This is a genomic window from Marinobacter sp. G5_S1_61_S3 (assembly GCF_054968585.1).
Genome location: NZ_JBQKUK010000001.1, coordinates 1 through 115,343, shown reverse-complemented (window position 1 = coordinate 115,343; position 115,343 = coordinate 1). Strand labels below are relative to the sequence as shown.

The window sequence follows — 115,343 nt, the reverse complement described above, 5'->3', positions numbered from 1 at the left end:
TGAGCCTGAACGTGGATTTCATCAAGATTGATGGCAGTCTGATTCGCAACCTCCATGAAGATCAAACCGCGTTCCTGGTGACCAGTGGCATCGTCCAGTTCGCCCGCAGTCTGGACATTCAAACGGTGGCGGAATTTGTCCACAACGAGCCGGTTCAGGCAAAGGTAAGGGAGTTAGGGATCGACTTTTCACAGGGCGAGTACGTCAGCATGCCGGTGCCGGCCCCCGGGTCTGCTGACTAGGCAGATGCCGGTTCATTCCATTACGAAAACACACATTTTTATTGTCAAATACCGTGAAAACCTGGGGTAGACTCCGGCGACACAGAGAATGACAGACCGTGACATCAGCTCATGGCGACCACGCATATCAAGGAGATAAACCGTGCGGAACCTGCCAGTGTTCTTACTCGCTGCCCTCGTCTTGATGACGGGTGTTTCCAGCGCCCAGGCTTCAGACAAGCTGTATCTGTATACCGAAAACTTCCCCCCGTACAACATGAGCGCTACCGGCCGGGCGTTCGAGCATAACGGCACCAACATTGATGGTCTGTGCACGGAAATGGTCAAGGCCATCCTGAACAACACCGATCTGGATTACGTGATCAAGCTGCGCAATTGGGATTACGGTTACAACCGGGCACTCAGCAAGCGTAACCACGGCATTTTCTGCACCACCTACACGGAGTCCCGCGCGCCGCGTTTCAAATGGGTTGGCCCGCTGACCCGGAACCTTTGGACCATTTTCGCGCCGGCGGGTACAAACCTGCAGATTGATAACCTTGAGGACGCCAGGGGGCTGCGTTTTGGCGGTTATCGCAATGACGTAATGACCGAATACCTGCTCGAGCGCGGCTACGAGGTGTCCACTCTGGACAGCGATGACCTCAACCCGAAACGCCTGGAGCTCGGCCAGATTGACCTGTGGATCGCAGACCGCCTGGCCGGCCCTTATTTTGCGTCCCAGCAGAACGTTGAGGGGCTGGATCCGGTCTACTCGTTTAACGACACCGAGCTTTTCCTGGCGATCAACCTGGATACGCCGGACGCCACGGTCGAAAAGCTTAACGCCGGGCTTCGAAAGGTTCATGAAACCGGCATGTTTGAGGCCATCGAAACCAAGTACGGCCTGTAAGTTCGTACTACAGGCCGTACTCGCTTCAGTCGGTGAAGGCCATGTGCTCGGGCGCCAGTTGCATCAGGCTTCTTGTCGGGCTCAACATGCCGGTGGCGTGAGCCTGCGCCCGGGGCAGCAGGCGTTCATAGTAGAACTCTGCCGTGGCCAGCTTGGCACGGTAGAAGTCTTCCGAGTCGTCACCACTCTTGTCCAGTTTCTCTGAAGCGACCGCCGCCATCCTTGCCCACATGTAGGCCATGGTCACGTAACCGCTGTACATCAGGAAGTCGTTGGCAGCGGAACTCACCACATCGCGGTCCTTGCGGGCGGCCAGCATCAGCCGCACCGTGAGCACGTTCCACTGTGCGGTAAGCTTGAGCAACTCCACGGAGAAAGGCCGTACCCGTTTGTCGGTCAGGGTCTTGCGGGCAAAATTGGCGACCTTGAGGGTGAACTCCCTGACCGCCCCGCCCTGAGTCATCAGCAGTACCTTGCGGCCCAGCAGGTCCAATGCCTGGATACCGGTGGTCCCTTCATAGAGCGTGGCAATGCGGGTGTCGCGGACAATTTGCTCCATGCCGTGCTCGCGGATATAGCCGTGGCCGCCGAACACCTGTACCCCCAGGTTGGCGGCTTCGTTGCCCAGCTCGGTCAGGAAGCCTTTCAGAATGGGGGTCAGAAAGCCCAGCCTGTCATCGTAAGCATCCGCTTTCTTCTCATCACCAGCGGTGTGGCCTTCCACCATGTGGTCGGCCAGCCGTGCGGCGTAGTACAGCATGGCACGCCCGCCCTCGGCGATGGCTTTCTGAGTCAGCAACATGCGGCGGACATCGGCATGGTGAATCAGGCTGTCAGCCACCTGGTCGGGTTCTTTCTTACCCGACAGGGCGCGCATGGAGCGGCGTTCCCTGGCGTAATCCAGCGCCCACTGGTAGGACAGTTCCGCCGGGCCGACACCCTGGATGGCAGTGCCGATCCGCGCGGTGTTCATGAAGGTGAACATGCAGTTCAACCCTTCGTTCTCCGGGCCGATCAGGAAACCGGTGGCATCGTCGAAGTTCATCACGCAGGTGGCTGAGGCCTTGATCCCCATTTTCTTTTCCAGGCTGCCACAGGTCACGCCATTGGCTCCGCCAACGCCACCGTTCCCGTCGGGCAGGAACTTGGGCACGATGAACAGACTGATGCCCCGGGTGCCTTTCGGGGCATCCGGCAAACGGGCGAGCACAATGTGAACGATGTTCTCGGTCAGGTCATGGTCACCGGAGGAAATGAAGATCTTGGTACCGGAGAGCTTGAAGCTGCCGTCTTCCTGAGGGACCGCTTTGGTTTTCACCTGTCCCAGATCGGTCCCGCACTGGGGTTCGGTCAGGCACATGGTGCCACCCCAGCGGCCTTCGGTCAGCGGCACCAGGTAGGTTTGTTTCTGGTTTTCGCTACCGTGAAGAAAAATGGTATTAATGGCGCCCATCGACAGGCCCGGGTACATGGAGAAGGACCAGTTGGCAGTACCCATCATCTCCTGTTTGAACAGGCCCATGGAGGCCGGCAGCCCCTGCCCGCCGTACTCCTCCGGTGCAGACAGGCCCTGCCATCCGCCCTGCGCGTACTGTTGATAGGCTTCACGATAGCCTTTGGGGGTGATGACTTCGCCGTTATCCAGTTTGCAGCCTTCCTCGTCGCCGCTCTGGTAGAGCGGGCTCAATACCTCTTCGCAGAATTTGCCGCATTCGTTGAGTATCGCATCGACGATATCAGGAGTGGCGTTCTCACCGGTTTTCAATCGTGTGTAGTGCCCCGGGTAGTCGAAAACCTCGTTGAGCAGGAACTTCATGTCGCGTAGGGGTGCCTTGTACACCGGCATAGCAAATACCTCTGTGGTTCTGTTTCCATTGCCCGATGTTTTACGGCATTGCCGGCGACCTGCCATTGACGGAAACCGCCATGCCCCATGTCAGAAAGGACAATTGGCTGAAATGACGCGAGCATAGATGTCGACGTTGCCTAATGATCGATAACAACGCTATAGGCGTATTTGAAGGACCGATCATCCGTTCTGAATCGCCAGGGGAGTGTAAATATCATGCAAATATCGATTGGGACCAACAGGATCACTGGTCTGCCCCGCTGTCTCTGGTTATTGTTGGCGACAGTGTTGCTTGCGGGCTGTGCCGGGCCGTCGCTTGAGGATTACAGTGACCGCGGGCCGGTGTTGACGCCCCAGGAATTTTTTACCGGCGAACTTTCTGCCCGGGGTGTGGTCAAGAATTTCTCGGGCGAAGTGATTCGCACTTTCGATGCGGACATTTCCGCCAGTTGGGACAGCAACGGCATTGGCACTCTGAATGAGGAGTTCCGCTTCGACGACGGCGAAGTCCAGACCCGGGTATGGACGCTGACACCCGACAACGGCGCATTGCACGCCGATGCCGGTGATGTGGTGGAGCCGGGCACCATGCGTTGGCAAGGCAATGCCATTAATATGAATTATGTTCTGCGGGTGTCCTATGGCGACGGCACCATTGATGTCCGCATGGATGACTGGATGTACCTGATTACACCGGACACCCTGATTAACCAGACCACCATGACGAAATGGGGGATAGAAGTCGGGGAGATCGTGCTGGTGATCAGCAAACGATAGCCCATGTCGAACCTTCAGCCGGTTGTTGGGGCACAATCAAGCAGACGGATAATGCAATTATGGTTAAGCAATGGTTGATCGCTCTGATACTCGTGGCTTTGGCCGCCGGGGGGGCATTCTCCTGGCAGCATCTGACCGGGGAGCAGGCGGCGGACGCCCAGCGGGAACGCCCTGCCAGCAAGGTGAATACGGTCACCCCCGAAATGGAGCTGGTCAGTGACACCGTCAGGGCGGTAGGTAGCCTTCAGGCCCGGGATCAGGTGGAACTGACCACCGAAGTCAGCGGTCGTGTCGTTGAAATGAACCTCGATGCGGGAAAGCGGGTCCAGTCCGGTGACCTGTTGCTGCGGCTCGATGATCGTCAGGCCAGCGCCGATCTGCAGGTGGCGGAAGCCACCCTCTCCGACGCCCGTCGCCAGTTTGATCGCGCCCGGAAACTCCAGGCCAACAACAGCATATCCCAGTCCCAGGTGGATGAATTGCGCACCGCTGTCGATGTGGCGGAAGCTCAGCGCGAGGCCGCCCGCACCCGGCTCGACAACCACCGTATTGAAGCGCCGTTTGCCGGGGTTATTGGCCTTTCCGATATCAGCCTGGGAACTTATCTCGGTGCAGGCACGTCGGTAGCCACCCTGGATTCCACCACCAAGATGGAATTGGGCTTCGCAATCCCCGAGCGCTTCCTCGGCCAGATTCACATTGGCCAGACCGTGCGGGGCACGTCGCCGGCCTATACCGGGGAAACCTTTGGCGGTGAATTGGTGGAGTTGGGCACGCGAATTGATGAACTGAGCCGAACACTGCCTGTCAGGGCGCTGATCGACAATCCCGATGGCAAGCTTCGGCCTGGGCAGTTCATGTCGGCCACGCTGACACTCCGCGAACGAGAATCTCTGGTCATTCCCGAGCAGGCAGTAATGATTCGCGGTGACGAGAAGTATGTGTTCGTGGCCGAAGACGGTATCGCCCGACGGGTTTCGGTGACCCTGGGGTCCCGGATGCCTGGCTTGGTGGAAATCGTTGACGGACTGTCGCTGGACGAGCAGGTGATTGTAACCGGCCAGGACAGATTGAGCAGTGGCGACAGGATCAGTGTGGTGGAAGGGGAAAACGTGATTCCCGACAACCGCTTTGCCAACTCCCTGGAGTCCTGAACCGTGATCCTGTCTGATGTCTCCATCAAACGCCCTGTCTTTGCGACGGTTCTCAGTCTTCTTATTGTAGTTTTCGGGTTGGCGGCGTTGCTGGGGCTTCCTGTGCGGGAGTATCCGGACATTGACCCACCCGTGGTGTCCATTTCCACGGATTACATCGGCGCCGCCGCCGAAGTGGTGGACACCCAGATCACTCAGGTGGTTGAAGGGGCTATCAGCGGGATTGAAGGTATTCGCTCTATTGAGTCCTCCACCGAACAGGGCGAATCCCGAACCAGTATCGAATTTACCATTTCCCGCAACGTCGACATCGCCGCCAACGATGTGCGCGATGCCGTGTCCCGCATTGCCGATCAGCTGCCCGAAGAGGCTGAGGCGCCGGTCGTCCAGAAGGCCGACTCGGACGCCCGCCCGATGATGTGGGTGACCTTGCGCAGTGACATCTGGGACAGTGCGGAATTGAGCGATTTTGCCGAACGGGTGCTTGCCGACCGACTGTCCGTGCTGGATGGCGTTGCCGACGTACGCATTGGTGGTGAGCGGCGCTACGCCATCCGGGTCTGGCTGGACCGTGAACGGTTGGCCGCGCGGGATATCACCGTGGCCGAAGTCGAGCGCTCACTGAGGGCCAATAACGTTGAACTGCCCGCCGGCTCGGTGGACTCTTCCACCCGTAACTTCACGGTGCGTGCGGAAGGCCGGCTCACCAATGTGGAGCAGTTCCGTGATCTGGTGATTCGTCGCGACGGCAATGATCTTCTGCGCCTCGGCGAGGTGGCCAATGTCCAGATGGGGGTTGAGTCCGATGTCAGCCGACTGCGGGCCAACGGCAAGACTGCAATCGGCATGGGCATCATTCGTCAATCCAAGGCCAACACGGTGGCGGTGTCCGATGCCGTGCGTGCGGAGCTGGAGAAGATACGCGAGACCCTGCCCCCGGAAGTGACTATTGCCGAAAGCTACGACGAGTCGATATTCATCCGCGCGTCGATCAAGGAAGTGGTGTTTACGCTCGCCATTGCGGTGTCCCTGGTCATTCTGGTGATCTTCCTGTTCCTGCGGTCCTGGCGGGCTACCTTGATACCGGCGGTGACCATCCCGGTGGCGGTTATCGGCGCCTTTATCGGGCTGGGCTTCCTCGGTTTCTCCATCAACGTACTGACCCTGCTTGCAGTCATTCTGGCCATTGGTCTGGTGGTGGACGACGCCATCGTCATGCTGGAAAACATCCAGCGCCGGATCGATGAGGGCGAACCGCCACTGCTGGCGTCCTATCGCGGCGCCAAGCAGGTGGCCTTTGCCGTTATTGCCACCACGCTCACCCTGGTGGCGGTGTTTGTGCCGATTTCGTTTATGGGCGGCAACATCGGGCGACTGTTTGCCGAGTTTGGCTTCACCCTGGCGGCGGCGGTGGTGGTGTCCAGCCTGGTGGCGCTCACCCTGGCGCCCATGCTGTGTTCAAAATGGTTGCGACACAGCCCGGAATCGGCGGAAGGACATCGCTTGTGGGCGGCCAGTGAAAAAGTGCTCAATGGCCTGACCCATGGTTACGAACGCATGCTCCGATTCGCCCTCAACCAGCCCGGATTGTTGCTGGGACTTGGGCTTGTCGGGCTTATCGTTGCCACAGCGATTTTTCCAAGATTGCCGCAGGAGTTGGCGCCTACGGAAGACCGGGGCGTGATCATCATGCCGACCAGTGCCCCCCGGGGCTCGACGGTCGAGTTCACCGATCATTACGTGCGTCAGGCGGAGCAGGAACTGTTGCCCTATCTGGAAGACGGTGTCTCCAATCGGTTGTTGTCGATCGTGGGCTTCCGCGACGAAGAGGACAACGCGTTCATGATCATGGGCCTGGTGCCCTGGGAAGACCGTGAGATCAAACAACAGCAGATCACCAGCGAGCTGCGAGGCAAGCTTAGCCAGGTCACAGGTATTCGCGCGATTGCGGTGAACCCACCGGGGCTTGGGCAGCGCGGCTTTGATCAACCAGTGGAATTCGTAGTGGCCGGGCCGGATTACGAAAGTGTGCAGGCCTGGAGCGAGGAAATCGTCGAGCGGGCGAAGGACAACCCGAACCTGCTGAATCTGGACACTGATTTCGAACTGACCCGCCCCGAACTGCGCGTATCCATCGACCGGGAGCGCGCCGCGGACCTGGATGTCACCATTGAAGATGTGGGCCTGACACTGCAGACCATGCTGGCATCACGGCAAGTCACCACCTACCTGGACCGCGGACGCGAATACGATGTCATCCTCCAGGCCGCGGACGCTGACCGGGCAACGCCGTCGGACCTGGGGCAGATTTTCCTGCGCCCCCGTGAGGGAGGCACCCTGATCCCTCTCCAGGCGCTGGTGTCGGTGGAGGAGATCGGCGCCAATCCCGACCTGAGACGCATCGACCGCTTGCCGGCGGTTGTCATCAGTGCCTCCCTGGCCGATGGCTATGATCTTGGGGCGGCACTGACGTATCTGAACAACCTGGCTGTGGATAACCTGCCGCCGGAGGCAAGGGTAAGCTACAAAGGGCTATCGCGGGAATTCCAGGAATCGTCGTCGGCGATCTACGTCACTTTTGGCCTGGCATTCGTGATTGTCTTCCTGGTGCTGGCTGCCCAGTTCGAAAGCTGGATTCACCCGCTGATCATCATGCTGTCGGTCCCATTGGCGGTTACCGGAGCCCTGCTGGGCCTGTGGTGGGCCGGCATCAGCCTGAATATCTACAGCCAGATCGGCATCATCATGTTGCTGGGGTTGATGGCGAAGAACGGCATATTGATTGTCGAGTTTGCCAACCAGCTCCGGGATAAGGGCTATGAGGTGAGGGACGCGATTTTGGAAGGTGCCAGCCTGCGCTTCCGGCCGGTGTTGATGACCACCATATCCACGGTCTTCGGTGCCGTGCCTTTGGTGCTCGCAACGGGCGCGGGGGCGGAAAGCCGGGCGTCGATCGGTATCGTGATCCTCGGCGGGCTGGTGTTCGCCACCACCCTGACCCTGTTTATTATTCCGGTGCTATACAACCTGTTGGCACGGTTTGCCAAATCCACCAACGCGATTGCACTGGAGCTTGAACAACAGGCCAGCCAGTCTCCTGGTGGTCGCGGCATGACGGCCGCCCCGCAATCAAAAGAGATGGATCAGTTCTGACGACCGCAGGCAGCACCAAACTGTGGATAATTTATTGGATAACCTTCGGATAAGCTTTGGTTAGAACAAAAATAAGTTATTTAAAACAAATAGTTAGGTTGAATAATAAGGCGTTATAGGGTACATCTGATATGTGGATAACTTTCTTGAAAAGTTTTCTGAGAAGGTGTCTACAAGCCGCTGATATCTGTCAGATTTCGGTTATCCACTATTCGTGAAACCCGGCGTGGAACCCTATGTATCGGGTAGGTAATGCTCGAGGTCTTTCGATAACCCCGCCTGTCTGGTTAAAATTTGCACATTCTGACTGCAATTTACCGGGTGAGGCGTTATACTCCCCGCCCTGATTTTCAGGCAGTTTCCTGATACCGAGAATTTTTCTGAGTCCCCGTTTGCCGAGGTGATGTTGTGGATTATCCGACCCGTTTCGATGTCATAGTCATTGGTGGTGGCCATGCCGGCACTGAAGCCGCTCTGGCGGCTGCACGCATGGGCTCCCAGACCCTGCTGCTGACCCACAACATCGAGACCCTGGGTCAGATGTCCTGCAACCCCGCCATTGGCGGCATCGGCAAGAGTCATCTGGTCAAGGAAATCGATGCTCTCGGCGGCGCCATGGCGATGGCGACTGACAAGGCGGGCATCCAGTTCCGCGTGCTCAACTCGCGCAAGGGACCGGCAGTACGAGCCACCCGCGCCCAGGCAGACCGGGTGCTGTACAAGGCGGCGATCCGCGAAATCCTCGAGAACCAGCCCAACCTGACGCTGTTCCAGCAGGCTGCTGACGACCTGATTGTGGATGGTGAGCGCATCACCGGCGTGGTGACCCAGTCGGGCATCCGTTTTCGCGCGCCTACGGTGGTGCTGACCACCGGAACCTTCCTTGGCGGTGTTATCCACATCGGCATGCAGCAGCATTCCGGTGGCCGCGCCGGTGACGCACCGGCCAACGCGCTGGCACAGCGTCTGCGGGAACTCCCGTTCAACGTCGGGCGCCTGAAAACCGGCACCCCACCCCGTATCGATGCCCGCAGCGTGGATTTCTCCGTGATGCAGGAGCAATGGGGTGATGACCCGGCGCCGGTGATGTCCTTCCTGGGTTCCCGCAACCAGCATCCTGAACAGGTCTGTTGCTACGTTACCCGCACCACCGAACAAACCCACGACATTATTCGCAGTGGCTTTGACCGGTCGCCCATGTTTGCCGGTAACATCGAAGGCATCGGGCCTCGCTATTGCCCGTCCATCGAGGACAAGGTGAACCGGTTTGCCGACAAGGACTCGCACCAGATTTTCGTGGAGCCGGAAGGGCTGACGACGAATGAGCTATACCCCAACGGCATCTCCACCAGTCTGCCGTTCGATATTCAGTTGGCGGCTGTGCGCACCATTCCCGGCTTCGAGAATGCCCACATTACGCGGCCTGGCTACGCCATCGAGTACGACTTCCTGAACCCACAGGATCTGCGCCACACCCTGGAAACCAAATTCATCCAGGGCCTGTACTTTGCGGGCCAGATCAATGGCACTACCGGTTATGAAGAAGCCGGTGCCCAGGGCCTTCTCGCAGGTATCAACGCGGCATTGCGTGCTCAGGACAAGGACGAATGGTACCCCCGCCGTGACGAAGCCTACCTCGGCGTTCTGGTGGACGACCTGATTACCATGGGTACCTCCGAGCCGTACCGCATGTTTACCAGCCGTGCTGAATACCGGCTGATCCTGCGGGAGGACAACGCCGACCTTCGCCTGACGGAAACCGGTCACAAGCTCGGGTTGGTGGATGACCAGCGCTGGCAGGCCTTTAACAGCAAGCGTGAAGCCATCGCCGCTGAACGTCAGCGCCTGGAAACCACGCGCATTCATCCGGGAACATCTGGTGGGGACGCTGCCAACAGCCACCTGCGTCAGCCCATGAACCGAGACCAGACACTCGCAGAGCTGCTGCGGCGCCCGGAAATCAACTATCGCCACATTGCAGACATGGCCGAAGGCCAAGCAGACGACCCGGCGGTGGCGGATCAGGTGGAAATCGAGATCAAGTACGAGGGTTATATCTCCCGCCAGGCGGACGAAATCGAGCGTCTGCGCCGGAATGAAAATACCCGTTTACCGGATGATATTGATTTTGATGCCATTGGTGGCCTGTCCAACGAGATCAAGCAGAAGCTCAAGGAAGTACGGCCGGAAACCGTGGCCCAGGCCTCACGCATCCAGGGCGTGACCCCGGCCGCCATTTCCCAGGTGCTGGTGCATCTCAAGAAGCGCGACCTGCTGCGCAAGCAATCCGCCTGAGTGCGCCCATGAGCGACGCACTCTGGCAACGCCAGCTCACCCAGGGCCTGGCTGACCTCAACCTGGAACTGGACAGCGCCAGCCAGCAACAGTTGCTGGCGTTTCTGGCCCTGCTGAATAAGTGGAACCGGGCCTATAACCTGACGGCTGTACGGGAGCCACGACAGATGGTGTCGCGCCAGTTGTTGGACAGCCTCAGTATCCTGCCATTTGTTACCGCGGACCATCTGCTGGATGTTGGCGCCGGAGGCGGGTTGCCTGGCATCCCCCTCGCAATCACCTTGCCCGAAAGGCGTTTTACCCTACTGGACAGCAACAGCAAGAAAACCCGCTTCCTGACCCAGTGTGTGCTGGAACTCGGCCTGAAGAATGTGGAGATCATTCACGGCCGGGCTGAAAGCTGTGATCCCGCGATCCGATACCAGCAGATCAGCAGTCGAGCGTTTACGGCACTGGATAACCTCGTCAACTGGTGCGGGCATCTGCTTGCGGATGAGGGCGAGTTCCTTGCCATGAAAGGCCAGTTTCCGGATGATGAGGTGGCTGCCCTGCCAGTGGGTTGGCAGGTAACATCCCGACAGTCATTATCGGTACCTGGCTCGGACGGCGACCGGCACCTGCTGGTGATCGGTCGGGATTCCAGCCATCAGAATTTCACGACAGGAGGCGAGTCATGGCGCGTGTGATTGCAGTGACCAATCAAAAAGGCGGTGTGGGTAAAACCACCACCTGCGTCAACCTGGCTGCGTCATTGGCCGCAACCAAGCGCCGCGTGTTACTGGTGGATATGGACCCCCAGGGCAACGCCACCATGGGCAGTGGTGTGGATAAGAATGCCCTGGAGCTCTCCGGCTACGACATGCTCACCAAACGGGCAACGGCAGCCGAGGTGATTTTCCGGGCCGAAGTCTCTGGGTTTGACATACTGCCGGCTAACGGCGACCTGACCGCCGCCGAAGTGGAGCTGATGAACGAAATCGGCCGCGAGCATCGCCTGCGCCTGGCCCTGAACAAGGTGCGGGAGAACTACGACTACATCCTGATCGACTGCCCGCCGTCCCTCAGCCTGCTGACCGTCAATGCGCTGTCAGCGGCGGATACGGTGCTGATTCCCATGCAGTGCGAATACTATGCCCTGGAAGGTCTGGCGGCATTGATGAACACGGTTGAGCAGATTCAGGAGACCGTCAACCCGGATCTGCAGGTGGAAGGCATCCTGCGCACCATGTATGACCCCCGCAACAGCCTGACTCTGGATGTGTCCAGTCAGCTCAACGAGTTTTTCGGTGACAAGGTCTACCGCGCGGTGATCCCCCGCAACGTGAGGCTGGCGGAGGCCCCCAGCTATGGTATGCCGGCCCTGAAATACGACCGCGCGTCCAAGGGCGCGGTGGCCTATCTGGCCCTGGCTGGTGAGATGGTACGCCGGCATGGATCGCAAAAGACATCCGCGGCTGTTGCCGTGTAAACTACCTCTCCTTTGCACACAGATATTTCATCGGGAAGAATGACAAACACCATGGCGGCGAAGAAACGAGGACTGGGTGAGCGCGGACTGGGCGCTCTGTTGCAGGGCTCCAGGGTCAACCTGGACCAGGAACTGAAGGATCACGATGGTGAGCTCCGGGAAGTTCCGATCGACCTGATCCAGCGTGGCCGGTTCCAGCCTCGCCGTGACATGGATCCGGCGGCCCTGCAGGAACTGGCTGACTCCATTCGCCAGCAGGGCGTGATGCAGCCCGTGGTGGTGCGTCCGATTGCCGAAGGCCGCTTTGAGCTGATCGCCGGCGAGCGCCGCTGGCGAGCCACCCAGATGGCCGAGCTCGACCGCATTCCCGCCATTATCCGCGACGTGCCGGATGATGCCGCTATCGCCATGGCGCTGATTGAGAATATCCAGCGCGAGAACCTCAATCCCATCGAAGAAGCCTTTGCGCTACAACGCCTGCAGGATGAGTTCGGCCTGACCCAGGCTCAGGTCGCGGAAGCGGTGGGTAAGTCCCGTACCACCATCACCAACCTGCTGCGGCTGATCAGCCTGTCGGAAGACGTTCGTGTCATGCTGGAGCACGGTGATCTGGAAATGGGTCATGGTCGGGCCATGCTTACGCTTCAACCCGAGCAGCAGATGCAGGTGGCGCGACAGGTGGTCGCGAAATCCCTGTCAGTGCGGCAGACGGAAGCCCTGGTTCGCCGGGTGCAACAGGAATCGCCGAACCGCAAGAAAGCCAAGGGTGAAGTGGATCCGAACATCCGTGCCCTGCAGGACGACCTGGCCGAGCGACTCGGTGCCCGGGTGTCGATCGACCATGGCCAGCGTGGCAAGGGCAAGCTGGTGATCGAATACACCTCTCTCGACGAACTGGATGGCATTTTAGGCCATATCAAGTAACGTCCCTGGCAGGATTTCCATAGCGCCACTGTTAACAATTTAGTGTTGGCACTCTGCGACCAACGGCGGGGTACCAAAGGTCAGTTTTGACTAGGTACCACTACATATAGTGCTGCCCCTTCATGTTGGTGTCTATTTGTGTCCCTCATGCCCCCCAACGCCAGTTTTTCTGCGTGTTTCGGGGCGGAGCGACCGTTCCGGTTTTGTTGATTCGTGTAGATTGAACACATATAATCTGCGGCGCTTGTATCGGTGCGATTGTCTAATTAATAAACGGCACCGAACCAAAGCGGTGTGGCAACCGGGAAATACCATGACGAAGGCTGAACAGGGTGGGATACAGCGTCCGCCCATCGCACGATGGTTTGTAATAGAAAGTGTGGTATTGGTCGTCGTCAGTCTGGCATTCCTCTTTAAAAGCCAGGTGGCCGGTTATTCAGCACTGTTTGGGGGGCTTATTTTTCTTCTGCCCCACGGTTATTTTGCCTTCAAGGCTTTCCGCTACTCCGGCGCGCGGTCTGCCAGGCAGATCATGAGTTCTTTTTACCAGGGTGAGGCCGGCAAGCTCATCCTGTGCGCCATCCTGTTTACGATGGTGTTCAAATGGATTCCGTCGCTTGATATAGCGGCACTTTTTTTATCATTTGCGATCATGTTGGTCACCAATTGGTTGACTCCGCTCCTAGCGGGCCGCAGAACGCAGCGAAGCTAACAGGACCTGAGAGAACGTTATGGCAGGCAGCGCATCAGAGTATATCCAGCACCACCTCCAGAACCTCACCTACGGTAAACTTCCGGCCGGTTACGAGCGTGCGGATGGTTCGGTGATGTCAGAAGCGGGCTGGACCATGGCCCATAATGCCCGGGAAGCCTCCGATATGGGATTCTGGGCCGTTCACGTGGATTCTCTTGGATGGGCTGTTGCACTGGGCGCCCTGTTCCTGATCCTGTTTCGCATGGCGGCCAAGCGTGCTACCTCTGGTCAGCCCAGCGGCCTTCAGAACTTCGTTGAAATCCTGATCGAGTTTGTTGATACCAGCGTGAAGGAGACCTTCCACGGCCGAAACAAGGTGATTGCACCCCTGTCGCTGACCATCTTCTGCTGGGTCTTCCTGATGAACCTGATGGATCTGGTGCCGGTAGACTTCCTGCCCCAGCTGTTCCACATGATGGGTCTGGAATACATGAAGGTGGTGCCGACCACGGACGTTAACGTCACACTGGGCATGTCGCTCTCCGTGTTCTTCCTGATTATCTACTACAGCATCAAGGTCAAAGGTGTTGGTGGTTTTGTCGGCGAGCTGACCCTGCACCCGTTCTCTTCCGACAACTTCTTTCTCAAAGTACTGCTGGTACCGGTCAACCTGCTGCTGGAAGGCGTGAGCCTGCTGGCCAAGCCCATTTCACTGGCACTGCGTCTGTTCGGTAACCTCTACGCCGGTGAGCTGATCTTTATCCTGATCGCCCTGCTGCCATTCTGGGCACAGTGGGCGCTGTCGGTACCCTGGGCCATTTTCCACATTCTGATCATCACGCTGCAGGCGTTCATCTTTATGATGCTGACGATTGTTTACCTGAGCATGGCTCATGAAGACAGTCATTGATCGGAACCATTAAACCGTAGTTTGAAAACCGAAACCCTTAAACTGAAAACCTAACTGAAAACTGGGAGTTATCATGGAAACTGTAGTTGGAATGACCGCGATTGCCGTTGCACTGCTGATCGGCCTGGGTGCCCTGGGTACTGCTATCGGCTTTGGTATCCTCGGTGGCAAATTCCTGGAAGGCGCCGCGCGTCAGCCGGAAATGACCCCGATGCTGCAGGTTAAAATGTTCATCGTTGCAGGCCTGCTGGACGCCGTAACCATGATCGGTGTTGGTATCGCTCTGTTCTTCACTTTCGCCAACCCGTTTGTCGGCCAGATCGCCGGTTAATCGAGTCGCCGCCGGGGAACTTCCCGGTCTGATGATTCTTTACACAACAGGCGAGAGGTGAAGACGTGAACATTAATTTGACGATGATTGGTCAAGCCATCGCGTTCTTTATCTTTGTCGTGTTCTGCATGAAATATGTGTGGCCGCCGATTATGGCCGCACTGCAGGAGCGTCAAAAGAAGATCGCTGACGGACTGGCTGCCTCAGACCGCGCTGCGCGCGATCTGGAACTGGCTCAGGAAAAGTCAGCTCAGGAACTGCGTGAAGCCAAGCAGCAAGCGGCTGGCCTGATCGAACAGGCCAACAAGCGTGCGGCCCAGATTGTGGAAGCATCGAAAGACGATGCTCGCAAGGAAGGCCAGAAGCTGATTGAGCAGGCCAAGGCCGAAATTGAGCAGGAGCGCAATCAGGCTCGTGACGCGTTGCGTGCGGAAATTGCCGCCATCGCGGTTGCTGGTGCTGAGAAGATCCTGGAAACCTCTGTCGATGCCAACAAGCACAGTGAGATGCTGGACAAGCTGGCAGCAGAACTCTAAACGACGAGGTTCATCATGGCACAACTGAGAACGCTGGCCCGCCCTTACGCAAAGGCAGCATTTTCGGCCGCTCAGGACCAGAAGCAACTGGCTGAATGGTCTGAAGTGCTAACCGTTGCCGGGCAGATTACAGCCAACGAAGACATTCGACAGCTTCTCGCCAGTCCAGGCACCGAAGAGCAGAAGAAGGCAGACATGATTCTGGAGTGCGTTGGAGACAACGTCACAGAGTCGGTTCGCAATTTCTTAATGATTCTGGCGGCCAATCGCCGGTTGAGTCTTCTGCCCGAAATTGCAGCGCTCTTCAACACGTACCGGGCTGACTTTGAGCGTACTGTTGATATTGAAGTCACCTCGGCATATGAGCTGACGGACGAACAACAGCAGAAGCTCGCCCAGGCACTGTCGACCAAACTCGAGCGCCAAGTGTCACTCGCAGCGTCAATGGACAAGTCTTTGATCGGTGGTGTGATTGTACGCACCGGCGACATGGTGATTGACGCATCTGTACGCGGAAAGCTGACCAAACTGGCCGACGCTCTGGGCTCCTGATTTCAGCACAAGGTTTGAGGATAAAGGCATGCAGCAACTGAATCCATCCGAGATCAGTGACATCATCAAGAAGAGAATCGAAAAGCTCGATATTTCTTCCGATGCAAAGAACGAAGGTACGATCCTCTCCGTTTCTGACGGTATCGTACTGATCCACGGTCTCGCCGACGTTATGTACGGTGAGATGATTGAATTTGCCAACGGCATATTCGGTATGGCCCTGAACCTGGAGCGTGACTCCGTGGGCGCGGTTGTACTGGGTGACTACGAAGACCTGGCGGAAGGCCAGAAGGTTCGTTGCACCGGCCGCATCCTGGAAGTACCGGTGGGTCCGGAACTGATGGGCCGTGTGGTTGATGGCTTGGGTAATCCCGTCGATGGCAAAGGCGAACTGGGCACCGATCTGACCTCACCGGTCGAGAAAGTGGCTCCCGGTGTTATCGCTCGTCAATCCGTTGATGAGCCGGTCCAGACCGGTCTGAAAGCCATTGACACCATGGTGCCAATCGGTCGTGGCCAGCGTGAGCTGATCATCGGTGACCGCCAGATCGGTAAGACCGCCGTCGCCATCGACGCGATCATTAACCAGAAAGATTCCGGCATCAAGTGTATCTACGTGGCAGTTGGCCAGAAGCAGTCTTCCATTGCCGCGGTTGTGCGCAAGCTGGAAGAGCATGGCGCTATGGATCACACCATCGTAGTTGCCGCCGGCGCCGCCGATCCTGCAGCGATGCAGTTCCTGGCACCCTACTCCGGCACGTCCATGGGTGAATACTTCCGTGACCGCGGTGAAGACGCCCTGATCATCTATGATGATCTGTCCAAGCAGGCTGTGGCCTATCGCCAGATCTCCCTGCTGCTGCGTCGTCCGCCGGGCCGTGAAGCATACCCGGGTGACGTTTTCTACCTGCACTCCCGTCTGCTGGAGCGTGCGTCCCGGATCAACGCCGAGGAAGTTGAAAAACTGACCAACGGCGAAGTGAAGGGCCAGACCGGTTCCCTGACGGCTCTGCCGATCATCGAGACCCAGGCCGGCGACGTTTCCGCGTTCGTACCGACCAACGTGATCTCGATCACCGACGGCCAGATCTTCCTGGAGACCAACCTGTTCAACTCCGGTATTCGTCCGGCGATGAACGCGGGTGTCTCGGTATCGCGGGTGGGTGGTTCAGCCCAGACCAAGATCATGAAGAAGCTTGGCGGTAACATCCGTCTGGCGCTGGCCCAGTATCGTGAACTGGCCGCTTTCGCACAGTTCGCTTCCGATCTTGACGAAGCGACCCGTAAGCAGCTTGAACACGGTCAGCGGGTAACCGAACTGATGAAGCAGAACCAGTACAGCCCGATGTCCGTGGCTGAAATGGGTACGGTTCTGTTCGCAGCCAACGAAGGCTTCCTGGACGACGTTGATGTCGACAATGTAGTGAAGTTCGAAGCACTGATGCTGGACTGGATGCGGTCCGAGCAGAAAGAACTTCTCGACAAGATCAACGAGAAAGGCGATTACAACGATGAAATCGCCGCGAGCCTGAAAGCTGCACTTGAGAAATTCAAGACCACTCAGAGCTGGTAACGAATGGGCCTGCAACGTGTTGCAGGCCGATTTTAGAGCAATGAGTGTCTAACTTGAGAAGGCAGTGAGTTATGGCCGTCGGAAAAGAAATACGTAACCAGATATCCAGCATCAAGAGCACGCAGAAGATCACCAGCGCCATGGAAATGGTCGCGGCGAGCAAGATGCGTAAGGCTCAGGAACGCATGAAGGCGACACGCCCTTATGCGGAAAAGATGCGTCAGGTTATTGGGCACATTGCCAAGGCGAACGTCCAGTACAAGCACCCGTTCATGGTCGAGCGTGAAGTAAAGCGCGTGGGCTATGTGGTGGTGTCTACGGATCGAGGCCTGTGCGGTGGTCTGAACATCAACCTGTTCAAAGCGCTTGTCCGTGACATGCGAGCGTGGAAGGAGAAAGGGGTAGAGGCTGATCTGTGCGCCATCGGGCAGAAAGGTGCTTCTTTCTTCAGGAGCTACGGCGGTAACGTCGTTGCGGCGCTGACCCATCTGGGGGACAGCCCGAGCTCTGACAAACTCATCGGCAACGTCAAAGTCATGCTGGACGCGTTCTCGGAAGGCAAGATCGACCGTCTTTACCTGGTCAGCAACGAGTTCGAGAACACCATGACCCAGACCCCGCAGGTGGAGCAGATTCTGCCGCTGCCTCCGGGGGAAGACGAGGAAGAGATCAAGAACCAGTGGGATTATCTCTACGAGCCCGATGCCAGGCAGATCCTCGATGGCCTTCTGCCACGTTACATTGAATCCCAGGTGTACCAGGGTGTGGTAGAAAATCTGGCATGTGAACAGGCCGCCCGTATGATCGCCATGAAGAGCGCAACTGATAACGCCGGTGGCATCATCGACGAGCTTCAGTTGGCGTACAACAAGGCGCGTCAGGCAGCCATCACCCAAGAGATTTCGGAGATTGTCAGCGGCGCGGCTTCGGTCTGATCCGCCAACAATCCAACTGGTTTTATTGACTATCTAGATAACGAGGAACCGAGCATGAGTAGCGGACACATCGTTCAGATCATTGGCGCGGTTATCGACGTGGAATTCCCACGTGACTCCGTACCCAACGTATATGACGCACTGCTGCTTGAAGGTGGCGAAACAACTCTGGAAGTCCAGCAGCAGCTGGGCGACGGCATTGTTCGTACCATCGCCATGGGCAGCACCGAGGGTCTCAAGCGAGGCCTGAAAGCAGACAACACCGGTAAGGCCATTTCGGTACCGGTTGGCACCCAGACTCTGGGCCGTATCATGGATGTTCTGGGTCGTCCGATCGACGAACAGGGCGAGATCGGCGAAGACGAGCGCTGGGCGATTCACCGCAAGGCACCGGGCTATGCAGATCAGTCTGCATCTGCCGACCTGCTGGAAACCGGCATCAAGGTTATCGACCTGATCTGCCCATTCGCCAAGGGTGGTAAGGTTGGCCTGTTCGGTGGTGCTGGTGTTGGTAAGACCGTCAACATGATGGAGCTGATCAACAACATCGCGAAAGAGCACTCCGGTCTCTCCGTATTCGCCGGTGTTGGTGAGCGGACTCGTGAAGGTAACGACTTCTACTACGAAATGAAGGACTCCAACGTCCTTGATAAAGTAGCGATGGTCTACGGCCAGATGAACGAGCCTCCCGGAAACCGTCTGCGTGTGGCCCTGACCGGTCTCACCATGGCTGAGAAGTTCCGTGATGAAGGTCGTGACGTACTGCTGTTCGTCGACAACATCTACCGTTACACCCTGGCGGGTACCGAAGTATCAGCCCTGCTCGGCCGTATGCCGTCCGCGGTAGGTTACCAGCCGACTTTGGCCCAGGAGATGGGTGAGCTGCAGGAGCGGATCACGTCGACCAAGACCGGTTCCATCACGTCTATCCAGGCGGTCTACGTACCGGCGGATGACTTGACTGACCCGTCCCCGGCGACCACCTTCTCCCACCTTGACGCGACCGTGGTACTGAGCCGTGACATCGCTTCCAAGGGTATCTACCCGGCGATCGATCCGCTTGACTCCACCTCTCGTCAGCTGGATCCACTGGTCATCGGTGACGAGCACTACGAAGTGGCTCGTGGCGTGCAGACCAATCTGCAGCGCTACAAGGAGCTGAAAGACATCATCGCCATCCTGGGTATGGACGAGCTGTCAGAAGAAGACAAGCTGACCGTTGCCCGTGCCCGTAAGATCGAGCGTTTTCTGTCCCAGCCGTTCCATGTTGCTGAAGTCTTCACCGGTTCCCCCGGTAAGTACGTTTCCCTGAAGGAAACCATCAGCAGCTTTAAGGGCATTCTCAACGGTGACTATGATGATATGCCTGAGCAGGCGTTCTACATGGTTGGTACCATTGAGGAAGCGGTCGAGAAAGCGAAGGAAATGAAGAGCAAGGCGAAGAAGTAATCTGAGCCTAAAGCGCTTGTTTCCGGATCGATCAGAGAGGCAACAACATGGGTATGACCGTGCATTGTGACGTGGTAAGTGCCGAAACAAAGATCTATTCCGGATTGGTTGAAATGCTGATCGCAGCGGGCTCTGAAGGTGACCTGGGTATTGCCCCGGGTCATACGCCGCTGCTGACCCAGCTTAAGCCGGGTCCTATCCGGATAATCAAGCAGGGCGGAGAGGAGGAGATCCTCTACGTGTCTGGTGGTTATCTGGAAGTTCAGCCGAATCTGGTAACGCTGCTCGCGGACACAGCTGTCCGTGCCAAGGATGTGGACGAAGCAGCGGCGATCGAAGCTCAGCGTGAGGCTGAGAAGGCACTCGCCAACCAAACGGGTGAGTTCGAGTATTCCCGTGCCGCTGCCGAGTTGGCCGAAGCTGTTGCCCAGCTTCGCACCATCCAGCAGCTGCGCAACAAGATGCGTTAAGCATTTCTGTTCGGGACTGCCGATCACCGAAACCGCATCCTGAGTCGCCTGAGAACAGCGAAACGTTGTCAGGCAACCAAGGGTGCGGTTTTTTTGTATTCAGGCATTGAAACTGGCTACCGATCCGGAGCGTGGTAATCGTATGACTCCCCTTCACGTTGTGATTCTGGCCGCCGGCCAGGGTTCAAGAATGAAATCGTCGCTGCCGAAAGTTCTCCACCGGGTGGCTGGCAAGCCCATGCTCCATCACGTTATTGATACCGCCCGCCAATTGGGCGCCTCCGGTATCCATGGCGTCATTGGACATGGTGCGGAGCAGGTTCGGCAGATTACCCCCGCCGAAGATCTCATCTGGGCACTGCAGGAACAGCAACTGGGCACTGGCCACGCGGTTGCTCAGGCCTTGCCGGCTCTGCCGGATGAGGCTCGGGTGTTGATTCTCTATGGCGACGTACCGCTAACCAACGTTGAAACGCTCCAGAACCTGGTCTCTCAAGTAAGTGATCGTTCACTCGCGTTGTTGACCGTGAACCTGGAAACGCCGGATGGTTACGGGCGTATCCTGCGGGATGACAGTGGCAAGGTGCGTGCGATCGTGGAACAGAAGGATGCCACTGACGCCCAGAAACAAATCCGGGAGGTAAATACCGGCATCCTGGCGGTCTCGTCACGCCACTTGAAGGACTGGTTGCCGCAGCTCTCCAATCGTAATGCTCAGGGTGAGTACTACCTGACCGACATCATTGCCATGGCGGCTGATCGCGGTGTGGAAATCGCCGTTGCCCAGCCTGCCAGCGAATACGAAGTCCAGGGCGTTAACAACCGTCTTCAACTTGCCGAACTTGAGCGCTGGGTGCAGCGTCAGGAAGCGGACCGTTTGATGACTGAGGGCGCCACCCTGGCCGACCCTGCCCGTATTGACGTGCGTGGTGAATTGTCGGTGGGCCAGGATGTCCTGATCGATGTTAACGTGGTGTTTGAAGGCAAGGTGTCCCTGGCAGACGGCGTCAGCGTCGGGCCCGGTTGTGTGATACGGGACAGCCAGATTGCGGCTGGTGCGAAAATTGAAGCGCACTCAGTGATCGAGGGTGCGGATGTGGGTGCAGGCGCCAGTATCGGGCCGTTTGCACGTCTCCGGCCGGGTACCCGGCTGGCGGCCAGGACCAAGGTGGGCAATTTTGTCGAAACCAAGAAAGCCGATGTCGGCGAGGGTAGCAAGATCAACCACCTCAGTTACGTTGGCGATACCTCACTTGGCCGTAACGTAAATGTGGGTGCAGGAACCATCACCTGTAATTATGATGGGGTGAACAAGTCCAGAACCGTTATTGGTGATGACGTGTTTGTCGGGTCCAACACTTCACTGGTGGCACCGGTCAGCGTTGCCTCTGGGTCCACCATCGGTGCGGGCTCTACCATCACCCGTGATGTAGCGGAGAGTGAGCTGGCGGTCGCACGAGCTCGCCAGCGCAATATCTCCGGCTGGGAACGGCCGACGAAAAAGTGATTTGAACGATTTACAACGGACAGGTGAGAGCGACATGTGTGGCATTGTAGGTGCGGTATCAGAAAGGGATGTTCAGGGAATTCTTCTCGAAGGCCTGCGCCGTCTGGAATATCGGGGCTACGACTCCGCCGGCATGGCCGTAATTGACGGCAAACAAGCCATCAACCGGGCCCGCGAAGTGGGTAAGGTTGCGGCCCTGGCCGATGCCATCACTGGAAACGGGCTTGAGGGAGCAGCCGGCATTGCCCATACCCGCTGGGCGACCCACGGTGAACCGTCCCAGATCAATGCCCACCCGCATATGTCCGGTGACCGCCTGGCCATTGTCCACAACGGCATTATCGAGAACTACCAGGAGCTACGGGAAGAACTGAAAGCCGAGGGGTTTGAGTTCACCTCCCAGACGGACACCGAAGTCGTTGCGCACCTTATCGAAAAGCAGTTCCGCCTCAGCAACAGCCTTTACGAGGCCGTGAGCACCGCCATTGAACGTTTGCGCGGTGCCTTTGCGCTGGCAGTGATTCATGCCGACGAGCCAGACCATATGGTGGTGTGCCGTGAAGGCAGTCCGTTGGTGGTGGGTGTCGGCATAGGCGAGAATTTCATCGCTTCCGACCAGCTCGCGTTACTGCCTGTCACCGACCGTTTCATGTTCCTCGAAGAAGGGGATATCGCCGATATCCGTCGTGATCACATTGAGATTCATGATCGTAACAAGCAGCTGGTGGAACGCGCGGTTAACCGTTTTGAACACAGCCAAGACGCTGCCGAAAAAGGCGAGTATCGCCACTTCATGCTCAAGGAAATCCATGAGCAGCCGAGGGTCATACGCGCCACAACGGAAGGCCGGGTTACCAACACCCGTGTGCTGGAACAGGCACTGGGTACCCAGGCTGGCAACCTGCTGGAAGACGTTCGCCATGTTCAGATCATCGCCTGTGGCACCAGTTACCATGCCGGCATGGTGGCACGCTACTGGATAGAGGACCTGGCGGGCGTGCCCTGTTCCGTGGAAGTGGCCTCCGAGTTTCGCTACCGCAAGCACGTGATTCAGCCGGACACCCTGTTCCTGTGTATCTCCCAGTCCGGCGAAACCGCCGACACTCTGGCTGCCCTGCGCCAGGCGAAAAAGGCCGGTTTCCGCGCCGCCATGGCCATCTGCAACGTGCCCGGCAGCTCCCTGGTGCGGGAATCTGACCTGGTGATCATGACCCAGGCCGGCCCGGAAATCGGGGTTGCGTCCACCAAGGCGTTTACCACCCAGTTGACCGCGCTGTTGATCTTCACCCTGGCGCTGGCTCGCCACAACGGCCTGGAAGAGTCGCGCGAAGCAGAAATTGTTGAGGCGATTCGCCTACTACCCAGCCAGGTGGATCAGGTACTGGCACTGGATGGCGATATCGCCGAAATGTCGAAGTCGTTCATGGACAAGAACCACAGTCTGTTCCTGGGTCGTGGCGCCATGTTCCCGGTGGCTCTGGAAGGTGCACTGAAGCTCAAGGAAATTTCCTACATCCATGCCGAAGCCTATCCGGCCGGCGAGCTCAAGCATGGCCCCCTTGCTCTGGTAGACGGGGAGATGCCGGTGGTCACCGTGGCCCCCAACAACGAGTTGCTGGAAAAGCTGAAGTCCAACCTGGAAGAAGTTCGCGCCCGCGGTGGCGAGTTGTTTGTATTTGCCGACCAGGCAGCGGACGTTCGGCCACAGGAGGGTATCCACGTAATGCCGCTGCCGTCGGTACACCCGATCACGTCTCCGATCGTCTACACCGTGCCATTGCAGTTGCTTTCTTATCACGTCGCCGTACTGAAAGGTACCGATGTGGATCAGCCACGCAACCTGGCGAAAAGTGTGACTGTTGAGTAGCGGGCATATACGTAGGCCTGGAGATTGTGGGGTCATAATAAAGTTGGTAACACCATAAAAGAGTTGGTAACTTTATAATAAAGTTGGTAACTAGCGGCCTATGTGGCAAAGTTAGGCTATTCTCCTCGGGAGTGATAGGGAATGGCCAACTACAAACTCGACAAGAAAACCCAGAAGTGGATCAAAGAAGAACGTGGTAAAGGCAGCGGTAAGGATTACCATCCATGGCTGACCGTCAGAGATCTATCTTCCAGGGGGCGCTCGCATCGAGTGATGGGCCACCTGACAGGACGAACTCATCATTTCTTCTCAGATACAGAGTTAGCCGCGTTCCTGCTACTTGAATGGAACCCGGATGTCACCGACATCCGTGAACAATTTCCTCTCCGAATAGAAGACACCCTCTCAGTGGCTGAGCAAGCCAATATTCGCCACCCCGAAGCAGGCGGATACCATCAGATCATGTCCAGCGATTTTGTGGTTGACCTTTCCACGCCTTCCGGGCCAAAGAGATTCGCCGTTCAGGTGAAAACCTCGCCCGACCTCATGGATTCGCGCACAGTCGAAAAACTGGAAATTGAGCGCCGGTATTGGAAACGTAAAGGCATCCCCTGGTATCTGATAACCGAGAAGCAGATGCCTCCTATCGTAATGGCAAATCTGGATCTGCTTTACTCGGCCCGGGTCCAAAGTGAGAGCCTGGAGATCCTATTCCAGAGTTTGCCAATCTATGTCGAGGTGTTGGCAAACAATCCTAATGCCAGGCTATCCGATGTCGGCATGATGGTTGACCATTCCTATTCACTGGAGCCAGGCACATCGCTCGCAAGATTACGGGCGCTGGCAGCTTTAAGGGCATTGACGTTTGATATATCCATTCCCTGGATCAAGCTGGTATCACAAGACTTACAGGTGGTTGAGGACATCGCGCTGCTGAGGGCAAGTTATGCTGCGAATCAATGACGTCTTCCAGCTGGAGCAGGAACGGCATCGCATATTGGCACTGGCGGACCAACATGTGCTCTGGATAAATATTGACTCAGATAAAGCATGGCCGGAGTTGGTAAGAACCGCTGAGATCGAACAATGGATACTTGATGAATCACTGCGCCGGGTAGAAGATCCCTATCAGGAGCTTGCCGCACTGATCGTCGAACAAGGCAGTAAAGCCCAGGTGATTCGGGATCAGCGATATGAATTAATAGCTCATCTGCTTGCTGATGAAGAAATTTATTACCGTAGTGGCAGGGGCCGGTTAGTTCAGTCGCGTAGCGATGAAACTGGCACACCCAGGAAATCGCTTTATAAAAACCTTCGGCAGTACTGGCAGCGCGGTGCAATGCCCAACGCTCTGTTGCCGGATTACCGAAAATCCGGGGGAAAAGGGCAGAAAAAAGTTTCCAAGAAGAAACTGGGTCGACCCCGGAAAACCTCACCGGGTACCGGGATTACCGTTGATGCCTCCATCGAAAAGATGTTCCGTCTGGTACTTGATCGCTACTATGTGAACGACAAAGGCCATTCCCTGCCATACGCCCATAGACGATTCATCGACATGTTCGAGGCCGCCAACCCGAATGTGCAGCCCGAAGATTATCCAACAATTGCTCAAATAAGATATTTCTATCACCGAGAGTATGAGAATGCGGACCGCATTCGCCTTAGAGTAAACAGAATCTCCTACCAAAAAGATATTCGGCCCTTAATAGGGACTGCCACAGCAGGAGTGGTGGGGCCAGGCTCAAGGTATGAAGTTGATGCGACGATTGCCGATGTTTACCTGTTATCGGCCGACCGGCAACGAGTCATCGGTCGTCCTACTCTGTATGTGGTGGTTGATGTTTTTAGCCGCATGGTGACCGGCTTCTACATCGGTTTGGAAAACCCATCCTATGTGACAGCAATGAATGCACTGTCTACGTCGATGTTAGACAAGTCTGAACTCTGTGCCCGTTATGGCGCGGAGATTACTTCAGAGCAGTGGCCAACCGTTGGCGTGCCAGATGCGATTCTCGCGGACCGTGGGGAATTACTGGGGCACCAGATTGAATCCCTGGAAAAAGCATTTGGCGTGCGCATTGAGACCACCCCGCCATACCGGGGAGATGCAAAAGGCATTGTCGAGCGTTATTTCCGAACCCTCCAAGCAGAATTCAAGCCGTTTACGCCCGGTGTGGTAACAGGCACAAAAGTTAGAAAGCAGGGCGGAAAGGACTACAGGCTGGATGCAACGCTAACTCTGGACGATTTCACCCAAATCATGGTCGCCTCGATTCTTCACCGAAATCAATATGCCGTGTTGTCGAAGTACGACCGTGATCCGGATATGCCAAACGATATGGCGTTAACCCCGCTCAATATCTGGAATTGGGGCATAAAGAATCGAACTGGTCGGTTGAAGAACGTATCGGAACAAGCCCTGCGGATTGCTTTGTTGCCGCGTCAAAAAGTCTATCTTTCTGATCTGGGGGTTAGTTGTTTTGGCGCTTACTACACGTCGAAGGAGTTGTTAGCCTCCGGATGGCTCCACCGTAACGGAGAACGCAGAGTCACAGACCTTCAGGCAGCCTACGATCCTGCAGTGGCTGATCATATTTATCTGTTCCCGGAAAAAGACAGTTCGGAATACTGGGTGTGTTCTCTGACCGATCGCTCACGCCAGTTTCGCGGCAAGTCCATGTGGGAGTTATGGACCAGCCAGGAAGAACAGCGAAAAGCCACGAGCGCCGCAAAAGTGGCCGAGACAATCAGTAAACGGGACCTGGAAAATCTGGTCAGCAACACCATCAAAAACGCCGAGCGTTCCCGTCCCACCATCAATAAACAGCAATCCAAAGCCGAAACGGTCAGGGGCATACGAGATAATCGCAAGCAAGAGCGAGATGCTCAAAGGGCCGAACAGACAAAAGCCCGGCAGCCCGACAATAGGAAACCGAAATCTGATGTAACCTACCTACATGGCAAACCCGACGATGGCGCCTATCCGGATTTACTGGATGAGCTGTTTGGAGACGACGAATGACCTTACCTTCCGGCATGGTAACTGCTGTTTACCAGGACACGGGAATACCGTCATACCATGGAAATCCACTGATTGAGGCTTTACCGCCAATTCCAGACCGTAAACAGCTCATAGCCGGGCTCAGTGAGACCACGGAGCTCCGACCGTCCGAAATATATCTGGACGGTCAGAGACGGGTTCATATCATCTCCCAGCTACTGGACGGCTTCTTTCAGCCGCTGGCACGCCATATTGAGCTGGAAGCAAAAATCTCGATCATGCTGCGCCAGGGGTACGTGGGTCGAAACATTGCTACTGGCGACCTCTCGGCCCACTTACAGAACGGCTATGAGCGCATCAAGAGTGGAGACTTGAAGGCATTCCGGTTTGACCATGTTGAGTCGACTGCGAAAAGCTTGGCGTTTATCGGGTGCTCGGGCTCCGGGAAAACCAGCTCTCTGAACCGTATTCTGGCAACGTATCCGCAGATGATTCACCACCCGGAACACAATTTCACACAGATTGTCTTCCTGAAAATCGACTGCCCCCACGATGGTGCTCTCAAGAGCCTATGCCATAACTTTTTCCGGGAAATCGATTCCATTCTAGGAACAGATTATGTCCGGCGCTACGGAGAAAAACGCCACGGCGTAGAAACAATGATTGCGTTGATGTCGCAGCTGGCAAACACCTATGCGATTGGCTTACTGGTCATTGATGAAATTCAGCACTTGAATGTTCGCGCCTCAGGCGGAGCGGAGAAAATGCTGAACTTCTTCGTAACGTTGGTAAACGAGATCTCCGTGCCGGTGGTAATGGTCGGAACACCAAAGGCTCGACCTGTCTTTGAAACCGACCTGAGGTCTGCTCGGCGCGGGGCGGGGTTTGGCTCCATATTATGGGAACCCCTGCGCCAGCCCACAGCTGAAGAAAATGTAGATCGAACCGAATGGGGCGCATTCACAAAAAAGCTCTGGAAGTACCAGTGGCTGACCAAAGCCAGTGACACTATGCCGGATGATTTAAGGGATCTTTGGTTCGACTTGTCTCAGGGCATCATGGATGTCGTCATCAAGTTGTTCGTGTTGTCCCAGATACGGGCGGTTGTAACAGGCACGGAACGAATCACGCCCAATATCATGAAAAAGGTTTATCACGACGAACTGAAGCCGATACACCCGATGATGGAAGCTCTGCGTTCCGGAGACCCGAGCAAGATAGCCCAATACTCAGACCTCACGATCCCTGATGTGGATAAGAAGATTTTGGAGCTCAGTACCCTCCTGGATTCAAGCAAAGACCAGATCCGGAAATCCGTTCAGTACAACGGCAACGATCAGGCAATTCGGCTGCACAACCTGCTGGTTGATATGGGCCATGAATCAGACCTTTTGGAACCGTTAATTCAACGAGCGTTCGAGGAGTACCCTGACCTACAGCTGAAAGACCTGATGCCCATCATTCTTAACTGGTACCAGTCTTCCGAGAAGACGCTACCGGTGACGGGAAAGCAAAAAATCAAATCGATTAAAATGAAAGAATGGCACACCCTTGAGTCAGACGATTTGCGCTTTATGCACTCCCAGGCGGCGAACGAGGACGAAATGCTGGATGCCGCGCGTCAATCGGGTCTGGTTTTTAACAGCGACGAGTGGCTCGGTTTTGGTAACCAGGCTTAGCTGCCATGCTGAACTTCCCGGTTCCGTACCCTGAGGAGCTGATATATAGCACAGTGGCCAGGGCAGGTATTCGGAAAGGAATTGCCAGCCCCAAGGAATTACTGACCGAAATTTATGGCAACCGCAATGTTATTGCAACGCTGGATTTGCCCAATCAATTGTCGAGGATTTCTCGGTGGCTGCCCCCTGATTATAGCGTTGAAGTGATTGCCTACTGCCACACGCTATTCCCCTTGTATGCCCCGTTTATCCCGGAAGAACGCCGAAAACGGTGCCTGGCATGGATGGCTGGAAAATCTCGAGGTGCGGCCCACCTGGCGATGGGTGTCGCTGCATCGCTTGTAAAAGTGCCTGGCCGTGTTCGATATTGTCCCGGGTGCCTCAAAGAGCAACAACGTACCTATGGAGAGTATTTCTGGAAGCGGGAGTGGCAGATAGCCGGAGTGGACTGTTGTGAGAAGCACGGCGAACTCTTACATACGGCCATTACCCGCCCCTTAGTCGATCAGCACCGCTACCATGACGCTTCGCCAGCCACTTGTCCGATATTCCCTCAAAAACCTGCTCGTAACGAATCAAAGATGGTTCTGACTCAGGTTAGGGAGCTATTGGAACAGCGACCGGCCATTTCACCGAGTTATGACCAGTGGTCTTCTCACTACCACCGATTGGCTCAACAGTCTGGTTTTATTCGCGGCCAGGCTCACATTGACCATGCCGCCATTGCCAAGTCTGTTTCAGATCACTGGCCTGCGAGGTTTTTGCGCCGATATGGTTTGGGAATAGATCGGAATTCGGATTACTGCTGGCTACGAGCGATTTTCCGGAAGCACCGGAAATCCTTTAGCTATCTGCAGCACATCGTTGTTCACCAAGCGTTGATCCCTGAGTGCTGGTCTATTACCGATGTTATTGAGGGTGTCAGAGAATTGCCCTTGCCCGTACCTCCAGAATCATTAGAGTCAACCGGAAAGGCACACATTGGGTCTAAAGATGGTTTGACGCCAGATCAGAACGACTGGATTAAAATGCTGGCAGACCGGTCACCGAAAAAGGCCCGTGTGGCGGCCCCGGCACTTTACGCCCGGTTGTATCGGTACGATCGATTGTGGCTGAAGCAGGTCAATCAAGCTCAACCACGAACACAGGTTCTTAAAAGAAAACCGAGAATTGATTGGCGGCAGCGGGACCGGCATTATTTAACCAAACTGCGGGAAATTCTCAGGTTTTTGCGTGCGGCCCCACGCGGCCCCCGGCATTCACAAACGTATTTGCTGAAACAACTGGGTAAGCTCTCCACGCTGGAAAAGACACTCGATCGGTTGCCGCGAACCCGGCGACTGCTGGCACGTTATACCGAAAGCGTTCCCGAATACCAGGTACGGCGGCTGAGAAACGCTTGGTGGGAATTAAAGCAGGAGTTTCAGTACCCACCACGTTGGCGTTTGATCCGTATCGCCGGGCTAAGTGAAACACGGCTTACCGACCAAGCACGGGATTACTTGCATGGCCTCGAAGAGAACGAAGAAGACACCAACGATCAAGGGAATCAAGGACAACAGCCAGGTTAAAGAAATTGGCTCAATGGTTCGTGATCTGCGAACTCCAAACTGGTACATCGAGGTGAAGCTGGATCCGGCCCAAGAAAAGGAAAAGTTTGGCATATCCCAGCTGGGCCTGATACCGAGGCGGCGTGCGTTAAATGTGACAAAGGCCGGAGGCTCCAAAGTTGCCGGTTATGAAAAGGACTTAAAGATAAACAGTACCAGCACCTGGTCGTCTTGCCGGATAGCCGACTGTCCAATAGTAAACATTCGCAGGCAGGGAGACCGGCAGCAATGGTGTTTTAGCTTTGAAGCCGGCGATACACAGTTTTTCCTGCCACAAATAGAAATGGCCCGGGCCCTTTTTTTCCATTCTGCCTACCTGACTCGCCTAGCAATGAACCCGAATGGATTAGACGAGGAATTCGACGTTCAGATGGGTGAGAACCCGAATAGGGCAGAGATCCATATCTTGCCAAGTAGCTCACTGCCTAGGGTAGTGCGAGGTAACCCCAGCCAACGCAGAATGCTGGCGTGGCTTCTGTTGGATAAAAAGGTTCGGAACTCGTTTCAAAGCATCGCCCAATACCAACTGACAGAGGGCGAAGTTAGAAATGGTCGCCGGTACTGGCCGTTCCGTTTCGATCCCCCGCCTTTAGAAAACGTGAAAATGAAGGTGCGAGGTCAATACGCCAAAGAGTCTGAGCTTTTTTTCGTGTATGAAATACACAGTCTTACAAACCTGAGCAGCCAGATCCCGAAAGAGATAGAGTTCTTCGATCCGAAATTCAAGGAGCAAAAAGCAGGGAAAAAAGGCAGTACCACAGAAAGAGGGGGAACGGATGGCCCACCGGAGATTAATGATGACGAGCTGCCAACTACCGGTGCAGATGAGTACGTGCTGGAGGTCCCGGAAGTAGAATTGGAGTTCTCCGAGCCTGCTTACACTACCCGCAAGCCTTCGGATGGCAGACGTAAGTCTGCTGCCAGAAAGGGAAAATCAGAGGGAGGCGTTGTTGATCTGGCTGACGGCACAACGGATGTCAGTACTGATGAGCCAACCGTTCGAGGAGAGCTGCCAGCGGGTGTTTCTGATGGCATTGATGACCAGAGTGAGGATTCACATCTATTCACCCACAAATTTGAAGCATTTATTGCCATGAGCGACCTGTTGGAAATCAAAGGTTGCCGAATCGTGGCTGAAGAAATGATTCCGCTACCGGCGCTGAAAGGTCACTCGAAATATCGACTGCCAGATGGCAACCCAAGATACTTGCTTTACCGTGTGTTCAGATATCAAAACCAGAATTATGCATTGGTGGAGGTTGATACCGTAGGCTCTGAAGCAAGACTCTCGACACTGCTTCTGAAGCAACCATCTGAAAAATACGATTGGCACTCAAAGCTTTCGGCTATGGGCTGGTCGTTGGTGAAGACTTCCTTACGTTGGCCCACCAATAAGAGGCTTGAAAAGGACTTTCCTGCCGGGTTTCGTCGAGTTCCTCATCAACAAAACATCCAATCAAGACTGGGCCGAAAAGACACCGCTACATTGAGCCATTGGATGGGCCGGCTCTATTCTGTACTTGCTGATTTACATACATCCATTTGATCCAGTATGATTGGCGGAGCAAATCGCGGGCGCTCAATGATTACATGGCAGAGATGGCCATGCTTGGCTAAGCTATCGTTTCATTGATTTATGTGTGGCGTGATTGATGGTTTACCGGCAGTAATGATGACCCAGTCAAATTTCTTCAATGATAAAGCGCGCTGCCTAATTGCTGTTATAAATCAGGGAGTAGCGATCAATGGAATGGCGCAAGGATGATTACCTAATAACTGACGATACATCCAAGGTGCAACTGGATGTCGTTCACTGAGGTGGACCCCATCAGTTGGACAGCCTGAAGGTGCAGTTAAGCTCTGATCCGGCTGTATTCCCGGCTCAAGCTGCCAGGGTCATGGGTTGTTGGTAGTACACCTCATCCGGTGTTTGGTAATCAAGGGTTTGGTGGTACCGGGTCTGATTGTAATGCCGGAAGTACCGGTGGAGCGCCTGCTTCAAGTGGCGTCCATCCTCGAAGGCTGTGAGGTAGACGCACTCGTGCTTGACGCTGCGCCAGAGCCGTTCCACGAAGATGTTGTCATGATAGCAGCCCTTGCCGTCCATGCTGATCCGAATGCCATGCTCCTTGAGAGCGCCTGTGAAGGCCTCACTGGTGAACTGGGCACCTTGATCAGTATTGAAGATTTCCGGCGTTCCATGGCGCTGTAGGGCTTCCTCCAGGGCATCGATGCAGAAGTCTGTGTCCATGGTATTGGAGACCCGCCAGGACAGCACCTTACGGCTGTACCAGTCGATAATGGCGACCAAATACATGAAGCCTCGGGCCAGCGGCACGTACGAAATATCCGTTGCCCACACCTGGTTGGGGCGGTCGATTTTCAGCCCTTTGAGCAGGTACGGATAAACTTTGTGCCCGTCGCCCGGAATGCTGGTTCTGGGGCGTGGATACACCGCCTGAATGCCCATGGTGCGCATTAGGCGCTGAACCCGCTTGCGGTTTATCAGGTGGCCTTTGCGCTCCAGATGGACTCGCATCTTACGAGAGCCATAGTACGGCGTTTCCAGATGCTGCTGGTCAATCAGGTACATCAGATCCAGACCCTCCTGACACTGTTCACGAGGGACGTAGTACACCGACGAGCGGCTCAGTTTGAGCAACTCGCACTGGCGCACAATGCTGACTTGGGGATGACCATGCTCGATCATCGCCAACCGGCGTTGACGGCTTACTGATCGAGCTTGCGCGACAAAAAATCGCGTTCCACCGTCAGTCGGCCGATCTCGCGGTAGAGTTCGTCAGAACTGGGCTCGTTGGACTGTTTGCCGGACCTTTTTTTGCCTTCGAAGAGGTCCGGAGCATTCTCCAACAACTCGCGTTTCCAGGTGCTAACCATGGTCGGATGAATCTGGAACCGGGCGGCAATTTCAGATGTGGTCTGGTCACCCTTGAGGGCGGCTAGGGCAACTTTGGACTTGAACGATGGGCTGTATTGCTTGCGTTTCTTGCTCATGATTCTCCTCCTTGTGGAGATGATGAATCAGAGCTTAGGCACCTGTCCAAATTTCGGGGTCCACTTCAATCTTTATGGTTGATGAATTACTGTAAAATTGAGCTTGGGAAGGCATTTTGTTACCAACTTTATTCCGGTCCTACAGCATGATGGGCCCGAAGCCCTGATCGTTTTAGATTGTTATGCCAGCCAGGCCGTCAGAATACAGGCCGTCAGGCTGGCAAGCGTCAGCCCGGACAGGGAAAGAGTAAGACTCCAGCGGAAGGAGGCATCCACGGCCCGGTACCCGGTCAGCCGCTCCATGATCAGGGCATTGGCGGCAAAGGGTGTCCCGAATGCGGTAATACCCCAACCGGTCACCATAGCGATGCCCAGTCCGATCAGGGCCTCTGCCGGCCACAGGGATCCAAGAACACCGCCAACCAGGGTCCCGACAACAATGGGATTGACGCCGCCAAGACCCGCGAGGAAATAAACCCAGGGCACGCAGGCGGCCAGAATCGGCCAGCTCCAGGCAGGCAGATCGGCGTTACCGCTGATCTGGCCCAGGACCACACCACTGATGACTGAACCGATGAAAGCCGAACCGCCGACAATGGCCAGCTCATTACTGACATTCGCCATGTTCGCCATGGGTGGATTCTGCCGGCGGCTCCAGGCCAGCAGACGCGCTCCCACCACAGCACCCAGGCAGGAGAGGGTTACCGCGTAGGCGTAGCTGAGCTCGAACCGATGGCTGAGTACGAAGACTCCCACACAGATCGCCAGAACCAGGCCACCAAACCTGAGCCAGCTTGCCATCCCGGCCTTGTCTGACGGGGCAACTTCTTCCTGGCCGGTTTCCGGGTCCCGCCAGAACAGGCCCATCAGGATCAGTACGACCGAAAAAGGAATGGCCAGCGACAGCAGCTCGATACTGCCAAGGTCTGGCAACAGGGTGAGCGTGAGCACCACCGAAATCGAAAGCGGTGAGAAAGTCGGCGATACCCCGAACCCCCGGAGTACGGCCCGGGTGGCGTTGCGGGTAGCAGCCGAGTCGCCCCCGCGGCGGATACGCTCGCCCACCAGGCTGCCGACGACCGCCACCGAGCCAAAATTCAGCGGAATGGACACCAGGGAGGTGCCAAAGGCCAAGCTCAGGTAACGTGTCAGCGGCTTGCCGCCGAAGAGGCTGGCTGAAATCCGTTGCAGATCCCCGGAACGACCCAGCACGTTGGACAGTAGCATCACCGCCAGCACCAGTCCCGCCAGGCGGGTCATATTGTTCGCGGCATCCACAATCAGGCGCGGGTCCCGGCCCAGCGCGAACACCAGGGCCAGGACGGCAACAAAAACACCACCCTCGGCACCCGACGCATGTCCTGCCAGCCCAGCAGCACCGCCAGGCCCACGGCGACCGCACCCACAAGCGCCATGCCCGGCAACAATGAAAGCACCGCGGCAAGCAGGGCGAGATAGGCGAGAATGGAACGGAACGACTGCAAGAGCATGCTTCCTCTATAAGGCAGGTCAAAATATCATGTCTAAACCAATGAACCTGCTCTTCAATATTAAACTGAATCAGTAACTTTGCTTCTTAATATACTACCTGAATCCGTGATTTGAACTGGCGAAAACCACCTTAAAAGCCTGCACTAACAGGCCGTTGAACGATATAATAGCCTCTGACATCCATTCGCCCAGTCAGTGCTTTTGGCCCATGCGCACTTTCACCCTCCAGCAATCCCGAACCGAAGTCTACACATCCCACGGCGGGCTGGCCCTGGTGGGCCACTGCCTGAACCGGCATACATCGCTGGTCAAAACCGCCCGCACCGTGGTCAAGCGCCACGGTATTCCGAACATCGACCTGATCCGGACCTATCTCGGGCTGGTCACGCAGGGCAAGAGTGACTTCGAGGCAGCCGAATCCGTACGAAGGGACCCGTTCTTCAAATCCGCCATGGGCATCAGGCAGTCGCCGTCTTCAGCCCGCTTGCGGCCGGCAGCGGTTTGATGAAGATGCCCAGGCCCGGAAAGCCTGGACACTGGACCGCGACGGCAAGATGGAAGCGGTACTGTCAGAAGAACTTCCGGACGAACCCGGATTGCGTCGGATCGTCAAGGTGACTGTGCGCACCAGCGATGCCAGTGGCCAGCTGTATCTGGAGCCGGATGTTAGCATCGAAGGCTGGATCACGTCCTTGCCGGCCGACATGGCCAGCGAACAGCAGGTCATGGCGCTGTACAGCGATCACGCCACCAGTGAACAGTTCCACAGTGAATTCAAGACCGACCTGGATCTGGAGCGCCTGCCTTCGGGCAAGTTCCACACCAATAACCTGGTCATGGCCTTCGCCACACTGGGATACAACCTGCTGCGCTGGATGGGCCTGAGACTCACCGGCCCGGATGCGCCGATGCGCCACCCGGCCAAACGCCGTCGCCTGAGGACGGTTATGCAGGAACTCATCTGCATGGCCTGCCGCCTGGTGCACAGCGGCCCGCAATGGCTGCTGCGATTCGGCCGGCACTGTCCGGGCTTTGCCGTTTACCGTGACCTCTATGAAGGCCTTACCGCCTCCGGATAAGCCGGTTCCATAACGGCCGTCACCCTCAAATCACCCGGAAAAATCATGCCGGGGCAATCGGCTATTGTCTGAACATCACATCATGGTCACACAATGATCAATCCCGGGCAGCTGACCGAACCTGTCCTGGGCATTTCCGCCATCAACAACCCGGCTTTGGCCAGATTCCGGGGAAAACTGGCCTGAGTCCTGTCCGGGTGGGTATATTGGGGGGTAGAGTCACTGATTCAGGTGCTGGTCTTCCGACTCATCCACACGGCGAGTCTGGCCACAAAGCTCATCCACCTCTTTCGACAGACGGGCTTCTTCCTCCCGCATGCGGTCATAGCTCATGGCCTTGTGTTTTCTGGTGTTGGCTCGAACCTTGGCGCCATCAATCGCCAGCGTACCAAGCGTGGCCAGCTCCGCCACCCGGGCGATGTGGACCACCTGAGCAAACACAGCCCTGAACGCCCCAGATGTTGCTTGCAGAAATCGCAGATCGTGCGGTGTCTGGGAAAATTACCGGCCGCCAGAACCCGAAAGGCGACATCTTCTTCCAGCTTCCGGGCGATCTTCCGTGATGAAAACACGCCGGTCGCGTACGCATAGATCAACACCCTCAACATCATCCGCGGATCGAAAGGCGAGTTACGCTGACCGCTTCCTTCATAATGGCCGTATGAACCGGAATCATCCCTGACTGGACTGAAGTGAATAACCATGTCTCGCGGCCCCTATAAGAACAGCAGAGTATACAATCGCTCGCCGGACGAGAGAATCTCACAGTGGGTTCTCAAAAACCTATACCATTTCGATGAAATTGAAATGGCCAGTATCTGTTTCCTGAATAATACTGAACCCGTTAGATACTTTGACTGATTTCATGAATATTTAAGGGTATGAACGATACAAAGAATCATAGTCATTACACGCCCTCATCACCACAGAGTTCTTTGGTGTTTGGTCATCGCGTAATAGAAGCAAGAGAATAAAATTTCAAATTAAGCACATGATACAACTAGAACAAAACGATAATGGTAACCCGGCGCGCCGGGTATTTTTCGGGGGAGTGGAATAATGGGCAACGAAAGTCGACAGCTCGAAGGCGCCGTGCTGGGCTTGGTGTATTTCCTGGCCGCATTGATACCAGTTTCTGTCGTGATATACACGGCTCGATTGCTACCCGAGTTTGGACTGGTGATCTACAAGGAACAGTTTCTGGTCTTCGTTCTGACTTTGTGTCTGGTGCTAACGTTTCTACGAAAATCGGCGTTCAAGTCCAGTTCATCTCAGACACATGTGCCCTGGTATGACTGGATTCTTGTCCTGCTCGCGCTGGGTGCAGGCGGATATGTATCGTTCACCTATCACAAGATGGTGGCCACCATGGGCCTTGTCTCAGACGATAAGGTGCTGGTTAGCGTTATCGGGTTGGTGCTTCTGCTGGAAGCAACGCGCCGCCTCGTAGGGTGGACCATGGTGTGTGTCGGGTTGATGGCTTTGGCTTATGCACAGTTTGGGCACTTGCTATCCGGTATGTTCGAAACTCGCCAAATCAATTGGAGCAGGATGGTAACCTACAACTTCCTCGGCGTAGGTGCGGTGCTTGGAACACCTCTCTATGTAGCAGCGACGATCGTCACCGCCTTCGTTCTGTTTGGTCAGATGCTGTTTCTGACGGGCGGTGGAGACGCCATTTCCAATTTTTCTTTTGCCCTGATGGGAAAACGGCGGGGTGGGCCGGCCAAGGTCGCAGTTTTTTCAAGTGCGCTTTTCGGCTCTTTGTCTGGAAGTGCCTCGGCAAACGTGGCCACAACTGGCATGCTCACGATCCCGATGATGAAAAGGGTGGGCTACTCTGACGCCAAGTCTGGTGCCATAGAAGCAGTGGCTTCAACGGGCGGTTTAGTGCTGCCGCCGGTGATGGCCGCCACAGGCTTTCTGATGGCAGAGTTTCTGGGCATCCCTTACGCCAGCATTGCCCTGGCCGCGGCGATTCCGGCCCTGCTGTTCTATTTTTGCGTCTATTTGCAGGTTGATCTGGAGGCAGCAAAGGGCAATATCCTTCCCTATGATGCGAGTCAATTGCCAGACATGAAAACCGCTGGGCGACAGGTGATTCCGGTGGCTTTAGCGTTTGGAGTACTACTTTATGCGCTTTTTGTCCTAACCCAGAGCCCCGAAAACTCAGCCTTTGCGGCCACACTGGCGACCGTGGTATTGAGCGCGCTCTTTCCCGCCATGCGGCAGAATTGGAAAAACTACCTGAAAGTGCTGGCCAGTGCCGGTGAGGCGGTCGTGTTTATTGCCATTATGTGCGCGATGGCTGGACTTGTAGTGGGTGTACTCGGTTTGACCGGCCTCGGTTCATCTCTATCACAGAACCTACTGCAATTGGCCGGAGGCAGTGTTTGGCTGCTACTCATCTTTGCGGCCATTGGCTGTATTGTGTTGGGTATGGGTGTACCGGTGACGGCTACCTACATCATTTTGATTATCCTTGTCGGTCCGGCCTTAGTGACTGCGGGTATCAGCGAATTGTCGGCGCATATGTTTATCTTTTACTTTGGCACCCTTTCTTTTCTGACGCCGCCAGTATGTCTAGCTGTGTTTGTTGCAGCATCGATCGCCGAATCGAATCCCTGGAAAACCGCCCTTTATGCGCTTCGCTTCGCGGCAATGGCCTATATGATTCCGTTTGTATTTGTATTCAACGATGCATTTCTGATGCAAGGAACTGCGATGGAGGTGGTAATGGCTGTGTTTTCCGGTATCGCCGCCGTGGTTTTCCTATCTGCTGGTTTAGTGGGCTACTTCTTCGGTCCAGTTCATCCAGTTGAGCGTTGGCTGGCGTTAGCAATGGGCATTGGAATTTTCATTGTGGCTTCCGTCATGCCGTTGAGCTTTGCAGGTGCTTGGTTACTGCTGGGGCTCTGGTTGCTTTCCCGTCGCCAGCGCAACCATAGTAGGCTTAGGCAACAGCAAAGCCTAAATGTGACGCTATAAGGAAGGCGGCACTTTTTAAAACTGAATGGACTCCTTTTGACCACACTTTAAATAACAACAACGTTTCGGAGGACGAAACCATGCCCAAGATTAAATCGAGCTTTGTAAAAAACATACTGGTAGGCCTCGCCCTGACCAGTACCGCAGCTACAGCCAACGCACAATTTCTCGTCATGGGTGGCAACCCTGCCGGCAGCCTGTTTTACACCCAGGCTCAGGCCTTAGCGACAACGATCAGCAATCACACTGGTTACCGTATAGACGTGTTGCCGCAGTCGGGTAGCGTGTTCTTTCCTATGTTCCAGACCCAGGAAGCTGATATTGGTATCGCGAGTCCGGTGGAGGCCAAGCTGGCCTACGATGCGGAAGGACCGTTTGATGGCGCCAACGGCGGCGATGGCTATTCCATGAGGACGTTAATGCTTGGGTCAGTCAATCGCTTGTCTCTGGTAACCCGTGAAGACGATGACATTAACAGCATCGAAGAATTGCGTGACCGTCGCGTGGTGGCTAACTATGGCGCTTTTGCAGGTTCAACCAAGACGGCCCTGGCGGCATTGGCGAGTGCCGGGCTGACAGAAGACGATGTGGATGTAGTGCCGGTGTCAAGCTACCCCGAGGGCGTACGCGCTGTGATTGAAGGTCGCGCGGACGCGGCTGTTGGATCCGTTGGCAGTGGAATTCTCCAGGAGCTAGACGCTGCACACGGTGCGCGCCTGCTTCCAATTCATACTGATAAGGCGGCCGTCAAGCGGTTGCAGGAAGTCGGCCCGGCTTTTGTACCACTGGAAGTAGATGCTGGTCCGGTCGGCATTGCCGAACGGACCCCAGTGCTGAGCTATCAGACGACGCTATATACGCGGCCAGATCTCGATGAGCAGGTCATACAGAACATTATGGAAGCACTTTGGAACAATGCGGATGAACTGCCGGCTATCACCCGCACATTGTCCACGTGGCAGCCTGATAACTATGCGAATACAGACGTAGTGATTCCATTCCATCCGGCAGCCATCGAATTCTACAAAGAAAAGGGGGTCTGGACAGATGAGCTACAGGCACGGCAGGACGAATTGCTGAATCACTGACGGGATACTTCCCTCACATAAGCCGCTCGGATACCCCTATGAGCGGTTAAATTCAGCATTAATATCATGAAACGAACAAAAGTTCTTATATTTAAACTGGAGAAGCAACTATGACGAACATCATAGCCAAATCAGGGGGCCTCAGCTGGCCATCCGATAAGGTCAGCACGGTACCCTATGGCCTGTATACCGACCAGCACCAGTACCTGCTGGAGCATGAAAAAGTATTCAAAGGGCCCACATGGAATTACCTGTGCCTTGACGCGGAATTGCCCGAGAATGGCACCTATAAGGTCAGTCGTATAGGTGAAACACCGATTGTGGTGACACGGGACCCGGAAGGCAATCTTCATGCATTTGTAAACCGTTGCGCTCACCGCGGTGCGCTACTTTGCCTGAAGCCTGAAGGTAAGGCCGAGGAAATCACCTGTGTGTACCATGCGTGGAGCTACAGCTTGAAGGGCGAACTTAAAAGCGTAGCCTTCCAGCGCGGTTTGAAGCGACAGGGTGGTATGCCAAAGGAGTTCGACAAGAGTCAGCACAACTTGCGTCGCTTGCGCGTGGTCGAGTTTTCAGGCTTGATCTTCGGATCCTTTTCTGAAGACGCACCAGACATTGAAGATTACTTGGGACCAGAGATTGCTCAGCGCATCCGCCGGGTGTTGAACCGCCCGATCCGAATTCTCGGTCAGAATGTCCAGGTGCTGAACAACAACTGGAAGTTGTACATTGAAAACGCCAAAGATAGCTACCACGCCAGTATCTTGCATACTTTCTTCACGACGTTCGAAATTAACCGGCTGAACCAGAAAGGCGGCATTGTGGTAGACGAATCAGGAGGCAACCACGTGTCTTACTCCAAGATTGATTCGACTCTGTCCAATGAAGATTACACCAAGCAGAACGTGCGCTCTAGCAAGGATGACTACCGATTAGCGGATCCGAGTCTGCTGGATAGTGTCGACGAATATGGGGACGGTGTGACTCTGCAGATTCTGACCGTGTTTCCGGGGTTGGTGCTGCAGCAGATCCAGAATGCCATTGCCGTGCGCCAAATTGTACCGACGGGGGTACAGACGACAGAACTTGGCTGGACCTACATCGGTTTTGAGGACGATGACGAAGCTATGGTCGAACGACGCCTCAAACAGGCAAACCTGGCAGGACCGGCGGGCTTTATCTCTATGGAAGACGGTGCAGTAGGCAATTTCGTCCAGCGGGCCATCGAGGGCACTAGCGAAGACGAAAGCGTGGTGTTGATGGGTGGCGAGACTGCCGAAAGTCAGCCTTTTCGGGTAACTGAAACATCCGTTCGCGGTTTCTGGAAGAAGTATCGCACATTAATTGAAGGCAAGGTGCCAAACGCCTGAAACTAGGAGGAGATTTTTGATGAATCAGACACAACGTGAACGCATCGAGGCCTTATATGCAGACTACGTGGCGGCCATAGACGAGGACCGGCTCGAGGAGTGGCCGGCATTTTTTAAAGAGCATTGCCTATATCGCATTACTAACCGACGGGACTTCGATCGAGGTCTCAAGCACGGCGCCATGTGGGCAAACTCTCTCGGTATGCTTAAAGATAGAATCTCGGCCCTGCGTGAGGCGAACATTTACGAAGACCATACCTATAGGCATATCACCAGTGCGTTTCGGGTATTGGAAAGCAATGAGCAGGAAGCTTGGGTAAATGCCAATTTTTTGGTTATCCGAACTATGCAGAACGGGGACATGTCTCTGTTTGCGGCCGGCACCTATCAGGACCATATCGTATTTGAAGGTAACGATACATATCTGGCTGAACGCATTGTGATTTGTGATAGCCAAAAGCTCGACACGCTGCTAGCGATCCCGCTTTGATCTGGAGGTAAACCGTGAGCACGGAGAGATCAAAGAGTAAGCCCCGGATTGCACTACCATTGGGAGACCCGGCGGGAATCGGTCCGGAAATCGTGTTAAAAGTCCTGGCAGACGTCGAAATGCGCCAGTTGGTAGACTTTCATGTGGTCGGCGAGGCGGCGGCACTGAAACCGCATATCAAGGCTGCCGGAATCAACGTCGATATCAGCGAGGACGCCATCACGATCGCTGGTTTCCCCCCGGTACAGCTTCATACAGTGAGTCAGCTGGGCATTGGCAAATGGGGCCTGGGCGAGATCAGTGCTTTAACAGGCCGAGCCTGTTATGAGTATGCTCGAGCTGCCATCCGGCTGGCCATCGAGGGCTCTGTTGACGCTGTGGTAGCAGCACCTCATACGGAAGTGTCGGTGCATGAGGCGGGAATCAATTTTAGTGGTTACCCCGGCCTGGTAGCTTTGGAAACAGGCACACCATTGAATCAGACGTTTCTGATGCTGATGTCCCCTGTATACAGGGTAGTGCATGTCACCCTCCACGAGTCTTTGTCATCGGCTTTGGGGCGGCTGACTGAGGATCGAATTCTAAACGCACTAGTAGCCACTCGGGAAGCCTTGACAGGTTTGGGGATACCAGAAGGACGTATTGCGGTATGCGGAATAAATCCACACGCCGGTGAAAACGGGGCCATGGGTTTCGAAGATCAGGTTGTCGTCGAGCCTGCTGTGGTCCGAGCAAAGGCCCTGGGCGTGAATGCCTTCGGCCCTTACTCGGCTGACGCGCTCTTCGCTGACCGAGAATACGACGCATATCTTGCCATGTACCACGATCAAGGGCATATCCCTGTCAAGGCCGTATCTCCACGCCAGGCCAGTGCCATCACCATTGGCACCCCTCTCCTGTTCGGCTCCGTTGCTCATGGCAGCGCTTTGGATATTGCCGGCATTGGCAAAGCCAACCCGGAGGCTCTAAAACAGGCCATACGCAACCTAACTCCATAGGTGCGTAGAGAAAACTCGACCTTGAGCCCTGAAAAGTAACTGCGTAGATTTATGCATCAGGATAAGATAATGGTCTGGACGGATTTTCTCGCAGTACTGCCCTGGATCGCACTTGTCTTTGCCGCCTCCGGCGCAGTTAAAGGCATTTCCGGTTTCGGCATGCCCTATGTGGCCATGCCGGGCATGATCATCGGACTTCAGGTGCCGGTGACCCAGGCCATGGGCTGGGTTCTTGTATCCGGCTTCGCCACTAATATCGTGCAGTTGATTCAGCATCGGCGGGAATGGCCGGTATTGGGTCGGCTCTGGCCTCTGCTCGTCTCATTATTGGTAACCATGGCAATTTCGGTCCAGTTTCTATCCTACTTGGACGGCGATGCCTTGTTAATGCTGGTGGGTGGCATGACGATGATCACCATACTGTCGCAATGGTGGGGAAAATGGACCATTTCGCCCGGTCGATTCGAGAAGCCAGTTTTGGTGGCCAGCGGGTTCTTCTCTGGGCTGTTCGGGGGGATGACCTCATTCTATGGATTTCCTTCTCTTCAGGTACTACTGGCGTCAGGGATTCAACGCGAGACGTTTGTGTTCATGGCCAGCCTAATCTTACTGAGTGGGGGGCTGGTCCTGGGCTCCGGCCTAGGAATGCAAGGGTTGATGAATCAGATAGATTTGTTGATATCCTTGCTAATGCTAATTCCTGCGGTGGGTGGCTTGTACTTAGGGCAATTCATCCAGCGCAGGCTCAGCCCTCGCGGATTCAATGCTGTGCTGACGGTGACCATTTTAGGGATGGGGTTTAGTATGTTTTTGCGCGGGCTTTCAGCGCTTTAGGCGACTGCCAACCATCACAAGCCTTGGTGGGTACGACGGGCCGCACATATGGGCCTTCGACGGCATACCATCAAAGATATTTCGAAGTTATTCATTAAGAGGAGAAATTAGCCATGACTTGGACAACCGTCTGTAAGACCGACCAAATAGAGGAAGATATCCCTTATTCCGCAAAGCTCGAAAGCAAGGAGATTGGCATTTACCTCCTGAACGGCGAATATTACGCGCTAGAGGATGTATGCCCACATGCCTACGCTTTACTTTCTGAAGGCTTTGTAGAAGATGGGCAAGTGGAATGCCCGCTCCATGAAGCACTTTTTGACATAAAAACCGGTAAATGCCTGCGAGGGCCGGCTGAGCGGGATATCAAAGTGCTTCCTCTGCGTATCACCGATGGTGAAATTCAACTGAACACAGCTGAAGTGAATGAGCTATAAGCACTCGACAGTGCCGTTATCCAAAAGCTTGGAATGCAGGAACGATCGACCTTCCACTTACTCAGTCGAGACAAGACTTAGTCACTGCCTAAGCCGACGAACCCTATGAGGTAAAACCAAAGCGGTGGGAGCACTGTATTTGGAGGCTTCTAAACGGTAGAAAGCGGATCAGGTGCTGAACAGGACCTGCTTTATGTCTTCAGAGGCAGGTGATCTTGTACCTCGAGGCTTTAAAATTCAATAAAGAGGCGGAATCATGACTAACGCAGGTATTGAACACATCGTTGTGGTCGGCGGGGGCCAGGCGGCGGGCGTCGCATGCCAGACACTACGAGCGGAAGGTTTTCAAGGTACCCTCAGCGTAGTGGCCAACGAGCCTTATGACTTCTACGAACGTCCACCGTTGTCCAAAGCCGCTTTGACCGATGCCGATTCAAGTCTGCCTCAAATTTTCAGCGCTGAACGTCAGGCTAACTTGGACATCAGCTGGCATCGGCCCCTGACAGCTAAAAAACTAGACCCGAAAGCGCACGAACTAACGCTCAGTGATGGCCACGTGTTGCACTATGACCGGCTATTGCTCGCTACGGGCAGTAGAGCGCGGGTGCCGGATGAGCAATGGCTCAATCTGCCGGGCGTTGTTACGCTGCGTAATTGGGAAGATGCAAAAAAGCTCAGGCAGCGGCTTCATCGAACAAAACGGCTTGCGATGATTGGTGGTGGCTGGATTGGTCTAGAAGTCGCTGCAAGCGCATGCGCTCTAGGTGTATCTGTTGATGTGCTGGAACGACAAGGTCGATTGTGCGAGCGTAGTATTGGGCCGGAAGTTAGTGATGAACTGCAGGCTCTCCACAAACAGCATGGAGTAAGCCTAACTCTAAACTGTAAAGATCTGAAGCTAGAAACCGCGGGCTCGCAACAGGTGCGTGTTGTTGTTCCAAATATGGTGAATGCGCTTTTTGACACCGTAGTTGTGAGCACAGGGGTGCTATTTAACGTTGAGCTGGCTCATCAGGCAGGTCTGAAAGTCGGACAGGGCATCATCGTGGATGCCTTTGGTCAGACCAGCGAGCCAGATATCTACGCAGCCGGCGATGTCGCGCAGCATCCGGTTTTGGGCGTCTGCCCTCAATCATGGTCTTATGCACAGTATCAGTCGGCCTGCACAGCCAAATCTATGCTTGGCGCCCCAACCGCTTACGACGAAGCGCCTTGGCTTTGGTCTGACCAGTATGACGTCAATATACAGATTCTAGGAACCTGGAACTCTCAGTTGCAGTGTGTTGTGCGGCGGGAATCCAAGAGTGTAGTGTTCTTCTATCTTGATGAAAAACACCGCCTCGCCCATATGGTTGCATTTAACCAACCTCGAGCCATCAAACTGGGCAAGCGATGGTTACAGAATCAGCGTTGGCTGAAACCAGAAGAACTCTCGGATCCACAGTTCAAGCTGATGAGTTTGAAGTAGTGCTGAATCCCTGACTTGAACTGGCGAAAACCACATTAAGATCATGGCGCTGTACAGCGATCACGCCACCAGTGAGCAGTTCCACAGCGAGTTCAAGATGGAGCGACTGCCGTCCGGCAAGTTCGACACCAACAACCTGGTCATGGCCTTCGCAACGATGGGGTACCACGTGTTGCGCTGGATGGGCCTGAGACTGACCGGCCCGGATGCGCCGGTGCGCCATCGTGCCAAGCGTCGCCGCCTGAGAACCGTGATGCAGGAAATCATGACAGTGGCTTGCCGCCTGGTGCACAGCGGTCGGCAGTGGATCATTTGGCCGACACTGTCCGGGCTTTACGGTGTACCGCGACCTTTATCGGGGCCTTGCTTCCTCCGGATTAAGCCGACTTCAAAACTATAAAAGAGTGGGCATCCCCTGGCATGGCATGCCGGGCCATCCAGCTATGGTCTGGACGCCGCCAACTGATTATCTATTGATCAACCCCCGACTATAAGTCACTTCCGCTCTGTGCTTCCTGGCCTAAGCAACCAGGATTTCACCGGGTTTCCGCCCATGTTGTCGCATAGGGTGGTCTGACGGGTATATTGGCAGGCGGAGTCACTGTGTATGGACTCCTCCTCTATTGCAAGCACTTTGTTTGATCGCGACTGAGGTACGACTGCCTACGTGTATCCGGTCTCTTTAATGATGCCGTATTGTAGGCATCGGACCCTGATGGGCTATCCGCGCACTGGCTCCCAATTGTTTCAACGAGCTTAAGGCTCATCGTGACTACGGGGTTTTCCAGTGCCGGTTCGACCTGTTCGCCATCAATCAAAGTGCCACGCAATCGTGGTGTTGGACGTTTCCTATACCGTTTCCAGTTGTTGCCCCCGCATACTCAGCACTCAAACTACCCGATCAAGCACCAGCCGCTGCAAGTTTTTCGTCATAGTCCTCTTCGCCATGAGCCAGTGCCCAGGCGATACGGGCTGTCTTGTTGGCCAATGCCACCGTCGCCACATTGAAATGCTTCCGAGAGGCAAGGCCTTTCAGCCAGTGACTGAGACCGTCGTCTTTACCATCAACATGACGCAACACGGCCCGGGCTCCGTGAACGAGCTGCTTGCGCAGGTAGCTGTCGCCTCGTTTGCTGATTCCCAGCAAGCGATCCCGACCTCCAGTGCTGTGCTGCTTGGGCGTTAAGCCCAGGGAAGCGGCAAAGTCACGCCCCCTGCGAAAGGCCTTTCCATCGCCCAGTGCACCCGACAAGGCACTGGCTGTCAGCGGCCCCACTCCACATAACGTCATCAAACGCTTGGCAACAGGGTTTTTCCTGACGCTTTCAACAATCCGGTCATCCAGGTATCGGAGGTCCTCAGCCAGCCCATTCAGAAGAGCCCGAAAACTATCGGTCAGCCCGTTCTCAGCATCTTCGAGCCAACCTGGCAAGGCCTGACGAAGCTGCTGGATGCCTACCGGAGCAATAATACCGTACTCGCCCACCAGTCCTCGTATCTGGTTGGCCTTGGCCGTGCGCTGCCCCACAAGCTCTTCCCGGATCCGATGTGCAGCCTGAATATCCTGCTGAGCGACCGTCTTTGGAGCGACAAATCGCATGTTCGGGCGGCTCATGGCTTCGCAGATTGCCTCCGCGTCTACCCGGTCGTTCTTGTTGCTCTTGACGTAAGGTTTGACAAATTGGGCGGCAATCAACCGAACATGATACCCCCGCTTCTGGAGTTCCCGAGCCCAGTGGTGTGATGACGCGCAAGCCTCCATGCCGATCTCGGCACCGGCGGGTACTTTACGGCTGAGGCCATCAAGCCATTTCTGCCGAGAGTATTTGCCCTGCCATTGCGTCTTACCGTGACGGTCTACGCCGTGCACTTGGAAAACTGATTTGGCAATATCAACACCGACACGGATAATGTTTACTTGGGCTTCTCCTCATCTTCATGATGGTTGACTAATCACTCACCATTTTGGCACGTAGATGCCGGTGAGGTGAGGAGGAGTCCATCCCATTGATTCAGGTTGCACGCAAACCATCTGATTCAGGTTGCACGCAAACCATCTGCAAGTGGCGCAAACGCTACAGTGAGCGAGGTATTGAGGGGCTTTATGATGCGCCGCGACCCGGTCAGCCACGAAAATTGGATGGCAAAACCGTCAAAAAGATATTAGATGACACGGCCCATAAAGTACCAAAAGAGGCCACACATTGGAGCATCAGTCTCATGGCGGAGCATGCCGGGGTGACACGCTGGCAAGTGCATCAGATCTGGAAAGCAGCAGATTTGAAGCCGCACCGGCTCAGAACGTTCAAGATAAGCAATGATCCCCACTTCGCTGAGAAAGTTTGTGATGTTGTCGGGCTGTATATGAACCCCCCCCCGGATAATGCACTGGTTCTGTCTGTTGACGAAAAGACCCAAATTCAGGCTCTTGATCGGACCCAGCCGAAATTGCAGCTTCGCCCGGGACAAGTTGAGCGACAGACACATGATTACAAGCGTCATGGCACAACCAGCCTGTACTCTGCATTCAATACCCTGACGGGTCAGGTGATCGGTCGAGTCACACAGCGCCACCGGGCCAGGGAGTTTTTAGACTTCTTGCGACAGATCGACCGGGAAACTCCGAAGGATCTGGACCTGCACTTGATTCTGGATAACAGCTCGACTCACAAGACCCCGGAGGTCAAAACCTGGCTGGCTAAGCATCCTCGCTTCAAACTGCATTTCACGCCTACAAGCGCATCGTGGCTGAATGCCGTTGAGGGGTGGTTTGGTCAACTGGAACGGCGCGCACTTTATCGAGGCATTTTCACCAGCGTTGGTGAATTGAAGTCAGCGATTAAAAGGTACATCAAGGTCCACAACGAAAAACTGGCCAAGCCGTTCCGGTGGCATAAAAGCGCCGAAGCTATTATGACATCGGTGGTGCGGGCAAAGCTGAGCTTAATTGACAATAAACGCGCGAATTAACCGAACGGGACACTGACAGCGAAGTGTATTTGGTCTCTCCAGAAAGATAAATTTCACAACCGATTCTCAAAAATCTATACCATTTTGATCAAATTGAAATAGCCCTCATCTGTTCCCTGAATGATACTGAAGGTGATGTATTCTTATTAATGCCAAAAACATTGAAGGTATAGTGAATATATCAATAAAATTATTGTTATTGCAAAAAAAGGAGGAAAATATAAATAACAAAAAACATCAAACATATTTTGATTTCTTTGCCCGTCCATTTATTTAAAGCTTTCCATAAAGTCAAAATCTTATTCAAATAATAAATTGATTAACCAAAAATAAAAGAGGACAATTTAAATGAGCTTTAATTTCATTAAAAAAAATATCACTATTTCTTTCGTTGCCCTATGTGCAGGGGGTACGTTCAATGCTCATGCTGCGGACTTCACGGCAAAGGATTTTGACCTTGAGGCCTTTGGCTTTGTTCGCCTGGATGCAGTTTATGATTTGGACGCTGACCTCGGGGACCCAAGCATAGTTAGATACGGTAGTATCAGGCGACCGGAATCGCCGAAGGTGTCTGATGGTAATGTTGAGATGACAGCTAATGTGAGTCGTCTTGGATTCAATATTAAGGGGCCGGGAGGTGTGACAGCCAAAATTTCCGGCGATTTCTTCCCTGGCTCTTTCCGCCTGCGCCATGGCTATTCAGTTTGGAATGGTTTCCTGATCGGCCAGACTTGGGCGAACTTCAACACGATGGTCGCCTCTGTCGGCCAGTTGAACTTCATCGGTCCTTCAGGTCGAGCAGGGTTCGACCGCAAGCCGCAGATTCGCTACACGACTAATGTCGGTGGAAATAAGCTTGCCGTTGCCCTTGAAGATCCAGATGGCCTGGTGTTTAACAAACAGACCTCCAATACAATGCCAGATCTTACGGGGCGCTTTCAAGGTAGTACTGGATCCTTTTTGTATTCGGTTAGTGCCACAGCTCGAAACGTTGAGTATATCGCCGATGGTAAAAATGAAAAGACCGCCACTGGCTATGGTGTAGCGCTAGCCGGTAGGTATACTTTGCCTACAGGGACGCAGCTAAAAGCCTCATATGTTTACGGTGACGGCATCGGCAATCAAATGAGCTCTTCCCCCGCGCCGGTGGCATTTGCTTCGCAAGATGGTAGCCTAGAAACTATTGAGCAAGTCGGCTTCGCTCTGGCCATTAGACAAACGTTTAGCAATCGCGTTGCAGGTAACTTAGGCTACGCTAGCTCCGAGGCGGATTGGGATGAAGCAGTAAGCGCCGGGAGCGTTGATCCTAAGGATGTCAATGAAAGCCGAAGCAGTATTTTTGCGAATATAACGTATGAACCGATAAAGAATTACATGCTGGGATTTGAGTTTTCACGCCATTCGGTTGAGTGGGCAGATGGCGAAGATGAGCAGAACAATCGCCTGCTATTCGTCAGTCAGTATGACTTCTAACCCCTAACGACTCACCCCTCATTGTTGGAGGGGTGAGTAGAATAATGAGCAAGAAGCACAAGCAGTACACGCATTATTCAAGTCCAAAGTCGCCCTGGCCGCTCTCAAGGTTGACCAGACCAAATCCGAAATCGCCGCCCGATTCCAGATCCACCCGACTATGGTCAGCACCTGGAAGCGCGAGCTGCTGGAGAATGCTTCGGACCTCTTCGAAGGTAAGAAAAAGTCCGGCAAGCAGTCCAACGAGCAGCCTGTCGGACTTAACCGCGCAGTGTCGAAGTGAGATAATCAATGCAACACGAGCCATAACCGGACTTCAATGATGGGACATTTTGTACTTGCTGATCGGGACACTGACTTCCTGCTTCCCCCTTCCATTCAGGATTGGTTGCCTGAGGAACACTTGGCCCGGTTCGTCGTTGAAGTGGTTGATCAGCTCGATCTGTCTGAGCTCACCCGGCAATATACCGGGCGCGGTTCGCGGGCCCATCATCCTGGCGTATTGCTCAGCTTGTTGATTTATGGATACGCGACCGGCGTCTTCTCCAGCCGCAAGATTGAACGCGCCACCCACGACTCGATTGCGTTCCGTTATCTGGCGGCCAACACGCATCCGGATCATGACACGATTGCCACCTTCCGCCGCCGCTTCCTTCCTCAGGTTGAGGCTCTGTTTGTCCAGGTTCTGCTGCTGGCGCGGGAAATGAATCTGGTGAAGCTGGGCCGGATCGCTCTGGATGGCACCAAGGTGAAAGCGAACGCCAGTAAGCACAAAGCGCTGTCCTACGCACATGCAAAAAGATCGAGGCGCAACTCAAGGCGGAAGTGAGCGCACTTGCCGCCCAAGCGGAGGCAGCAGATCAGGCGCCGGTGGTTGAGGGTATGGATATCCCCGCTGAGATCGCCCGGCGTGAAGCCCGGCTGGAAGCACTGGCGGAAGCGAAGCGGGCGATGGAGGCCCGAGCGCAAGAGCGCTTCGAACAGGAACAGGCCGACTACCAGCAAAAACAGGCTAAACGGCAGGCCCAGAGGGACGCCGGAAAAAAGCCTCGGGGCCGGGCGCCTAAGCCACCGCAGCCCGGCCCTCGGGATACCGATCAGGTGAATCTGACCGATGAAGAATCGCGAATCATGCCCGTCTCCGGCGGCGGCTTTGAGCAGTGTTACAACGCTCAGGCCGGGGTGGATACCGAGACGATGCTGGTGATCAGTACGCACATGACCCAGGCGACAAACGACAAACAACAGCTCGCTCCAGCAATCACCCGGATAGGAGCGTTGCCGCAGGCCCTGGGTACCGTGACGGATCTGCTGGCCGATACAGGGTACTTCAGCAAAGCCAACGCCCAGGCATGCAGGGAGAAAAACATCCGGCCGTCACTGGCGGTGGCGCGCGATCAACACCACTTATCCGTGTTTGATCGGTTCGCACCCGATGATCCGTCGCCCGTCACGGACGACCCGGTGACACAGATGAAACACCAGTTAACAACCCAATCCGGACGAGCACTGTATGCACTGCGAAAACAAACGGTGGAGCCCGTGTTCGGAATTATCAAACAGGTGATGGGCTTGAGACAGTTCTCGATGAGGGGGCTGGAGAAGGTTGCGGGCGAGTGGACGTTAGCCACGCTGGCGTGGAATGTGAAGCGGATGAGCGTGTTGAAAATGGCGCAGTGAGGGCCTTTTGTAGTGGTTCAATGATTCCGGACACCAACGTAGGTGGTAATATCGCCACCATAAGCGAGGTGTCTGATGACCAGGAAACGACGATCTTTTACGCCGGAGTTCAAACAGGAAGCTGCCTGCCTGGTGCTTGACCAGGGTTGCTCTGTTACCGAAGCCAGCCGCTCTTTGGATGTCGGTGAGAACGCCCTCAGGCGATGGGTAAAACAGCTCTCCGAAGAACGGGGTGGGGTTACACCCAAGTCCAAAGCGCTGACGCCGGAGCAGCAGCGGATACAGGAATTGGAAGCCCGTTGTGAACGCTTGGAACGGGAGAAGTCGATACTAAAAAAGGCACCGCTCTCTTAATGTCGGACGAGATGAATCGTACGCGCTGATAGACCAGTTGAGTGAGCAGGAGCCGGTTGAGATGGTCTGTAAAGCGTTTGAAGTATCGCGGTCCAGCTATTACGACTATCGCCGCAGGCGGTCCGTAGTAGATGCCAAGCGAGTGGTTCTGCGAGCCGATGTGAACCGGATCTTTCGCAAGAGCCGAAGCTCAGCGGGAAGCCGTATGATCACCACCATGCTTAATGATGAAGGCGTTGTGATAGGACGCTTCAAGTTCGCCGCCTCATGAGTGAGCTGGGGCTGATCTGCAAACAGCCTGGTCCACACGCTTACAAACAGGCCACTGTGGAAAGGCCAGACATTCCAAACCGGCTGAATCGTGAGTTCAGCGTCAGCCACCCAGACCAGGCGTGGTGCGGTGATATTACATATATATGGGCCGGTCAGCGATGGAGCTATCTGGCGGTTGTTCTCGACCTCTATGCCCGCCGAATAGTCGGCTGGGCGCTATCAGAACGGCCTGATGCTGAGTTGGTAGTGAAAGCACTGGATCATGCGTATGAGCAACGAGGAAAGCCCACCGGGGTTCTGTTCCACTCCGACCAGGGTAGTCAGTATGCCAGTCGATTATTCCGTCAGAGGCTCTGGCGTTACCGCATGGAGCAAAGCATGAGTCGCCGGGGAAATTGCTGGGACAATGCCCCGATGGAACGGGTCTTCAGAAGCTTGAAGAGCGAATGGGTCCCATCACTTGGATACCGCTCGATTCCCGACGCAAGGATATTGGTGATTATCTGATGGACTACTACAACCGGCAGCGCCCTCATACATTCAATGACGGCATGCCACCTGTGGTCGCGGAAGAAAAACTTAAAATACTGTCCGGGATTAGTTGACCACTACACTCCAGCTTAGTTGAAGTCACGGATTCAGGTGAATAACAAAACTGTTCAGGTAAACTCTTCGGTATCGATCTCAGCCTGTTGTTTACTGCTGTAACGCGGGCCGCAGACGGTGTTTTGGTTGATCAGAGAGTCCAGTTTGTTAACTGTATCGTTACTTAATTGTAGTGTATCCGCATTCAGGTTTTCCCGCATATGGCTCACGGAACGTGTGCCGGGGATGGGAACGATGAAATCGCCCTTCGACTTGATCCAGGCCAGGGCCAGTTGCGCTGGTGTGCAGCCGACGTCCCTGGCAATGGCGATATAGCCGTCCAGAAGTTCCAGATTTTTGTTGTAATTTCCCTTTTGGAATCGTGGCATGTTGTTGCGGATATCCTTCGCAACCAGGCTTTCCACGTCCCGCAGGGTGTTGGTGAGAAAACCGCGCGCCAGAGGGCTAAAAGCAACAAATCGCGTACCGCTGTCGCGACAGGCATCAAGAACGGCAATCTCGGCATTGCGTGACCAGAGTGAATACTCAGTCTGGACAGCGGCAATCGGATGCACGGCCTGGGCACGCCGGAGGGTTCTGGCAGACACTTCAGACAGACCGATTGCGCCAATTTTGCCTTCACTCACGAGGTTGGCGAGGGCGCCAATGCTTTCCTCGATTGGCACCTTTGGATCCAAACGGTGCAGGTAGTACAGATTAATGTGATCGGTCTGGAGGCGGCGCAGGCTGGTCTCGCACTGGGTACGCAAGGTTTCCGGGCGGCCATCGATTTCCTTCTTTCCGCTTTCCTGACCAATGGCCATGCCGCATTTGCTGGCGAGGAACAGTGACTGGCGATGCGCTTTCAAGGCCTTGCCAACCACTGTTTCATTGCGACCGCCGCCATAAAGCGTCGCGGTATCGAAATGGCGATACCCCATGTTGAACGCGTCCTGCAGTGCGCGAACAGCTTCGTCTTCTGACAACGGCGTTCCGTAAGCATGCGACAGGTTCATACAGCCAAGGCCAATGCCGGGCTGATCAAAATGATCTTTGAGCGTTCTGGTCATGTGGGGTCCCCTTCCGTTTTTCGATACACCTATGGCGGCGGGCCGGCAGCGATCAGCTGTCGGCTTCGAGGCACTGCTCCAGGCGGTGCAGCGTTTCCATTGCCGGGAGGCACTGGGCAACGCTGGCGTTCGGCTCGCGGCCTTCTTCAATGGCGGCGATGAATTCACGATCCTGCAGTTCGATGCCGTTGTTGGAGACGGCAACATCGCTCAGATCAATCTTGTTGCCATGGCCGTCAAGGAGGTCGTCGTAGCGCGCAATGTAGGTGCCGTTGTCGCAGATATAGCGGAAGAAGGTGCCGAACGGACCGTCATTATTGAAAGAAAGGGATAGAGTGCAGAGTGCGCCGCTGCCGGTCTTCATGCCGATGCTCATGTCCAGGGCGATGCCCAGATCCGGGTGGTGCGGGCCTTCCAGTGCCTGGACTTTGGTGGCGGACTCGCCGGTCTGATACTGGAACAGGTCAACGGTGTGGCAGGCGTGGTGCCACAGCAGATGGTCGGTCCAGGAGCGAGGTTGGCCCTTGGCGTTGGTGTTGGTACGGCGGAAGAAGTAGGTCTGCACGTCCATTTGTTGAATGTTCAGCTCACCGGCCTGGATCTTGTTGTGAATCCACTGGTGGCTCGGGTTGAAACGGCGAGTGTGGCCGGCCATGGCCACCAGACCGGATTTTTTCTGCGCTTCGACCAGCTTGCGGGAGTCTTCGATGTTGTCAGCCATCGGAATTTCGACCATGACGTGCTTGCCGGCTTCCAGGCACTGGATAGCCTGAGCCGCGTGCATCTGGGTCGGGGTGGCCAGAATAACACCATCGACATCGTCGCGGGCCAGTGATTCGGCCAGGTCGGTGGTGTAGTGAGGAACGCCCCGCTCTTCAGCGAATTCACGGATAACGTCAACCTTGGTGCCTACCACAGAGGTAACCGTTGCGTTCTCGATGGCTTCGATGGCGTCCATATGCTTCATGCCAAAGGCGCCGGAAGCGCCAGCTATACAGAGTCTCATGCCAAATTCTCCTGATATTGAATCCGTTGGATTTGTCAGCCAGACACAGTTGAGTGCTGATCCGGTACGTTGCATTTGTACCAAAATCTATCACTCAGATTTGCCGCAGAGTAATTGAATAACTTCTTTAGGTATTCAAAATATGCAAAAGGTGGTCTGAGTCAGGTGCCCCGGTACTGTGAAGCTGCATCTTTCAGAAGGTCCAGGAAATACTTCTGGGTAGGGGTGGGGTGCCAGTCCCGGCGGATGGTAATGCCGATTGGGCGTCGGGTATGGCTCAGGTCATAGGGTATTACGCTGAGGATATTCTGGCGCAGTTCCTGTTCGACCTGGTGCGTGGAGATGAGTGTCAGGCGATCGCTGCCGTTCAGCAGCGATCGGATAAGTATTTGCGAACTGGTTTCGACGAGCCGACGAGGGGTTGGTAAATTCCGGTCAGCAAACAGGGCGTCAAAAAATGCACGAGTGGGCGTGCCTTTACGAGGAACCACCCAGCCGTAATCCACCAATTGTTCCAGTTCAAGCGAGTCTGCCTGGTGCAGGGGGTGGTCTTTTCGGCCAACGATGGCAAGAGGGGGAGAAATCAACTCTTCCTGAACAATGTCATCGGCTGGTGGGGGAAAGCGCAAGGCACCGATCAGTACATCGAGGTCACCGTTTCGCAGGTGAAACAGAAGGTCGCTGTACGGCGCGTCCACCACATCCAGGCCAATATCCGGGTGGCTCAGCGTGAAGCTGTTAATGACATCCGGCAGGATAGAGGTTCTTGCCAGCGGCATGCTGCCGATGATGATCTTGCCGATCTCCCGGGACTGAAGTGCCGATATTTCATAATAGCCCTGCTCGATCTCACCAAACGCAAGCTTTGCGGCCCGGGAGAGCTGTTCTGCCGCGCGTGTCGGCATGATCGATGAGCGGGCCTTTTCAAATAAGGTAACGCCCAGTTGCTCCTCCAATTCCCGGCTGGCGCGGTGAAGCGAAGACTGGGAAAGCTCCAACTGCCGGCTGGCAACACTGAAGCTATGGTTCTCCGTGACGGCAATGAGTGCCCGAAGTTGCGTGGTGGTCAGCAGTGGAAGAAGTGACGTTGCTCGCGATTGCCCGGGGCTGCCTCTCAGGGCAGACCGAAGCCCTCGTTCCAGATAATCAATACAGCGCAATACCCGTGTATTCCAGACTTTGCCTGCAGATGTCATGAACATGCCATTGGAATGCCGTTCAAACAGCTCCGTGTCCAGAAGTGTTTCCAGTTTTCCTATCGCCTGTGTAATCGCGGGTTGAGACAGGAAAACGCGCGGGGCGGCCTTGCTGATACTGCGGTGCCTAGCGACTTCAAGGAAGACCCGCAGGTGTCTGAGGTTGGGAATAGCAAATTGCATGGCGGCTCCCGAGGCAGGCAAGTCTGTCGGTGTATTCTCAAAAACCAATACTATTGCGGTTAAATTGAAATAGCCAGTCCCTGGTGCCTTAAGAATACTAGGGTCAATACGTTCCCATACTGATTCAGTCACTATTCAAGGTGTGAGAGATGATTATAGATTGTCATGGCCACTACACCACCACGCCATCACAGGTAGGTGAGTACCGCGAGAAACAGAAAGAAGCGGTAGCAAAGGATCCCGACTTCATCGGTGAAAAGGGCCAGATCAACATCAGCGATGATGAGATCCGTGAAAGCATCGAGAAGAACCAGTTGCGCCTGCAGCAGGAACGTGGCACTGACCTGACCATTTTTTCGCCACGGGCAAGCTGGATGGGCCACCACATTGGCAACGAGCACACCAGCCGGTTCTGGACCGAGCACCAGAATGACCTGATTCGCCGTGTTTGCGATCTGTTCCCCAACAATTTTGCGCCGGTTGCGCAGTTGCCACAGTCTCCGGGTGTAGATCCGGCCAAGTCGGTGCCGGAAATTGTCCGCACCGTTGAGGAAATGGGCTTTATCGGTATCAACCTGAACCCGGATCCAAGTGGTGGCCACTGGAATGGCTCTTCACTGGGTGACCGTTCTATTTATCCGATCTACGAGAAAATGGTCGAATACGACATTCCGGCCATGGTGCACGTCAGCGCCGCCTGCAACGATTGCTTCCATACCACCGGGTCTCATTATCTGGGTGCCGATACCACCGCCTTCCAGCAATTAATGATGTCGGATGTTTTCAAGGATTTTCCGGAACTCAAGGTGATTATCCCGCATGGCGGCGGCGCGGTTCCCTATCACTGGGGGCGTTTCCGTGGTCTGGCCCTGGATCGCGGTTTCGATCTGGAAGAACGCGTACTGAACAACATCTATTTTGATACCTGTGTTTACCACCAGCGTGGCATCGACCTTTTGCTCGACATCCTTCCGACCAAAAACATCCTGTTCGCCTCTGAAATGATTGGCGCGGTGCGCGGTATCGATCCGGAAACCGGACAGTATTTCGATGACACCAAGCGTTACATCGATAACAGCACCGTGCTGAGTGCAGCGCAAAAGCAGGATATTTTCGAGCACAACATTCGTCGGGTGTTCAGTCGCTTGAAAGTGCCGGCCTGAGCAGGAGTAGTAAGCCATGAGAGAGAACGTTGTTGTACAGCATATTGAGCGTGCCGATCAGTCCGTGATTGACGGCCTGGCCGAATGTGGTGTGGCCACTGTGCACGAAGCTCAGGGCCGTGTTGGCCTGCTGGCGCACTACATGCGCCCGATTCAGCAGGACAAGGCCGTGGCAGGCTCCGCCCTGACCATTTCCGGCGCCGCCGGTGACAACTGGATGATGCACGTGGCCATCGAGCAGGCCACGAAAGGGGATATGTTGGTGTTTTCGCCGACCTCGCCGTCGGTGCATGGTTTCTTTGGCGACCTGCTGGCTACCTCTGCCCAGGCTCACGGTGTTGTCGGGCTGGTTATTGATGGCGGTGTTCGTGACACCCGCGACCTTCGGGCAATGAATTTCCCGGTCTGGGCCAAGGCGGTTTTTGCCGAAGGAACCATCAAGGAAACGCTGGGCTCTGTGAACGTTCCCGTTGTTTGCGCCGATGCACTGATCAACCCGGGCGACGTCATTGTTGCCGACGACGACGGCGTGGTGGTTGTGCGCCGGGAAAAAGCTGCTGAGGTGCTGGAGCTGTCCCGCAAGCGTGAGGCCCGGGAAGAGGAGAAGCGCGTACGCATGGCTAACGGCGAGCTGGGTCTGGATATTTACAACATGCGTCCGCGCCTGGAAGAAAAGGGGCTGAAGTATGTCTGACGGCGTTCGCTGCATGTGGATGCGTGGCGGTACCTCTAAAGGAGGTTACTTCCTGGCCTCTGATCTGCCCGCTGACATTGCTGAACGTGATGCCTTCCTGTTGCGGATGATGGGCTCTCCGGATCCGCGCCAGATCGATGGTATGGGTGGCGCCGATCCGCTGACCTCGAAAGTCGCCGTGGTCAAATCGTCCGAACGGGATGACGCCGACGTTGACTACCTGTTCCTGCAGGTGTTCGTCGACCAGGCAATTGTCACCGATACCCAGAATTGCGGGAATATTCTGGCTGGTATTGGCCCGTTTGCCATTGAGCGCGGGCTTGTGCTGGCCAATACCGATGAGACTCCGGTTCGCATTTATATGCAGAACACCGGTCAGATTGCCCGTGCCTGCGTTTCCACCCCGGCTGGCAAGGTCAGCTATACGGGCGATGCCCGCATTGACGGCGTGCCCGGCAGCTCCGCCCCGGTTCCGATTACCTTTGAAGACACGGCCGGTTCCAGTTGCGGCGCCCTGCTTCCCACCGGCAACACCGTCGATGTTATTGACGGCGTTGAAGTCACCCTGATCGACAACGGCATGCCGGTTGTGGTCATGCGCGCCGAAGACATGGGCATCACCGGCACCGAGAGCCGGGAAGAGTTGGAAGCCAATGACGAACTGCGGGCAAAGCTTGAGTCAATTCGGCTAAAGGCGGGCCGGATGATGAACCTTGGCGATGTCTCCGAGAAATCGGTGCCGAAGATGAGCATGGTAAGCAAGGCCGCGGCAGGCGGTTCCCTGTCTACCCGCACTTTTATCCCGCACCGCTGTCACGCCTCTATCGGCGTACTGGGAGCGGTGAGTGTTGCCACGGCAGCGGTCCTCAAGGGTTCGCCCGCCGAAGCAGTGGCGGAACTGCCTGAAGGCAACCGGAAAACCTTGTCGGTGGAGCATCCCATTGGCGAAATGACCGTCATCCTGGACATGGACGACGGCGGTCAGGTTGCTTCTGCGGCCATTCTGCGAACCGCCCGCAAGCTTTTCGATGGCACCGTTTTTACCCACGAGAATTGAGAGCAGGTACTGAAAGATGATGGATCCAGATTACCTTCCGTTCCATGCCGATCCCAGCAAACCGGAGTTTAAAGCTCCGGCTGGTGCTGTTGATGCCCATTGCCATGTGTTCGGGCCTGCGGACAAGTTTCCGTATCACCCCAAACGCAAGTACACCCCGTGCGACGCGCCCAAGGAAAAGCTGTTCGCGCTGCGTGATTACCTGGGGTTCGAGCGCAATGTGATTGTTCAGGCCTCCTGCCATGGTACCGACAATGCCGCTCTGGTAGATGCTCTGGAAACGGCCGGTGACTTAGCCCGTGGCGTGGCGGTAGTCGATCCGGCCATTACCGGGGAAGAGCTCAGGGCAATGGGCAAAAGCGGCGTTCGCGCTGTGCGCTTTAATTTCGTCAAGCGGTTGGTAGACGACACGCCGCGCGACGTTTTCCTGTCTATTGCTGAGAAGATTAAGCCTCTGGGCTGGCACATAGTGGTGTACTTCGAAGCACCGGATCTGGAAGACCTGGTCCCATTCCTGAGCGAGCTCAATACCACCATTGTGGTGGACCACATGGGCCGGCCAGATGTCACCAAAGGCGTTGATCATCCGGACTTTCAGCGTTTCATCAATTTGATGAAGAACAACGACATGATTTGGACCAAGGTTTCATGTCCGGAGCGATTGACCCAGACGCCGCCAGATTATTCCGACGTTGTGCCGTTTGCCAAGATGCTGGTTGAAACTTTTCCGAATCGAGTGCTCTGGGGGACTGACTGGCCACACCCAAATATGAAATCCCATGTGCCAGACGACGGCAAACTGGTGGAAGTGATTCCTGAGATCGCGCCGACTGCTGAACTGCAACAAAAGCTGCTGGTCGACAACCCGATGCGGCTCTATTGGCCGTGACCTGAAGTCTTCAGAGGAGAGTAATTCCGATGACGAAACATGACGAGGGAACATTGGAAACCATCAAATTTGATGGGCCGATGGCTACCCAAGGCTATGCACTCAACAAAATGTGCTACTCATTCAATAGCGCCGAGGCCCGCAAAGCGTTCAAGAAAGACGAAGCCGCGTACTGCGACAAGTTTGGCCTGAGTGCAGAACAGAAAGCCGCGGTCCTCAATCGCGACATATTGGAACTCGAGCGCTTAGGCGGAAGCATTTACTATTTGGCTAAATTGACGGGGATGCTGGGTTTGAACATGCAGGACGTTGGCGGCCTGCAAACCGGTCGGACAACGGAAGAATTCAAGGCATACCTGGAAAGCCAAGGGAGGGGTAAGAACAATGGCTAAAATTATTGGCGGTATCACCACCTCACACATTCCAGCAATTGGCATTGCCATGGACAAAGGGCTTGAAGACACCCCCTACTGGAAAGACTTCTTTGCAGGCTATCCGCCTATTCGCGAATGGCTGGGAGAGCAGAAGCCAGAAATTGCCATCGTATTCTACAACGACCATGGCCTAGAAATGTTCTTGGACAAAAAGCCTACTTTCGCACTTGGTTGTGCCCCGCGCTACGAAAACGCAGATGAAGGTTGGGGCATTGCCACCATTCCGTCAGTGACCGGTGAAACAGAGCTTTCTTGGCACATTGCCAACGAGCTGATCGAGCATGACTTCGATCCAACCATTTGCCAGGAGATCAAGGTCGACCATGGGTTGACCGTGCCATTGTCCCTAATGTACCCAGGCCGCAATTATCAGCATCTGAAGGTCATTCCTGTATGCATCAACTGCGAACGTTTTCCTATGCCGAAACCTTCTCGCTGCTATGCGCTGGGCAAAGCCATTGGTAAAGCTGTGGAGTCATTCTCCGGTGAGCAAAAGGTAGTAGTGTTAGGTACCGGTGGCTTATCGCATCAGTTGGATGGCGAACGAGCGGGCTTTATCAATTCCGAATTTGATCTGAAGTGCATGGATAAACTGGTCAGTGACCCGGAAGCCCTGACCAAATATACCAATGATGACCTAGTAGACATTGCCGGTGCTCAGGCTGTGGAATTGAATATGTGGCTGGCCATGCGGGGATGCATGCTAGGCAGGATTAAAGAATTGCATCGAAACTATGTGGCGCCTATTTCTAACACTGGAGCTGGCACCCAGCTACTGCTAAACGAGTAAATGTTTTTCTATGCGCTATCTATCACGGGTGAACCGTGCAGAGCAAGTTCATAGTAGAGATGTCGGTGGGTTCTATAGTCGGATTCGGATGTACCTATCGTACGTACCTGGCCGTTCATTCGAGTTCGCCGGCAGTACCATGCTGTTGTTAATGATCAGAACGATATTTCTTCGACAGGCGGCTTTATAGATCCACTTGCAAACGTGATCCGGGATAACATTAGCCGAATGTATGTAGGTGAGCCTGGCAGATTAATATGTGGATATTGATCTGGTCGGCAATCCGATCTAAAGGCTAGCTAGTCATGTTCTCCACATGGGTGCTCAAGTTATGTTGTGCCCTCTTTGGCCGGCATTTATGCCGGCCTTTTTTTGGTGCGCCCGTGCCGGGCGCACTCCTGGAGGTGAAAGTCCTCCCGTGAGTTGGCCACAGCGAACGAAGTGAAGCGCAACTGCGGAAGGGTGACTGAAGTGGACCCCGAAATTTGGCAGGCGGCCAGTTGAATACCATGAGGCTCAGCACAGCACTTGCCATAAATACGCAAACCCATGCCCAATCCTGATTGTCTACATACCAGAAATTCAGGGCCATTCCGGCGAACAACAGCAATGCCTGTAATGCAGCAAGGCCATCAATGCCGTCCATGAAATTGTAGAGATTGATCAGCCAAACCCACGCAGCGATCAGTAATGGCCAGAGTAGTAAGTTTGAGGCGGTATCGATCTGAAACCCGAAAAATGAGAGGACAGGTAGGGCGGGCAAGGACATCAGCCCAATGATGGCAACCAAAAAATGCAAACCCAGCCGAATCTTCGGGGAGACTTGGCCAAAGTCATCCCACACACCGATAGCGAGCATGGCAGCCCCCAAACCAATAAACGCCCACGCGGGGGTTTGATCAGGCAACCAGCTAAAAGCAAGAGCCAGGATTCCAAGCGTGATGATCAGTATGGCAATGGCGATGCCACCGCCATGTGGGGTTGGTATTTCGTGTGAGCAGCGATCACTGGGAATTACCAGCAAATTACGATGATTGGCCCAAGCGCGAACTGCCGCCGTTGCCAGCAGGCCTGTGACAAGAAGAAGTACACGTGAATCAGTGACTTCGTAGGCCAATATACTCCGCAAAGCGCCAACTGGGCTAATACAGGCAAAATCTGAACAGATTCGGCCCATGAATGGCTGAAAGGTGCAGTGCAAAGTCGACCAGTTGCCATAAACTGGCTATTTTGTGATCAACAGATGGTGTTCAGGCAATAGTGGATTGCCCCGGCATGGTTTTCCGGGTGGCTTTAAGGTGGCGGCTGTTGTCGAACTGGTTTAACCGGAGGAGGCAAGACTTCCATAGAGGTCGCGGTAAACGGCAAAGCCCGGACAGTGACGACCAAAGCGCAGGATCCACTGCCGACCGCTGTGCACCAGGCGGCAGGCCATGGTCATCAGTTCCTGCATCACGGTTCTCAGGCGCCGGCGCTTGGCCGGATGGCGCACCGGCGCATCCGGGGCGGTCAGTCTCAGACCCATCCAGCGCAGCACGTTGTAACCCATCGTTGCGAAGGCCATGACCAGGTTGTTGGTGTCGAACTTGCCGGAGGGCAGGCGCTGCAGATCCGAGTCGGTCTTGAACTCGCTGTGAAATTGCTCACTGGTGGCATGGTCGCTGTACAGCGCCATGATTTGTTGCTCATTGGCTACATCAGCGGGCAAGGACGTGATCCAGCCTTCGAGGCTGACCTCCGGCTCCAGGTACAACTGACCAGCGGCATCACTGGTGCGAACAGTGACCTTCACGATGCGGCGTAGACCGGGTTCATCTGGAAGGTCTTCCGACAGAACCGCTTCCATCTTGCCGTCGCGGTCCAGCGTCCAGGCCTTCTGGGCCTGCGCCTTATCCGCCCAGGCCAGGGGATCCTGCTTGCGAGGGTTCCACTTGATCAGGAAGTCGACTTGCTCCTGCTCGCGCAGAAAGTCGCGATTGTCCCGGACATCGTGCGCACTGTCCAGGCGCAGCAGGATGGGGTTGTCCGTCAGTGCTCGGGCCCGGGGCAGAACCCGTTTGAGGGTATCCAGAAAACCGTTATTGGCGTGCTGGCTGCCAGGGCGCAGTTCGCAGCCCAGGCACCAGCCTTCCTGGCCCAGATAGGCCGCTATAGGTGCGTAGCCGTCGTAGCCCTTGTAGGTATAGCTGACGCCCTCTTTATGGGTCTGGCTGTTGTCCATGGGAAAGACATCCATATCCAGGGCAACGTGGCCCATCGCCAGTGGTGACACCGGGGCTTCGGCGGACTGAAGAAACTCAACGCTGGCCTCATCCAGCAGCGGTGTCAGGGCCTGGGCGTCTTCATCAAACCGTTGCCGCAAACGGGCCGAGGATGGCGACTGCTTGATGCCCATGGCGGACTTGAAGAACGGATCGGTTCGGACGGGCTCAGCCGCCTCGAAGTCGCTCTTGCCCAGCGTAATCAGGCCAAGGTAGGTGCGGATAAGCTCAATGTTCGGAATACCGTGGCGCTTGACGACCGTGCGGGCGGTTTTGATCAACGACGTGTGCCGGTTCAGACAGTGGCCCACCAGGTCCAGTCCGCCATGGGGTGTATAGACTTCGGTTCGGGATTGCTGGAGAGTGAAAGTACGCATGAGCCAAATGCACTGACTGGGTGAATGGATGTCAGGTGCTATTATATCGCCCAAGGCCTTGTTATTGCAGGCTCTGGATACAGTTTTAGCCGGTTGAAGTCACGGATTCAGGAAGTACAGTTATCGATGTGCCGGCAGTAATATCAATCATTGGTCAGGCGTGAACGGAATGTGGTTTACATGACAAGATGGCGAAGAGTTGCCGGTTGCCATACTTGGCTAAGAGGCTGTTTCCATTGATGGTGCATGCTCCCATAAAGGAGGATGCTTTGGAAGTTTCTCGCGGGCTTCCAGAAAGTTACCAACTTTTTTAACATAGGTTTTAGCGGGTTTTGGTCTGACCGCTTCAAAAGTTACCAACTTTATTTATTTTTTTGTTGAGTGCGGTGCGATGAATTGCGGCTTGGAGAGTCGTTTTGTTACCAACTTTTTTACACTCCTACAGAGATGTCAGAGGACATTAAAGTTTGATCAAAACAAGCCCCCAGCTATTCTCAACATAGCAGGGGGCTTTTTTCATGACAGATGCCAACAAACCGCTTGATCCAAAACACGAGAAATTGCTGAAAACTCGTGGTCGGGGATCAGGCAAAGATTATGAACCTTTCATCAAGGTTCATGAGCTCAGCAGTTCAGGTGAGAGCGTTCGAATTCGCAGTGCCTCAGTGGGCCGGATTCATCATCTGCTGTCCGGTATAGAACTGCTGGCGTTCCTTGTATTCGATCAGTTCGAGCAAACGATGGGTATCCGCGAACAATACCCCCTGCAGATAGACGATACCCTCGACATCTGTGCTCGACTGGGAATCCGTCATCCCCAGATGCATGGCAGTTTAACGGTGGTTTCAACGGACCTATTAGTCGACTTGTCGTCAGGCAGTCGGTTAGCGATTGCAGTGAAATCTTCGTCGGAGTTATCCAAGCCGCGAGTGATGGAGAAGCTCCAGATTGAAAAAAACTACTGGGAAACTCGTGATATGGAATGGAAGATTTTCACAGAGAGGGAAGTCAATGATGGCATGCGGGAAAACCTTCTGTGGATCCAGCCCTATCTAAGCCCGGATATGTCGGCACATCAAGAGGTGGATTATTCCGATGTGTAGGATCTTTTCTATCGGCTTCAGTCGCGTCCGCGAACCAAGATCACACGGCTTTGTGCGAAGCTCGATGACCAATATGAAGTAGATCGCGGATTTCATTTGAGTATCTTTCGATACGCTGTGGCCCACCGTTTCATAAAAGCACCTCTCAACAACGCATTTCACAGCTGAAAATTTGGAGACCTGGCTCTAAGAGAGCCAGAGTTCGTCACCGAGGTGAACAATGCTTCTTAATCGTGTATTCCGGGATCCTTCGACAGGCAAGCGGTATCGTGTGGTCCTGGAGCACCTCTCAGATTTGATGTTGATCGACGTCGACAGTGACAAAGCCTGGCCTTTCCCAATGTCTGAAGAAGAGTTCCGTTCGGTTGGGTATGATTTCATTTCCGACCCGTACCCGATACCGGGTGTTGACGATGACAGTATTGGCGCTAAAAGGCGTGATGAAGCCTGGGCCGCGATCAGTCCATTGTTGGAACACTATCAATCACTTTTGATTAAGAACGAGCGCAATCGGCTGATCAATGAACTCCTTAAATCAACCGGTAAGCCGAGGTTATATATCACCCGACAGCTTCGTCGCTACTGGCAAAGGGGAATGGCCCCGAATGCCCTGGCACCGGATTATCACAACTGCGGGGCCAAAGGGCGTCCCAGACGTGAGGTGGAGCAAAAGGTTGGCCCAAAACGTACGATTACACCCGGAGTGGGGGTGCCGGTAACAGAGGAAGTTGCGGAGCTTTTTCGAATGGCACTTGATGGCTTTTATCTGACCAACGAAAAGGTCCCCTAGGCTGCTGCGAGGGACAAGGCTGTCGGGCTTTTCAAAGCGCGCTATCCCACCGCAACAGAGAAAAGTATGCCCACGATGAGGCAATTCCGGTACTTTTATGAAACGAATTACAGAAATCTGATGTGGTAAGGACGCGGACTCCAAGCCGCATCTATCAAAAAGATAAACGGGCGTTGACCAGCACGTCAGGCAATCTCAATTTCGGCCCGGGGGCCCGGTATGAAATAGACGCGACCATAGCGGATCTCTACTTGGTGGCAGAGGTCCCATCATTGGCCGTCCGGTTTTGTACTTTGTCAAAGATGTATTTAGTCGGATGGTTGTGGGTATGTATGTGGGCCTCGAAAATCCCTCATGGGTTACTGCGATGGTGGCGCTTAGCAACGCCTTCAGCGATAAAACAACGTACTGCCAGGGTTATGGAATAGCTATCAGTAAAGAAGACTGGCCAAGCTTCGGCCTTCCCGCCTCCATCATGGCTGACCGCGGTGAGCTTCTTTACAAACAAGCGGATGTCTTAGTTAACAAATTCAACATTCAATTGAGCAATTCACGCGCCTATCGCGGTGAAGACAAAGCAATCTGTGTGCGATTCTTCAACACTATTCAAAGTAAGTTTCGGCCCTATGTTGGCGGGGTAGTTGAGCCTGTAAATGGGAAAAAGCGTGCCGGGAAGCGCTACGAGCTGGATGCGGAACTGAACCTCTCTGACATTCACGCAAATGTTGATTAATCTGGTCATCATCTACAACACCCAGCATGTTGTTGAAGGTTATGATTTCGCGCCTGATATGCCGACTGAGTTGCCCGCAGTGGCCCGGGGAGCTCTGGAACTGGGGAATTCAAAACCGCACCGGCCAGCTTCGCTCCTGTGACGAAGACTTGGCCCGCATTAATCTCCTGCCCTATGAAAGTGGAACGGTGTCACAGGTTGGCATCACCTTCAAAGGACTTGTGTACACCTGTCAAGAGGCGTTGGCGCAGGGCTGGTTTGATCGGATCCGCCCGAACCGCCCTTCAAGAGTTGAAATCGCTTTTGACCCGCGACGGACTGACACTGTTTACCTGAGACCTGACTCTACATTCGAAAACTACTGGGTATGTGAGTTTTCGGACCGAAGCCGGCGATACAAAGGCATTAGCTTCGTGGAGGCCGCTGGAATGGTGAAAGAGATGAATCGTACCAAAGCCACTGCCAAACAAGAGGAGGATTATCAGAAGCCGGACGCCCTATCCGCGGTTGAGGAGATTGTTTCTAACGCGAAGAAGCGGCAGAAAGCCAGCAAACCATCCCTTACTGACTCTGAGCGACTTCGGGGCATACGGCAGAACCGCGCCACAGAAAAAGAAGTTGAGCGAAATCGCAGCGGAATTAAATCCAAGAATCAATCAAAGCGTGACCGTCCAGCGGATGTAGTGCCGTTCCGCTCAAATAAGACCCAATCAAACGACAGTCTCGATTACCCGGATATGGATGCCTTCCTGGAGGACGATGATGATTAAACTGCCGTTCGCACAGTATAGGCAAGCAGAAATCTGTGAATACGAAGGTCAGCCTCTGATTAATGCCCTGCCTCCCATAAATTCACCACAGGATACGGCTAAGATGCTGGCTCGTTTCCCAAAAGTCGACGAGGCTGAAAAGGCATTGCCAGCCCATATCCGGCGCCATGCAATGATGAGGATTCTTGATCAGTTCCTGTACCCAACGAAATCCCATCTTCAATTAGAGCAAATGATTTCTGGAATGATCCGTCGTGGCTATCTGAGCCGAAATATTGCCGTGCCGGACTATCACCGCAACTTGGATGCCGTTGCCCATACAGATTTCAATGCTATCGTTCGAAATGCCGGAAATGAAGCCCTCGTGAGTTCCATTATCGGGTGTTCCGGTACTGGCAAATCCACCGCGGTAGAGGCAATTCTGAAAACCTACCCGCAAGCGTTTTATCATCCAGAATACCAGCACGCCTAATTGGTCTGGCTGAAAGTGGAGTGCCCTCATGATGGTTCGGTAAAGAATCTGTGCACCAATTTTTTCCGAGCCGTCGATGACGCGCTGGGTACGGACTATCAGGCGCTCTATGTAAAAAGCCGATCCTCAGCGGAGTCCATGCTTGGAGATATCGCCCGCGTTTCAGCCTTACATTCAGTGGGTGTCCTTGTTATTGACGAGATTCAGCATTTGGAAAAATCGCGGTCAGGCGGGGTTGCCAAGATGCTTAACTTCTTCGTGACGCTGACTAACGTTATCAAGGTCCCGGTGCTTTTCATCGGAACGCCCAAGGCATTGGAGCTTTTCCAGCCAACCATGCGGTCGGCGAGGCGAGCGGCGCAATTCGGTAGCTTGGATTGGGGGCGATTTTCACGGGCTGAGAATGAGGGCGCTGATGGAGAGTGGGAGCGATTTTTCAAACGGCTATGGAAACTGCAGTGGTTTGAGCACGCAACTCCCATCAGTCAAGAAATGATGGATCTGTTCTGGGAGTATACTCAGGGAATCGCGCACATTGCCGTTGCCTTTTTACCTCAGCCAGGCGCGGGCTGTTGTCGCCGGGAGGGAAGTGATTGACCAGACTCTTGTAACCAAGGTCTATCAAGAGGAGCTCGCCATGGTTCATCCAATGATCGCTGCGTTGCGAAGCGGGCGTGAGGCAACGATTCTCCAATATGCGGACCTCGATGTGCCGAGGGAATCGATACGTGCTCAAGCTACCCTCCAGGAGGTTCCTTACATTGCCTCGCCCGGAGAGGTTCTGAAGGATTCTGAAACCTCAAAGCAGGATCAACTGATCTCGCTGCTGATTCAAATGGGCATCGGTGAGGACATTGCACCCATTGTCGCAGAGTAAGCCCTGGCAGAACGTCCCGAGGTGAGCCTTTTTGGGTTAGTAGCTCATATCAAAAGTCTTGAAGAGAAGACTCCAGCAACGTTTACACCGAAAGCGAATAAACGAGCAGAGAAAAAAAGACAACCGGTTTATCTTGAAGACGACCTTCGACTGATCAGGGGTGATGATCCTGAAAAAAGCTACCAAAGCTTGAGGAAGAGGGGTGTGGTTATTGAGCTTTCGGCTTACCTTTGAGGGCGCAAGGTGGAATTGACGGGTACCGAGTTTACCATCCATCGTCGCGGGTTGCTGCCCTTCTGTCTACAGCGCGAGTGTTTTGAACAGGTGTAGCTTCTATCATCGGAGCATTCAGGTTTAGCGAAACAGTATGGGCTCTTCTGAGAACAACCTCAGACTAGGTGACGTACTGGCGAATAGCGTCGCCATTAGGGTTTACGTCCAACTCATCCTGGGCATTGATCAAAGTGGTCTGGGGCGTCTATTGATCCGGAAAGCAGAGAGGGATCTCGTGTCCGGCAACTTGTTCGAATTTATTGTGGGATTCAAACGAAGTCGTTAAGTTCAAATTTAAGTTGGTAATCGTCTGCATCAATTACCGACGCAACAAATCCTGCGTTCTCCCAGTGAGAACCGACGCTAACGTACCCAACCGGCTCCAACCGTCAAAATTTAGTTACCTTACGACCGATCGGGTTTTATATTTATATTGACCATCCGGATAGTATGTGTTTTATTGGTCAAAACACGCACTCACTACCAACAAAAAACGTGGGAGAAAGAACGATGCTTGAACGACAGGATTACGAAGAGTTTCGCAAGGCGGTGAGGCGTCTGGCCGAAACCAAAATTCAGCCTCATGCTGCGGACGTTGACGAAAAAAAGCGATTTCCCGAAGAGGCACTTGCGGCATTCAAGGAATTACAACTGATTGCGCTGCCCTTTGATGAAAGTATTGGTGGTCAGTCTGGGGATGTATTGGCCCAATGCATTTGTTTGGAGGAAATCGCCCGTGTCTGTGCCACCTCATCATTAACGCTGATGGTGATCTGGGCCGGGCTTGGTCCGATAGCCTCATTTGGTTCGCCACAGTTGATCGAAGAGGTAATGGAACCGGCCATTAATGGCAATACCGTTGCCTCCATCTGTTTGACCGAAATTCACGGCGGCTCTGATGTCTGGGGTGCTCGCACTCGCGCCCAATACAAGGATGGCCAGTGGGTGATCAATGGCCAGAAACGCTACATCACCAATGCCACCCGCTCCGACTGGTACTCGGTCCTGGCGCGTACCGGTGAAGACAGTTTTGGCGTGTTCGCAGTGCATAAATCTGACCCTGGCCTCTCCTTTGGCAAGCTGGAATCGAAGATGGGTGTAAGGGGCAGTCCCACCGCCGATGTGATTTTCGAAGATTGCCGCGTTGAGGATTACCGGCTACTTGGTGATTCGAAAGAGGGCCGACAGTACATCACTGATTCTCTGGCCTACACTCGACCGTTGATCGGAGCTCAGGCGCTTGGTATTGCCCAAGGGGCGCTTGATGCCTCCATCAAATACGTGAAGGAGCGGGAAGTGTTTGGTCAGCAGGTAGCACGCTTTCAGATGATCCGCGGCACTATTGCCGATTTGGCAACGGAGATCGAAGCTGCCCGCCAACTGCTGTATCGCTCATGTCAAGCGGTTGAAAACGAGGAGCCCGAAGCCCGCACCCTAGCCTCCATGGCCAAGCTATTTTGCAGCAATGTTGCTATGAAAGTGGCCACCGAGTCCGTACAGCTCCATGGCGGTGCCGGTTATCTGACCGATTTCCCCGTCGAGCGCATGATGCGGGATGCGAAAATTACTCAAATATACGAAGGAACCAGCGAGATCCAGAAATTGATCGTCGCTAAAGCCATGCTTTCAGATTAAGGCGAAAACCATGATTGCCCAAATTAACTACCTGACTAATATTCGCTTAGGCGCAGGCGCAATAGCTTCACTGAATGATGAGCTGGCAAATCTGAAGGTGAGTAAGCCGTTGATCATCACCGATGCTGGCTTGGTATCCACTGGCCTGCTTGATAAGGCAAAGGCAACTGCCAAGCTTCCGGACAGCGTTGCTATGTATGATGGCACGCCGGCTAACCCAACTGAAGCGGCTGTAGAAGATGCCTTACACGTCTATCGTTGCAACGATTGCGATAGTATTGTTGCGATCGGCGGCGGTTCCAGTATAGACCTTGCCAAAGCTGTTGCGTTGCTGGTAACCCACGAGCTGCCACTGCGCCAATATGCTGCGATTAATGGCGGCGTTGCCAGAATCGGCCCAACTGTTCCACTTGTGGCAGTGCCCACCACCGCAGGTACCGGCAGCGAAGTAGGCCGGGCATCCCTGATAACACTGCGGGACGGCCGTAAGCTAGGATTTCTTTCCCCTTACCTGATCCCGGACTTGGCCATTTGCGACCCGGAACTGACTCGCTCACTTCCGGCCGGGCTAACCGCCGCAACCGGGATGGATGCCATTGCCCACTGCGTTGAAACTTACCTGAGTCCCAAGGTTAATCCGCCGGCCGATGCCATTGCGCTGGACGGCCTGCGCCGAGCTTCGAAGTATCTGATTCGTGCCGTCAACGACGGAACCGATATGGAAGCACGCAGTGAAATGATGATTGCGGCTCTGGAAGGCGCGCTGGCATTCCAGAAGGGTTTGGGGGGAGTGCACTCCATGTCCCACGCTCTTGGTGGCTTGAAGGAGCTTAAACTTCACCATGGCACCCTGAACGCGGTATTGCTGCCCCCGGTATTGCGTTTTAACCAGAGCCATTGCGGTGACAAGTTCGACCACCTCAAGGCTGCCATGGGCCTGCCGGCCGATGCCGATCTGCCAGCTGAATTCGAGCGTCTGAATGCCGAGCTTGGCATGCCAAAGAATCTTCGCGAAATGGGTGTGCCCGACAATGTGCTAGAGGATATGGCCCAGTTTTCCAAGGAAGACCACTCCACCGCCACCAATCCGCGTCCAGCGTCGGCTGAGGACTTCCTCGCCATGCTGAAAGAAACCATGGACTGAAGTTGTGACTGTGAGGAGTCTGATATGACTGGCCAGAATTCGATCCTGAAAGGCACGCGGGTACTGGACCTGACTCGCCTTGCACCAGGCCCATACGGCTCAATGTTGCTGGCGGATATGGGGGCAGAGGTTATTGTTGTTGGCGGCGGTCGCTCCGGCTTACCAATTGACAGCTACCGACGTGGCAAGCGTTTTATAAACCTTGACCTGAAAAGCGAAGAAGGTCTTGATGCCTTCCGCCTGTTGGCTGCCAATGCGGACGTCTTGATGGAAGGTTTTCGTCCTGGTGTTATGCATCGCCTGGGCCTCGGCTATGACGCACTCAGGCAAGACAACCCCAAACTGGTGTACTGCTCGGTGACCGGCTACGGCCAAGATGGTCCACTCGCTCAGGAGGCAGGCCACGACATCAACTATGTTGGTCTTTCTGGCGCCCTTGGTGCCATGGGCCCGCTCGATGGGCCACCAGCACTGCCGCTGAATATTATTGCGGACTTTGCCGCGGGCGGGCTTTACGCTGCCTATTCTATTCTCGGAGCCCTGCTGGAGCGGGAGCGCTCGGGACTAGGCCAGTTCCTGGATGTCGCCATGGTAGATGGCTGTCTTTCCCTGATGACAATGCACTATCCGGACTGGGGTAAACCAGTGCTGCCATCTCGTGGCAAAGGGCTGCTGACCGGAGAGGCTCCTTTCTACCGGTGCTACGTCTGCAACGACGGCAAATACCTAGCGGTCGGGGCTTTGGAAGGCGCATTTTTCACAAATCTGTGGCGGGGGCTGAACCTTGAGCAACCAATGCCAGATCACATGCGTCCGGATACTTGGCCCGCCATGACCGAGCAGTTCGAGCGACTATTCGCCAGCCGGTCCCGGGACGCCTGGGTGAAGCACTTCGAGGGCCGGGATGCCTGCGTTTCACCGGTGTTAGCGCCAGATGAGGTGTTCGAACACCCGCATGTGCAGGCACGATTCCCTGGCAGCGACAGCTACGCTACTCCGGCTATTCCCCACTATTCCCGAACCCCGACCATGCCGGGTGTTACTGGTGGCACGGACGATTCGTATGCGGTCCTCCGAGCGTTAGGCCTGTCAGAAGCGAAGATCAACAAAGCTGTTCCTGAAACCTCGAACGTGACAGGGCTGGAGTGGCCACCGGTTAAACCCAGTCAACCCTGAGGCTGCAGAGCCAAGCCGTCACAACAGCCCATAACAACAAGAACTGGACGGATCACCGTCAGGGTGAACCGGCCAATTACGCAAGACTGAGAGGAGTTCAATAATGAAAACGCTTAAAAACCCTATCAAGGTGGCTATTATTGCCGCCAGCCTAACCCTTGCTGCCGGTAATGCCATGGCCGAGGAAGTAACCTGGAAAATGGCCACGCCCTGGGGCGGCGGTCCCTGGCTGGAGAGGGATGCTAAAGGCTTTGCCAAGAATGTGGAGGACCTTACCGGTGGACGCATAAAAATCAATGTCTTTCCGGGCGGTACGCTTTCCAACGCCCTGAAAGTCACCGAGGCTGTCAACCGCGGTGTTGTTGAGATTGGCCACAATTGGATGGCCTATGACTGGGGCAGGGACCGAACCACTGCCCTGTTTGCTGGCTACGCGGGTTCTCCTACCCCGGAAGGCTATCTGATGTGGCTTTACGAGGGTGGTGGCCTCGAACTTTGGCAAGAGTACCGTGATAAAGAGTTCAATGTAGTGTCCTTCCCCTGCGCGATTATTGGCACGGAAATTTTTCTGCACTCAAATAAGAAAATTCAGACCCACGAAGATTTCAAGGGTCTGAAGCTGCGTACTTCCGGCGCCTGGGCCGAGATTGCATCAGACCTTGGCGCCTCCACCATTGTGATGCCTGGAGCCGAGGTTTATACGTCGCTTGACCGGGGGGTTATCGACGCCACTGAATGGGGTAGTCCGGAAATCAACAAGCCGACCGGCTTCACCGATATAGCTAAGTATGTGGTCGTACCCGGCATGCACCAGCCCGGTGGCGTCCTTGAATGCGAAGTCAACAAAGAGGTTTGGGCTGGTTTGTCGGAGGAAGACCAGCAGGCGATCGCCAAGGCGGCAAGGCTCTCCATGTATGAAAGCTGGAGTGCTGGTGCCAATGCTGACCTTTCGGCATTCAAGGAGATGAGCGAGGGTGACAATGAAATTGTGCATCTTGACCCGGACTTCATGGCGACAATTGAAGAAGCTACGAACAAGTGGGAAGACGAACAGGCTGAGGAGAATAAGTGGTTTGCCAGGGTGCTTAATTCCATGAGGGACTTCGAGGAGCAGTTGGCAGTCTGGCCCGAGTATCGCTTTCCGATCGGCGGTAAGCAGTAACAATAGGAAGTTCCCGGGCCTTTGTCTCTATGCACGAGGCCCGGCATTGTAAGAAACACGATGCCCTCGGCCCAATCCAAATTGTGCCCGGGCCGGGAGCATCGGCACCAGTAGGGTATGCATAATGAAAGTTTTCAGCTACCTCGGAAAAACCGTGGATGCGTTCTCGAAAGCGGCTGCGCTGATCGGTGCATTACTGATCGTGCCGCTGATTGGCTCGCTGACATATGAGGTCGTTAGCCGCTACATCCTGAACACGCCAACAGCCTGGGCCTACGAAATGAGCTACATGTTCATGGGCTCAATTTTTCTACTGGGCATGGCGCACGCGCTCAAAGTCAGGCAACACGTCAACGTGGATATCTTTTATGGCGCAATGCCGCCGCGAGGCAGAGCGACCATGGACATGATCGGCTTGGCCATCTTGTTAGTGGCACTGGTCTGGATCGTCGACGCGTTATTCCAGTATGCGGTGGAGGCATACGAGTACCAGGAAACCTCCGGCGCTTCAGGCTGGAATCCCGTGATCTGGCCGTTCCGGACAGTCTGGGTTATCGGGTTCGGTATATTAACGGCGCAAACCGCCGTCGAGCTGGTGCGCTCCATTGCCATCCTAATTACGGGCGACGAGGGGCCGGAGGTGTGGCATGAGTGAATACATCGGATTCTGGATGTTCCCGGTTCTCCTGATTTTCCTGCTGGGTGGTTTCCCCATTGCGTTATCGATGATCTGCACCGCGTTTATCTTTGGTGTTATGCAGTTCGGCGCTTCGGCATCATTCCAGCTGATTTCCCAGATTGATAGCGTGGCGGGCAACTCGGTACTGGCCGCAGTGCCCCTGTTTGTCTTCATGGGGGCGTTCCTGGAGAAAAGCGGGATTGCATCCAAGTTACTTGAGGCTATCCATATCTGGACATGGCGACTACCCGGCGGCATGGCCCTTAGCACCATTATCATGGGCGCCATCTTTGCTGCCATCAGTGGCGTGGTAGGCGCCACAGAGGCCGTGATCGGATTGCTAACCGTACCGGTTATGCTGAAACACGCCTACGACAAACGGCTGATTTCCGGCACAGTTTGCGCCAGTGGGTCACTGGGCACGGTGATTCCGCCTTCCATCACAGTGATTGTGCTGGGCCCGGTTGCTAACGTTTCGGTGGGTGAGCTGTTCGCCGGTCTGTTGTTGCCTGGCCTGATCATGGCTGTGCTATTCGGTCTTTACGTGGTTGGTGTTGCTATTGCCAAACCGGCTATGGCTCCCCGCACAGTGGAGGGTGGCCCCAAGTACAGCCTTGGACAGAAACTGCGAATAACTGCAGTAGCGCTGATTCCGCCTTCGATACTTATCTTCGCCGTACTTGGTAGCATCCTTATGGGCGTTGCCACACCCACGGAGGCAGCTGCATGGGGTGCACTGGGAGCGGTTGGTTTATCCGCTATCTATCGCACGTTTACCTGGGACTTGTTCGGTAACGCCCTGATGAAAACCCTGCTTATTACTACAATGATCCTGCTCATTGTTCTGGGCGGCAGTATGTTTGCGGGTGTCTTCTTTGCATCAGGCGGGATGTTGGCAATCCAGACCCTGCTGAATGACCTGGGAATCCCAGCTTGGGGTGTGATTGCGTTGATTCTGCTTCTGACATTCGTAGCTGGCTTTGTCCTTGACTTGATTTCGGTGGTGCTGATCGTCATCCCGATCGCCATGCCTCTGGTGCTGAACCTTGGTTTCGACCCTATTTGGTTCTGTATTGCCTTCCTGGTGGTTCTGCAAACCAGCTACCTGACTCCACCCATGGCGCCATCGATCTTCTATCTTCGAGCAGTGGCGCCGCCGGAGATCACCCTACGGCATATGTACAGCGGTGTTATTCCGTTCATCATCCTTCAGATCATTACCTTGGCGGTGGTGTTGGTATTCCCGGATCTAGCAACTTGGTTGCCAGAAGTACTGCTGGGTTAAATGGCCGAGGCTAAACGTTGAAAATAATTCGACCACCGGTGGCGATCCGCCACCGGAACATAAGAAGGAGATCATCATGACTGTATCAGGACATCAATTGATTGGTCAGATCAGCTACCGGGGTGATCAAGCTGCCCTTGAACCGATTGACCCTGCCACCGGAGAGCGCCTGGAGCCAGACTTCCCCGGCGCCAGTAAAAGAGATATCGAACAAGCCTGCAGCCTGGCCCTGGAGGCCTTTGGTGAGTACCGCGAAACTTCTCTGGAAGCGCGGGCCAGCTTTCTCGAAACTATTGCCACGGAAATCGAGGCTCTTGGCCCTAGACTAATTGAGCGAGCGATGGCTGAAACTGGCCTACCGAAGGGCCGGATTGAAGGCGAACGTGGTCGTACCTGTGGTCAGCTCCGGTTGTTTGCCTCGGTAGTGCGTGACGGTGAGTGGCTGGACGTCAGGGTGGACCCGGCGCTGCCTGAGCGTCAGCCGATGCCCCGGCTTGACCTGCGCCAGCGGCACATTGCTGTCGGGCCAGTTGCGGTTTTCGGGGCTAGTAATTTCCCGCTAGCGTTCTCGGTTGCAGGCGGCGATACTGCATCCGCGCTGGCAGCAGGCTGCCCGGTGGTGGTCAAGGGCCACCCAGCCCACCCTGGCACATCGGAGTTGGTCGGCCGGGCAATCCAACAAGCGGCCAAAGCCTGTCAGATGCCGAATGGCGTATTTTCACTGTTGTTCGGTGTCGGTAACGAGATCGGCCAGGCTCTGGTGGCGAACCCCTGCATCCAGGCGGTTGGCTTTACAGGATCGCGGCGTGGCGGGTTAGCCCTGACAGCGATTGCGCAACAGCGCAGCGTACCGATCCCGGTCTTCGCTGAAATGAGCAGCATTAACCCCGTATTTCTCCTGCCTGAAGCTGTTGCGACCCGGGCTAGCAGTATTGCCAAGGATTTTGCGGCATCCCTTAATATGGGCGCAGGTCAATTCTGCACCAACCCAGGGCTGATAATTGGCTGTCGCGGCAAAGCCCTTGACGCCTTCCAAAAAGCTGCCACGGATGCCGTGGCGCAAGCGGATGCTCAGACCATGCTGACACCGGATATACACGCAGCCTATACGCAGGGCATCGAGCGGTTGTCCGGCCATGCCGCTGTTCAGTGTCTAGCGAGTGGACAGCAAGGCGTAGCCTCCAACACCTGCCAACCCCAGTTGTTTTCCGCCCGAGCCAGCGATTTTCTCACAGATGAAACATTGCAACAGGAGGTTTTTGGGGCCGCGTCCTTGATTATCGAGTGTGAGGGACTGGAGGAGATGCAGCGCGTTGCCGAGAGCCTCGAAGGACAGCTCACAGCCACTCTGCACATGGATGAGGGCGACATGGGGGCTGCGCAATCACTACTCCCAATATTGGAAACGAAGGCTGGCCGGATATTGGTCAATGGCTGGCCGACAGGTGTAGAAGTCTGCCATGCCATGGTTCATGGGGGGCCTTTCCCGGCCACCTCTGATAGCCGCACCACATCGGTAGGCAGCGCGGCTATTCGACGCTTTCTCCGGCCTGTATGTTATCAGAATTTCCCCGACGCCCTGCGCCCGCATGCCCTGAAGGAGGCAAACCCTTATAGGCTGCACCGCTTGTTGGATGGTGAGCGGGAAGCATAGATGTGACAAGCTAGGGTGATGGGCCCGGCCGCTAGAGCGTGCCGAGCAGATAAAAAGCACGATTTAGCGGCACTTTCCATTTACTGTATTATATACGAATGAACCTGTGCGCAAGCTGGAAACCATTTATTCGAGAGTTTGAATTCATTTAGGAAACAAAGTTGACTAAGACGGGCAAGAAACTTAACAAGAACGAAATATCTCGTGAACGCAGCATGAATCGGTTGATACAGGCTGCATTCGAATTGTTTGTGATACGCGGATACCATGCCACCAGCCTGGAGGCTATTTCATCAAAAGCCGGCCTCACTAAAGGCTCGGTTTATTTTTACTTTGGCAGCAAGGAAAAGCTGATCCTGCACATGTTTGAAGTTCTTCGTGAGGATCTTGTGGATGGTCTGGTGGCCACTCTGAGAAATCCTGTCGGCAGCCATGTGGACCGCATCATCCGCTATATACACAAGGGTGCTGATTTTGGCGCGGAACGGCCCAACGAGCTGCTCTTCATGATCCAGATAGCCATCGAATTCGCTCGCCAGGAGAATGTCATCGCCACGGCAATCAGGGAGCTATACGGAGATGTACACGCCGCTGTCGAGGCGGTGGTTAGCGAGGCCCAGGCCGTTGGTTCGATGTCGTCAGACATTGACGCACGCTCGTTCGCCTCCATGATCGTGGCGGTCCACGATGGCATGATGCTGGAGTGGCACCTGCGTGGCGCTGAAATTAGCGGCCCCGATCTGGTCAAAAATGTGCGGCGCATGTTGTTGCACGGTATCGGCTAAGCTATCCCATTGGGTTTACCTAATGCTGTTTATCTCTGGGAGATAAGCTCCTTTAGGCTGACGCCGGCGCCTTTGCGGTCCCAGGTGCTGGTTTGAATGCCGCGCTGTGATAGCTGCTTTTTCTTCACCTTGTTGGTGGGTGTTCTCGGTAGTTCGTCGATGATTTCTATATAGCGTGGCACCATGAAATGGGGCAGTGCGCGTGCCAGGAAACTCAACAGCGCCGGTGGTTCAACTACTGCGTCCTCCGTGGTTACGATATAAACCAGAATATCGTCGTCGTTCTCATAGCCCGACGGAACACCCACCGCCACGCATTCCTTCACACCAGGAAAGTCAGCCACTGCAGCTTCGATATCAAACGAGGAGATATTCTCGGCCCGGCGGCGGATACGGTCGCCTTTGCGATCGATGTAGAACATGTTGCCGTTGCTATCCCTGACGGCGATATCTCCGGTATGAAACCAAAGGTTTCGCCATGCGTTCACGGTTTCTTCCGGCATACCCATGTAGCACAACATGGTAGTCCAGGGGTGCCTGGGCCTGACCACAATTTCACCTGCGGTGCCGTCCGGTACCGGACGGTCTGTTTCCGGGTCGACGACTTCCACGTCATACCATTCCGTTAGTACTTTGCCGCAGGAGCCAGCAACCACCGGGAATTGCCGTGACGTCCAACATGGGCAACCAACTTCACTCATACCCCACATTTCGATACCCTTGACGCCAAACCGCTCCAGAAAGGCATCACCATGACGTTTGGGCAATGGGCAGCACATCAGACGGGTAAGAACGTTATCTGAATCTTCGGACCGTGGCGGCTCTGCCTGGATCATTTCTATCATCGGTCCATGGGCAATACTGATGGTTGCTCCACTTTCCCGGATGCGATCCAGCCAGCGTTTAGCGTCAAACTTTCGGTCAAGAACCAGTGTTCCGCCGGCGGCAAAGATGGCGAGTACTCCCATGAACTTACCGGCAATGTGAAACAGAGGGTGGGCGCTGTAGAACACGTCAGACGCGGTCATGTCTGTTTCCCCTGCGGTGGTGTTAGCCAACAGGCAGACATGGCCATGGGGCATCACCACGCCCTTGGCGGGACCAGTGGTGCCAGATGTGAACACCACAGACGCTGCATCGGAGGGCTGAATCTCTGGCCAAGGCTGTTTCAATAGTGTTGGCTTGGCGATGAGTTCTTGGTGATGCCTCACGCGGATATTCCCTTTTGCCTCAAATGTTTTGACCAGTTCGCTAGGACCAGTTTCCGTGTTGTCGATAACGACAATCTGCCGGACGCAGGAAAAGTCCCAAGTCAGTTCGGTAATACACGGCATTAAATCAGCATCGCTGACAATCAGGCTGGGTTTGGCCAGGTTGAGGACATGGGCCAAAGAGTTACCGCGATAGCCGGTATTCGCCGACACATCGACCGCGCCAACTAGCGCTGCAGCCATCCATGCGTGCAATGCGGCAATACTGTTGGCAGCAAATATCAGGATACGGTCACCGGGCTCAATACCTACCTGAAGGAAATGCGCTGCTAGCGCCTCCGCATGGGCCATAAACTGGCCATAAGTCTCTCGATTACCCGAGACCTCGCGGGCAAAAACTGCATCGGGTGAGGCCTCCAAGCGCCGTGCAGCCACTTTGGGTAATGTCCACTCAGAGAGCGAATCGGGAATCGCGAATGCAGGTAATTGTTCGTTTAGAACCATAAAGCGTCTCCGGCTATCAAGGCGTGCCTTGTGAAATAGAATAACGATCAGTACTTGTCAAACTGGCTTGTGTATATTAAATAAATACTATACGGTCAGTATGTAAAATGGAGTGATGGAGGAAATCAATGAAACCACTTTCTGGGATCACCGTGCTAGAGCTTGGCATGGTTATGCAGGTGCCACTTGCCGGGCAGATGCTTGGGGATTACGGCGCCGACGTAATTAAGATTGAGCGACCGCCCCGAGGCGACATTATGCGGGATCTCGACGAGGTCGGCACCGCCCGCGAAGATATGAGCTGCTATTACGCTGCGGTTGGTTGTAATAAGAGGACCCTGTGCCTCGACCTCAAGCAGGATGAAGGCCGAGAAGTCCTTGGCAAGCTGATTGATAACGCCGACGTGTTGATTCACAACTTTCGGCCCGGTGCCATGGAGCGACTCGGCTTTGGTTACGAGGAAGTCTCTAAGCGCAATCCCCGACTGGTGTATGCGGTTGGTTACGCCTTTGGCGCAAAGGGCCCGTTATCAGGTATGCCGGGCCAGGATATGCTGGCGCAGTCTCTTAGCGGCTTTGCCATGAATGGGGTTGAGTCCGGTGGCCGCCCCCGTCTTACTGCCACCCCTACGGTCGACTATGCCACTGCGGCATCGTTATCTCAGGGGGTGCTGGCGGCACTTTTGGGACGGGTACGCACCGGTAAAGGTGACCTCGTAACTACTTCTCTGTTTGATGTCGCCATCGCCATGCAGCTTCTGGAAACCTCCAGCCGCACACTATACGACTACCGCACCGACTGGGTTCAGTACGCCATGATTTTCAAGACTCGGGACGGCTGGATCACCGTACTCACGCTGTTTCGGGACAACCCGCTGCAACTTATGTGCAAGGCGTTTAACGAAGACGACATGAGCGCAGACCCGCTGCTGGCCACCGCCACTCTGCAACGCAAGCATGCCAGCAAAGTACAAGAAAAATTCGGGCCTGTGATGGAACGTTACACCACCGATGAGTGTGTAAAGCGGTTATCTAAAACTGACATTCTGTGTGCCCCGGTGATGGATCTGGACGACACATTGAAACACCCGCAAACCCTGCAAAACGATATTTTGCGGGAGGTGGAAATCCCCGGCCATGGAACAGTTCAACTGGTTGGTAATCCAGTAAAACTGGCTGGCCAGGGTAAAGACAAGCCACGGCCACCGTCCGCTCTGGGCGAATTTTCACGTGAGATTCTGAGCGACTTCGATTACTCCGAAAGCGAGATCAGGGACTTCCAGGAACGTGGCGTCATTACCTGATTGACAACCATACAATACAGAGAGGCATCACTTAATGAACAGCAAATCGACATATATCAATGACGAAGACCGGTTATTTGACCACACCGTTGTAAGTCTGACAGAGCGGGCGCGTCACACCCTGAAGCAACCGTTAAAAGGCTTTCCCCACTATGCCGACACAAGGACCGGGGAGTGGACTACCACGGAAGATGGCTTCTGGACCGGGGGATTCTGGCCCGGCGTACTCTGGCTGAGCGGCTATTTTTCCGGCGATTCATCATTCTGGCAAGCGGCCGAGGAGTGGGCAGAGCGCCTGGAGCCGAGGGTTGACTCTGATTCGGTATTTCGGGGCTTCCTGTTCTATTTCGGATGTTCCGTCGGGGCAGATCTTGCGGGCAGCAAGAAAGCCGAGACACTAGCGTTAGACGCTGCCCGCAGCCTTTGTGCAACCTTTCGCTCCAATATTGGTCTTATGCCGTTGGGCACAACGGCGGAGGAAGCCCACACGGTAGGCGAGAACGAAACCAACATCGACAGCTTATCAGCGAGCTTGGTGCTGGCTTGGGCAGCTGAGAAAACTGGCGACGACAAATTTAAGGATGTGGCCATCCGCCATGCCCTTACCAACGCTCACTTTTGTGTACGCGAGGATGGTTCGGTGTGCCAATCTGCCAGCTTTGACAGCCAGACCGGGAAGGTGATCAAAACATATACCCACAAGGGCTTCAGTGCGAATTCTACTTGGGCCCGTGCGCAGGCCTGGGCCATGATGAGTTACGCTTATCTATCGGTACTTTACCCGGAGAATCGTGAAATCCGTGACTACGCCGAAAAAGTGTGTAGATGGTGGACCCAGAATGTGCCCGATGACGGGGTGGCTTACTGGGATTTCGATGCGCCCCAGGAAGCCGACACTCCGAAGGACACGTCCGCCACTTCTATCGCCTGCTATGCCTTGCTGACACTGGCTACCGTCCTTGACGACCGCCAAGCCGCGCGGGTATCTCAACGCAAGGCTCGAAACACCGTCAAAACCCTCTGTCGTGACTATGTCGCGGTCGTGCCGCGGGGCCAGGCAGAAGAGACCACTGGTGCCATCTCGCCCGCAGTGCTGACAAGGGGCTGCTTCGACCCAATGCGCGGTGTAGCCACCGAGCATGAGCTGATTTGGGGCGACTACTTCCTGCTGCACTGCCTGGGTATACTGACGGGTCTGTTGCCCACCAACAAACCTGGCTGATACCGAGGGACCAAGGCCTGAATGCTCAGCCTTGGGACATTGTGTTATCTGCTGAACATCTGGGAACTAAGTCTTGAACAGTACAATATCGGAGTCTACCTTCGAATTTAGCCGGTTAGCGGTCATGTTGAGTATATTCGGTGTTGACCCTACCCCAGAATTTCGGTCCATTAAAAACTGGAAAATCCGGCATGATTGAGCCTTGAGCAGGAGATCATGCCATGAAGCGATCCCGTTACACTGAAGAGCAGATTGCCTTTGCCCTGATGCAAGCCGAATTGGGTACGCCGGTTCCGGAAGTCTGTCGAAAGATGGGCGTCTCGGATGCCACCTTCTACAACTGGCGTAAGAAGTACGGTGGCCTCGGCCCGTCAGAGCTGAAGCGGCTCAAGCAGCTGGAGGAGGAAAATCAGCTACTGAAGAAGCTGGTGGCCGACTTGAGCCTGGACAAGGCCATGCTTCAGGACGTGGTGGCAAAAAAGCTCTGAGACCGCCTCGTAAACGCCAACTGGTGGCTGACTTACAAGCACGGTACGGAGTCAGCGAGCGCCAGGCGTGTGCGGTCTTGCAGTTTTCCCGGGCGTCTTGTCGATACCAATCGGTGGCGAGGGATTCATCGGCATTGTCGATGAAGATCCGCGAGATCACTCTCACGCGGCTTCATTACGGTTACCGGCGCGTGCATGTCCAATTGCAGCGAGAGGGCTGGCGAGACAATCACAAACGGGTTTACCGGTTGTATCGTGACCAGGGATTGTCGCTTCGCCTCAAGCGTCCCAGGCGCAACAAGGCAGCCAAGAACCGTCAGCCACTTCAACAAGCCAACCATCCCAATCACATCTGGGGCATGGATTTGTCTCGGATGCGCTTTTTGATGGACGAAGGCTACGCCTGCTGACGATCATCGACCTATTCACCCGGGAGTGCCTTGGCATTGTTGTTGGACAGAGCCTGAAGGGCCACGATGTTCAAGAAGCCCTGACGGCGATTGCGCGCTTCCGGGGCAACCCGGACCCGGACGTCCTTAAAACCGACAACGCAACGGTAGAATCGTTCAATGGACGGCTCCGGCAGGAATGTCTGAATGAAAATTGGTTCTTGTCACTGGCCGATGCCCGGGAGAAAGTCGAAGCGTGGAGGACGTTCTATAACCAAGTCAGACCCCATTCCGCATTGGAGTGGTCCACGCCTTCGGACTACGCCAGGAAACATGCGGTTTCTCGGCGAAAACAGCACCAACTGGAGCCGGATTTTTCCAACTCTGGGTGGACCTAATACAGGGTCAGGGTCAAGTAACGGACATTACTAGGGCGCGGTTGGATTAAAGACTGGGGGCAGGTCACAACTCTGGAGAGCCAAAGAAAATATCAAACTTTTGAGCTTGGTGAAGCTGAAAATGCGCGAAAATGAGGCCGGTTTTTATCAAACATTATTGTCCACCGACAGGAGAACCCACCGCCGAGGTATGGTTTTCAGGCCCCCGTGGCTATGATTCTCCGCTGAGCCCACGGATATTCCTTGACCGGCAAATGAATCACCGCTGACAGGGCGCCCACCCCAACGCCAACCCACCACACCAGAGTGTAGTTGTTGTAGATATCGTATAGGGCCCCACCCAGCCACACCCCCAGGAAACCGCCCAGTTGGTGTGAGAAGAACACCAGCCCATACAGCGTGCCCATGTATTTCAGGCCGTAAATATGCGCCACCAGGCCGGAGGTCAGTGGTACCGTGGCCAGCCAGAGTGAGCCCATGGAAACGGAAAACAGCACTACCGTCTCTGGTGTTATCGGCGTCATGATAAACGCCGCCGACACGAGAGTCCTTAGTAGATAGATGACAGCCAACAGGTATTTTCGGGAGTATCTGTTGCCCAGCCAGCCGGCGAACAAGGTTCCGCCAATGTTAAAAAAACCGATGAGTGCGATGGAAATGGCGCCCAGCCCGGATGCCGATGTCACCCCGAGGGTATAGAGCAGGCTGTCCGGTGCAATGGGGCCGCACATTTCAGTGATAAAAGCGGGGAAATGGGCCGTGATGAAGGCCAACTGGTAACCGCAGGAGAAAAAGCCGATAAAAATAAGCACGAAAGAAGGATCTTTAACCGCCCGTTTGATCACCACCCCCATCGGCTCTTCACTGCCGGTCGGCTGCTGCGGTTTTGGTGCCCGCATCAGCAGCAACGCCAACATGGACAGCAGGATAAAACCTGCGAAGACAATAAAAACCGACTGCCAGGGCATCTGGCTCAGCAAGGCATTGGCCACCGGCGGCCCGACGATCTGACCGGCAGAACCCGCCGCCGTCGCTATCCCCAACGCCATGGATCGGTGCTTGTCAGGCGCTGCCCGCCCGACCACAGCCAGAATCACCCCAAAGCCAGTACCGGCAATGCCGAAACCAACCAGCATTTCCAGCAACTGGTGTTGGCCAGGGGTGATGGCAAACGCCGACAACACCAGTCCGGTCACATAAAACGCACCACCACCAAGAATTGCTTTGCGGTCCCCAAAGCGTTCAGCGAGAGCTCCGAAAATTGGCTGCCCTATGCCCCAGAACAAATTCTGGATTGCAATAGCCAGGGAAAATGATTCCCTCGGCCAGGCGAATTCCAGGGCAATCGGCAACTGGAACAGCCCGAAGGATGCGCGAACCGCGAAACTGACGAGAATGATGATGCAGCCCGCGATCAGAACCGGATTGATCATCCGGGCATAGGTACCGGTAAAGGCTTTATCCACAATTTGAGCTCACTGTACCGACTGGCTTGAACCGGGTGGCAGGTGGGGAAATAGTTAACGATACCGTGGCAACATGCAACAGATAATCCGGCTGCCCCTGCCCCTGCCCCTGCCATTGCAGGAGCGAAATGACGCTTGCCGCCGTCCTGGTCTCCCAGATGCTGCATTACTGTGGTGATCGCGCCAGCCGGATTTTTTCGCTGACTACCTGAACTGGCCATTGCCACCCGTTGGCCTGGCTAACAGAGCCAGCTCCTTCACTAGTCAGACCATGATCAGTGTCGCGAAAACGAGATATTTGCTATTGTGCGAAGCTGATTGGTTTAGATAATAAACCAGACATGTCAGCGGGAGAGACCGAGTCGCACAATCGTGCGCCCGGCGCCGAAGGAGCAACTGCCCCGGAAACTCTCAGGCAAAAGGACCGCTGACATGAAGACTTTCCGAAGAGTTGCCAACGACTGCGTCCGTTGGCACACCGAAGGAGCAAGCGGCCGGTTCCGTTGGAGCGGTGCGTGAATCTCTCAGGTCCAGTGACGGAAGGGGTGCTTTCTACCATGCTGTGGAGAAAGGAAACCCTGGACGCCCCTGGAGAGTATTATGAAGCGAGTTGCAGTTATTGGCGGTGGTATCACGGGTATCACCACCGCATACACCCTGGCCAAGCGCGGCCTGGATGTCACCGTTTACGAGAAACACCGTTATGCGGCGATGGAAACCTCTTTCGCCAATGGTGGCCAACTGTCCGCCTCCAACGCTGAGGTCTGGAACAACTGGCAGACCATCATCAAGGGCCTTAAGTGGATGTCCCGGAGGGATGCGCCGCTGCTGGTTAACCCCAAGCCTTCCTGGCACAAACTGAGCTGGTTCGCCGAGTTCATCGCCGCGATTCCCCAGTACGAACAGAACACCACGGAAACCGCACGCCTTGCGATTGCCGCCCGGGATCACCTGTTTGCCTGGGCGCAGAACGAAGGGATCGACTTTGATCTGAAGAAACAGGGCATCCTCCATATCTACCGTGACAAGGCCGGGTTCGACCATGCGGCGAATGTTTCCAGGTTGCTGGCTGCCGGCGGCCTGGAACGTCGGGCGGTCACTCCCGAGGAAATGCGGGCTATTGAACCCACGCTGGCGGGGACCTATTACGGCGGTTTCTACACCGAAAGCGATTCAACCGGTGATATCCATAAGTTCACCAATGGCTTGGCGGAGGCCATTCTTCGCCTCGGCGTCAAAACCTGTTATGAGCACTCGGTGACGGAACTGAGTGCGGATCAGTCCCACGCCTGGGTCACCTCGTTTGATGGTGAAGAGCAAACTCGTGACACCTTTGATGGTGTGGTGATCTGTGCGGGCGTGGGTAGCCGGGAACTGGCCGCCAAGCTGGGGGACCGAGTCAACATTTACCCGGTGAAGGGGTATTCCATCACCGTTGAGCTGGACGACCAAGCCTCCCAGGAAGCGGCACCGACGGTCAGTTTGCTGGACGATGCCACCAAGATAGTCACCAGCCGGCTGGGAGATGATCGGTTCCGGGTTGCGGGTACGGCGGAATTCAGCGGCTATAACCGTGATATCCGGGATGACCGAATCCGGCCGCTCACCCGATGGGTCGAGCAGTGTTTCCCTGGGGTTTGCACCCGCCGCGTCGTACCCTGGGCAGGGCTGCGCCCCATGCTGCCCAATATGATGCCGCGAGTCGGTCCGGGCCGGTTGCCCACCGTGTTCTATAACACGGGTCACGGTCATCTGGGCTGGACCCTGTCTGCAATCACTGCCGAGATGGTGGCGGATGCTGTTGCGTCCGCGGTGTCAGGCACAACAGCGAGTACAGCCGGCTAGTGTTGGGAGATCGTGCCGAACTAACGTCGTTCGGCAGGCAGGAGTTCCTGGCTTTTGGCCGCGAGTACGGAATCAGCTACCGCTTCCCCGGCGTCGACGGCCATGACGCCCCCGATGACGATTCAACCATCGCCCGGGGGTGGATTGATGAAACCCCGCTACCGTCGGGGTTTCGCTTCACTCATTCCGACCTGACGATCTCCCACAGCTACGAATCGGTGTCGCTGGGCCATGCGCCCCTGTTGATGGTGATCGTGCTCGAAGGACGCATCCGCCTGTCGGTTGGTGCGGTCGAGCGGGAGCTTGGGAGTGGCATGGCTGCCAGCCTGCAATTACGACCGGAATATGCACTGGCAGCCTATCAGCCTGCTGGTCAACGTTTGAAAACCATTGTGTTGGCTTTTGATCCCGGTGGCCCGTTGCCGGCGCAGACCGAACAGGGGTCTCTGCGAGCCCTGCTCAGGGGGGTGCAGGACCCAGTGGTGCTGTGGGACGTTCCACCGGGTCTCATGACGGCTCTTGAGCAACCCCTTGGCGTCGGGCTGCCTGAGCTTCAGAAAACACTGGTGCTGGAAGGTCTGGCTCTGCAGTTGGTGGGTTATGGTCTTCCGGAGCCGGTGCCAGCGATTGAACGGAAAAGTCGCGCGTCCACCCAGGAACACCAGCGCCTGGAGGCCATTCGTCAGCTGATGGAATTCGCCCCGACGGACAATTACTCCCTGACGGATCTCGCCAGCCGTGCCGCAATGAGTCCCAGCAGTTTGCGTAGTAAATTCCGTGCGACCTACGGATTGTCGGTGTTCGGTTATCTGCGGAAGTGCCGGTTGAACCTGGCCTGGCATTACCTGGAGCAGGGATACTCCGTTCAGCAGGCTGCCCACCGGTCCGGCTATCGACATGCCACTAACTTTGCGACCGCGTTCCGGCGCCAGTTCGGTGTTTCTCCCAAAACCGTCGTTTGAATCACGGTATTTATCATTCCGCATATAAATTCTGTCACTTGGCATATCTAATGCTGGATCTAAAAGCGAATAATTCGCATTAAATTATCGTTAGAGCCAAGTGAGGTTTTCATGTTCCGACATTCCCGTTTGTCATTTGCGGTTGCCATGGCCCTTGTCGGTGTCACCGGCGCGCCATTAGCCGTTGCCCAGGAACAGGGCGAACCGAAAATGCTGGATGCGCTAAACGTAACAGCGACCCGCAGCGCCACGAAAACCGATACCCCGGTGATTGAAACCCCGCAATCAGTATCTGTTGTCAGCCGCGAAGACTGGGAAGAAAAAGGCGCCCGTACGGTGCAGCGCGCCGCCAGCTATACCCCGGGTGTGGGTACGAACCAGGTGGGGTCTTCCAACCGCTACGATTATCTGATTCTCCGCGGTTTTTCCGATGGCAGTATCAATAACACCTATCTGGATGGCCTGCGGGTGATGAACGACGGTGGCTCCTACAGCTCCTTTGCCATTGATCCCTGGTTTCTTGAGCGTATTGAGATTGTTAAAGGCCCGACCTCCGTTCTCTACGGCCAGGGCTCCCCTGGTGGGATTGTTGCCCTCACCAGCAAGCGTCCGGAGTTCCGGGATGGGGGTGAAATCCGTGTCTCGCTCGGCAACAACGCCCAGCGCAGCTTTGCCTTTGATGTCACCGGTTCGGTGGATGATGAGCAACGGGTTGCCTATCGTGTGACCGGCATTGCTTCCGCTGCTGACGCGCAACAGGACCACGTGGAACTGGACCGTCGCGCCATTGCCCCGTCGCTGACCTGGGACATGACCGACGAGACCAGCGTGACTCTGCTGGCCTACCTTCAACGTGATCCGGAAGGTGGCTACCACAGCGGTTTGCCGTACGAGGGCACGGTGGAGTCCCGCGACGGCCAGAAAATCGACAACACCTTCTTTGAGGGCGAACCGGACTACGACCTTTTCCGGCGCGACATGACCATGGTGGGGTACGATCTGGAGCATCGAATCAACCGTAACTGGTCCGCCTTGCAGAAAGCCCGTTACCTGGATTCGGACGTTGAGCTGAAACAGGTCTATGCCTACGGCTGGGCCTCGGCCACTGAGCTTAACCGCTACTACTCCGGTGGCGATGAGGATCTGCAGGCACTCACCGTTGATAACCAGATTCAGGGGGAATTGACGACTGGCGCGGTGGATCACACCGTATTGGTGGGGGTGGACTATCAGCAGCGTGAGAACGACGTGGTCTGGCCGTCGGGCGCCTTTCCGGCCATCGATGCCTTCAATCCTGAGTACGGGGCCGATCCCTCAGCCCTATACCCCCCGCAACGCAATCTCCGCAAGCAGAAACAGACCGGGGTCTATCTGCAGGACCAGCTGGCCACCGGTGGCTGGCGGTTGACGTTGGGTGGCCGTTACGACTGGGTGGAGATCGAGAACACCAATCGTGACACCGGTGTAGTGACAGAGCTGGACGAAACCCAGTTCAGTGGCCGTGCCGGGCTGCTCTACCTGTTCGACAACGGCATTGCACCCTACGTGTCCCACTCCACGTCGTTTTCGCCCAGCGCCTATACCGACGAGAACGGCGACCTGCTGGCCCCGAGTGAAGGCAAGCAGATAGAAACCGGGCTTAGGTACCAGCCGGTGGGAACCACGGACCTGTATACGCTCTCTCTGTTCCGCATCAACCAGGAGAATCTGGCCACCAAGCAGCCACAGGAGTCCTTCTACCGCAGTATTGGTGAGATTGAGTCCCAGGGTGTGGAGCTGGAAGCCAAGGCGCAGCTGACGGAGAACCTGAATGTCCAGGCCGGATATGCGTTCACGGACGTCACCTTTGAGAAGTCCGAGGCCTATCGCGAGGGCAATGCCGCCAGCCAGGTGCCGGAACACCAGCTGACCCTGTGGGCCGGTTACCGGTTCACGCAGGGAGTCCTTAATGGGGCAAACGCGGGATTGGGTGTCCGTCACAACGCAGACATCTACGCCGATGATGCCAACACCAAAAAGGTGCCGGACTACACCCTGGTGGATCTGGCACTGGGCTACGATTTCAGCAAGCTCGGCCTGGAAGGCGTTTCTACCCGGCTGAACGTGAACAATCTGCTGGACAAGGAATACGTGGCGTCCTGCTACAACAGTCTGGACTTCTGTTACTTCGGGGCAGAACGTAACGTTACGGCGTCGGTTTCTTACCGGTTTTGACACGTAAGCGGGAAGTGATAACGGTCATAATAAACCCTGAGTGCTGAAAACAGAGTCGATTCCGGCTCTGTTTTTAAGTAATATTACGAAACTCTTTTGAGTGGTCGTCCGGCCACTCTTCCTTGTTTCATGTAAGACCAAATAGGCACTCACCCTGTACCTTTGGGGGATTACCGGTTACACAAATATCAAGGAAGATGCGGGCCTTCTGCCACACAATTCCAACAAACCGTTTACTCAGAAGATTCCCGCAATGCCCACAACCGTTCTCTCCGGCTTTACCCACAACTTCCTGGGTAATGCACCCGCCTGGTACAAACAGGTCATTCTTCTATTCCTGATTGCCAACCCCCTGATTGTCTGGACCCTTGGCCCGGCCGTGGCCGGTTGGGCGTTGGTGGGGGAGTTTATTTTTACTCTGGCCATGGCGCTGAAGTGTTATCCACTGTTACCGGGCGGGTTGCTGGCGATTGAAGCCCTGTTAGTGGGTATGACGTCAGCGGATGCGGTGTACCACGAGGTGTTGGTGAACTTCCCGGTCATCCTGCTGCTGATGTTCATGGTGGCTGGCATCTACTTTATGAAAGAGCTGCTGCTGGTGACGTTTACCCAGATCCTGGTGGGTGTGCGGTCAAAGTCCGCGTTGTCACTGCTGTTCTGTGCTGCTGCGGCCGTTCTATCCGCGTTCCTGGACGCGCTTACCGTCACCGCAGTCATCATCAGTGTCGCTGTCGGTTTTTACTCGGTGTACCACAAGGTAGCTTCCGGCAAGGGTTATCATCACTCCGATCATAATGCCAACAGCGATGAACACGTGATTGAGTTGCACCGGGAAGACCTGGACAAGTTCCGGGCCTTTCTGCGTAGCCTGCTGATGCACGGCGCCATTGGTACGGCCTTGGGGGGAGTCTCCACTATGGTGGGCGAACCCCAGAACCTGCTGATCGCCAAGGTAGTAGGGTGGGACTTTGTCAGTTTCTTCCTGCGCATGGCGCCGGTGAGCCTGCCGGTGCTGGTGGCCGGCCTGACCACCTGCTGGCTGCTGGAAAAGCTGCGCTGGTTTGGGTATGGCGCCCGGTTGCCCAAGCCTGTCCGCCAGGTACTGGAAGAGTTTGCTGACAACGAGCGCACCAAGCGCACGAAAGCCGATCAGGCTGCCCTGTGGGTACAGGCAATGGCGGCCCTGGTGCTGGTTGTTGGGCTGGCGTTTCACCTGGCAGAGGTGGGGTTGATTGGCCTTCTGGTGATTATCCTGATCACCTCGTTCACTGGCGTTACTGACGAGCACCAGATCGGTAAGGCCTTCCAGGAATCGCTGCCATTTACCTCGCTGTTGGTGGTGTTTTTCGCCATCGTCGCGGTGATTCACGAGCAACACCTGTTCAAGCCGATCATCGATTTTGTGCTCAGCCTGCCTCAGGACCAGCAGCCGGGCATGTTCTTTATTGCCAACGGGTTGTTGTCGATGATCAGCGACAATGTGTTCGTAGCCACCGTTTACATCAGTGAAATCAAACAGGCGCTGGACGCCGGCAGTATCGACTACGAGCATTTCCAGGAGTTGGCCATCGCCATTAACACCGGCACCAACCTGCCCAGTGTGGCTACCCCCAATGGCCAGGCAGCGTTTCTGTTCCTGCTGACGTCTGCAATCGCTCCGCTGGTGCGATTGTCCTACGGGCGGATGGTTGTGATGGCGTTTCCCTATACCATCGTGATGGGTGCGGTAGGTCTGTTTTGCGTCATCAATCTGGTTTGACCAAGCGGACATCACCATACCAGGCGGTGGCAGATGCTCCGGTGTTGTCGGAATCCGACATAATGGCGACGCCCACCAGCTTCGGCGGCTCGCGGTCAAAGGCCTTGTGATAGTCCGCGACGATATCCCGTTCCACCGTGACCCATTCGCCAGTGTTCGCCGTCCCGGAGTTCACCGCTATCATCATCGTGGTATCGGTGAACGGGTTGGCAACGATCTCGCCAACCGGCAGCCGGTTGGCCCAGATGTAGTTCAGCGCATTGCCCGGCAGTTCCTCCCCGAACACCACTTCCACGGTCTTGCGTTTGGCGCGCTCGAAAAAGCCGGCTTCGTCCGGCTCGAACTCAAAGGCCACGTAGATTCGCGCAGGGTAGTCATCGCCCTCCTTTTTACGGGCGTTTCCCTGCTCATAGACGTTCGACACTTTCCACCGCCAGCGCAGGATCAGTGAATCCCCGGGTTCGACGGACACCCTGGCTATCAGCCCGGAGGCGCTGTTGTCTGTGGTGGCCTTGATCACCTGCTCGCCGTTGTCGTCCGTCAACTGATAGCGACTGTGGCGGTCTATCTTCGGAAACTCCATCGGTTCCCAGCCATCTTCCAGGGACGTTATGGTCGAAAACGCGGTGATCAGCGAGTTTTCCGTGCTGTCAGCCTGGGCCGAAGCGGCCATCAACGAAAGGGCGAGGGCGGCCGTCAGGTATCTCGGTAGCGGTGTCATGGGATGCTCCTATGGGTTCGTTTACTGATCGGTAACCGTCGAAAAAGTGCCTTGTTGCGATTTATCTTAGTCTATATAGTGTTTATATCCTTGGCTTAGTACCAGATATAGTGATCAAAGGCTGATCAATCACAGATCGCCCTCATCACGATGATCGTGGTACCGGGAATCCGGTGAGACTCCGGAACTGACGCGCAGCGGTATTGGGGAACGAGCGTGGCATAAAGACACTGGCGAATGCCGGGAAGTCGCCACGCAAGGCCGAGCCAACAGGTTCACGCCCCTGAGTCCGAAGACCTGCCAGGGAATACAACTGCACCTTCGCGTATCAAGGTGAGCAGATCGGTTTTGCGTTGTCTCTGTTCAGAGCAATGCTCGCCCCTGCGCACGCGAAGGTCTTGGCATAAACGCGTACTCAGGAGAACCGACATGTCCACTGCCACCCTGGCCGAGCCCGGCCAATCTGCCTCAACCAGCACTGCCTCCCTACAGGTTATTAAACGTAATGGCGCCCTGGTTGGATTCGACGCCAGCAAAATCAGTGTTGCCGTGACCAAAGCGTTTCTTGCCGTCGAAGGCGATGAAGCAGCAGGCTCGGCCCGTATTCACGATTCCGTGGAACAGGTTACCCATCAGGTCATGCAGGCCATCAGCCGACGCTTGAAAGCCGGCGGCAAGGTGCACATTGAAGATATCCAGGACCAGGTGGAACTGGCGCTGATGCGGGCGGAGGAGCAGAAAGTGGCCCGCGCCTATGTACTCTACCGGGAGGCCCATGCCCAGGAGCGAGCCAGCCTGGCGCCGGTGGAGGCCCATCCCACACTCACGGTGAAAAAAGCCAACGGTGAGGCTGCACCGCTGGATCTGGGGCTGATGAAAGTCCAGGTGGAGCGAGCCAGCCAGGAATTGGAGGGCATCGATGGCGAGTCCCTGGTGGAAGGGGCGCTGCGGAACCTGTACGACGGTATCGCTGAGGAGGAGGTGCTGTCTGCGCTGATCATGACCGCCCGCGGCCGCATCGAGCAGGAACCGGACTACAGTGCCGTAACCGCTCGTCTGCTGCTGGAACAACTCAGGCTGGAAACCGCGGCCGCCTTGAGCCTGCCCCTAAGTTTGCCGCTGGCGGAAATATACCCGCAGGCCCTGAGCACCTTCATTGAGCAGGGTATCCACTACGAGCTGCTGGACGACGCCATGGCGGCGTTCGACCTGGAACGCCTGGGTGCTGCCCTCAAGCCGGAGCGGGACCACCAGTTTGGGTTCCTCGGCCTGCAGACTCTCTACGACCGCTATTTCCTCAACTGGAAAGGTGACCGGCTGGAGTTGCCCCAGGTCTTCTTCATGCGCGTGTCCATGGGTCTGGCGTTGCAGGAAGACGACCCCAATGCCCGGGCCATTGAGTTCTACGACCTGTTGTCATCCTTCGACTACATGGCCTCCACGCCAACCCTGTTCAACAGTGGTACCCGACATTCCCAGCTTTCATCCTGCTACCTCACCACCGTTCAGGATGATCTGGAGGGTATCTATGGTGCCATCCGCGACAACGCCATGCTGTCCAAGTGGGCCGGCGGCCTGGGTAACGACTGGACGCCAGTCAGGGCTTTGGGCTCCCACATCAAGGGTACCAACGGCAGCAGCCAGGGTGTGGTGCCATTCCTGAAAGTGGTGAACGACACGGCGGTGGCGGTGAATCAGGGCGGCAAGCGCAAGGGCGCCGTGTGCGCTTACCTGGAAAGCTGGCACCTGGATATTGAGGAGTTCCTGGAGCTACGCAAGAACACCGGCGATGAGCGTCGTCGTACCCACGACATGAACACCGCCAACTGGGTACCGGACCTGCTGATCGAACGCATGCGCAGTGATCAGGACTGGACCCTGTTCTCGCCAAACGACGCTCCGGACCTGCATGACCTCTATGGCAACGCATTCCGGGAGCGGTACCAGGAATACGAGGCGATGGCGGCCAGGGGCGAGATTACTCTGTTCAAGACGGTGTCCGCCAAACTGCTCTGGCGCAAGATGCTGACCGTGCTGTTCGAGACCGGTCATCCGTGGATCACCTTCAAGGACCCCTGCAACCTGCGCTCACCGCAGCAGCATCGGGGCGTGGTGCACAGCTCCAACCTGTGTACCGAGATCACCCTGAACACCAGTGCGGATGAGATCGCCGTGTGCAACCTGGGGTCCATCAACCTGGCCGCCCATGTCCACAACGGTGAGCTGGATGTCCAGCGCCTAGAACGCACGGTCAATACTGCGGTCCGCATGCTCGATAACGTGGTCGACATCAATTACTACGCAGTGCCCCAGGCGAAGAGTTCCAATTTCAAGCATCGGCCCGTTGGTCTGGGCCTGATGGGCTTTCAGGATGCGTTGTATCGACTCAATCTGCCCTACACCAGCGCGGAAGCGGTGGAGTTTGCCGATGTGGCGATGGAGCAGATCAGTTATTTCGCGATCCGGGCCTCGGCTGCCCTGGCCGGTGAACGCGGTGCCTACGAGACCTACGAAGGCTCATTGTGGCATCAGGGTATTCTGCCCATTGACTCAATCAACCTGTTGAAAGAGGCCCGTCAGGACGGCGACCTGAGCCTGAATATCAGCAGCCGCCTGGACTGGACGGCGGTGCGGGAACTCATCGCCCGCAATGGCATGCGTAACAGCAATGTGATGGCCATTGCGCCAACGGCGACCATCTCCAACATCGTCGGTGTCTCCCAATCCATCGAACCGGCGTACCAGAACCTGTTCGTGAAATCGAATCTCTCCGGCGAGTTCACGGTGGTTAATCCATCTCTGGTTCGTGATCTGAAAGCTGAGGGTCTGTGGGACAACGTGATGGTGAACGATCTCAAGTACTTCGATGGCAGCGTGCAGCAGATTGATCGCATTCCGGCGGAACTGAAGGCCCGCTATGCCACCGCCTTTGAGATCGATGCCCGCTGGCTGGTGGAGGCGGCGGCCAGACGCCAGAAATGGCTGGACCAGGCCCAGAGCCTGAACCTTTACATGGCGGAACCCAGCGGCAAAAAGCTGGATGAGTTGTACCAGCTGGCCTGGGAACGGGGGCTGAAAACCACCTATTACCTGCGCTCGCTGGGGGCCACGGGTGCCGAGAAAACCGCGCCGGTAGCAGCACCGCAACCACAGGTATGCAGCATTGATGAGCCGGACTGCGAAGCCTGCCAGTAGATCCGACCGCCACCAAGATTCTAGAGGTAAACAGATGCTTAACTGGGACGACGAACCAAACACCCTAACCCGCCCGGCTGCCCAGGAGGGCCCGGCACCGGTCAATGTCGATGACAAGCGCGTTATCAACGGCGAAACCGACATCAATCAGCTGGCACCCTTCAAGTACCCCTGGGCCTGGGAATACTTCATGAATGCCAACAAGAACCACTGGACGCCGCTGGACGTGAACATGGCTCAGGACGTTCACGACTACCACCACCGCCTGTCCGCGCCGGAAAAGCACGTGTATGAGAACGTGCTGGCCTACCTCACCACCTCCGACATCCTGGCGATGCGCAACATCGGCCTGGCGGTGATGGAGAAGATGAGTGCCCCGGAATTGCAGATTTACCAAGCGCGGCAGGTGTACGAGGAAGCCATGCACACCTGGGCCTACCAGCACTGCATTGAAACCCTCAACCTTGACCAGAGCGAGATCTACAATCGCTATCGGGTGGTCCCCGCGATCAACGGCAAGATCCAGATGGCCAACCGCCGGCTGGATGCCGCCATGCGCTCTGACATGAACCTGCGCAACAAGGACGACCTGCAGGAGTTCATTATGTCCTACCTGTTCTTCGCAGCGGTCTTTGAGGGTGCCTGGTTCTACAACGGTTTCAGCCCCATCTTCGCCCTGCAGCGTCGGGGCCTGATGCGGGGCACCGGTGAGCAACTGCAGTACATCCTGCGGGACGAAGCCATGCACTTCTCGTTCGGGCTGAAAGTGGTGAACCAGATCCTGGAAGAGGAAAACATCACGCTGGACCCCAAAGCCGTGCGCGATATGTGGGACGAGTCCGAAGCCGCTGAAACCGCCTACGCCAACTACATCCTGCGGGACCCGATCCTGGGCTATTCCGCCGAGTACCACAGCGAGCAGTTCCGTTTTGTGGCCAATCGCCGGGCCAGAACCGTTGGCCTGGACGAACCGTTCCCGGGCGCGAAGAACGTCTCACCCTGGCTGGACGAGCAGGCCACCCTGCGCAAAGAGAAGAACTTTTTCGAAACTCGGGTCATCGAGTATCAGACCGGCGCGCAGCTGGAGTGGTAGCAACGTACTGACCTTCAGTCCGGCGGGCTGGCCGGCACTTACGTGCCGTTCAGAATCCAGCCTGCCGCTTTCTCCGCAATCATCAGTGTGGGGGAGTTGGTGTTACCACTGGTGATGGTCGGCATGACACCGGCATCCACCACGCGCAGGCCGGCGACGCCACGAACTCTGAGGTGAGGATCGACGACTGCCATGTCGTCGTCTGCCCGCCCCATGCGGGTGGTTCCCACAGGGTGAAAAATCGTGGTGCCAATGTCTCCCGCCAACCGGGTAAGTTCCTCATCGGTCTGGTACTGAAGGCCCGGTTTGAATTCTTCCGGCTCATACTTGGCCAATGCCTGCTGCTCTGCAATGCGGCGCGTTACCCGAAGGGAATCCGCTGCGACCTTGCGGTCTTCCTCGGTGTTCAGGTAGTTGGGGGCAATGGCGGGCTTGATTCTGGAGTCCCGGCTACGAATACGCACGGTACCGCGGCTCGTCGGGTTGAGGTTACAAACGCTGGCGGTAATGGCTGGAAAGTCATGCAAAGGCTGGCCAAATGCCTCCAGACTCAATGGCTGAACGTGGTACTGGATGTTGGCGTACTCATATTCTTCGGAACTGCGGGTAAACAGACAGAGTTGGGAGGGGGCCATGCTCATGGGGCCGGAGCGGGTAAGCAGATACTCCAGCCCAATTCGTGCCTTGCCAATCAGTGAGTTGGCCATGGTGTTCAGGGTCTTCGCGCCCCGAACCTTGTAGACCGATCGAATCTGAAGGTGATCCTGAAGATTCTCGCCGACGCCGGGTAAGTCGGCAACAACCGGGATATCGTGTTCCCGAAGCAGATCCGCGGGGCCAATGCCCGACAGCTGCAGCAACTGGGGGGATCCGATAGCGCCGGCTGAGAGGATGACTTCGCGGCGTGCGCGGGCGGTAATTTCCCCCTCTCCCGGTCGTTCAACACGTACGCCGGTGCATCGGGGCTTTTCACCGGCCGCCATGTCCAGCGCCATGACATGGGTGGAATGCCACAGTGTCAGGTTAGGGCGCGTCTTGGCTGGCCGCAGGAACGCCTTCGAGGTGCTCCAGCGCCAGCCGGAGCGCTGGTTGACTTCGAAGTAGTCAACGCCTTCGTTGTCGCCGCGGTTGAAGTCCCGGGTTCGGGGAATGCCAGCCTGAACGCAGGCGCTGGCAAAATCCTCCAGAACGGTCCATTTCAGCCGCTGATGCTCGATCCGCCACTCACCGCCGTGGCCGTGGTAATTCCCGTGTTCCGGATCGGCGTCGCCTTCTTCGTCCAACCGGTAGTGATCTTCATGACGCATAAAGTCGGGTAGGCAGTTATCCCATGACCACGCCTGCTCTCCGGTAACATCGGCCCAGTGGTTGTAATCCCGGGCCTGGCCACGAATGTAGAGCATGCCATTGATGCTGGAGCAGCCACCCAGGGTTTTCCCCCTGGGGTAGATCAGTGATCGACCATTCAGGCCGGGGTCCGGCTCGGTGCGAAAGCGCCAGTCCGTGCGCGGATTGTCGATGCAATAAAGGTAGCCCACTGGAATATGGATCCAGTGGTAATTGTCACGACCGCCCGCCTCGATCAGCAGCACCCGGTTGGCCGGGTCGGCGCTCAGACGGTTGGCCAGCAGGCAGCCGGCAGAGCCGGCCCCGACGACGATGTAATCAAACTCGTGCTGCCCGTGTGCATTGTTGTTATTGGACATGGTCTGTCTCCCGGACTGGTTTGCGTGTTACTTGGCGGTTGGCATCACAAACTCGGCACCGGCATCGATGGAGTCTGACCAGCGCTGCATAATGGATTTCTGCCGAGTATAGAATTTAACGCCCTCTTCACCGTAGGCATGGGTGTCGCCAAACATTGAGCGTTTCCAGCCACCGAATCCGTGCCAGGCCATGGGAACCGGAATGGGCACGTTGATACCGACCATGCCAATCTGAATGCGACGGCCAAATTCACGGGCGACGCTGCCGCTCTCGGTGAAACAGCTGACACCGTTGCCGAATTCATGATCATTGATCAGGCGGATGGCAGTCGCAACATCGGGAACCCGCACACAGGCCAGCACCGGGCCGAAGATCTCTTCCCGGTAAATTGTCATCTCCGGAGTGACGTGATCGAACAGCGTGCCACCCATCCAGAAACCTTCGCCGCAGCCTTCGCCCGTTGACGTTGCATCGAAGTCGCGGCCGTCGACCACCAGTTCAGCGCCTTCAGCCACACCTTTATCAATATAACCGGTAATGCGCTGGTGAGCGCTGGCACTGACAATCGGACCCATTTCGGCGTCCAGGTCCATGCCGTTCCTGACCTTCAGGCTGCGTGCCCTCTCGGCCAGCCTGGGGATGAGTTTGTCAGCGACATCACCGACCAGAACCGCCACGCTGATGGCCATGCAACGTTCGCCGGCACTGCCGTAACCCGCGCCAATGAGCGCATCCACGGCTTTGTCCAGATCGGCATCGGGCATAACCACCATGTGGTTCTTGGCGCCGCCGAGGGCCTGAATGCGCTTGCCGTGACGGGCGCCATTTTCATAGATCAGATTGGCAATCGGAGTGGAGCCGACAAAACTCAGCGCCATGACGTCCGGGTGCTCAATGAGCGCTTCCACCGCACCCTTGTCACCCTGCACCACATTGAACACGCCGTCGGGCAGGCCAGCCTGTTTGAGCAAATCAGCGAGCATCAGAGACGCACTGGGGTCGATCGGGCTGGGCTTGAGCACAAAGGTATTGCCGGCAGCGATTGCCACCGGGAACATCCACATGGGCACCATCACCGGGAAGTTAAACGGCGTAATACCAGCGACCACGCCCAGGGGCTGGCGGGTCGTCCAGTTATCGATACCGGTACTGACCTGTTCGGTATAGTCGCCTTTGAGAAGCTGGGGAATACCGCAGGCAAACTCCACGATATCAATCCCCCGGGCAACTTCCCCCTGAGCGTCGGTAAAGACCTTGCCATGTTCGCGAGTTATCGCTTCGGCCAGTTCGTCTTTGTGCTGGTTAAGCAGTTCCAGAAACCTGAACATGACACGTGCGCGACGAATCGGCGGGGTGTCCGCCCAGCTTGGGAAGGCAGCAGACGCAGCGGCCACGGCCTGATCAACATCATCGCGGTTGGCAAGAGCGGTCTGGCCTGAGACCTTGCCGGTAGCGGGATTGAATACGTCCTGAGTTTGGCCGGAGCTGCCTTCTGAAATTCGCCCATTGATATAATGCTGGATCGTTGGATTGCTCATGGTTGTCTTTTCCTGTTTTTGATTCAGTTTTTTGTAAGGGTTCTGGATGCCTTTATTCGGGGCATTCGTCGCCGCTGGATAAGAATTGAACAGTTAATTTACGGTCGGTCAGGTACCGAAGCAATTGAGTTATTTTAAATCATGATATAAGTAATGCTTATATTGGAGCTCAGGAGGGAAAGACGGCTATGCAACACTTGCAGGGATTACGTGCCTTTGTGTCTGTGGCTCGTGAGGGGAGTGTTTCCAGGGCTGCCGAGCGACTGCATCTGACACAGCCGGCCGTGAGCCTGAAGCTGAAACAGTTACAAGATGATCTTGGCCTCAGGCTTTTTCGGCGTAAGCCGCAGGGTTTGGTGCTGAGTGCTGATGGTCACAACCTGTTGCCGGTGGCCGAAAGGGCGTTGGCGGGGATAGCTGCATTTGAGCAAAGCGCCCAGGCATTGCACAGTACTGTTCGTGGACGCCTTAAGATTGGCACCATCGTGGACCCCGAATTTATCCGTCTGGGGTCGTTTCTACACCAATTGGTGGCTCGCGCGCCCCAACTTGAAACCGAGCTGCATCAGGGAATGAGTGGCCGGGTTCTGGAACAGGTTCGCAATGGCAGCCTGGACGTTGGTTTTTTTCTTGCCCCGCCAGGTCTGGGCGCTGGACAGTCATCGCCAGAGTTAATGTACAGAGAGCTGACCCGGTTTGACTATCACGTTATTGCACCGGCGGGATGGGCGTCACGGGTGGCGGACAGTCGCTGGTCGAGCCTCGCCGGGCTGCCCTGGATCGTGACACCGCCGGATTCAGTGCACAATCGGTTATTGGCTGACGCAATGGAGCCTCATGGATTGGTTCCAAATGGCGTTGCACAGGTCGACCAGGAAGCCTGCATGCTGGACCTGGTCAGGGCGGGCGTCGGGCTCAGCCTGGCCCGGGATGCCCTGGCGATGGCAGAGCGACAGGAACGGGGGCTGGTCGTTGTGGAAGGCGTGCGTATCCCCTGTGCCCTGAGTTTTATCTGGCGCAAGGACCGGGAGGAAGAGCTGGTGATTGCAGAGGCGCTGGAGGCTCTTGCTGGTGTGTGGTTGTTTGAGACTCTTGATGACATCGATCGTGAAAACCGGCCCATTAGCCCGTGACACTTTCCATCAGACGCTGGCGGAACCAAATATGGGCCGGGTCATTGTCCATCACCGGTGCCCACAGCAGGTAGACCGGCAACGAGGGTACCTCTACCGGAAACGGCAGGGTCTTCAGCCCGAATGCCCGGGCGTACTGCTGGGCCAGACGTTCGGGCACCGTGGCAATCATGTCGGAGCGGCTGCAGGTGGCCAGCATACTGGCGAACTGGGTGACCCGGGCCCCGGTTCGCCGCTGCCAACCCGGTTCGTTGAGGATCTGGTCCAGGGGCAAGCGCCGGTTCCGATCCGGCAGTACGACGTGTTCGGCGTCCAGAAACTGCTGTTTGCTGCAATCGCCCTGCAGGTCTGGGTGGTCCTGTCGTGCCACCACCGCAAGCCTCTCCGCGAGAAGCACTTGCCGCCGTAGTCGATCGTTCTCTGTTGCAAAGGCATCCACGGCAAGATCCGCTTCGGCGGTATACAGCCTCTGGGGCATGTCATCGCCGGCCAGGGCGACCTCCACCACCACATTGGGCGCCTCGCTTCTCAGGCGTGTCAGTAACGTTGGTAACACCACCATTTCGAAATAGTCGTTGCTGAGCACGCGAAAGCGTCGCTGGCTGGTGCCGGGCACAAAGCGATTGGCCGGGTCCAGTGTGTCGCGCATGGCGCCGAGTTGCTGGCTGAGGCTTCTGTGCAGCTCACGGGCGCGGGGTGTCGGCACCATGCCCTGATGGGTACGCACAAACAGGGGATCATCCAGGGTATGACGCAGGCGCTGCAATGCGGCACTGATGGCGGGCTGGCTCATGCCCAGGGTGTCTGCGGCACGGGAGAGTTGCCCGGCTTCCATAATGGCATCGAATACCGGCAGCAGGTTGAGGTCGACGCTTCGTAAATTCAGTTTCATGGATAATACTTATACCAAATATTGAATAGAAAGATATAGCTCTCCCCAGTAGCGTCAGAAGACGTACAAACCCTCGTCTCGGAGAACAATAATGGACGACCAAAAACTGACGATGCTGGTTACGGCTTTTATTGTGGTTACCGCCCTTTGGGAGGTAGTCAGCGGCCGTACCCGTGAAGGTCGCAAGAACACGCAGGACTGGCGCATGGCATTTCTTGCCACGTTCATGATGGTGGCGGTGCAAAGGCCGTTGGTGTTGCTGTTGCTGACGCTGGGTCTGTCAACGCTGATTCCTGGCAGCGCCGGTTCACTGGCCTGGCTCGAACAGGCGTATTTCTGGCCCACGTTGATCGTGTTTTTCTGCGTGGAAGAGTTTATCCACGGCAGTTTCCACCTGTTTGCCCACCGGCGCCGACCCAATAACCGTGTTCTGCAATGGGTTCAGGCGTTCTACAAGATGAGCCACCGCCCGCACCACATGTCGGGCGGCCAGGACAACAAGGGCCAATTGACGGTAACGCAGACCTTCGTCAATGGCTGGGCCTGGTGGCTGATCATGCCCAACTACACCTTCCAGTTGCTGTGTCTTTATCTGGGGCTGGTAGAGGTGTTCCTGATTGCCACCGCCTTCAAGGGACTATGGGCGGCCCATACTCATGTGAACTGGAATTATGACCTGTATTTCCACAACCACCGCTGGGCCTGGGTTCGCAAGACCATGTGGGCACTGGCGCATATTCTGGTCTTTCCCACTCAGCACCACCATCATCACGCCCGCGGGCCCAATTCAGCCAAGAATGTGACCTCCACGCTGGCGATCTACGATTGGCTGGTGTTTGGCACACTCGCCATTGAAACCAGCAAACCCAAGGTCTATGGCTGGCGCCAGAAAGACCATGAGGCGAACAGTGCATTGAAACGCTATTTCTGCTGGGATGTTCGACCCTATGTGCCAAAAACATAGGCGGTGAAATTTTTTTTGGAATAAACGCCAGGCTCAGCCGTCTCCCTGATGAAAGCCACCCGAAACGGGTAAATCAGGAGGACGTAACCATGAAAAAGCATGTACTGACACTCGCAATCTGTTCCATTCTTTCCACCGGCGTTTTCGCCGCAGAAGGGTCTGGCGCGGCCAATGCAAACGCGCAGGCTGAAACCAACATGAGTGCGGAAGCCAGCACCCGCAACGGTGTTTCCGCGAATGGTGGTGCCTCTGCAAGCGCAGAGGGCAGTGTCAACGGCGAAGCCGCTCGAGACGAAGCTGCCGACCAACGCCAGGCGGCCAGTGAAGAAGCCCGCGGAAGGGCCGATCAGGCGGTCAGCGCTGGCGTTGAAACCGGCCAGAAGGTGCGAGCAACCGCCGATGCTACAGCGGACACGGCTCGCGATGAAGCTGGTGAGAAGCGCGAACAGGCGCAAGAGCGCATGAACGAGACCCGAAATGCTGAAATTCGCGCTGAAACCAATCAGCAGATCGGAACGTCTGTATCTGAGAGCGTCCGGAGTGAAGTGCAGAACACCGTCAAGGGGACCGTGAAAGGGTCCGGCAGTGGCGGCCTGCTATAACCACTCCTCCAGACTCGCCGGGCCATAGGGCCCGGCTTTCTTTTGGACGCCCAAGTGAAAGGAGCAGACATGCAGTTGATTCAACGTATTTTGACCTTGCCCCTGGCCATTGGCCTGGCGTCACCGGTATTAATGGTTCAGGCGCAGGAGAAAGCGTCAGCGAACGGATATCTTGAAGGCGGTTACGAGCACGACAGCAACGTGACCGTGGATGAACTGAACACGTCCGCCGATGAGAGCGATCAGGCCTGGGTTTTCGACGCCGGTCTGGAAGGCATCCTGAAACCCACCGAGCGGTTAAACGTGACGCTCGGCTATTCGCTCTCGGGCAGACGGTACCAGAACCTTGATGAATTCGATCAGGACATTCACCTGCTGTCGGCCGATGTCAGTTATGACTTCGACCCGGTCACCGTTGGCACCAGTTACTACTATTCCCACGCAACCCTGGGGTCAGACCCGTTCCTCGATTTCCGGCGTGCCAGTGTCTATCTGGGCAGCCTGCTCGCGGAGGACGTTTATCTGCGTGGCAGCCTGCAGGACAAGCGCAAGGAATTTGATGACAGTGATGCGCGGGATGCCGAGATAAAAGGCGCCAGTCTGGATGCGTTCTTCTTTTTCAACCAGGCCCAGAGCCACTTTCTACTCGGCCTTGACGGTGATCGCGAAGATGCGGAGGCGAAAGCCTACGACAATGACCTGCTTCGCGTTCGGGTAGCGTTGGTGCATCGGTTTATCCTGGCCGGCGAGGAAAACCGCCTGCGGTTTGGCTGGCGTTACGAGGACAGGGAGTATGAAGAGGTGACCGTCACCAGTACCAGCCCGGTTCTGACGGACCCTCTGACCGGTGACCTTACCGAACGCTCAAGCAATGAGCGGGCGGACAAAGCCCGTATTCTGGAGGCCAGCTGGCGGATTGGACTCAACGAGGTGTTTAGTGTTGAGCCCAGTGTTTCCTGGGGCCAGTACACCTCGAACGTGGATTCTGCGGATTACGACAAGACGGTGGCGGGGGTGACGCTCAGGGCGGATTTCTGAAACCCGACAGTCAGAAATCCAGAAAGCCGTGACCGAATTCGGTGTCTCGGCCAGGACGGCCAAGATCCTTCGCTGCATTGATCAGGGCACCAATGGCCTTGTCTTCCGAAAGTTCATTACGTTGGCAGGCCAGTGCAGCGGCAACCACCGGCGACGCCAGCGAGGTGCCGCTGTCTGCAACCATGCCGGCATCAGGGTGTGCTACCGGAACGGTGACGCCGTTGCTGGCAAACATCACCTGTTCACCCCGATTGGCCCAGCGGTAGAGCTTCCCGGAACTATCAGCCGCCGTCACACCGATCACTTCTGTGTAGGCGGCCGGATATAATGGCGGGGCAGAGGGCCCTTGATTGCCTACCGCCGCAACCATCAGCACGCCGCGCTCCGTGAGGCGGCTCACCGCCGCAGCGAGAAGCTGGTTGTCCGGGCCGGTCAGGCTGATGTTGATAACCGACAAATCCTGACCGGCCAGCCAGTTCAGGCCTTCCAGTAAATGACCAAGTGTGGCGCCTGAGAGGGTGCGATCCCGGTCATAGAACACCGAGGCATTGAAGATCGTAGCCTGCGGCAGCCGGGCAGGCCATTGCCCAGGCCGGTTGCCCACCAGCAGGCTGGCGACGGCCGTGCCGTGAATCATAGGCTCAGCGAGACTTCCTTCCATTTCCGCCAATGCCAGAAAACGCTCCTGCACAACCTGTGCACTTTCAAATACCCGATGGTCTGTGGCAATCGACGTATCCACCATTCCAACGCGAACCGGGGCGGTGCAGAGGCTACGCCACTGTGGCACTTTGGTCTCTGACAGGGGCTCTTTCGCACCCGTTTGCGGAGCATAGATATGGTTGCGGTCCAGCCGATCCGCGAGTTCTGGTAGGGCGTCCTGTAGGGCATTATGGGAATCCAGCTCGGCAGTGACCCGGAAGCGCACCACGGTCATTCCCAGGCCGGTCAGCTCTCGGCGTTCGAGAACTGTGATCTCCGGCTGGTCAAGGCGGGCGAGTTCCGCAGCGGTACCGGTCACCAGCCACTGACCTTCCACGGCACGGAAACCGTCGTCCAGTTGGATATCATTGAACGCTTTCTGTCCCTGACGCGTGAGAATGGAAAGGACTGACGGTAACGCTTCGAGCTGTTCCATGAGCTCTGTGGCCTGTGTGTTGATCTGCTTCTCAAGGCGACGGTCCATGGCCTGCTCCACCATGCGCTGTGTCTTCTGTTCAACCTGGCGGGTTATTGGATCTATCTGGCCGCTGGTTACGTCACCGACACCGATGGACAAGGCCGGTGCGGAAAGCGTGCAAAGAGCGATTGCAGGGAACAAGTGTCTCAAGAGAAAAGGTTTCATCGTGCCCGTCCGATTAAAGATGTGTGTCATACGATACAACGGCCCGGCGGAAAAAAAATTCCTTCGTTCATGGAATAAATCGGTTTCACGACCGTTTTACCGATAGCACCTTTGGAAATGGAAGGCTATGAAAGAGGAAATCACCGAACTATTACCAAGGCTCCGACGATTCGCCTACTCGTTGACCGGCTCCCTGTCAGACGCCGACGACCTGCTACAGAATACGGTGGAGCGTTTGTTGACCCGGGACATGCCGGACGACGCCGACCTTACCAAGTGGGCATTCCGGGTTTGCCGTAACGTCTGGATAGACGAGTGTCGCGCGCGTAAGGTTCGGCGGGACGCCGCGGAACATCCGGAGTTGACGGATGGCCAGGTGATCAATGGCGAGCACCAGACCACCAAAGAGATCGAATGGCACCGAGTGGACGCTGCGATGGCAAGATTGCCACAGGACCAACGCCAGATTATCTCCCTGGTGGCAATCCAGGGCATGCCCTACAAAATCGTGGCTGAGATTCTGGAAGTGCCCAAGGGTACGGTGATGAGCCGGCTGGCCCGAGCCAGGGCGGCATTAAGCGAGGCCCTGGCGCCTGTAACCATGAGGACCGATTCATGAAGATGACTGATGAAACCCTGTCGGCTTTCCTCGATAACGAACTGACCGACGCGGAGATGGAAGCGGTTCGGGACCAGATTGAGAAGGATCCAACGCTGGCAGATCGACTGGCCGAGATGGCGTCCGTGGATGCCGAACTACAGGCCCATTACGGCTCGATCGATGACCGTCCCATGCCGGCATCAATTACCCGAATGCTGGAGGAAAAGGCCTCCCGGAGTGCTGCGCCCGCGCAGGACAATGTGGTCACTTTTCCGTGGTGGCGCAGGCTGCCCGGCCACACGGGTAAAGCGATCGCCGCCGCTATCATCGCGGGGGTGGCGCTGACGCAATGGCTGACGGTAGCAACGGACGGCGATCCGATGTCGCCCGCGGTGGCGAACGTTCTGGATAGCCAGCCCAGTGGCGAAGTTTACCAGGTTAATGACCAGGCAAGCCTGACGCCGAGACTGACGTTCCAGAGCCAGGCCGGCCAATGGTGCCGTCAGTTCCGCCTGGAGACGCAAACGTCCGCGTCGGAGCAAATTGCCTGTCGCACTGGCGAGGGTTCCTGGGAACAGGTGGCCACTGCCGAAGCAGAGCCTTCCCTGGCACCTGATGTATACCAGACAGCGAGCGGTGGCAGTGTGCTTGACGAGGAACTGGACCGGATGATGGCCACGCCCCCCGTTGGGCCGAACCAGGAGCGTGCGTTGCTTGAACAGCAGTGGAGGCGTAATTAACAGTCCTGCGTCCCAGCGGTTTGCGGTTCCGGTGGATGGCAACACGGGGGAATCCAGCTAGTATCAAGGTGTTTATCCTTCGCTGACCTGATGGGGCCGTAATGACCGAATACTTTATCCAGGCGTTTATCTATCTGACCGCTGCTGTTGTCGCGGTGCCATTGGCGAAGCGCCTGGGTTTGGGGTCGGTATTGGGGTATCTGGTGGCCGGTGTCGTCATCGGGCCGGTGACGGGGCTGGTGGGCCAGGAAACCGCAACCATTCAGCATTTTGCCGAGTTTGGTGTGGTCATGATGCTGTTTCTGGTGGGCATGGAGCTGGACCCGAAATCCCTCTGGGCCATGCGAATTCGTTTGCTGGGCCTGGGCGGCCTGCAAGTGGTGCTCACCTCCGCTGCCGGAATGGCGATTGCCTGGTGGATGGGGCTGCAATGGCAGACCACCGTCGCCGTTGGCCTTATCTTCTCGTTGTCTTCCACCGCCATTGTGCTGCAGACCCTGAACGAGAAAGGACTTAGCAAAACCGAGGGGGGCCGGGGCGCTTTCTCGGTGCTGTTGTTCCAGGATATTGCGGTCATTCCCATGCTGGCGGTGATTCCCCTGCTGGCGATATCCGAACTGGCGGGCGTTGGGGTGACGGACCCCGGGCACCAGGGCGGTTTCAGCCTGGTGGCGCATCTGCCAGGCTGGGCTCACGCCCTGGTGGTGATCGGCTCTGTGACTACGGTGATCGTCGGCGGTCATTACCTGAGCCGGCCCCTGTTTCGTTACGTGGTTCAGTCCGGTATGCGGGAGGTTTTTACGGCCACCGCGTTAATGCTGGTGATCGGTATCGCCGCGCTGATGAGCATCGTCAATCTGTCGCCGGCGCTCGGGGCCTTCCTCGCCGGTGTGGTGCTGGCCAACAGCGAGTTCCGTCACGAACTCGTGGCCAACATTGAGCCCTTCAAAGGGCTACTGCTCGGATTGTTTTTCATCACGGTGGGTGCCGGTATCAACTTTGAGGTGCTGGCGGCGCAATGGGGCACAGTGATCACATTGGCGCTGGCGGTTATCCTGGTCAAGGCAGCAATTCTGCTGCTCCTGGCATTGTTATTCGGGCTGCGGGGCCGTGATGGCTGGCTGTTCACCCTCGGGCTGGCCCAGGCCGGCGAATTCGGCTTCGTGCTGCTGACCTACAGCATGCAGAACAGTGTGATCCCCGCGGACATCGCCCAGCTTCTGGGATTGGTGGTGGCGCTGTCCATGTTCCTGACGCCGCTGTTGTTTATTGCCTACGACCGGCTGATCTTGCCGCGGTATCGTGAAGCCCGCAATGAGCAGCGGGAAGCCGATGTGATCGAGGAGCAGGCGCCAGTGATCGTGGCCGGGGTTGGACGATTTGGCCAGATTGTGTGCCGGTTGTTGCGCGCCAACAAGATTCCCATTGTCGCGCTGGATCTGGCCCTGGATCAGATCGAAAACCTGCGACGTATCAACATCAAAAGCTATTTCGGTGACGCCAGCCATACGGGGTTACTGGAAACGGCGGGCATCGCCCACGCGCGCTTGCTCGTGGTTGCGATTGACGACCGGGATAGAGCCGTGGCCCTGGTGCACCATGTCAAACAACACTACCCCGGCGTCTGGGTACTGGCACGGGCGTTCGATCGGGGCCATGGCTATCAGTTGCGCCAGGCCGGCGCTGACGACGTCGTGAGCGAAACCTACCATTCTGCGGTGGAGCTGGGTGGCCATGCACTGACCGCATTTGGCGTTCACCCATTGCGGTCGCGGCAGATGACCTGGGCATTTATCAATAATGAGAAGTCCCACGAGGACGAACTGTTCGACGCCTGGAAGGAAATCGAAGAGGGTATCCGCTTTAGCCCCCGTTATGGTGAGCTGTTCATGAAGCTGGAGGACACCCTGAGTGACGTGATGCAGCAGGACTGGGAACCGCCCAGCCGTGAGGAGGTGCCCTTGTGGTCACCTCCCAGAACGGATGAGTGATGTCTGCGATGCCTAGTTGGTGCTGAACCTGAACCGGCGCCGACCCCATCCCATCATAAACAGCAGGGCCAATATCGGCCAGGACATGCTACCGCCACCACCGCCTGACGATGAGTCGTCAGAGGCCGAGCCGGAGGAAATGGAGTTGTCCACTTGCTGGACGTTGTAGGCCGACAGCTCGGCGTCCGGATCAAGGGAGCTGTAGATCCGCCCCACACCCTCCGCAAAGGCCTCAATTTCAATAGTATTGTCCAGAAGCTGTCCATCCATGGTGATACGGGTTTGTCTGAGTGTGACCAACACGGCACGCGGCTCGCCGTCTACGCTGGTTGTGGACTCCTCAATCAATTCAATGGTCGTGGTGAAATTGACCTGATTGCCCTGCCGGCCATTGATGTAGCTGGAGAGGGTGGCACGTGAAGTGACACTCGTGCCCAGCTCAAGCGAGCTGGGGATCATTAGCAGACCATCCCCGTAGGTGATTCGAATCCGATCTCCTTCCGAATCAACAAACCGGCTTTCAAGCAGATAGACGCCAGTAGTACGACGTACCAGGCGGTCATCGCCATTGGGAAAAATGAACTTGAACATACCTGCGCCGCTTATGGATTCGCTTCGGAACTGGTAGCCATCCGATGGGTCGGAGAAAACCCAGGTGATGTCCCCCAAGGGGAAAAAGTCCATCGTATTGTGGGTGGGAAAGTCGTCAGAAACGTCGGGATTGTAACCGGAGGCGACTTCTGAGGCGTTCGTGGCGCCGTCACCGTCATAGTCCTGGGACGCATCATCGGGATTGTATGGGTCGAGCGCCAGATACTGGTCTTCCAGCGAGTCTGGCAGGCCGTCTCCATCGGAATCGAGGTTGGGATCCCCTGCAGGATAATCCTCCTCATCGGTCATGGATGTACCGTTGAGGTACTCGCTCAGATTGCTGTAACCGTCTGCGTCCAGGTCTTCCTGGGCATCGGCACTGTCAAAGGGATCCAGTCCCACTGCGAGTTCGTCTGTGTCGGGGATGCCGTCGTTGTCGGAATCATTGTCACAGGCGTCGCCAAACTCATCGCCATCATGATTGTCTTGATTGGCATTGGCGGTGTTGGGGCAGTTATCTTCGAGGTCAAACAGCCCGTCGTCGTCAGTGTCCGCTGTGAAATCGAGTACTGAGATGTCAGGCCCCCCGCTTGCGGCCATTTCAATCGCCACCAGGTGGGCGCCATAGGCCAGAATACGGGTGTCCAGGGCATCGAATATAGAGTTCTCTTCAAGGAGCTCGTAGTTGTCGGACCAGGTTTGCAGCACGGCATTGCCATCAACTGCTGCAATGGTGTGGAGGGTATCTCCCGTCCAGGCGGCGTCTGTTATTTCATTGGACAGATAGTTGAGTTCGGCGAGGGAATAGGCGTCGTGGAGCTTGCCTCCGCCGGTCAGCAGCAATTGGCCTGCAGGGTCGAAGTGCAATGGTGCGGCTGCGTAGCCGCTGCTGTGATAGGGGGAGTCGCCCTTGCTGCCCAAAAGCCCGGTGGTTGAGCTCAGCTCGGACCATTCAATGTCATTGGGCGATGTTCCGGACCGGAAGTGATAGATACGCTCGGTGACAGGATTCCATAGGTATTCTGAGCTGGCGTGCCGCCATTCAACGGAGTCCACCATTGTTCCGGATGCGTCAAAGCTGTAAAACCGCTCCCAGGCACCGGATGCATCCACCGCAAAGAGATAATCGCCTGCGGATTCCAGACCCAGAACACTTTGTGGCAGGTTGGTGAACGGAGTTTCCTGAAGTGTCCCGGTGGACATGACTATCTGGCTGATCTTTCCACCAGTGTAGCCCAGGTAAAGTCGCCCATGGGCTGGGGAATACGTCATCCACGTGGGTGGGTTCAGCAGGCCGATGCTGTCAACATAGGTTTGCGTTTCCGCCGACCAGATGTGAATGGCCAGTGTCTCCCGGTCGGCCAGATACAACAGGCCTTCCTGGCTGTCGAACTCGATGAAATCCGGGATGAAATCCGAAGTTTCCGGATTGGGGGGCTCGCCTGGCGATGGCGTGGCAAGACTGTCGAGGTCCAATACTTCAACACCGATCTGACTGCTGTTCTCGTAGAAAGCAAAGACAGCGTCACCGTAGCTGGCAATTTTCAGAGGTTGCTGGTTGAGGCCCATCTGAGCCACTTCCAGCATGGCGTTGTTGTATTGATGAACGGTATTGCCACGGAGCACCAGCAGGTCGCCCTGCCAGAAAGTCATATCGTCAAACGCGCCAGCAAGGCTGCCGGCGTAGGTCAGGTCGTTGGCGAAATAAAGGATGCCCTGATTGTCGAGTACGCGACTTTCATCCGGGAACAGGTAAAGTTGACTGGCACTGGGATAATCCCCGTGGGCGGGGCTGTCCATATCGCTCCCCATTGTGCCATCCGCATTGAGTGGGATTTTAACAATATCGGACGGTGAAGTGCCGTCTGACCGATAGTACAGCGCTGACTGTGCTGGTGATCCCACAGACCCGGTCCCCCTGTAGAAAACCGTTTTTTCTTCTATGAGTGTGTAATCTGACAGGTTCCGAGCCATGACCCGGTTGAAACCCTGTACCAGATAAAGGGCGTTTCCTACCGCATGGAGTGCCGTCATGTCTTCGCCGGTGTTGGCAATGAAAGTCGGTGTCTGCGAATCGAGATCTATTGCGTAGGCACTGCGCCGATAGGCCACATACAGATTGTTACCCTGAATTTCTGCGGCTGTTGGTACGTTATTGAGGGGAATATCCGACAACATGGATTGCGACACCATGTCGTAGCGGACGACTTTATTCGGGGCAGCGAAAGTGAAATAAATCACACCATCGTCCTGGTCGATATCAACCAGCGCAGCGTGAGAAACGGTCGAAAAAAAGCAAAAACACACCAGAAAGAACGCTTTCAGCGCCTTTGGAGAATGTCGCATACAACGTTCCCTGTTTAAGTGACTGGACAACGATACTGAACGCGGATCAGGCGTTCTTCACACACATCACGTGCGTCGTGCACGGTATGATGTTAATTGATTAAGGATAGTTAATCATCCGCGGCATTAACTTGATAGGTGTCTCATTGGGGAAACCCCAGTCTGTTGATTCTCCACTGAAGGTTCTGTTCATTCATGCAAATACAGCTATCACATTTGTGGAATATCTGTTCGTTTTTGAAAGGGGTAGTCTGAATTCAATGAAACACGAAGGAGAATTCAGACATGAAGGTACTGATTGTACTGGCCCACCCGGAAAGGCGGTCATTCAGTGGGGGTTTGGTGGATGTGGCTACGGAAACCCTGAATCTGGCGGGGCACGAGGTAGAAATAGACGATCTCTATGGGGAAGGTTTTGATCCGGTGGAGCGTTCGTCGTGGTATGGCAAGCGTCAGGATGAGTGCTATTTTGCTCCGCTGACGGAGCAGCGGGCTCACTATGATGCCAATGCATTACCTCAAGACGTGCAGCGTGAGATAGCCAGGCTGAATTGGGCCGATCTGGTGATTTTCCAGTTTCCGCTATGGTGGCATTCTCAACCCGCCATATTGAAGGGCTGGTTTGATCGTGTGTTGGTCTATGGCGGACTTTACTCGGGAAGCATGCGCTATGATCGTGGCTATTTTCGCGGTAAACAGGCGATGTGTTCCGTGACCACAGGTTCGCCGGAGCAGGCGTTCATGCCATTTGGCCGCGCCGGCAATATGGTGGAATGGCTGTGGCCGGTTCATTCTTCACTGTATTACGTGGGCTATGACGTGCTGGCACCGCACATAAGCTATGGGGTGCAGGGTGGCGGCATCCGCTATCAGGAGGAAGGCGCGTTCCGGGACCATCTGGAGGCACTGAAAGACCAGTGGGCGCACCGGTTGTCGGGGATTGAACAGGACGCGCCAATTCCCTTTACTGGCTGGAATGACTGGGACGATGCCGGAGTGCTCAAACACTCGAATCCGACGCGTTGGCGGTTGTGAGCAACGTTGTGATTTGCCCTGAGAAGACTATGCTTGAGCTAAGGCCCGGCAGAGGAGAGCATCGCCTTGGCACAACAACGGGACGTCACGGTCTTTTACGATGAACGGGTATTGGCCCATCACCCCGATACCAACATGGATTTCCTGCCCGGCCGCCTGGACAAACGGGTACGTTCCATTCTTTCAGGCCTCAATGTGCAGTGGAAGTACCCCGAGCATCCAGGCCGTATTACCGCGATCATGGACTTGCTTGCCCGTGATCCCATTCCCGGTGTCCGGATCGAGCCTGGTAAGGCGGCAACGCCGGATCAGTTGAGCCGGGTTCATACGACTTCGTTCCTGGACGACATATTCTCATTGCGGGACGAAAGTGCGTGGCTGGATGTGGATACCACAGCCGTTTCACCGGGCAGTGTTGAAGCTGCCGAAGTCGCTGCAGGCACGGCCATCGCAGCCGTGGAAGCGGTGGTTGAGGGCCGAACGAACAGCGCCTTCGCAATGGTCAGGCCGCCTGGTCACCATGCTGAGCCAGTACGCGCAAGGGGGTTCTGCCTCTTCAATAATGTTGCCGTTGCGGCTGCACACGCGCAGGCGGAGCTGGGCTGTGAACGGGTATTGATCGTCGACTGGGACGCCCACCATGGCAATGGTACCCAGGACATCTTCTGGGCGGATCCGGACACCATGTTTTTTGATATTCACCGGGCCGCACCATTTTACCCAGGTAGTGGCGCGTTAACCGACGTAGGCGCCGGCCTGGGCGAGGGCACCACCATTAACGTGCCCATGCCCGGTGGCGCGGGCGATGTCGCTTACCTGAAAGCGCTGCGGGAGATACTGGTACCCGCCGCAGACTACTTCAAACCGGACCTGGTACTGGTTTCCGCCGGCTTTGATGCCCATTGGTACGACCTGGCGCTCAATGTGTCCTACGAAGGCTTCTCAGCCATGACGGGCATTGTGCAGGAAATTGCGGACAAGCACTGTAACGGCCGGCTGGTCATGGTGCTGGAGGGCGGTTACAATACCGAATCATTGTCTCATGGCGTGCACGCAGTGCTTCGGGCACTGGCCGGTGGCACGTTGGCGGAACCAAGGGTCTGCGGCATGGAAGAAGTGGACACTGCCATCGATTTTCATAAGGGCGCCTTCGAGCCCGATAACACGGATTAGTCCTTCTCTGCAGCCTTCCCAAAAATAAAATAGCGGTTTCCTATCGAACGGCTAAAAACAATCAATTTGAATGTTTTTGATCAAATCAATACTTTAGCCAACTCAAGTTAGCCAATGCCTAAACTCAACCAACGGGAGATATCTACTATGGGTATGATTAACAGCGAAATTAAACCGTTCAACGCCACCGCCTTTAAAGGCGGCGAGTTCGTTGAAATTTCTGAAGCCGACGTAAAAGGGAAGTGGTCTGTCTTCTTCTTCTACCCGGCCGACTTCACTTTTGTATGCCCGACCGAGCTGGGCGACGTTGCCGACAAGTATGAAGAGCTGCAGAAGCTGGGTGTGGAAGTATTCTCCGTATCCACCGATACGCACTTTACCCACAAGGCGTGGCACAGCAGCTCCGAGACTATCGGCAAGATCAACTACTTCATGGTAGGCGACCAGACCGGCACCATCACCAACAACTTTGGTGTGATGCGTGAGGGCCAGGGCCTGGCAGACCGCGCTACTTTCCTGATCGACCCGGATGGTGTTATCCAGGCCATGGAAATCACTGCCGAAGGTATCGGCCGTGACGCTGACGACCTGCTGCGCAAGGTAAAAGCGGCTCAGTACGTTCGTAACAACCCCGGCGAAGTTTGCCCGGCCAAGTGGAAAGAAGGCGAAGCGACTCTGACTCCGTCACTGGACCTGGTTGGCAAGATCTAAGGTTTCGGTAACAGTGAAACCTGTAAAAGGCCCGCTCTGCGGGCCT

General features: G+C 55.7%; 90 protein-coding genes, 9 pseudogenes and 2 riboswitches (1 of these 101 running past the window's edge). Of the genes and pseudogenes, 80 read left to right on the top strand and 19 right to left on the bottom strand.

Features of this window, described 5'->3' with window-relative positions; all coding sequences use genetic code 11:
* Both ACTRWH_RS00495 and ACTRWH_RS00490 read left to right on the top strand, forming a co-directional pair.
* Positions 1 to 242: the 3' portion of a bifunctional diguanylate cyclase/phosphodiesterase gene (locus ACTRWH_RS00495; RefSeq protein ID WP_379866138.1), read on the top strand. Its footprint begins 2,128 nt before the window's first position; 242 of the gene's 2,370 nt are visible here — the last part of the coding sequence; its start codon lies off the left edge, out of view; it ends in the stop codon at positions 240 to 242.
* Positions 243 to 384: 142 nt separating this feature from the next.
* The gene (locus ACTRWH_RS00490) at positions 385 to 1,134 is read left to right on the top strand and encodes a substrate-binding periplasmic protein (protein WP_036211737.1); all 750 of its coding nucleotides are present in this window, start codon (positions 385 to 387) and stop codon (positions 1,132 to 1,134) included.
* Positions 1,135 to 1,159: 25 nt separating this feature from the next.
* Here ACTRWH_RS00490 and ACTRWH_RS00485 read toward each other — a convergent pair whose 3' ends face one another.
* Positions 1,160 to 2,980 carry an acyl-CoA dehydrogenase C-terminal domain-containing protein gene (locus ACTRWH_RS00485; protein WP_462825755.1) on the bottom strand — a complete coding sequence of 607 codons (1,821 nt, stop codon included), beginning with the start codon at positions 2,978 to 2,980 and terminating at the stop codon, positions 1,160 to 1,162.
* Positions 2,981 to 3,199: 219 nt separating this feature from the next.
* On the opposite strand from ACTRWH_RS00485, the gene ACTRWH_RS00480 reads away from it, so the two are divergent.
* The 23 genes from ACTRWH_RS00480 (at position 3,200) to ACTRWH_RS00370 (ending at position 31,414) form a co-directional block, all read left to right on the top strand.
* A complete protein-coding gene (locus ACTRWH_RS00480) occupies positions 3,200 to 3,760 on the top strand; it encodes a DUF3833 domain-containing protein (RefSeq protein ID WP_051947096.1) in 561 nt (186 codons plus the stop codon).
* Positions 3,761 to 3,819: 59 nt separating this feature from the next.
* Positions 3,820 to 4,914 carry an efflux RND transporter periplasmic adaptor subunit gene (locus ACTRWH_RS00475; RefSeq protein ID WP_036211731.1) on the top strand — a complete coding sequence of 365 codons (1,095 nt, stop codon included), beginning with the start codon at positions 3,820 to 3,822 and terminating at the stop codon, positions 4,912 to 4,914.
* 3 nt (positions 4,915 to 4,917) lie between these two features.
* A complete protein-coding gene (locus ACTRWH_RS00470; protein ID WP_075196411.1) occupies positions 4,918 to 8,067 on the top strand; it encodes an efflux RND transporter permease subunit in 3,150 nt (1,049 codons plus the stop codon).
* Between the two features lie 408 nt (positions 8,068 to 8,475).
* Positions 8,476 to 10,362, top strand: coding sequence for a tRNA uridine-5-carboxymethylaminomethyl(34) synthesis enzyme MnmG (gene mnmG, locus ACTRWH_RS00465; RefSeq protein WP_041332705.1), 1,887 nt, complete (start codon positions 8,476 to 8,478; stop codon positions 10,360 to 10,362).
* An 8-nt stretch (positions 10,363 to 10,370) separates the two neighbouring features.
* A complete protein-coding gene (rsmG, locus tag ACTRWH_RS00460) occupies positions 10,371 to 11,048 on the top strand; it encodes a 16S rRNA (guanine(527)-N(7))-methyltransferase RsmG (RefSeq protein ID WP_036211723.1) in 678 nt (225 codons plus the stop codon).
* A complete protein-coding gene (locus ACTRWH_RS00455; RefSeq protein ID WP_036211720.1) occupies positions 11,036 to 11,830 on the top strand; it encodes a ParA family protein in 795 nt (264 codons plus the stop codon). The genes rsmG and ACTRWH_RS00455 overlap by 13 nt, the downstream gene beginning before the upstream one ends.
* Before the next feature lie 51 nt (positions 11,831 to 11,881).
* Entirely contained in the window at positions 11,882 to 12,754 is an 873-nt protein-coding gene (locus ACTRWH_RS00450) for a ParB/RepB/Spo0J family partition protein (RefSeq protein WP_036212072.1), read from the top strand.
* A gap of 313 nt (positions 12,755 to 13,067) precedes the next feature.
* Positions 13,068 to 13,466, top strand: coding sequence for a F0F1 ATP synthase subunit I (locus ACTRWH_RS00445; protein WP_036211717.1), 399 nt, complete (start codon positions 13,068 to 13,070; stop codon positions 13,464 to 13,466).
* A 19-nt stretch (positions 13,467 to 13,485) separates the two neighbouring features.
* On the top strand, positions 13,486 to 14,358 hold the full coding sequence (gene atpB / locus ACTRWH_RS00440; RefSeq protein ID WP_036211714.1) for a F0F1 ATP synthase subunit A: 873 nt from the start codon (positions 13,486 to 13,488) through the stop codon (positions 14,356 to 14,358).
* A gap of 73 nt (positions 14,359 to 14,431) precedes the next feature.
* Positions 14,432 to 14,689 carry a F0F1 ATP synthase subunit C gene (gene atpE / locus ACTRWH_RS00435; protein ID WP_012138088.1) on the top strand — a complete coding sequence of 86 codons (258 nt, stop codon included), beginning with the start codon at positions 14,432 to 14,434 and terminating at the stop codon, positions 14,687 to 14,689.
* 65 nt (positions 14,690 to 14,754) lie between these two features.
* On the top strand, positions 14,755 to 15,225 hold the full coding sequence (locus ACTRWH_RS00430; protein WP_036211711.1) for a F0F1 ATP synthase subunit B: 471 nt from the start codon (positions 14,755 to 14,757) through the stop codon (positions 15,223 to 15,225).
* Positions 15,226 to 15,240: 15 nt separating this feature from the next.
* Positions 15,241 to 15,777, top strand: a complete 537-nt coding sequence (locus tag ACTRWH_RS00425) for a F0F1 ATP synthase subunit delta (protein ID WP_007153009.1) — start codon at positions 15,241 to 15,243, stop codon at positions 15,775 to 15,777.
* Positions 15,778 to 15,805: 28 nt separating this feature from the next.
* Positions 15,806 to 17,350, top strand: a complete 1,545-nt coding sequence (atpA, locus tag ACTRWH_RS00420) for a F0F1 ATP synthase subunit alpha (RefSeq protein ID WP_036211708.1) — start codon at positions 15,806 to 15,808, stop codon at positions 17,348 to 17,350.
* Between the two features lie 71 nt (positions 17,351 to 17,421).
* Complete coding sequence (gene atpG / locus ACTRWH_RS00415; RefSeq protein WP_036211705.1) at positions 17,422 to 18,285, top strand: F0F1 ATP synthase subunit gamma; 864 nt, start codon at positions 17,422 to 17,424, stop codon at positions 18,283 to 18,285.
* 54 nt (positions 18,286 to 18,339) lie between these two features.
* Entirely contained in the window at positions 18,340 to 19,734 is a 1,395-nt protein-coding gene (gene atpD, locus ACTRWH_RS00410; RefSeq protein ID WP_036211702.1) for a F0F1 ATP synthase subunit beta, read from the top strand.
* A 47-nt stretch (positions 19,735 to 19,781) separates the two neighbouring features.
* Positions 19,782 to 20,204, top strand: a complete 423-nt coding sequence (locus ACTRWH_RS00405; RefSeq protein ID WP_007153013.1) for a F0F1 ATP synthase subunit epsilon — start codon at positions 19,782 to 19,784, stop codon at positions 20,202 to 20,204.
* A gap of 142 nt (positions 20,205 to 20,346) precedes the next feature.
* Positions 20,347 to 21,711, top strand: a complete 1,365-nt coding sequence (glmU, locus tag ACTRWH_RS00400) for a bifunctional UDP-N-acetylglucosamine diphosphorylase/glucosamine-1-phosphate N-acetyltransferase GlmU (RefSeq protein ID WP_075196412.1) — start codon at positions 20,347 to 20,349, stop codon at positions 21,709 to 21,711.
* A gap of 34 nt (positions 21,712 to 21,745) precedes the next feature.
* Positions 21,746 to 23,578 carry a glutamine--fructose-6-phosphate transaminase (isomerizing) gene (gene glmS / locus ACTRWH_RS00395; protein ID WP_036211699.1) on the top strand — a complete coding sequence of 611 codons (1,833 nt, stop codon included), beginning with the start codon at positions 21,746 to 21,748 and terminating at the stop codon, positions 23,576 to 23,578.
* A gap of 141 nt (positions 23,579 to 23,719) precedes the next feature.
* The gene (locus tag ACTRWH_RS00390; protein ID WP_091704497.1) at positions 23,720 to 24,541 is read left to right on the top strand and encodes a TnsA endonuclease N-terminal domain-containing protein; all 822 of its coding nucleotides are present in this window, start codon (positions 23,720 to 23,722) and stop codon (positions 24,539 to 24,541) included.
* Positions 24,525 to 26,600: an integrase catalytic domain-containing protein gene (locus tag ACTRWH_RS00385; RefSeq protein WP_286811843.1), complete on the top strand. Its 2,076-nt coding sequence runs from the start codon at positions 24,525 to 24,527 to the stop codon at positions 26,598 to 26,600. Before ACTRWH_RS00390 ends, ACTRWH_RS00385 begins: the two co-directional genes overlap by 17 nt.
* The gene (locus ACTRWH_RS00380; protein ID WP_091704491.1) at positions 26,597 to 28,258 is read left to right on the top strand and encodes an AAA family ATPase; all 1,662 of its coding nucleotides are present in this window, start codon (positions 26,597 to 26,599) and stop codon (positions 28,256 to 28,258) included. Before ACTRWH_RS00385 ends, ACTRWH_RS00380 begins: the two co-directional genes overlap by 4 nt.
* A gap of 5 nt (positions 28,259 to 28,263) precedes the next feature.
* Positions 28,264 to 29,829, top strand: a complete 1,566-nt coding sequence (locus tag ACTRWH_RS00375; RefSeq protein ID WP_286811842.1) for a TnsD family Tn7-like transposition protein — start codon at positions 28,264 to 28,266, stop codon at positions 29,827 to 29,829.
* Complete coding sequence (locus tag ACTRWH_RS00370; protein WP_286811841.1) at positions 29,765 to 31,414, top strand: Tn7-like element transposition protein TnsE; 1,650 nt, start codon at positions 29,765 to 29,767, stop codon at positions 31,412 to 31,414. Before ACTRWH_RS00375 ends, ACTRWH_RS00370 begins: the two co-directional genes overlap by 65 nt.
* Positions 31,415 to 31,750: 336 nt before the next feature.
* On the opposite strand, the gene ACTRWH_RS00365 is transcribed toward ACTRWH_RS00370, so the two are convergent.
* A protein-coding gene (locus tag ACTRWH_RS00365; RefSeq protein WP_338355153.1) for an IS3 family transposase occupies positions 31,751 to 32,883 on the bottom strand; the annotation gives its coding sequence in 2 pieces (ribosomal slippage) (positions 31,751 to 32,601 and positions 32,601 to 32,883; 1,134 coding nt in all).
* Positions 32,884 to 33,063: 180 nt separating this feature from the next.
* Positions 33,064 to 34,373 (bottom strand): annotated as a pseudogene (locus tag ACTRWH_RS00360) (hypothetical protein).
* 209 nt (positions 34,374 to 34,582) lie between these two features.
* On the opposite strand from ACTRWH_RS00360, the pseudogene ACTRWH_RS00355 reads away from it, so the two are divergent.
* Positions 34,583 to 35,453 (top strand): annotated as a pseudogene (locus tag ACTRWH_RS00355) (transposase).
* Between the two features lie 234 nt (positions 35,454 to 35,687).
* Here the strand turns inward: ACTRWH_RS00355 and ACTRWH_RS00350 are convergent.
* Positions 35,688 to 36,115 (bottom strand): annotated as a pseudogene (locus tag ACTRWH_RS00350) (transposase); the annotation flags it as partial.
* Between the two features lie 397 nt (positions 36,116 to 36,512).
* On the opposite strand from ACTRWH_RS00350, the gene ACTRWH_RS00345 reads away from it, so the two are divergent.
* The 9 genes and pseudogenes from ACTRWH_RS00345 to ACTRWH_RS00305 all read left to right on the top strand — a co-directional run.
* Positions 36,513 to 38,441 carry a TRAP transporter permease gene (locus ACTRWH_RS00345; protein ID WP_339649759.1) on the top strand — a complete coding sequence of 643 codons (1,929 nt, stop codon included), beginning with the start codon at positions 36,513 to 36,515 and terminating at the stop codon, positions 38,439 to 38,441.
* Between the two features lie 80 nt (positions 38,442 to 38,521).
* On the top strand, positions 38,522 to 39,529 hold the full coding sequence (locus ACTRWH_RS00340; RefSeq protein WP_338355150.1) for a TAXI family TRAP transporter solute-binding subunit: 1,008 nt from the start codon (positions 38,522 to 38,524) through the stop codon (positions 39,527 to 39,529).
* Positions 39,530 to 39,639: 110 nt separating this feature from the next.
* The gene (locus ACTRWH_RS00335; protein WP_286811837.1) at positions 39,640 to 40,899 is read left to right on the top strand and encodes an aromatic ring-hydroxylating dioxygenase subunit alpha; all 1,260 of its coding nucleotides are present in this window, start codon (positions 39,640 to 39,642) and stop codon (positions 40,897 to 40,899) included.
* Positions 40,900 to 40,918: 19 nt separating this feature from the next.
* The gene (locus ACTRWH_RS00330; protein WP_286811836.1) at positions 40,919 to 41,389 is read left to right on the top strand and encodes an aromatic-ring-hydroxylating dioxygenase subunit beta; all 471 of its coding nucleotides are present in this window, start codon (positions 40,919 to 40,921) and stop codon (positions 41,387 to 41,389) included.
* A gap of 14 nt (positions 41,390 to 41,403) precedes the next feature.
* Positions 41,404 to 42,387 (top strand): PdxA family dehydrogenase, encoded by a 984-nt coding sequence (locus ACTRWH_RS00325; RefSeq protein ID WP_286811835.1) that lies wholly within the window; start codon positions 41,404 to 41,406, stop codon positions 42,385 to 42,387.
* 69 nt (positions 42,388 to 42,456) lie between these two features.
* Positions 42,457 to 43,221 (top strand): sulfite exporter TauE/SafE family protein, encoded by a 765-nt coding sequence (locus ACTRWH_RS00320; protein WP_286811834.1) that lies wholly within the window; start codon positions 42,457 to 42,459, stop codon positions 43,219 to 43,221.
* A 113-nt stretch (positions 43,222 to 43,334) separates the two neighbouring features.
* Positions 43,335 to 43,658, top strand: a complete 324-nt coding sequence (locus ACTRWH_RS00315; protein ID WP_286811833.1) for a Rieske (2Fe-2S) protein — start codon at positions 43,335 to 43,337, stop codon at positions 43,656 to 43,658.
* 256 nt (positions 43,659 to 43,914) lie between these two features.
* A complete protein-coding gene (locus ACTRWH_RS00310; protein WP_286811832.1) occupies positions 43,915 to 45,126 on the top strand; it encodes an NAD(P)/FAD-dependent oxidoreductase in 1,212 nt (403 codons plus the stop codon).
* 37 nt (positions 45,127 to 45,163) lie between these two features.
* Positions 45,164 to 45,503: pseudogene (locus ACTRWH_RS00305) on the top strand (IS1380 family transposase); the annotation flags it as partial.
* A 524-nt stretch (positions 45,504 to 46,027) separates the two neighbouring features.
* Here ACTRWH_RS00305 and ACTRWH_RS00300 read toward each other — a convergent pair.
* The gene (locus ACTRWH_RS00300; RefSeq protein ID WP_338355164.1) at positions 46,028 to 47,038 is read right to left on the bottom strand and encodes an IS110 family RNA-guided transposase; all 1,011 of its coding nucleotides are present in this window, start codon (positions 47,036 to 47,038) and stop codon (positions 46,028 to 46,030) included.
* Between the two features lie 140 nt (positions 47,039 to 47,178).
* Here ACTRWH_RS00300 and ACTRWH_RS00295 point away from each other — a divergent pair.
* Both ACTRWH_RS00295 and ACTRWH_RS00290 read left to right on the top strand, forming a co-directional pair.
* Positions 47,179 to 48,096: pseudogene (locus ACTRWH_RS00295) on the top strand (IS630 family transposase); the annotation flags it as partial.
* Between the two features lie 348 nt (positions 48,097 to 48,444).
* Positions 48,445 to 49,569, top strand: a complete 1,125-nt coding sequence (locus ACTRWH_RS00290) for a DcaP family trimeric outer membrane transporter (RefSeq protein ID WP_338355147.1) — start codon at positions 48,445 to 48,447, stop codon at positions 49,567 to 49,569.
* A 73-nt stretch (positions 49,570 to 49,642) separates the two neighbouring features.
* On the opposite strand, the gene ACTRWH_RS00285 is transcribed toward ACTRWH_RS00290, so the two are convergent.
* Positions 49,643 to 49,876, bottom strand: a complete 234-nt coding sequence (locus ACTRWH_RS00285; protein ID WP_338355146.1) for a hypothetical protein — start codon at positions 49,874 to 49,876, stop codon at positions 49,643 to 49,645.
* 15 nt (positions 49,877 to 49,891) lie between these two features.
* Here ACTRWH_RS00285 and ACTRWH_RS00280 point away from each other — a divergent pair.
* Positions 49,892 to 51,249, top strand: a pseudogene (locus tag ACTRWH_RS00280) (IS1182 family transposase).
* Positions 51,250 to 51,324: 75 nt separating this feature from the next.
* Positions 51,325 to 52,481, top strand: a pseudogene (locus tag ACTRWH_RS00275) (IS3 family transposase).
* A 54-nt stretch (positions 52,482 to 52,535) separates the two neighbouring features.
* On the opposite strand, the gene ACTRWH_RS00270 reads toward ACTRWH_RS00275, so the two are convergent.
* The 3 genes from ACTRWH_RS00270 to ACTRWH_RS00260 form a co-directional block, all read right to left on the bottom strand.
* Positions 52,536 to 53,531 carry an aldo/keto reductase gene (locus tag ACTRWH_RS00270; RefSeq protein WP_286811193.1) on the bottom strand — a complete coding sequence of 332 codons (996 nt, stop codon included), beginning with the start codon at positions 53,529 to 53,531 and terminating at the stop codon, positions 52,536 to 52,538.
* 52 nt (positions 53,532 to 53,583) lie between these two features.
* Positions 53,584 to 54,537, bottom strand: coding sequence for a Gfo/Idh/MocA family oxidoreductase (locus ACTRWH_RS00265; protein WP_286811192.1), 954 nt, complete (start codon positions 54,535 to 54,537; stop codon positions 53,584 to 53,586).
* Positions 54,538 to 54,698: 161 nt separating this feature from the next.
* Complete coding sequence (locus ACTRWH_RS00260; protein ID WP_462825754.1) at positions 54,699 to 55,916, bottom strand: LysR family transcriptional regulator; 1,218 nt, start codon at positions 55,914 to 55,916, stop codon at positions 54,699 to 54,701.
* A 149-nt stretch (positions 55,917 to 56,065) separates the two neighbouring features.
* Between ACTRWH_RS00260 and ACTRWH_RS00255 the strand changes: the two genes are divergently transcribed.
* The 6 genes from ACTRWH_RS00255 to ACTRWH_RS00230 are packed head-to-tail and all read left to right on the top strand — an operon-like array spanning position 56,066 to position 60,943.
* A complete protein-coding gene (locus tag ACTRWH_RS00255; protein WP_338355139.1) occupies positions 56,066 to 57,079 on the top strand; it encodes an amidohydrolase family protein in 1,014 nt (337 codons plus the stop codon).
* Positions 57,080 to 57,095: 16 nt separating this feature from the next.
* Entirely contained in the window at positions 57,096 to 57,773 is a 678-nt protein-coding gene (locus ACTRWH_RS00250) for a 4-carboxy-4-hydroxy-2-oxoadipate aldolase/oxaloacetate decarboxylase (protein ID WP_338355138.1), read from the top strand.
* The gene (locus tag ACTRWH_RS00245; protein WP_338355137.1) at positions 57,766 to 58,830 is read left to right on the top strand and encodes a 4-oxalomesaconate tautomerase; all 1,065 of its coding nucleotides are present in this window, start codon (positions 57,766 to 57,768) and stop codon (positions 58,828 to 58,830) included. Before ACTRWH_RS00250 ends, ACTRWH_RS00245 begins: the two co-directional genes overlap by 8 nt.
* Before the next feature lie 16 nt (positions 58,831 to 58,846).
* Positions 58,847 to 59,719: an amidohydrolase family protein gene (locus tag ACTRWH_RS00240; RefSeq protein ID WP_286811791.1), complete on the top strand. Its 873-nt coding sequence runs from the start codon at positions 58,847 to 58,849 to the stop codon at positions 59,717 to 59,719.
* A 29-nt stretch (positions 59,720 to 59,748) separates the two neighbouring features.
* The gene (locus ACTRWH_RS00235) at positions 59,749 to 60,111 is read left to right on the top strand and encodes a protocatechuate 4,5-dioxygenase subunit alpha (protein ID WP_286811790.1); all 363 of its coding nucleotides are present in this window, start codon (positions 59,749 to 59,751) and stop codon (positions 60,109 to 60,111) included.
* Positions 60,104 to 60,943: a class III extradiol dioxygenase family protein gene (locus tag ACTRWH_RS00230; protein WP_286811789.1), complete on the top strand. Its 840-nt coding sequence runs from the start codon at positions 60,104 to 60,106 to the stop codon at positions 60,941 to 60,943. Before ACTRWH_RS00235 ends, ACTRWH_RS00230 begins: the two co-directional genes overlap by 8 nt.
* Before the next feature lie 295 nt (positions 60,944 to 61,238).
* On the opposite strand, the gene ACTRWH_RS00225 is transcribed toward ACTRWH_RS00230, so the two are convergent.
* Together ACTRWH_RS00225 and ACTRWH_RS00220 are read right to left on the bottom strand one after the other, a co-directional pair.
* On the bottom strand, positions 61,239 to 62,060 hold the full coding sequence (locus ACTRWH_RS00225) for an MraY family glycosyltransferase (protein WP_286811788.1): 822 nt from the start codon (positions 62,058 to 62,060) through the stop codon (positions 61,239 to 61,241).
* A gap of 204 nt (positions 62,061 to 62,264) precedes the next feature.
* The gene (locus tag ACTRWH_RS00220) at positions 62,265 to 63,581 is read right to left on the bottom strand and encodes an IS1380 family transposase (protein ID WP_338355136.1); all 1,317 of its coding nucleotides are present in this window, start codon (positions 63,579 to 63,581) and stop codon (positions 62,265 to 62,267) included.
* 518 nt (positions 63,582 to 64,099) lie between these two features.
* Between ACTRWH_RS00220 and ACTRWH_RS00215 the strand changes: the two genes are divergently transcribed.
* From ACTRWH_RS00215 to ACTRWH_RS00140, 16 genes and pseudogenes are all read left to right on the top strand, one after another.
* Positions 64,100 to 64,684, top strand: coding sequence for a TnsA endonuclease N-terminal domain-containing protein (locus ACTRWH_RS00215; RefSeq protein ID WP_087148957.1), 585 nt, complete (start codon positions 64,100 to 64,102; stop codon positions 64,682 to 64,684).
* Positions 64,685 to 64,699: 15 nt separating this feature from the next.
* Positions 64,700 to 64,852: pseudogene (locus ACTRWH_RS00210) on the top strand (TnsA endonuclease C-terminal domain-containing protein); the annotation flags it as partial.
* Positions 64,853 to 64,904: 52 nt separating this feature from the next.
* The gene (locus ACTRWH_RS00205; RefSeq protein WP_198324885.1) at positions 64,905 to 65,474 is read left to right on the top strand and encodes a hypothetical protein; all 570 of its coding nucleotides are present in this window, start codon (positions 64,905 to 64,907) and stop codon (positions 65,472 to 65,474) included.
* A 328-nt stretch (positions 65,475 to 65,802) separates the two neighbouring features.
* Positions 65,803 to 66,207 (top strand): hypothetical protein, encoded by a 405-nt coding sequence (locus ACTRWH_RS00200; RefSeq protein WP_462825753.1) that lies wholly within the window; start codon positions 65,803 to 65,805, stop codon positions 66,205 to 66,207.
* Positions 66,208 to 66,248: 41 nt separating this feature from the next.
* Entirely contained in the window at positions 66,249 to 66,977 is a 729-nt protein-coding gene (locus ACTRWH_RS00195; RefSeq protein WP_199480529.1) for a Mu transposase C-terminal domain-containing protein, read from the top strand.
* A complete protein-coding gene (locus ACTRWH_RS00190) occupies positions 66,970 to 67,449 on the top strand; it encodes a hypothetical protein (RefSeq protein ID WP_199480530.1) in 480 nt (159 codons plus the stop codon). Before ACTRWH_RS00195 ends, ACTRWH_RS00190 begins: the two co-directional genes overlap by 8 nt.
* Positions 67,450 to 68,046, top strand: coding sequence for an ATP-binding protein (locus tag ACTRWH_RS00185; protein WP_198324889.1), 597 nt, complete (start codon positions 67,450 to 67,452; stop codon positions 68,044 to 68,046).
* Positions 68,039 to 68,326, top strand: a complete 288-nt coding sequence (locus tag ACTRWH_RS00180; protein ID WP_198324890.1) for a hypothetical protein — start codon at positions 68,039 to 68,041, stop codon at positions 68,324 to 68,326. The genes ACTRWH_RS00185 and ACTRWH_RS00180 overlap by 8 nt, the downstream gene beginning before the upstream one ends.
* 723 nt (positions 68,327 to 69,049) lie before the next feature.
* Positions 69,050 to 70,234, top strand: coding sequence for an acyl-CoA dehydrogenase family protein (locus tag ACTRWH_RS00175; protein WP_227664905.1), 1,185 nt, complete (start codon positions 69,050 to 69,052; stop codon positions 70,232 to 70,234).
* Positions 70,235 to 70,247: 13 nt separating this feature from the next.
* Entirely contained in the window at positions 70,248 to 71,378 is a 1,131-nt protein-coding gene (locus ACTRWH_RS00170) for an iron-containing alcohol dehydrogenase (RefSeq protein ID WP_278593322.1), read from the top strand.
* 24 nt (positions 71,379 to 71,402) lie between these two features.
* A complete protein-coding gene (locus tag ACTRWH_RS00165; protein WP_075196416.1) occupies positions 71,403 to 72,554 on the top strand; it encodes a CaiB/BaiF CoA transferase family protein in 1,152 nt (383 codons plus the stop codon).
* A 103-nt stretch (positions 72,555 to 72,657) separates the two neighbouring features.
* A complete protein-coding gene (dctP, locus tag ACTRWH_RS00160) occupies positions 72,658 to 73,716 on the top strand; it encodes a TRAP transporter substrate-binding protein DctP (RefSeq protein WP_199480532.1) in 1,059 nt (352 codons plus the stop codon).
* Positions 73,717 to 73,840: 124 nt separating this feature from the next.
* Positions 73,841 to 74,371 carry a TRAP transporter small permease subunit gene (locus tag ACTRWH_RS00155; protein WP_136633206.1) on the top strand — a complete coding sequence of 177 codons (531 nt, stop codon included), beginning with the start codon at positions 73,841 to 73,843 and terminating at the stop codon, positions 74,369 to 74,371.
* Positions 74,364 to 75,680: a TRAP transporter large permease gene (locus tag ACTRWH_RS00150; RefSeq protein ID WP_136633205.1), complete on the top strand. Its 1,317-nt coding sequence runs from the start codon at positions 74,364 to 74,366 to the stop codon at positions 75,678 to 75,680. The genes ACTRWH_RS00155 and ACTRWH_RS00150 overlap by 8 nt, the downstream gene beginning before the upstream one ends.
* Positions 75,681 to 75,756: 76 nt before the next feature.
* Positions 75,757 to 77,334 (top strand): aldehyde dehydrogenase family protein, encoded by a 1,578-nt coding sequence (locus ACTRWH_RS00145; protein WP_462825752.1) that lies wholly within the window; start codon positions 75,757 to 75,759, stop codon positions 77,332 to 77,334.
* A 215-nt stretch (positions 77,335 to 77,549) separates the two neighbouring features.
* Complete coding sequence (locus ACTRWH_RS00140) at positions 77,550 to 78,119, top strand: TetR/AcrR family transcriptional regulator (RefSeq protein WP_151983082.1); 570 nt, start codon at positions 77,550 to 77,552, stop codon at positions 78,117 to 78,119.
* Positions 78,120 to 78,148: 29 nt separating this feature from the next.
* Here the strand turns inward: ACTRWH_RS00140 and ACTRWH_RS00135 are convergent, their stop codons facing one another.
* On the bottom strand, positions 78,149 to 79,834 hold the full coding sequence (locus tag ACTRWH_RS00135) for an AMP-binding protein (RefSeq protein ID WP_085678256.1): 1,686 nt from the start codon (positions 79,832 to 79,834) through the stop codon (positions 78,149 to 78,151).
* A gap of 128 nt (positions 79,835 to 79,962) precedes the next feature.
* Here ACTRWH_RS00135 and ACTRWH_RS00130 point away from each other — a divergent pair, with 128 nt between their 5' ends.
* From ACTRWH_RS00130 to ACTRWH_RS00120, 3 genes and pseudogenes are all read left to right on the top strand, one after another.
* Positions 79,963 to 81,138, top strand: a complete 1,176-nt coding sequence (locus tag ACTRWH_RS00130) for a CaiB/BaiF CoA transferase family protein (protein ID WP_075196422.1) — start codon at positions 79,963 to 79,965, stop codon at positions 81,136 to 81,138.
* Positions 81,139 to 81,172: 34 nt separating this feature from the next.
* Positions 81,173 to 82,360 carry a glycoside hydrolase family 88 protein gene (locus tag ACTRWH_RS00125; RefSeq protein ID WP_075196423.1) on the top strand — a complete coding sequence of 396 codons (1,188 nt, stop codon included), beginning with the start codon at positions 81,173 to 81,175 and terminating at the stop codon, positions 82,358 to 82,360.
* A gap of 221 nt (positions 82,361 to 82,581) precedes the next feature.
* Positions 82,582 to 83,635, top strand: a pseudogene (locus ACTRWH_RS00120) (IS3 family transposase).
* Between the two features lie 197 nt (positions 83,636 to 83,832).
* Here the strand turns inward: ACTRWH_RS00120 and ACTRWH_RS00115 are convergent.
* The gene (locus tag ACTRWH_RS00115) at positions 83,833 to 85,101 is read right to left on the bottom strand and encodes an MFS transporter (protein WP_226909991.1); all 1,269 of its coding nucleotides are present in this window, start codon (positions 85,099 to 85,101) and stop codon (positions 83,833 to 83,835) included.
* A 338-nt stretch (positions 85,102 to 85,439) separates the two neighbouring features.
* Positions 85,440 to 85,538: riboswitch (glycine riboswitch) on the top strand.
* Between the two features lie 163 nt (positions 85,539 to 85,701).
* Between ACTRWH_RS00115 and ACTRWH_RS00110 the strand changes: the two genes are divergently transcribed.
* The 4 genes from ACTRWH_RS00110 to nhaB all read left to right on the top strand — a co-directional run bounded on the left by ACTRWH_RS00110 (position 85,702) and on the right by nhaB (position 91,881).
* Positions 85,702 to 86,946 carry a D-amino acid dehydrogenase gene (locus ACTRWH_RS00110; protein ID WP_075196424.1) on the top strand — a complete coding sequence of 415 codons (1,245 nt, stop codon included), beginning with the start codon at positions 85,702 to 85,704 and terminating at the stop codon, positions 86,944 to 86,946.
* A complete protein-coding gene (locus tag ACTRWH_RS00105) occupies positions 86,946 to 87,908 on the top strand; it encodes a helix-turn-helix domain-containing protein (RefSeq protein WP_041332870.1) in 963 nt (320 codons plus the stop codon). The genes ACTRWH_RS00110 and ACTRWH_RS00105 overlap by 1 nt, the downstream gene beginning before the upstream one ends.
* A gap of 111 nt (positions 87,909 to 88,019) precedes the next feature.
* Positions 88,020 to 90,122, top strand: a complete 2,103-nt coding sequence (locus tag ACTRWH_RS00100; protein ID WP_041332871.1) for a TonB-dependent siderophore receptor — start codon at positions 88,020 to 88,022, stop codon at positions 90,120 to 90,122.
* Between the two features lie 253 nt (positions 90,123 to 90,375).
* Entirely contained in the window at positions 90,376 to 91,881 is a 1,506-nt protein-coding gene (gene nhaB / locus ACTRWH_RS00095; protein WP_036211681.1) for a sodium/proton antiporter NhaB, read from the top strand.
* On the opposite strand, the gene ACTRWH_RS00090 is transcribed toward nhaB, so the two are convergent.
* The gene (locus tag ACTRWH_RS00090) at positions 91,868 to 92,602 is read right to left on the bottom strand and encodes a DUF3047 domain-containing protein (protein ID WP_462825751.1); all 735 of its coding nucleotides are present in this window, start codon (positions 92,600 to 92,602) and stop codon (positions 91,868 to 91,870) included. The two genes, nhaB and ACTRWH_RS00090, sit on opposite strands and share 14 nt — an antisense overlap.
* 125 nt (positions 92,603 to 92,727) lie before the next feature.
* Positions 92,728 to 92,921: riboswitch (cobalamin riboswitch) on the top strand.
* A gap of 110 nt (positions 92,922 to 93,031) precedes the next feature.
* Here ACTRWH_RS00090 and ACTRWH_RS00085 point away from each other — a divergent pair.
* Entirely contained in the window at positions 93,032 to 95,797 is a 2,766-nt protein-coding gene (locus tag ACTRWH_RS00085; protein ID WP_462825750.1) for a ribonucleoside-diphosphate reductase subunit alpha, read from the top strand.
* A complete protein-coding gene (locus tag ACTRWH_RS00080) occupies positions 95,769 to 96,890 on the top strand; it encodes a ribonucleotide-diphosphate reductase subunit beta (RefSeq protein WP_462825749.1) in 1,122 nt (373 codons plus the stop codon). The genes ACTRWH_RS00085 and ACTRWH_RS00080 overlap by 29 nt, the downstream gene beginning before the upstream one ends.
* A gap of 38 nt (positions 96,891 to 96,928) precedes the next feature.
* Here the strand turns inward: ACTRWH_RS00080 and ACTRWH_RS00075 are convergent, their stop codons facing one another.
* The gene (locus ACTRWH_RS00075; RefSeq protein WP_462825748.1) at positions 96,929 to 98,596 is read right to left on the bottom strand and encodes a GMC family oxidoreductase N-terminal domain-containing protein; all 1,668 of its coding nucleotides are present in this window, start codon (positions 98,594 to 98,596) and stop codon (positions 96,929 to 96,931) included.
* A 27-nt stretch (positions 98,597 to 98,623) separates the two neighbouring features.
* On the bottom strand, positions 98,624 to 100,135 hold the full coding sequence (locus tag ACTRWH_RS00070; protein ID WP_041332875.1) for a CoA-acylating methylmalonate-semialdehyde dehydrogenase: 1,512 nt from the start codon (positions 100,133 to 100,135) through the stop codon (positions 98,624 to 98,626).
* A gap of 188 nt (positions 100,136 to 100,323) precedes the next feature.
* Here ACTRWH_RS00070 and ACTRWH_RS00065 point away from each other — a divergent pair, with 188 nt between their 5' ends.
* Positions 100,324 to 101,268, top strand: coding sequence for a LysR substrate-binding domain-containing protein (locus ACTRWH_RS00065; protein WP_462825747.1), 945 nt, complete (start codon positions 100,324 to 100,326; stop codon positions 101,266 to 101,268).
* Here the strand turns inward: ACTRWH_RS00065 and ACTRWH_RS00060 are convergent.
* Positions 101,258 to 102,160, bottom strand: coding sequence for a LysR family transcriptional regulator (locus ACTRWH_RS00060; protein WP_136633731.1), 903 nt, complete (start codon positions 102,158 to 102,160; stop codon positions 101,258 to 101,260). The genes ACTRWH_RS00065 and ACTRWH_RS00060 overlap by 11 nt on opposite strands.
* A gap of 91 nt (positions 102,161 to 102,251) precedes the next feature.
* Here ACTRWH_RS00060 and ACTRWH_RS00055 point away from each other — a divergent pair, with 91 nt between their 5' ends.
* The 3 genes from ACTRWH_RS00055 to ACTRWH_RS00045 all read left to right on the top strand — a co-directional run bounded on the left by ACTRWH_RS00055 (position 102,252) and on the right by ACTRWH_RS00045 (position 104,764).
* Positions 102,252 to 103,124 carry a sterol desaturase family protein gene (locus tag ACTRWH_RS00055; protein WP_085678273.1) on the top strand — a complete coding sequence of 291 codons (873 nt, stop codon included), beginning with the start codon at positions 102,252 to 102,254 and terminating at the stop codon, positions 103,122 to 103,124.
* 89 nt (positions 103,125 to 103,213) lie between these two features.
* Entirely contained in the window at positions 103,214 to 103,726 is a 513-nt protein-coding gene (locus ACTRWH_RS00050; RefSeq protein ID WP_091644436.1) for a hypothetical protein, read from the top strand.
* A 69-nt stretch (positions 103,727 to 103,795) separates the two neighbouring features.
* Positions 103,796 to 104,764 (top strand): surface lipoprotein assembly modifier, encoded by a 969-nt coding sequence (locus ACTRWH_RS00045; RefSeq protein WP_036211659.1) that lies wholly within the window; start codon positions 103,796 to 103,798, stop codon positions 104,762 to 104,764.
* A gap of 10 nt (positions 104,765 to 104,774) precedes the next feature.
* On the opposite strand, the gene ACTRWH_RS00040 is transcribed toward ACTRWH_RS00045, so the two are convergent.
* Positions 104,775 to 106,109 carry a S8 family serine peptidase gene (locus ACTRWH_RS00040; protein ID WP_462825746.1) on the bottom strand — a complete coding sequence of 445 codons (1,335 nt, stop codon included), beginning with the start codon at positions 106,107 to 106,109 and terminating at the stop codon, positions 104,775 to 104,777.
* A gap of 127 nt (positions 106,110 to 106,236) precedes the next feature.
* Between ACTRWH_RS00040 and ACTRWH_RS00035 the strand changes: the two genes are divergently transcribed.
* From ACTRWH_RS00035 to ACTRWH_RS00025, 3 genes are all read left to right on the top strand, one after another.
* Positions 106,237 to 106,728 (top strand): RNA polymerase sigma factor, encoded by a 492-nt coding sequence (locus ACTRWH_RS00035; RefSeq protein ID WP_041332886.1) that lies wholly within the window; start codon positions 106,237 to 106,239, stop codon positions 106,726 to 106,728.
* The gene (locus tag ACTRWH_RS00030) at positions 106,725 to 107,450 is read left to right on the top strand and encodes an anti-sigma factor (protein WP_085678281.1); all 726 of its coding nucleotides are present in this window, start codon (positions 106,725 to 106,727) and stop codon (positions 107,448 to 107,450) included. The genes ACTRWH_RS00035 and ACTRWH_RS00030 overlap by 4 nt, the downstream gene beginning before the upstream one ends.
* 101 nt (positions 107,451 to 107,551) lie before the next feature.
* The gene (locus ACTRWH_RS00025; protein WP_462825745.1) at positions 107,552 to 109,441 is read left to right on the top strand and encodes a monovalent cation:proton antiporter-2 (CPA2) family protein; all 1,890 of its coding nucleotides are present in this window, start codon (positions 107,552 to 107,554) and stop codon (positions 109,439 to 109,441) included.
* Between the two features lie 12 nt (positions 109,442 to 109,453).
* Here the strand turns inward: ACTRWH_RS00025 and ACTRWH_RS00020 are convergent, their stop codons facing one another.
* Positions 109,454 to 112,378: a GlyGly-CTERM sorting domain-containing protein gene (locus tag ACTRWH_RS00020; RefSeq protein WP_462825744.1), complete on the bottom strand. Its 2,925-nt coding sequence runs from the start codon at positions 112,376 to 112,378 to the stop codon at positions 109,454 to 109,456.
* Between the two features lie 285 nt (positions 112,379 to 112,663).
* Here ACTRWH_RS00020 and ACTRWH_RS00015 point away from each other — a divergent pair, with 285 nt between their 5' ends.
* The 3 genes from ACTRWH_RS00015 (at position 112,664) to ahpC (ending at position 115,297) form a co-directional block, all read left to right on the top strand.
* A complete protein-coding gene (locus ACTRWH_RS00015) occupies positions 112,664 to 113,413 on the top strand; it encodes an NAD(P)H-dependent oxidoreductase (protein ID WP_036211652.1) in 750 nt (249 codons plus the stop codon).
* A 66-nt stretch (positions 113,414 to 113,479) separates the two neighbouring features.
* On the top strand, positions 113,480 to 114,586 hold the full coding sequence (locus ACTRWH_RS00010; RefSeq protein ID WP_036211650.1) for a histone deacetylase family protein: 1,107 nt from the start codon (positions 113,480 to 113,482) through the stop codon (positions 114,584 to 114,586).
* 147 nt (positions 114,587 to 114,733) lie between these two features.
* Positions 114,734 to 115,297, top strand: a complete 564-nt coding sequence (gene ahpC / locus ACTRWH_RS00005) for an alkyl hydroperoxide reductase subunit C (protein WP_007153032.1) — start codon at positions 114,734 to 114,736, stop codon at positions 115,295 to 115,297.
* The last annotated feature ends 46 nt before the right edge of the window (positions 115,298 to 115,343 follow it).

What these genes read in the sequence shown, in the direction of transcription:
- ACTRWH_RS00165 (WP_075196416.1), top strand. Translation starts at nt 71,403, where the DNA reads ATGACTGGCCAGAATTCGATCCTGAAAGGCACGCGGGTACTGGACCTG.
- ACTRWH_RS00145 (WP_462825752.1), top strand. Translation starts at nt 75,757, where the DNA reads ATGACTGTATCAGGACATCAATTGATTGGTCAGATCAGCTACCGGGGT.
- ACTRWH_RS00250 (WP_338355138.1), top strand. Translation starts at nt 57,096, where the DNA reads ATGAGAGAGAACGTTGTTGTACAGCATATTGAGCGTGCCGATCAGTCC.
- ACTRWH_RS00020 (WP_462825744.1), bottom strand. Translation starts at nt 112,378, where the DNA reads ATGCGACATTCTCCAAAGGCGCTGAAAGCGTTCTTTCTGGTGTGTTTT.
- ACTRWH_RS00265 (WP_286811192.1), bottom strand. Translation starts at nt 54,537, where the DNA reads ATGAGACTCTGTATAGCTGGCGCTTCCGGCGCCTTTGGCATGAAGCAT.
- atpB (WP_036211714.1), top strand. Translation starts at nt 13,486, where the DNA reads ATGGCAGGCAGCGCATCAGAGTATATCCAGCACCACCTCCAGAACCTC.
- ACTRWH_RS00090 (WP_462825751.1), bottom strand. Translation starts at nt 92,602, where the DNA reads ATGACACCGCTACCGAGATACCTGACGGCCGCCCTCGCCCTTTCGTTG.
- ACTRWH_RS00320 (WP_286811834.1), top strand. Translation starts at nt 42,457, where the DNA reads ATGGTCTGGACGGATTTTCTCGCAGTACTGCCCTGGATCGCACTTGTC.
- ACTRWH_RS00070 (WP_041332875.1), bottom strand. Translation starts at nt 100,135, where the DNA reads ATGAGCAATCCAACGATCCAGCATTATATCAATGGGCGAATTTCAGAA.
- ACTRWH_RS00035 (WP_041332886.1), top strand. Translation starts at nt 106,237, where the DNA reads ATGAAAGAGGAAATCACCGAACTATTACCAAGGCTCCGACGATTCGCC.
- ACTRWH_RS00330 (WP_286811836.1), top strand. Translation starts at nt 40,919, where the DNA reads ATGAATCAGACACAACGTGAACGCATCGAGGCCTTATATGCAGACTAC.
- ACTRWH_RS00015 (WP_036211652.1), top strand. Translation starts at nt 112,664, where the DNA reads ATGAAGGTACTGATTGTACTGGCCCACCCGGAAAGGCGGTCATTCAGT.
- glmS (WP_036211699.1), top strand. Translation starts at nt 21,746, where the DNA reads ATGTGTGGCATTGTAGGTGCGGTATCAGAAAGGGATGTTCAGGGAATT.
- ACTRWH_RS00230 (WP_286811789.1), top strand. Translation starts at nt 60,104, where the DNA reads ATGGCTAAAATTATTGGCGGTATCACCACCTCACACATTCCAGCAATT.
- ACTRWH_RS00385 (WP_286811843.1), top strand. Translation starts at nt 24,525, where the DNA reads ATGCTGCGAATCAATGACGTCTTCCAGCTGGAGCAGGAACGGCATCGC.
- ACTRWH_RS00055 (WP_085678273.1), top strand. Translation starts at nt 102,252, where the DNA reads ATGGACGACCAAAAACTGACGATGCTGGTTACGGCTTTTATTGTGGTT.
- atpE (WP_012138088.1), top strand. Translation starts at nt 14,432, where the DNA reads ATGGAAACTGTAGTTGGAATGACCGCGATTGCCGTTGCACTGCTGATC.
- ACTRWH_RS00310 (WP_286811832.1), top strand. Translation starts at nt 43,915, where the DNA reads ATGACTAACGCAGGTATTGAACACATCGTTGTGGTCGGCGGGGGCCAG.
- ACTRWH_RS00065 (WP_462825747.1), top strand. Translation starts at nt 100,324, where the DNA reads ATGCAACACTTGCAGGGATTACGTGCCTTTGTGTCTGTGGCTCGTGAG.
- ACTRWH_RS00190 (WP_199480530.1), top strand. Translation starts at nt 66,970, where the DNA reads ATGATTAAACTGCCGTTCGCACAGTATAGGCAAGCAGAAATCTGTGAA.
- rsmG (WP_036211723.1), top strand. Translation starts at nt 10,371, where the DNA reads ATGAGCGACGCACTCTGGCAACGCCAGCTCACCCAGGGCCTGGCTGAC.
- ACTRWH_RS00215 (WP_087148957.1), top strand. Translation starts at nt 64,100, where the DNA reads ATGACAGATGCCAACAAACCGCTTGATCCAAAACACGAGAAATTGCTG.
- ACTRWH_RS00140 (WP_151983082.1), top strand. Translation starts at nt 77,550, where the DNA reads ATGAATCGGTTGATACAGGCTGCATTCGAATTGTTTGTGATACGCGGA.
- ACTRWH_RS00175 (WP_227664905.1), top strand. Translation starts at nt 69,050, where the DNA reads ATGTGTTTTATTGGTCAAAACACGCACTCACTACCAACAAAAAACGTG.
- ACTRWH_RS00150 (WP_136633205.1), top strand. Translation starts at nt 74,364, where the DNA reads ATGAGTGAATACATCGGATTCTGGATGTTCCCGGTTCTCCTGATTTTC.
- atpD (WP_036211702.1), top strand. Translation starts at nt 18,340, where the DNA reads ATGAGTAGCGGACACATCGTTCAGATCATTGGCGCGGTTATCGACGTG.
- ACTRWH_RS00135 (WP_085678256.1), bottom strand. Translation starts at nt 79,834, where the DNA reads ATGGTTCTAAACGAACAATTACCTGCATTCGCGATTCCCGATTCGCTC.
- ACTRWH_RS00390 (WP_091704497.1), top strand. Translation starts at nt 23,720, where the DNA reads ATGGCCAACTACAAACTCGACAAGAAAACCCAGAAGTGGATCAAAGAA.
- ACTRWH_RS00450 (WP_036212072.1), top strand. Translation starts at nt 11,882, where the DNA reads ATGGCGGCGAAGAAACGAGGACTGGGTGAGCGCGGACTGGGCGCTCTG.
- nhaB (WP_036211681.1), top strand. Translation starts at nt 90,376, where the DNA reads ATGCCCACAACCGTTCTCTCCGGCTTTACCCACAACTTCCTGGGTAAT.
- ACTRWH_RS00085 (WP_462825750.1), top strand. Translation starts at nt 93,032, where the DNA reads ATGTCCACTGCCACCCTGGCCGAGCCCGGCCAATCTGCCTCAACCAGC.
- ACTRWH_RS00100 (WP_041332871.1), top strand. Translation starts at nt 88,020, where the DNA reads ATGTTCCGACATTCCCGTTTGTCATTTGCGGTTGCCATGGCCCTTGTC.
- dctP (WP_199480532.1), top strand. Translation starts at nt 72,658, where the DNA reads ATGAAAACGCTTAAAAACCCTATCAAGGTGGCTATTATTGCCGCCAGC.
- ACTRWH_RS00235 (WP_286811790.1), top strand. Translation starts at nt 59,749, where the DNA reads ATGACGAAACATGACGAGGGAACATTGGAAACCATCAAATTTGATGGG.
- ACTRWH_RS00335 (WP_286811837.1), top strand. Translation starts at nt 39,640, where the DNA reads ATGACGAACATCATAGCCAAATCAGGGGGCCTCAGCTGGCCATCCGAT.
- ACTRWH_RS00370 (WP_286811841.1), top strand. Translation starts at nt 29,765, where the DNA reads ATGGCCTCGAAGAGAACGAAGAAGACACCAACGATCAAGGGAATCAAG.
- atpG (WP_036211705.1), top strand. Translation starts at nt 17,422, where the DNA reads ATGGCCGTCGGAAAAGAAATACGTAACCAGATATCCAGCATCAAGAGC.
- atpA (WP_036211708.1), top strand. Translation starts at nt 15,806, where the DNA reads ATGCAGCAACTGAATCCATCCGAGATCAGTGACATCATCAAGAAGAGA.
- ACTRWH_RS00195 (WP_199480529.1), top strand. Translation starts at nt 66,249, where the DNA reads ATGATTTCGCGCCTGATATGCCGACTGAGTTGCCCGCAGTGGCCCGGG.
- ACTRWH_RS00345 (WP_339649759.1), top strand. Translation starts at nt 36,513, where the DNA reads ATGGGCAACGAAAGTCGACAGCTCGAAGGCGCCGTGCTGGGCTTGGTG.
- ACTRWH_RS00425 (WP_007153009.1), top strand. Translation starts at nt 15,241, where the DNA reads ATGGCACAACTGAGAACGCTGGCCCGCCCTTACGCAAAGGCAGCATTT.
- ACTRWH_RS00130 (WP_075196422.1), top strand. Translation starts at nt 79,963, where the DNA reads ATGAAACCACTTTCTGGGATCACCGTGCTAGAGCTTGGCATGGTTATG.
- glmU (WP_075196412.1), top strand. Translation starts at nt 20,347, where the DNA reads ATGACTCCCCTTCACGTTGTGATTCTGGCCGCCGGCCAGGGTTCAAGA.
- ACTRWH_RS00405 (WP_007153013.1), top strand. Translation starts at nt 19,782, where the DNA reads ATGGGTATGACCGTGCATTGTGACGTGGTAAGTGCCGAAACAAAGATC.
- ACTRWH_RS00375 (WP_286811842.1), top strand. Translation starts at nt 28,264, where the DNA reads ATGCTGAACTTCCCGGTTCCGTACCCTGAGGAGCTGATATATAGCACA.
- ACTRWH_RS00075 (WP_462825748.1), bottom strand. Translation starts at nt 98,596, where the DNA reads ATGTCCAATAACAACAATGCACACGGGCAGCACGAGTTTGATTACATC.
- ACTRWH_RS00240 (WP_286811791.1), top strand. Translation starts at nt 58,847, where the DNA reads ATGATGGATCCAGATTACCTTCCGTTCCATGCCGATCCCAGCAAACCG.
- ACTRWH_RS00455 (WP_036211720.1), top strand. Translation starts at nt 11,036, where the DNA reads ATGGCGCGTGTGATTGCAGTGACCAATCAAAAAGGCGGTGTGGGTAAA.
- ACTRWH_RS00285 (WP_338355146.1), bottom strand. Translation starts at nt 49,876, where the DNA reads ATGGCTCGTGTTGCATTGATTATCTCACTTCGACACTGCGCGGTTAAG.
- ACTRWH_RS00475 (WP_036211731.1), top strand. Translation starts at nt 3,820, where the DNA reads ATGGTTAAGCAATGGTTGATCGCTCTGATACTCGTGGCTTTGGCCGCC.
- ACTRWH_RS00045 (WP_036211659.1), top strand. Translation starts at nt 103,796, where the DNA reads ATGCAGTTGATTCAACGTATTTTGACCTTGCCCCTGGCCATTGGCCTG.
- ACTRWH_RS00060 (WP_136633731.1), bottom strand. Translation starts at nt 102,160, where the DNA reads ATGAAACTGAATTTACGAAGCGTCGACCTCAACCTGCTGCCGGTATTC.
- ahpC (WP_007153032.1), top strand. Translation starts at nt 114,734, where the DNA reads ATGGGTATGATTAACAGCGAAATTAAACCGTTCAACGCCACCGCCTTT.
- ACTRWH_RS00380 (WP_091704491.1), top strand. Translation starts at nt 26,597, where the DNA reads ATGACCTTACCTTCCGGCATGGTAACTGCTGTTTACCAGGACACGGGA.
- ACTRWH_RS00200 (WP_462825753.1), top strand. Translation starts at nt 65,803, where the DNA reads ATGTATGTGGGCCTCGAAAATCCCTCATGGGTTACTGCGATGGTGGCG.
- ACTRWH_RS00315 (WP_286811833.1), top strand. Translation starts at nt 43,335, where the DNA reads ATGACTTGGACAACCGTCTGTAAGACCGACCAAATAGAGGAAGATATC.
- ACTRWH_RS00445 (WP_036211717.1), top strand. Translation starts at nt 13,068, where the DNA reads ATGACGAAGGCTGAACAGGGTGGGATACAGCGTCCGCCCATCGCACGA.
- ACTRWH_RS00340 (WP_338355150.1), top strand. Translation starts at nt 38,522, where the DNA reads ATGCCCAAGATTAAATCGAGCTTTGTAAAAAACATACTGGTAGGCCTC.
- ACTRWH_RS00025 (WP_462825745.1), top strand. Translation starts at nt 107,552, where the DNA reads ATGACCGAATACTTTATCCAGGCGTTTATCTATCTGACCGCTGCTGTT.
- ACTRWH_RS00260 (WP_462825754.1), bottom strand. Translation starts at nt 55,916, where the DNA reads ATGCAATTTGCTATTCCCAACCTCAGACACCTGCGGGTCTTCCTTGAA.
- ACTRWH_RS00255 (WP_338355139.1), top strand. Translation starts at nt 56,066, where the DNA reads ATGATTATAGATTGTCATGGCCACTACACCACCACGCCATCACAGGTA.
- ACTRWH_RS00290 (WP_338355147.1), top strand. Translation starts at nt 48,445, where the DNA reads ATGAGCTTTAATTTCATTAAAAAAAATATCACTATTTCTTTCGTTGCC.
- ACTRWH_RS00205 (WP_198324885.1), top strand. Translation starts at nt 64,905, where the DNA reads ATGCTTCTTAATCGTGTATTCCGGGATCCTTCGACAGGCAAGCGGTAT.
- ACTRWH_RS00245 (WP_338355137.1), top strand. Translation starts at nt 57,766, where the DNA reads ATGTCTGACGGCGTTCGCTGCATGTGGATGCGTGGCGGTACCTCTAAA.
- ACTRWH_RS00480 (WP_051947096.1), top strand. Translation starts at nt 3,200, where the DNA reads ATGCAAATATCGATTGGGACCAACAGGATCACTGGTCTGCCCCGCTGT.
- ACTRWH_RS00110 (WP_075196424.1), top strand. Translation starts at nt 85,702, where the DNA reads ATGAAGCGAGTTGCAGTTATTGGCGGTGGTATCACGGGTATCACCACC.
- ACTRWH_RS00270 (WP_286811193.1), bottom strand. Translation starts at nt 53,531, where the DNA reads ATGACCAGAACGCTCAAAGATCATTTTGATCAGCCCGGCATTGGCCTT.
- ACTRWH_RS00220 (WP_338355136.1), bottom strand. Translation starts at nt 63,581, where the DNA reads ATGCGTACTTTCACTCTCCAGCAATCCCGAACCGAAGTCTATACACCC.
- ACTRWH_RS00485 (WP_462825755.1), bottom strand. Translation starts at nt 2,980, where the DNA reads ATGCCGGTGTACAAGGCACCCCTACGCGACATGAAGTTCCTGCTCAAC.
- ACTRWH_RS00040 (WP_462825746.1), bottom strand. Translation starts at nt 106,109, where the DNA reads ATGAAACCTTTTCTCTTGAGACACTTGTTCCCTGCAATCGCTCTTTGC.
- ACTRWH_RS00050 (WP_091644436.1), top strand. Translation starts at nt 103,214, where the DNA reads ATGAAAAAGCATGTACTGACACTCGCAATCTGTTCCATTCTTTCCACC.
- ACTRWH_RS00080 (WP_462825749.1), top strand. Translation starts at nt 95,769, where the DNA reads ATGAGCCGGACTGCGAAGCCTGCCAGTAGATCCGACCGCCACCAAGAT.
- ACTRWH_RS00030 (WP_085678281.1), top strand. Translation starts at nt 106,725, where the DNA reads ATGAAGATGACTGATGAAACCCTGTCGGCTTTCCTCGATAACGAACTG.
- ACTRWH_RS00155 (WP_136633206.1), top strand. Translation starts at nt 73,841, where the DNA reads ATGAAAGTTTTCAGCTACCTCGGAAAAACCGTGGATGCGTTCTCGAAA.
- ACTRWH_RS00125 (WP_075196423.1), top strand. Translation starts at nt 81,173, where the DNA reads ATGAACAGCAAATCGACATATATCAATGACGAAGACCGGTTATTTGAC.